This window comes from Shewanella sp. SM87, assembly GCF_025653705.1.
Classification (GTDB): domain Bacteria; phylum Pseudomonadota; class Gammaproteobacteria; order Enterobacterales; family Shewanellaceae; genus Shewanella; species Shewanella oncorhynchi.
This window is the reverse complement of the sequence record NZ_JAKKSC010000003.1, coordinates 115,343-230,685: the sequence shown is the minus strand read 5'-3', so window position 1 is coordinate 230,685 and position 115,343 is coordinate 115,343. Positions and strand designations below refer to the sequence as shown.

Annotated in this window: 99 protein-coding genes (2 of these 99 running past the window's edge); 31 read left to right on the top strand and 68 right to left on the bottom strand. The window is 46.3% G+C overall.

The window, feature by feature from the left end; all coding sequences use genetic code 11:
- The 8 genes from L5M11_RS03940 to L5M11_RS03905 all read right to left on the bottom strand — a co-directional run.
- Positions 1-241, bottom strand: the 5' portion of a protein-coding gene (locus L5M11_RS03940; RefSeq protein WP_263191416.1) for a DUF4303 domain-containing protein. Its footprint begins 290 nt before the window's first position; the window shows 241 of its 531 coding nt (coding positions 1-241); it begins with the start codon at positions 239-241; its stop codon lies beyond the left edge, outside the window.
- A gap of 122 nt (positions 242-363) precedes the next feature.
- Positions 364-837 (bottom strand): RhsIA family immunity protein, encoded by a 474-nt coding sequence (locus tag L5M11_RS03935; RefSeq protein ID WP_259563264.1) that lies wholly within the window; start codon positions 835-837, stop codon positions 364-366.
- 185 nt (positions 838-1,022) lie between these two features.
- The gene (locus tag L5M11_RS03930) at positions 1,023-2,309 is read right to left on the bottom strand and encodes an acetyl-CoA hydrolase/transferase family protein (protein ID WP_263191415.1); all 1,287 of its coding nucleotides are present in this window, start codon (positions 2,307-2,309) and stop codon (positions 1,023-1,025) included.
- A gap of 169 nt (positions 2,310-2,478) precedes the next feature.
- Positions 2,479-3,615: an ABC transporter permease gene (locus tag L5M11_RS03925; RefSeq protein WP_263191413.1), complete on the bottom strand. Its 1,137-nt coding sequence runs from the start codon at positions 3,613-3,615 to the stop codon at positions 2,479-2,481.
- The gene (locus L5M11_RS03920) at positions 3,605-4,561 is read right to left on the bottom strand and encodes an ATP-binding cassette domain-containing protein (RefSeq protein ID WP_263191411.1); all 957 of its coding nucleotides are present in this window, start codon (positions 4,559-4,561) and stop codon (positions 3,605-3,607) included. The genes L5M11_RS03925 and L5M11_RS03920 overlap by 11 nt, the downstream gene beginning before the upstream one ends.
- The gene (locus tag L5M11_RS03915; protein WP_263191410.1) at positions 4,558-5,568 is read right to left on the bottom strand and encodes an HlyD family secretion protein; all 1,011 of its coding nucleotides are present in this window, start codon (positions 5,566-5,568) and stop codon (positions 4,558-4,560) included. The genes L5M11_RS03920 and L5M11_RS03915 overlap by 4 nt, the downstream gene beginning before the upstream one ends.
- Positions 5,568-6,269, bottom strand: a complete 702-nt coding sequence (locus L5M11_RS03910; RefSeq protein ID WP_263179696.1) for a TetR/AcrR family transcriptional regulator — start codon at positions 6,267-6,269, stop codon at positions 5,568-5,570. The genes L5M11_RS03915 and L5M11_RS03910 overlap by 1 nt, the downstream gene beginning before the upstream one ends.
- 185 nt (positions 6,270-6,454) lie before the next feature.
- Positions 6,455-6,802 (bottom strand): hypothetical protein, encoded by a 348-nt coding sequence (locus tag L5M11_RS03905; RefSeq protein WP_113938914.1) that lies wholly within the window; start codon positions 6,800-6,802, stop codon positions 6,455-6,457.
- Positions 6,803-7,595: 793 nt separating this feature from the next.
- Between L5M11_RS03905 and L5M11_RS03900 the strand changes: the two genes are divergently transcribed.
- From L5M11_RS03900 to L5M11_RS03860, 8 genes are all read left to right on the top strand, one after another.
- Positions 7,596-8,453 (top strand): hypothetical protein, encoded by an 858-nt coding sequence (locus tag L5M11_RS03900; protein WP_263191409.1) that lies wholly within the window; start codon positions 7,596-7,598, stop codon positions 8,451-8,453.
- Between the two features lie 11 nt (positions 8,454-8,464).
- Positions 8,465-9,793, top strand: coding sequence for a DUF4785 domain-containing protein (locus L5M11_RS03895; RefSeq protein ID WP_263191408.1), 1,329 nt, complete (start codon positions 8,465-8,467; stop codon positions 9,791-9,793).
- 434 nt (positions 9,794-10,227) lie between these two features.
- On the top strand, positions 10,228-13,455 hold the full coding sequence (locus tag L5M11_RS03890) for a winged helix-turn-helix domain-containing protein (RefSeq protein ID WP_263191406.1): 3,228 nt from the start codon (positions 10,228-10,230) through the stop codon (positions 13,453-13,455).
- A gap of 20 nt (positions 13,456-13,475) precedes the next feature.
- Complete coding sequence (locus tag L5M11_RS03885; protein ID WP_219250208.1) at positions 13,476-13,853, top strand: DP-EP family protein; 378 nt, start codon at positions 13,476-13,478, stop codon at positions 13,851-13,853.
- A 583-nt stretch (positions 13,854-14,436) separates the two neighbouring features.
- The gene (locus tag L5M11_RS03875; RefSeq protein WP_263191403.1) at positions 14,437-15,465 is read left to right on the top strand and encodes a diguanylate cyclase; all 1,029 of its coding nucleotides are present in this window, start codon (positions 14,437-14,439) and stop codon (positions 15,463-15,465) included.
- 177 nt (positions 15,466-15,642) lie between these two features.
- Entirely contained in the window at positions 15,643-18,237 is a 2,595-nt protein-coding gene (locus L5M11_RS03870) for an FAD-binding protein (RefSeq protein ID WP_263191401.1), read from the top strand.
- A 98-nt stretch (positions 18,238-18,335) separates the two neighbouring features.
- A complete protein-coding gene (locus tag L5M11_RS03865; protein WP_263184642.1) occupies positions 18,336-19,214 on the top strand; it encodes a DMT family transporter in 879 nt (292 codons plus the stop codon).
- Between the two features lie 119 nt (positions 19,215-19,333).
- Positions 19,334-19,858: a lipocalin family protein gene (locus tag L5M11_RS03860; RefSeq protein WP_106650068.1), complete on the top strand. Its 525-nt coding sequence runs from the start codon at positions 19,334-19,336 to the stop codon at positions 19,856-19,858.
- 188 nt (positions 19,859-20,046) lie between these two features.
- On the opposite strand, the gene L5M11_RS03855 is transcribed toward L5M11_RS03860, so the two are convergent.
- Together L5M11_RS03855 and L5M11_RS03850 are read right to left on the bottom strand one after the other, a co-directional pair.
- A complete protein-coding gene (locus tag L5M11_RS03855; protein WP_219250205.1) occupies positions 20,047-21,639 on the bottom strand; it encodes an ABC-F family ATPase in 1,593 nt (530 codons plus the stop codon).
- 382 nt (positions 21,640-22,021) lie between these two features.
- The gene (locus L5M11_RS03850) at positions 22,022-24,256 is read right to left on the bottom strand and encodes a heavy metal translocating P-type ATPase (protein ID WP_263191399.1); all 2,235 of its coding nucleotides are present in this window, start codon (positions 24,254-24,256) and stop codon (positions 22,022-22,024) included.
- A gap of 155 nt (positions 24,257-24,411) precedes the next feature.
- On the opposite strand from L5M11_RS03850, the gene L5M11_RS03845 reads away from it, so the two are divergent.
- The gene (locus L5M11_RS03845) at positions 24,412-24,873 is read left to right on the top strand and encodes a MerR family DNA-binding protein (protein ID WP_263184646.1); all 462 of its coding nucleotides are present in this window, start codon (positions 24,412-24,414) and stop codon (positions 24,871-24,873) included.
- Between the two features lie 33 nt (positions 24,874-24,906).
- Here L5M11_RS03845 and L5M11_RS03840 read toward each other — a convergent pair whose 3' ends face one another.
- From L5M11_RS03840 to L5M11_RS03790, 11 genes are all read right to left on the bottom strand, one after another.
- A complete protein-coding gene (locus tag L5M11_RS03840; protein WP_028760559.1) occupies positions 24,907-26,955 on the bottom strand; it encodes an alpha/beta hydrolase family protein in 2,049 nt (682 codons plus the stop codon).
- Positions 26,956-27,033: 78 nt separating this feature from the next.
- Positions 27,034-27,276, bottom strand: coding sequence for a hypothetical protein (locus tag L5M11_RS03835; protein WP_028760560.1), 243 nt, complete (start codon positions 27,274-27,276; stop codon positions 27,034-27,036).
- A 215-nt stretch (positions 27,277-27,491) separates the two neighbouring features.
- Positions 27,492-28,250, bottom strand: coding sequence for an SDR family oxidoreductase (locus tag L5M11_RS03830; protein WP_011846385.1), 759 nt, complete (start codon positions 28,248-28,250; stop codon positions 27,492-27,494).
- Positions 28,251-28,274: 24 nt separating this feature from the next.
- Positions 28,275-29,177, bottom strand: coding sequence for a 3-hydroxyisobutyrate dehydrogenase (gene mmsB / locus L5M11_RS03825; protein ID WP_113938927.1), 903 nt, complete (start codon positions 29,175-29,177; stop codon positions 28,275-28,277).
- Positions 29,178-29,311: 134 nt separating this feature from the next.
- The gene (locus L5M11_RS03820; RefSeq protein ID WP_198573586.1) at positions 29,312-30,481 is read right to left on the bottom strand and encodes an enoyl-CoA hydratase/isomerase family protein; all 1,170 of its coding nucleotides are present in this window, start codon (positions 30,479-30,481) and stop codon (positions 29,312-29,314) included.
- Positions 30,481-31,254, bottom strand: a complete 774-nt coding sequence (locus L5M11_RS03815; protein WP_011789976.1) for an enoyl-CoA hydratase — start codon at positions 31,252-31,254, stop codon at positions 30,481-30,483. Before L5M11_RS03815 ends, L5M11_RS03820 begins: the two co-directional genes overlap by 1 nt.
- Before the next feature lie 59 nt (positions 31,255-31,313).
- Positions 31,314-32,471 (bottom strand): acyl-CoA dehydrogenase family protein, encoded by a 1,158-nt coding sequence (locus L5M11_RS03810; RefSeq protein WP_113938930.1) that lies wholly within the window; start codon positions 32,469-32,471, stop codon positions 31,314-31,316.
- A gap of 88 nt (positions 32,472-32,559) precedes the next feature.
- A complete protein-coding gene (locus L5M11_RS03805; RefSeq protein ID WP_105249702.1) occupies positions 32,560-34,059 on the bottom strand; it encodes a CoA-acylating methylmalonate-semialdehyde dehydrogenase in 1,500 nt (499 codons plus the stop codon).
- Positions 34,060-34,191: 132 nt separating this feature from the next.
- Positions 34,192-35,382 (bottom strand): thiolase family protein, encoded by a 1,191-nt coding sequence (locus L5M11_RS03800; RefSeq protein ID WP_263191397.1) that lies wholly within the window; start codon positions 35,380-35,382, stop codon positions 34,192-34,194.
- A 291-nt stretch (positions 35,383-35,673) separates the two neighbouring features.
- Positions 35,674-36,615 carry a homoserine O-acetyltransferase MetA gene (gene metA, locus L5M11_RS03795; RefSeq protein WP_173245787.1) on the bottom strand — a complete coding sequence of 314 codons (942 nt, stop codon included), beginning with the start codon at positions 36,613-36,615 and terminating at the stop codon, positions 35,674-35,676.
- A gap of 70 nt (positions 36,616-36,685) precedes the next feature.
- The gene (locus tag L5M11_RS03790) at positions 36,686-37,105 is read right to left on the bottom strand and encodes a YbaY family lipoprotein (protein WP_173245790.1); all 420 of its coding nucleotides are present in this window, start codon (positions 37,103-37,105) and stop codon (positions 36,686-36,688) included.
- A 117-nt stretch (positions 37,106-37,222) separates the two neighbouring features.
- Between L5M11_RS03790 and L5M11_RS03785 the strand changes: the two genes are divergently transcribed.
- On the top strand, positions 37,223-37,966 hold the full coding sequence (locus L5M11_RS03785) for an SDR family NAD(P)-dependent oxidoreductase (RefSeq protein WP_131523783.1): 744 nt from the start codon (positions 37,223-37,225) through the stop codon (positions 37,964-37,966).
- Between the two features lie 94 nt (positions 37,967-38,060).
- Here L5M11_RS03785 and ompW read toward each other — a convergent pair whose 3' ends face one another.
- The 8 genes from ompW to phhA all read right to left on the bottom strand — a co-directional run bounded on the left by ompW (position 38,061) and on the right by phhA (position 45,752).
- Complete coding sequence (gene ompW, locus L5M11_RS03780; protein ID WP_168823143.1) at positions 38,061-38,723, bottom strand: outer membrane protein OmpW; 663 nt, start codon at positions 38,721-38,723, stop codon at positions 38,061-38,063.
- Positions 38,724-39,479: 756 nt separating this feature from the next.
- Positions 39,480-40,136 (bottom strand): nucleotidyltransferase family protein, encoded by a 657-nt coding sequence (locus L5M11_RS03775; RefSeq protein ID WP_263184815.1) that lies wholly within the window; start codon positions 40,134-40,136, stop codon positions 39,480-39,482.
- A 52-nt stretch (positions 40,137-40,188) separates the two neighbouring features.
- The gene (locus L5M11_RS03770) at positions 40,189-40,479 is read right to left on the bottom strand and encodes a hypothetical protein (RefSeq protein WP_263138120.1); all 291 of its coding nucleotides are present in this window, start codon (positions 40,477-40,479) and stop codon (positions 40,189-40,191) included.
- Between the two features lie 86 nt (positions 40,480-40,565).
- Positions 40,566-41,216, bottom strand: coding sequence for a maleylacetoacetate isomerase (gene maiA / locus L5M11_RS03765; RefSeq protein ID WP_263138119.1), 651 nt, complete (start codon positions 41,214-41,216; stop codon positions 40,566-40,568).
- An 87-nt stretch (positions 41,217-41,303) separates the two neighbouring features.
- Positions 41,304-42,290, bottom strand: a complete 987-nt coding sequence (locus L5M11_RS03760; protein ID WP_028760574.1) for a fumarylacetoacetate hydrolase family protein — start codon at positions 42,288-42,290, stop codon at positions 41,304-41,306.
- A 384-nt stretch (positions 42,291-42,674) separates the two neighbouring features.
- Positions 42,675-44,213: a transcriptional regulator TyrR gene (gene tyrR / locus L5M11_RS03755; protein WP_263138118.1), complete on the bottom strand. Its 1,539-nt coding sequence runs from the start codon at positions 44,211-44,213 to the stop codon at positions 42,675-42,677.
- Between the two features lie 268 nt (positions 44,214-44,481).
- A complete protein-coding gene (locus tag L5M11_RS03750) occupies positions 44,482-44,820 on the bottom strand; it encodes a 4a-hydroxytetrahydrobiopterin dehydratase (RefSeq protein WP_028760576.1) in 339 nt (112 codons plus the stop codon).
- 131 nt (positions 44,821-44,951) lie between these two features.
- Positions 44,952-45,752, bottom strand: a complete 801-nt coding sequence (gene phhA / locus L5M11_RS03745; RefSeq protein WP_219250194.1) for a phenylalanine 4-monooxygenase — start codon at positions 45,750-45,752, stop codon at positions 44,952-44,954.
- 321 nt (positions 45,753-46,073) lie between these two features.
- On the opposite strand from phhA, the gene galU reads away from it, so the two are divergent.
- The 6 genes from galU to L5M11_RS03715 all read left to right on the top strand — a co-directional run bounded on the left by galU (position 46,074) and on the right by L5M11_RS03715 (position 53,226).
- Complete coding sequence (gene galU, locus L5M11_RS03740; RefSeq protein ID WP_028760578.1) at positions 46,074-46,982, top strand: UTP--glucose-1-phosphate uridylyltransferase GalU; 909 nt, start codon at positions 46,074-46,076, stop codon at positions 46,980-46,982.
- Positions 46,982-47,995, top strand: coding sequence for a UDP-glucose 4-epimerase GalE (gene galE, locus L5M11_RS03735; RefSeq protein ID WP_263191394.1), 1,014 nt, complete (start codon positions 46,982-46,984; stop codon positions 47,993-47,995). The genes galU and galE overlap by 1 nt, the downstream gene beginning before the upstream one ends.
- Positions 47,996-48,086: 91 nt before the next feature.
- Positions 48,087-48,569, top strand: a complete 483-nt coding sequence (gene napF / locus L5M11_RS03730) for a ferredoxin-type protein NapF (RefSeq protein WP_168823154.1) — start codon at positions 48,087-48,089, stop codon at positions 48,567-48,569.
- 111 nt (positions 48,570-48,680) lie between these two features.
- Positions 48,681-49,130 (top strand): polymer-forming cytoskeletal protein, encoded by a 450-nt coding sequence (locus tag L5M11_RS03725; RefSeq protein ID WP_173245805.1) that lies wholly within the window; start codon positions 48,681-48,683, stop codon positions 49,128-49,130.
- A gap of 328 nt (positions 49,131-49,458) precedes the next feature.
- The gene (locus L5M11_RS03720; RefSeq protein ID WP_263191392.1) at positions 49,459-50,433 is read left to right on the top strand and encodes a LysR family transcriptional regulator; all 975 of its coding nucleotides are present in this window, start codon (positions 49,459-49,461) and stop codon (positions 50,431-50,433) included.
- Between the two features lie 495 nt (positions 50,434-50,928).
- Entirely contained in the window at positions 50,929-53,226 is a 2,298-nt protein-coding gene (locus L5M11_RS03715) for an OmcA/MtrC family decaheme c-type cytochrome (RefSeq protein WP_263191391.1), read from the top strand.
- A gap of 105 nt (positions 53,227-53,331) precedes the next feature.
- Here L5M11_RS03715 and L5M11_RS03710 read toward each other — a convergent pair whose 3' ends face one another.
- From L5M11_RS03710 to L5M11_RS03675, 8 genes are all read right to left on the bottom strand, one after another.
- On the bottom strand, positions 53,332-54,015 hold the full coding sequence (locus L5M11_RS03710) for a DUF2982 domain-containing protein (RefSeq protein ID WP_212600041.1): 684 nt from the start codon (positions 54,013-54,015) through the stop codon (positions 53,332-53,334).
- 57 nt (positions 54,016-54,072) lie between these two features.
- Positions 54,073-54,774 (bottom strand): YdcF family protein, encoded by a 702-nt coding sequence (locus tag L5M11_RS03705; protein WP_263160919.1) that lies wholly within the window; start codon positions 54,772-54,774, stop codon positions 54,073-54,075.
- 218 nt (positions 54,775-54,992) lie between these two features.
- Positions 54,993-55,910: a fructokinase gene (mak, locus tag L5M11_RS03700; protein ID WP_263191390.1), complete on the bottom strand. Its 918-nt coding sequence runs from the start codon at positions 55,908-55,910 to the stop codon at positions 54,993-54,995.
- 61 nt (positions 55,911-55,971) lie between these two features.
- The gene (gene cysQ, locus L5M11_RS03695; RefSeq protein ID WP_219250189.1) at positions 55,972-56,778 is read right to left on the bottom strand and encodes a 3'(2'),5'-bisphosphate nucleotidase CysQ; all 807 of its coding nucleotides are present in this window, start codon (positions 56,776-56,778) and stop codon (positions 55,972-55,974) included.
- Positions 56,779-57,135: 357 nt separating this feature from the next.
- Positions 57,136-58,245, bottom strand: a complete 1,110-nt coding sequence (rfbD, locus tag L5M11_RS03690) for a dTDP-4-dehydrorhamnose reductase (protein ID WP_263184662.1) — start codon at positions 58,243-58,245, stop codon at positions 57,136-57,138.
- Positions 58,246-58,251: 6 nt separating this feature from the next.
- Positions 58,252-59,016 carry a phosphatase gene (locus L5M11_RS03685; protein ID WP_263184664.1) on the bottom strand — a complete coding sequence of 255 codons (765 nt, stop codon included), beginning with the start codon at positions 59,014-59,016 and terminating at the stop codon, positions 58,252-58,254.
- A gap of 50 nt (positions 59,017-59,066) precedes the next feature.
- Positions 59,067-62,288: a DEAD/DEAH box helicase gene (locus L5M11_RS03680; RefSeq protein ID WP_263191388.1), complete on the bottom strand. Its 3,222-nt coding sequence runs from the start codon at positions 62,286-62,288 to the stop codon at positions 59,067-59,069.
- A 261-nt stretch (positions 62,289-62,549) separates the two neighbouring features.
- Positions 62,550-64,424 (bottom strand): DUF885 domain-containing protein, encoded by a 1,875-nt coding sequence (locus tag L5M11_RS03675; RefSeq protein ID WP_263191387.1) that lies wholly within the window; start codon positions 64,422-64,424, stop codon positions 62,550-62,552.
- 567 nt (positions 64,425-64,991) lie between these two features.
- On the opposite strand from L5M11_RS03675, the gene L5M11_RS03670 reads away from it, so the two are divergent.
- Positions 64,992-65,201 (top strand): cold-shock protein, encoded by a 210-nt coding sequence (locus L5M11_RS03670; RefSeq protein WP_006080998.1) that lies wholly within the window; start codon positions 64,992-64,994, stop codon positions 65,199-65,201.
- Between the two features lie 110 nt (positions 65,202-65,311).
- Here L5M11_RS03670 and L5M11_RS03665 read toward each other — a convergent pair whose 3' ends face one another.
- A complete protein-coding gene (locus tag L5M11_RS03665; RefSeq protein ID WP_212600036.1) occupies positions 65,312-67,258 on the bottom strand; it encodes a monovalent cation:proton antiporter family protein in 1,947 nt (648 codons plus the stop codon).
- Between the two features lie 171 nt (positions 67,259-67,429).
- Between L5M11_RS03665 and L5M11_RS03660 the strand changes: the two genes are divergently transcribed.
- Positions 67,430-68,320: a GGDEF domain-containing protein gene (locus L5M11_RS03660; RefSeq protein ID WP_263191385.1), complete on the top strand. Its 891-nt coding sequence runs from the start codon at positions 67,430-67,432 to the stop codon at positions 68,318-68,320.
- A gap of 140 nt (positions 68,321-68,460) precedes the next feature.
- Here the strand turns inward: L5M11_RS03660 and tilS are convergent, their stop codons facing one another.
- From tilS to rpsB, 17 genes are all read right to left on the bottom strand, one after another.
- Positions 68,461-69,900 (bottom strand): tRNA lysidine(34) synthetase TilS, encoded by a 1,440-nt coding sequence (tilS, locus tag L5M11_RS03655; protein WP_263191384.1) that lies wholly within the window; start codon positions 69,898-69,900, stop codon positions 68,461-68,463.
- Positions 69,901-69,941: 41 nt separating this feature from the next.
- Positions 69,942-73,415, bottom strand: a complete 3,474-nt coding sequence (dnaE, locus tag L5M11_RS03650; protein ID WP_263191382.1) for a DNA polymerase III subunit alpha — start codon at positions 73,413-73,415, stop codon at positions 69,942-69,944.
- 150 nt (positions 73,416-73,565) lie between these two features.
- Entirely contained in the window at positions 73,566-74,198 is a 633-nt protein-coding gene (gene rnhB, locus L5M11_RS03645; RefSeq protein ID WP_263191381.1) for a ribonuclease HII, read from the bottom strand.
- On the bottom strand, positions 74,198-75,376 hold the full coding sequence (gene lpxB / locus L5M11_RS03640; RefSeq protein WP_168823178.1) for a lipid-A-disaccharide synthase: 1,179 nt from the start codon (positions 75,374-75,376) through the stop codon (positions 74,198-74,200). Before lpxB ends, rnhB begins: the two co-directional genes overlap by 1 nt.
- Before the next feature lie 241 nt (positions 75,377-75,617).
- Positions 75,618-76,388: an acyl-ACP--UDP-N-acetylglucosamine O-acyltransferase gene (gene lpxA / locus L5M11_RS03635; RefSeq protein WP_028760598.1), complete on the bottom strand. Its 771-nt coding sequence runs from the start codon at positions 76,386-76,388 to the stop codon at positions 75,618-75,620.
- Positions 76,385-76,849 carry a 3-hydroxyacyl-ACP dehydratase FabZ gene (gene fabZ / locus L5M11_RS03630; RefSeq protein ID WP_006080990.1) on the bottom strand — a complete coding sequence of 155 codons (465 nt, stop codon included), beginning with the start codon at positions 76,847-76,849 and terminating at the stop codon, positions 76,385-76,387. Before fabZ ends, lpxA begins: the two co-directional genes overlap by 4 nt.
- 31 nt (positions 76,850-76,880) lie before the next feature.
- On the bottom strand, positions 76,881-77,906 hold the full coding sequence (gene lpxD / locus L5M11_RS03625; protein ID WP_105249717.1) for a UDP-3-O-(3-hydroxymyristoyl)glucosamine N-acyltransferase: 1,026 nt from the start codon (positions 77,904-77,906) through the stop codon (positions 76,881-76,883).
- Between the two features lie 3 nt (positions 77,907-77,909).
- Positions 77,910-78,407 (bottom strand): OmpH family outer membrane protein, encoded by a 498-nt coding sequence (locus tag L5M11_RS03620; RefSeq protein ID WP_028760600.1) that lies wholly within the window; start codon positions 78,405-78,407, stop codon positions 77,910-77,912.
- 64 nt (positions 78,408-78,471) lie between these two features.
- The gene (bamA, locus tag L5M11_RS03615) at positions 78,472-80,952 is read right to left on the bottom strand and encodes an outer membrane protein assembly factor BamA (RefSeq protein ID WP_028760601.1); all 2,481 of its coding nucleotides are present in this window, start codon (positions 80,950-80,952) and stop codon (positions 78,472-78,474) included.
- A 31-nt stretch (positions 80,953-80,983) separates the two neighbouring features.
- Entirely contained in the window at positions 80,984-82,354 is a 1,371-nt protein-coding gene (rseP, locus tag L5M11_RS03610; RefSeq protein WP_028760602.1) for a sigma E protease regulator RseP, read from the bottom strand.
- 39 nt (positions 82,355-82,393) lie between these two features.
- Entirely contained in the window at positions 82,394-83,584 is a 1,191-nt protein-coding gene (ispC, locus tag L5M11_RS03605; RefSeq protein ID WP_263184674.1) for a 1-deoxy-D-xylulose-5-phosphate reductoisomerase, read from the bottom strand.
- 4 nt (positions 83,585-83,588) lie between these two features.
- Complete coding sequence (locus tag L5M11_RS03600) at positions 83,589-84,446, bottom strand: phosphatidate cytidylyltransferase (protein ID WP_219250179.1); 858 nt, start codon at positions 84,444-84,446, stop codon at positions 83,589-83,591.
- Between the two features lie 20 nt (positions 84,447-84,466).
- Positions 84,467-85,294, bottom strand: a complete 828-nt coding sequence (locus L5M11_RS03595; RefSeq protein ID WP_028760605.1) for an isoprenyl transferase — start codon at positions 85,292-85,294, stop codon at positions 84,467-84,469.
- 81 nt (positions 85,295-85,375) lie between these two features.
- Entirely contained in the window at positions 85,376-85,933 is a 558-nt protein-coding gene (gene frr, locus L5M11_RS03590) for a ribosome recycling factor (RefSeq protein ID WP_012088724.1), read from the bottom strand.
- A 21-nt stretch (positions 85,934-85,954) separates the two neighbouring features.
- Positions 85,955-86,692 carry a UMP kinase gene (gene pyrH, locus L5M11_RS03585; protein WP_006080981.1) on the bottom strand — a complete coding sequence of 246 codons (738 nt, stop codon included), beginning with the start codon at positions 86,690-86,692 and terminating at the stop codon, positions 85,955-85,957.
- Positions 86,693-86,760: 68 nt separating this feature from the next.
- Positions 86,761-87,612 (bottom strand): translation elongation factor Ts, encoded by an 852-nt coding sequence (gene tsf, locus L5M11_RS03580; RefSeq protein ID WP_028760606.1) that lies wholly within the window; start codon positions 87,610-87,612, stop codon positions 86,761-86,763.
- Between the two features lie 120 nt (positions 87,613-87,732).
- Complete coding sequence (gene rpsB, locus L5M11_RS03575) at positions 87,733-88,461, bottom strand: 30S ribosomal protein S2 (protein ID WP_006080979.1); 729 nt, start codon at positions 88,459-88,461, stop codon at positions 87,733-87,735.
- A gap of 283 nt (positions 88,462-88,744) precedes the next feature.
- On the opposite strand from rpsB, the gene map reads away from it, so the two are divergent.
- The 3 genes from map to dapD are packed head-to-tail and all read left to right on the top strand — an operon-like array spanning position 88,745 to position 93,040.
- A complete protein-coding gene (gene map, locus L5M11_RS03570) occupies positions 88,745-89,575 on the top strand; it encodes a type I methionyl aminopeptidase (protein WP_227257044.1) in 831 nt (276 codons plus the stop codon).
- A 33-nt stretch (positions 89,576-89,608) separates the two neighbouring features.
- Positions 89,609-92,194: a bifunctional uridylyltransferase/uridylyl-removing protein GlnD gene (gene glnD, locus L5M11_RS03565; protein ID WP_263184676.1), complete on the top strand. Its 2,586-nt coding sequence runs from the start codon at positions 89,609-89,611 to the stop codon at positions 92,192-92,194.
- A gap of 21 nt (positions 92,195-92,215) precedes the next feature.
- Positions 92,216-93,040: a 2,3,4,5-tetrahydropyridine-2,6-dicarboxylate N-succinyltransferase gene (gene dapD, locus L5M11_RS03560; protein WP_028760609.1), complete on the top strand. Its 825-nt coding sequence runs from the start codon at positions 92,216-92,218 to the stop codon at positions 93,038-93,040.
- A 134-nt stretch (positions 93,041-93,174) separates the two neighbouring features.
- On the opposite strand, the gene L5M11_RS03555 is transcribed toward dapD, so the two are convergent.
- From L5M11_RS03555 to L5M11_RS03540, 4 genes are all read right to left on the bottom strand, one after another.
- Positions 93,175-95,106: an HD domain-containing phosphohydrolase gene (locus L5M11_RS03555; protein ID WP_168823188.1), complete on the bottom strand. Its 1,932-nt coding sequence runs from the start codon at positions 95,104-95,106 to the stop codon at positions 93,175-93,177.
- 172 nt (positions 95,107-95,278) lie between these two features.
- Entirely contained in the window at positions 95,279-96,145 is an 867-nt protein-coding gene (gene purU, locus L5M11_RS03550; RefSeq protein WP_105252965.1) for a formyltetrahydrofolate deformylase, read from the bottom strand.
- A 165-nt stretch (positions 96,146-96,310) separates the two neighbouring features.
- Positions 96,311-97,792, bottom strand: coding sequence for a PTS transporter subunit EIIC (locus L5M11_RS03545; RefSeq protein ID WP_113938960.1), 1,482 nt, complete (start codon positions 97,790-97,792; stop codon positions 96,311-96,313).
- Positions 97,744-98,208: a flavodoxin gene (locus L5M11_RS03540; protein WP_113938961.1), complete on the bottom strand. Its 465-nt coding sequence runs from the start codon at positions 98,206-98,208 to the stop codon at positions 97,744-97,746. The genes L5M11_RS03545 and L5M11_RS03540 overlap by 49 nt, the downstream gene beginning before the upstream one ends.
- A 121-nt stretch (positions 98,209-98,329) precedes the next feature.
- Here L5M11_RS03540 and L5M11_RS03535 point away from each other — a divergent pair, with 121 nt between their 5' ends.
- The gene (locus L5M11_RS03535) at positions 98,330-98,524 is read left to right on the top strand and encodes a hypothetical protein (RefSeq protein WP_105249725.1); all 195 of its coding nucleotides are present in this window, start codon (positions 98,330-98,332) and stop codon (positions 98,522-98,524) included.
- 121 nt (positions 98,525-98,645) lie between these two features.
- On the opposite strand, the gene truC is transcribed toward L5M11_RS03535, so the two are convergent.
- The gene (gene truC, locus L5M11_RS03530) at positions 98,646-99,491 is read right to left on the bottom strand and encodes a tRNA pseudouridine(65) synthase TruC (protein ID WP_263191380.1); all 846 of its coding nucleotides are present in this window, start codon (positions 99,489-99,491) and stop codon (positions 98,646-98,648) included.
- Entirely contained in the window at positions 99,478-99,798 is a 321-nt protein-coding gene (locus tag L5M11_RS03525; protein WP_028760615.1) for a YqcC family protein, read from the bottom strand. Before L5M11_RS03525 ends, truC begins: the two co-directional genes overlap by 14 nt.
- Before the next feature lie 162 nt (positions 99,799-99,960).
- Between L5M11_RS03525 and L5M11_RS03520 the strand changes: the two genes are divergently transcribed.
- Both L5M11_RS03520 and L5M11_RS03515 read left to right on the top strand, forming a co-directional pair.
- The gene (locus tag L5M11_RS03520; protein ID WP_263191379.1) at positions 99,961-100,974 is read left to right on the top strand and encodes a DUF3549 family protein; all 1,014 of its coding nucleotides are present in this window, start codon (positions 99,961-99,963) and stop codon (positions 100,972-100,974) included.
- Positions 100,971-101,357 (top strand): DUF3301 domain-containing protein, encoded by a 387-nt coding sequence (locus L5M11_RS03515; protein WP_006080967.1) that lies wholly within the window; start codon positions 100,971-100,973, stop codon positions 101,355-101,357. Before L5M11_RS03520 ends, L5M11_RS03515 begins: the two co-directional genes overlap by 4 nt.
- A 1,742-nt stretch (positions 101,358-103,099) precedes the next feature.
- On the opposite strand, the gene L5M11_RS03510 is transcribed toward L5M11_RS03515, so the two are convergent.
- Positions 103,100-103,405: a DUF962 domain-containing protein gene (locus L5M11_RS03510; RefSeq protein WP_263138099.1), complete on the bottom strand. Its 306-nt coding sequence runs from the start codon at positions 103,403-103,405 to the stop codon at positions 103,100-103,102.
- A complete protein-coding gene (locus tag L5M11_RS03505; RefSeq protein ID WP_131523813.1) occupies positions 103,398-104,036 on the bottom strand; it encodes a GNAT family N-acetyltransferase in 639 nt (212 codons plus the stop codon). The genes L5M11_RS03510 and L5M11_RS03505 overlap by 8 nt, the downstream gene beginning before the upstream one ends.
- A gap of 150 nt (positions 104,037-104,186) precedes the next feature.
- On the opposite strand from L5M11_RS03505, the gene L5M11_RS03500 reads away from it, so the two are divergent.
- The gene (locus L5M11_RS03500) at positions 104,187-104,420 is read left to right on the top strand and encodes a DUF2789 domain-containing protein (protein ID WP_028760620.1); all 234 of its coding nucleotides are present in this window, start codon (positions 104,187-104,189) and stop codon (positions 104,418-104,420) included.
- A gap of 11 nt (positions 104,421-104,431) precedes the next feature.
- Here the strand turns inward: L5M11_RS03500 and L5M11_RS03495 are convergent, their stop codons facing one another.
- Positions 104,432-104,839, bottom strand: coding sequence for a DUF3192 domain-containing protein (locus tag L5M11_RS03495; protein ID WP_028760621.1), 408 nt, complete (start codon positions 104,837-104,839; stop codon positions 104,432-104,434).
- Between the two features lie 164 nt (positions 104,840-105,003).
- Here L5M11_RS03495 and L5M11_RS03490 point away from each other — a divergent pair, with 164 nt between their 5' ends.
- Both L5M11_RS03490 and L5M11_RS03485 read left to right on the top strand, forming a co-directional pair.
- Positions 105,004-105,387 (top strand): hypothetical protein, encoded by a 384-nt coding sequence (locus L5M11_RS03490; RefSeq protein ID WP_113938966.1) that lies wholly within the window; start codon positions 105,004-105,006, stop codon positions 105,385-105,387.
- Positions 105,387-106,160 (top strand): Zn-ribbon-containing protein, encoded by a 774-nt coding sequence (locus L5M11_RS03485; protein WP_263191378.1) that lies wholly within the window; start codon positions 105,387-105,389, stop codon positions 106,158-106,160. The genes L5M11_RS03490 and L5M11_RS03485 overlap by 1 nt, the downstream gene beginning before the upstream one ends.
- A 95-nt stretch (positions 106,161-106,255) precedes the next feature.
- Here L5M11_RS03485 and syd read toward each other — a convergent pair whose 3' ends face one another.
- Positions 106,256-106,906 carry a SecY-interacting protein gene (gene syd, locus L5M11_RS03480; protein WP_263184691.1) on the bottom strand — a complete coding sequence of 217 codons (651 nt, stop codon included), beginning with the start codon at positions 106,904-106,906 and terminating at the stop codon, positions 106,256-106,258.
- Between the two features lie 59 nt (positions 106,907-106,965).
- Between syd and queF the strand changes: the two genes are divergently transcribed.
- Positions 106,966-107,823 carry an NADPH-dependent 7-cyano-7-deazaguanine reductase QueF gene (gene queF / locus L5M11_RS03475; protein ID WP_105249734.1) on the top strand — a complete coding sequence of 286 codons (858 nt, stop codon included), beginning with the start codon at positions 106,966-106,968 and terminating at the stop codon, positions 107,821-107,823.
- Between the two features lie 82 nt (positions 107,824-107,905).
- Here queF and L5M11_RS03470 read toward each other — a convergent pair whose 3' ends face one another.
- Positions 107,906-108,847: a LysR family transcriptional regulator gene (locus L5M11_RS03470; RefSeq protein WP_263191377.1), complete on the bottom strand. Its 942-nt coding sequence runs from the start codon at positions 108,845-108,847 to the stop codon at positions 107,906-107,908.
- 123 nt (positions 108,848-108,970) lie between these two features.
- Between L5M11_RS03470 and L5M11_RS03465 the strand changes: the two genes are divergently transcribed.
- Positions 108,971-110,959, top strand: a complete 1,989-nt coding sequence (locus tag L5M11_RS03465) for an alkyl/aryl-sulfatase (protein WP_263165799.1) — start codon at positions 108,971-108,973, stop codon at positions 110,957-110,959.
- 173 nt (positions 110,960-111,132) lie between these two features.
- On the opposite strand, the gene L5M11_RS03460 is transcribed toward L5M11_RS03465, so the two are convergent.
- Together L5M11_RS03460 and L5M11_RS03455 are read right to left on the bottom strand one after the other, a co-directional pair.
- Positions 111,133-111,678 carry a hypothetical protein gene (locus L5M11_RS03460; RefSeq protein ID WP_105249737.1) on the bottom strand — a complete coding sequence of 182 codons (546 nt, stop codon included), beginning with the start codon at positions 111,676-111,678 and terminating at the stop codon, positions 111,133-111,135.
- Between the two features lie 88 nt (positions 111,679-111,766).
- Positions 111,767-112,636, bottom strand: a complete 870-nt coding sequence (locus tag L5M11_RS03455; RefSeq protein WP_317629701.1) for a 4'-phosphopantetheinyl transferase family protein — start codon at positions 112,634-112,636, stop codon at positions 111,767-111,769.
- Positions 112,637-113,311: 675 nt separating this feature from the next.
- Between L5M11_RS03455 and L5M11_RS03450 the strand changes: the two genes are divergently transcribed.
- Together L5M11_RS03450 and L5M11_RS03445 are read left to right on the top strand one after the other, a co-directional pair.
- Positions 113,312-114,181: a transcriptional regulator gene (locus L5M11_RS03450; protein ID WP_263184697.1), complete on the top strand. Its 870-nt coding sequence runs from the start codon at positions 113,312-113,314 to the stop codon at positions 114,179-114,181.
- Positions 114,178-115,343, top strand: partial view of a type I polyketide synthase gene (locus L5M11_RS03445; RefSeq protein ID WP_263191375.1) — the 5' portion only. It continues 6,958 nt past the right edge of the window; 1,166 of the gene's 8,124 nt are visible here — the first part of the coding sequence; its start codon is at positions 114,178-114,180; its stop codon lies beyond the right edge, outside the window. The genes L5M11_RS03450 and L5M11_RS03445 overlap by 4 nt, the downstream gene beginning before the upstream one ends.

The following is a 115,343-nucleotide window of genomic DNA, read 5'->3' as shown; positions in this document are numbered from 1 at the left end:
TGGCCTCAGGGCTTTGGTATGACTCAGCCCATTTCCCAGACTGGTAATAGGCTAATTGCTGCTGAAAATCTGCCTCGGTATTAAAACAAAGATTTAATTCTGCGTATTCCGCATGGGTGTCAAAAGCAAAGGCATAAAAGGTTTTATCTGGATGAGCTAATAAAAATTGCTCAACCTCAACCGTTGTAAACCGCAATATCTCGGCTTTGATTCGAGCAATAAGAGCATTATCTAATGGCATAAAGATGTTCCATTTACACAATATTTTTTGTGTCTCAGTGCATCACTTAAATTAAACCGACGTTACTAAACTCAATGCTTTAGTCATTTTTTACTGACGTCAAGCATTGAGATTAAGCTGAATTAAAGGATTTGTACGCTCCATTTCTCATTGCCATAGCGACGATTTTTATAGCTATCGATACGCCATTCATCGGCTTTTTTGAGAGCAATAAACAAATACTCATCTTCGAAGTTAGTGTTGGTTTTAATATAAATTTCGGCTCTGCTTTTATTTTTTAAAGTAATTTGCACTTCAAGAGGATGATCGCAACCATTAAATTTTGAAGGAAACCCGAAGGAATTACGCACTTTTCCGCCGTAAACACGGGGCTTATCGGTGCAAAAATCGTCAAATAATGGCGCTATTTGCTCACTCAGTAAAGCAAACCAATCGGTTTGCTTCGCATAATGGAATTCAGCCACTGGCAATTCCTGCCGTAGCTTATCTTCTTCGGCAGTTCTTTCGGTATAGAGGGTATTTTCGATACTGTTCCAGCGCGTACAAAAAGATAACACCCTCTCTGTTAAATATGCTTTTAATTCAATCTCATCCATTTAAATCATTGACTCCTTTCTTTATAAGTCTGTCGGTCAAACCCGCCAAGAGTTTATACCATATCGGGACAGACGAATGACTCTTTACCGCGATTAAAGGACGTATTAAAACCAACCCCTTACGCTCAAACGAGCTTGCACCACTGCAAACTCGGCAGCAAGCCATAACACCAAGATTTACAATGCTATAGATTTAATCCCCACACATCAAAGGCATCACGACTTAATTGTTCCCTAAAATCTGGGTGAGCGATGGCGATCAGCGCTTGTGCCCGTTCGCGCAGGCTGCGGCCGCGTAGATTAGCGGCGCCGTATTCGGTCACAATATAATGCACATGGGCCCGAGTGGTAACAACCCCTGCGCCAGGTGATAACACGCTTGCAATGCGAGAAAGCGTTCCCCCCGCGGCAGTGCTGGGCAGCGCAATCACAGAACGACCACCTTCGGATAACCCTGCGCCGCGGATAAAATCCATCTGGCCACCGACGCCGGAATAGATTTTAGTGCCAATCGAATCGGCGCACACTTGGCCAGAAAGGTCGACCTGCAGCGCCGAGTTAATCGCCATCACATTAGGGTTTTTACGGATAATGGACGTGTCGTTGACTTGCTCTATATCCATAAAAATAACCGCAGGATTATCATCAACATAGTCGTATAACTTTTGACTCCCCAGGGCAAAACCTGTGACGAGTTTCCCCGGATAAAAACGCTTCTTGCTGTTGTTAATCACGCCCTTTTCAACCAGTTGCAATATACCATCAGAAAATAGCTCAGTGTGGACGCCTAAGTCTTTATGTTCGGTTAAGCAAGACAGCACGGCATCGGGGATCGCTCCTATACCCATTTGTAAACAATCGCCATTACGCACCAATTGGGCAACATTTTTACCGATCGCCAAACTCACCGCATCCCCCGTCGCGAAGGAATGAATGGGCAACGCCGCGCTCTGCTCATACACAGCGGCAAAACGGTCGATATGGATAAAGCTGTCACCATGGGTGCGCGGCATTTGTGGATTAATATGAGCGATGATCTTACCCGCGACTTGGCAAGCTGCGAGCGTTGCTTCAACCGAAATGCCTAAGGAACACATGCCATGCTTATCGGGTGGCGACACTTGGATAATTGCGGTATCAATTTTTTGCTCGCCGGAACGAAATAACTTAGGCACTTCAGACAGGAAAATCGGCACATAATCCGCGTCACCACTTTGCAGTAATGCCCGCGTTGGCAGCCCACCGAAAAAACATCGATGGCGTAAATGCCCCTGTAAACTGGGATGGCTTAAGGATTCGGCGCCTTCAGTATGTAACTGTAACAGGGTGAGATTTTCTTTGGTGAGTGCATGCTGCGCCAACGCATCTAATAAAATGCGCGGAGTGGCGCCCATGGAATGAGTCCACAGCGTCTCGCCGCTTTGAATAAAAGCAACCGCATCGAGCGCGCTATGACAAATGATTGGAGGCATAATGAATTCCCTTCGCTAAGCATGATGGCGGCAATCGCCCTAGCGGCAGTGTAAGGGATATCCTAATTAAGCAACATCGATTTCAATGGCTTAGCGCGACTGTTTACTGATAATTTGCGCTATATCAAAACTCGGCACTTTGCCCTTGATGATGAAACTCAGTACAGGGTTAATCCAAGCGCTTCGAAAATCTCATACTGGCAATCAATAACCCAATACAAGTAAAACCTATCATCCACAGGGCATCAAATTGCAGATCCATCACTTGGGCATCGCGCAGCACTATGGCCCGTGACATGCGCATAAAATGGGTTGCGGGTAAGGCTTCGGCAATCCACTGCGCCGCGATGGGCATGGCTTCGTAGGGGAACATAAATCCCGACAAGAGAATCGATGGCAGGAGGATAAATACCGTCATCTGCATCGATTGCAACTGGGTTTTCGCTATGGTCGAAATCACTAATCCTAAGGTTAAACTGGCGCAAATGAACAACATAGCGGCAAGGGCGATAGAATCAAGCCCGCCGCGAATGGGCACATCGAACAACAGATGCCCTGCGCTCAGGATAATGGTCACTTGCACAAAGCCAACCATCACATAGGGCACGATTTTACCCAGCATCAACTCCAGTGGCCGCACAGGCGTAGTGATCAAAAACTCCATATTGCCCTGCTCGCGCTCACGCACTATGGCGGCGGAAGTAAACATCACCATGGTCATAGTCAAAATCACCCCCAACAGGCCGGGCACGATATTGACCACAGAACGTTGTTCTGGGTTGAAATATTGCACCACTTCAAAACTCGGCATCGCCGTTTTTAGTGCTCTTCCTGCGACTTCATCCAGTGGCATTTGCCTTAGGCTACGAATAGTTGAAGCGACAACCGTATCCGAACCATCCACCAGCCATTGGCCAGCGGGTTGTGCGATATAGGACTGGGCTAAATATTGCTGACCCACAAAGCTTGGGTGACGCACTAAGCGCTCATCGAGATCAGCGGGCAAATACAGCACGGCTTTGACTTCGCCGCGAGTGATCGCCGCCTCAGCCTCGGCGGCACTTAAATATCGCTGCTTAAAATCTACTACCTGCGTTGCTTCCACCGCCTTAACCAGTGCGCGACTGTAGGCAGAATCACTCAAATTAACTAACCCAGCAGGCAGATGGCGAGCATCGGTATTGATCGCATAACCAAACAACATCAGTTGCACTAACGGGATCATGATTATCATGCCAAAGGTCATACGATCCCGCGACAACTGCCGCAGCTCTTTGACCACAATCGCAAAAATCCTACGCCACATGGTCAGTCTCTCCCTTGGAAACCCCAGCCAAGCGCTCGCCGGTGCAAGTGACAAACACATCCTCAAGGCTAGCGCGCACTTCTTCCATCGTCCGGCTGGCAACTCTTGGTTTAAGCCAAGCGAGCGGATCTTCAATATCGCTGCGCACTAACACCCGTAAACGACTGCCGATTTGCGCCGCCGACAATACCGCAGACTCGCTGATCAGTGATTGTTTTAAAGTGCGTAAGTCATCCCCTGAGATCTCAACCACCCGAGCCCCCATCGCCGCCATCAGTTGCTGGGGCGAACCGTCGGCGCGTTTCATCCCCCGCTCTAAAATCGCAAGACCATGGCAACGCTCGGCCTCATCCATATAGTGAGTCGACACAAGTATCGTAGTGCCTTGGGCACAGAGATCGAATAAGCGCTCCCAAAACTCGCGTCGATTTTCAGGATCGACCGCCGATGTCGGCTCATCGAGAAACAACAATTCGGGGTGATGTAAGGTTGCTGCCGCTAAGGCCAAACGCTGTTTCTGGCCGCCACTCATGGAGCCCGCCATTTGTTTCTCGCGGCCGACTAAATCGTATAGCGTGACTAACTCGGCTATTCGCAGCTTTGATGCTCGGCGGTTAAGGCCATAAATTTGCGCGACAAACTCTAAGTTTTCCCGCACCGAAAGATTGTCGTACAGGGAGAATTTTTGCGTCATGTAGCCAATGCGACGGCGCAGTTTTTCCTCGGCGCCGGGTAAGGTTTCACCCAATACGCGGATATTCCCCGATGTGGGACTCAGTAACCCAGTCAACATACGAATTGAAGTCGATTTTCCGCAGCCATTGGGGCCGAGAAACCCATAAATTGTGCCCTTGGGAATGGCGAGGTCGAGGTTTTCCACCGCATTAACACCACCAAAGGCGCGGGTCATCCCTTGGGTCTCGATAGCAAAATCAGCGCTTTTCATGGCTGCTCCACTTTTTGCTGCACTCCTTGCAGCACATCGAGTTGCAGCACATCGAGTTCAACTTCTAATGCCATGCCAGTAGGTAGGTCCTGATCTGTGGCGGAAATAGTAATATCGGTCAAATACATTAAGCGCGCTCGATCACGTTCATTCAGCGCATAAAATGGCGTGTAAGCAGGTTGACTGCGAATATTGCGCACAGTGCCAGCAATCGGTATCTCGCGGCCATCCACAAGAATATTGACGCTATCGCCCGCCTTCACTCTGTCTAACCAAGTCGCGGGCAGGTAAACTCGTACATAGGGATCCTCGCTCGCCAGTAAACCAATCAACTGAGTGCCTGCGGCAATGCGATCGCCGACTCGCCAAGGCAACGTATCGACAACGGCATCACGCGCCGCCACTAAGCTCAAGTCTGCTAAGGCTTTTTGTTCGATGGCTACACTGGCGCGAGCTGCAGCCACCGCCGCTTTGGCCTGCTCTAGCTGCTCACTACGGGTGCCATTTTCTAGTAGTCGCAGGCTTTGCTGCGCCTCGGCTTGCTTAGCGAAACTGGTATCCCGCGCCGCACGGGACGTATCTAAATCCGCTTGGCTAAGTACTTTAGTGGCAAATAAACGGTTTGTTCGTTCAAAGGCTCGCTGAGCCTCTTTCACGCTGGCATTTGCCCCGTCGAGCACGGCCTTGGCGCGTTCTATATCCTCTAAACGCGCACCTGTGACCGCCTCAGAAAGTTTAGCTTTAGCCTGTTCAAGCTCGGCTTGGCGCAGGGCGAGGCGCGCATTAGCAGAGGTTGTATCGAGCTGAATTAACACCTCACCCGCCTTAACCTGTTGACCTTCAACCACATTCACTTGAGTAATCAACTCACCTACGGGCGCGGTAAGCGTCAGCCTGTCCCGCTCGACAGTGCCAAGTACTCTGGGCGGCGCTTCAGTGCAGCCGACTAATAGCAAGATCACACAACCCACACTCACGTGCGTAAGAATTTTAAAATTCACACTCATTACGACTTCCTCGGTTCACGCAGTACACCTTGGGTAAAAACCTGCATATTGTGCAGCGCTAAACGCTGTAAACCATCAGCATCAGCACTAAAAAAGCCGAACTGACGCATTAACACCGGGGGCGCAATAAGCGGAAAGACCATCAGACTCACGAAACTGAGGCGTGCTAAATCGGGATCTAATCCCTCTTTCAATAGCCCCGCATTGACTAATGTGGATTCGAGCCATTGCCGCGAGAGGGATAAAATTTGCTCAAAAACAGACAACATAATGCGATAGGGTTCTGAGCCATCGCCTTCCTGTAACACCCGTATAATCAACCGTGGCAATCCCAGGTTAGGTGCCATAACGCGATAATATGTCTGCATAAGTTCACCCAAGTTATTAGGGGCATCCGCAGCGGATATTTCGCGAAAACGCGCTAATACGGGCTCAAGGGTTTCCCGCACCATTTGTTCGAACAAGCCCGCTTTTGAACCAAAATAATAACGAATAAGTGCGGCATCAACCTCGGCTTCGCGGGCAATTTCACGGGTAGAAACACTGGGATAACTGCGATGACTGAAGAGATTTAGGGCTGCGATAATTAAGCGTTGGCGGGCATCGGAATCCCCTTTCGGACGACCAGGAGTCTGCGGCTGTGATTCAGTTTGGGCGGTAAATGGCACAACCCCCTTTGGGCGACCGGGAATAAGCGACATGGCAAGCTCCAGCAAAATTCATCTATTGATGAATATACTGAAAAGCCGCGTAAAAAGGCAGCAGTTAAATTCCTCATTTTCATTGATATTGAGGAATTTAACCCTAGCACTGCAAGGCTAAAATTTGAGTACCGTTCAATCGAAAAATTAAGCGGCCTTCTATTAAAGATTTATACAGTAAAAGCTTATGCGCCTTTCACTATCGCACTCAAACGGGTAATGAATTGCTGTACGGCTTCAACCGTGTCAAAACTAAAGGCAAGGCCATAGTGGGTTTCGGTCAAACTCTTATGCAAACGTTTGGGGAAACGTGTCATCTCAGCATTGTGGAAATAGTCGTATTTGGCATGCACGCCTGCAATAGTGGCAAGTTCGCCGGAAAAGACTTCGAATGCAGGGCGAATAATCAAGTTTGGTGATTTACCGTCGAGGTGTAAATAGAAAGCCTCTTTGGTTTCTGGGAGCATGTATTCTGTAATGTTTTTTATGGTGAAGTTAGTGCGACATTGCAGTCCACTTAAGCAACTCACCATCTTATTATGTTCTATCGCCAAACTTATTCTCCCTTGTTTGTTGTCTATTTAGATTAAACCTGCCCATATCGCGCTACTTTTTCTACTCCCTGTCAATCCATGGCTCAGATGACTGATTCAGATGAGAAGAATGTCATCTCGGCAATGTTGGTTTTTATCCTGTTTATCCCACTTTACCTCAGCTCAGCCTAATCGGTTTAGTCTTTAAATGCACTAAAGTGATACCCATATCCCAGAGTAAATGGGCGAGTTTGAATTATTTATCACAAAAAACCTTTATATACAGAACGATAAACCTATTAACTCAAACGCTAAGTGGGTGTCACAGAAAATTCTTTTGTGTAAGCAAATCGATATTTCAAACACGATAAAACACAACTTGGTTTATTAGGTATTACTTATCATCAGGTTATCAGCCTTTAGTTTGACATTAAAACGAACCGTTCAAAATGCGACCCAGCGATTGCATTTTATGATGATTGTTTTACTTGCCAGCTTAAAATGTTGCGTCTAGGTTAATAAGCTTGAGTTAAGTCCTGTTGATAATAGCTAAGTTACGGCAATCACATTTGATGCCAACGTAAACTAGCGCATTCACGCTATCCCGTCGTATTCAGGCCTTAAGTCATGTTTTACCCAAAGTGAGTAACCCGCGCTTAAGCGCCTATAAACCGAGCCATGCCAGCCGATTTCAAGCTTATTTACGGCAAATCCTGCATTAACTGACTTGCCCTAAACTGTCGCAACGGACTGGCGGCCACAATCAACAAGACCAACAACACGAGATATAGCCATGAAGATCAAAAAAGCCCTCATGCTCTTGGGTCTGTTCGCTGTCAGCCCAGTAACGTTAGCCGCAACCGGAGTCGCCTTTATCCATGGTACGGGTCACCAGACCAATGCCTTAGCCGATTACTGGACGCCCGAATTTGTTAACTCAGTGCGCCAAGGCATCCCAGTGCCAAACAATTACACAGTGATCAACTGCGACTTTGACCAATATATGTGGGAAGAAAGCGCCGCAGGTTGTCTGGCCACGCAGCTCAATAGCTTTATCCAAGCCAAAAATATCGACGACTTAATTCTGCTGACCCACTCCAATGGTGGCAACGTAGTGCGGTGGATTTTATCTAACCCAACGTGGGACAGCCGTTATCCTGCAGTGATCAACGCCACCTCAAAGGTTATCGCCATCGCGCCTTCCAGTGCTGGTACGCCGCTGGCCGATGCGGTGAACCAAGGTAATGTGTTCGAAACCAGCTTAGGCTGGCTCTTAGGCTATGGCAGCAATGCGGTGAAACAACAGCAAGTCGGTTGGATGGCAAACTACAACAACGCTTGGCTTAATGGCACAGCGGGTCGCCCATCGCTGGGTAACCCCTTCGAAGTCGTGGTGGGCTCAGATGTTGATTCCGCCATTTGGGACAGCGACAGTTACTGCGCGGGTTATCAATACCAAGTCGCGCTCGAAACCACCCAAAACTGGCTCGATAGCTGCTCCGACGGCTTCTTAAATTGCAGCTCACAAAAGGCGGCTGGCACTGTCTGGTTTACTGATAAACAAAAGACCCGTGGCCAAGAGCCCTTAAGCCATCAGCAGAGTCGTCGTACGTGTTTCAATTTAGACACGCTGATCCGCAACCACATTTAAGGAGCACTAAGATGCACACACTCAGCAAACTTGCCAGTGTCTTGGCGCTAAGCGGACTGCTTGCAGCCTGCCAAGATGAAGCCACACCCATAGATCCCAAAACCAATGCCAGCCCTATGTACGCCAAAGGGTTAACCCTAGCTGCGCCGAGCGATACCGATTTAGTCGATAGCAATATTGCCAGCCCAACACTCACGCCCATCAACACCAGTACGGATTACATTAGCTTTATCACCCCGCTGTACGGTGAGTATCAAGCGAGTATGCTTAAGCTTGAGCAAGCCAGCCAAAGTGACGAGTATTGGGTCAATGTAACAGGCGCACAGCTTAATGCGGGCGTGGGCCTCACCATGAGCCAAGCGTCTAGCTTAGTGCGCATTGCACCTCGGGGCGATACCCGCTCTGGCGCCTTAATGCATGCAGAGGCTATTGCCCCTGAGCGCGTACAAATTCAGCGCGTTACCCCTAATCAGTCACCCCAAGGCAAAGCAGCCAATAGCAGCGGGATAAACACCAATGAGTCACTGGTTAAATCAATGGTCAACGCCGATGCTTTGGCTAGCGCAGGGTTAACCGATGATTCCAGTGCATTGCAAATGTCGGCGAAAGCCACACCGGGCCAATATCGCCTGCAGGTCAGTCAGCCGTTAACGCCAAGCGCCAACTACTTAGTCAATGTGAAGGAAAAAGGCTCGCCCTATCAACTGAGCGTCAAAGCCCCCACCGCCATCGCGGCGGATGCGCAAACCCTTGGGCTTGAACTCGCACTCAGCCAAAGTGATAACGCCTTTGTGCCACAAGCAAAACTCAAGCAAGCCGATGGCGATATGCAACCACTGACGATGGTAAAACAAGGGGAGACATGGCAAGCGGTGATCCCCGCGGGCGTCGCACTTTCGAGCAGCAATGCAGGGTTCAGTGAAATTGAAATCACAGTGCAAACCCAAGTCGATGGCCGTCCTGTGCAGCGCACGGTCAAATCTGTCTTTAAGTCCTATGTCAATTCGGCGAGCATCAAGCCCGAAGTGCTCACGGTTTGGGATAAAGGCCTGCCTAACCAAATCAACTTTGAGTTATCGGTCGCCGAGGCGGGACGTTTTGGCTTAAGTGGCACGTTAACGGGCACCAATGCCGAAGGTCAAAAGGTAGCGATTCTACGCACCCAAGCGGCCAATTGGCTGACCCCAGAGTCGCCGAAGTTAAAGCTGATGTTAGATCCTAAGCTTATCCAAGCCTCGGGTTTACAGCCGCCCTTCGAACTCAATGAATTAGAACTGCAAGATCAAGGTCAAATGGCCAGATTAAGCTATCAAGCCAAAGCACTAACCTTAACGCGCTAATTCAAAGGGACCAATGTTAAGGGGCTAACGTTAAGATACTTAGCTTAACGTGCTGATAAGTCAGGCTTGTTAGCCTTAAGTTCCTCTCTAATACAAAGTGCCCAATCACGGGCACTTTTTTATTGTTGATCTTTTGCAATCGACACCTAAAAGCCATCACCTTATTTAACATCTAGCGCAAAGCACAAACTGTTGACAGAAAAATGACAAGCTAAAGATTATTTACCACACCTCACCCTGATAAAATTTACATTGATTATCAAGGGTTATTCCTTTTAAATAACAATCATCAACGGCATAATGTCAACGTCTTGACGTCAGACCTTTGAATGACAAGCATACGGTTCTTTATAACAATACGTATAACAAGAAGAGTGACTCACAGCGCAAGTTTTTACCGTGCCATGGTCAATACTCAATAAATGGACATCGTTATGAGTGACAGCACATTTTTCTTTGGTGAATGGCAAATCAATCCCAGCGCCAATAGTCTGCTCCTTGGCAAACAAGTCAAACAACTTGAGCCCAAGGCGATGGATGTGCTGTTATTTCTCTGCCAACGGGCGGGCGAAGTCATCAGCAGTGATGAAATAGTCAGCCACTGCTGGCCGGGTGTTGATACTGGCGACAACCCACTACATAAAATTATCAATCAGTTACGTAGAGCATTAGGCGATAGCGCCACAGAACCCACCTATATCGAAACCATACGCAAACGCGGCTATCGCACCTTAGCCGAAGTGCGTTTTCCTATCGGACACCAAGCCACCGCCAGCCCACAGAGTTGGCAAGGCGGCTCACCCTTTCCGGGACTGCAAGCCTATAGTGCTAATTATGCCGAGGTGTTTTTTGGCCGCAGTGAACAAATCAGCACTTTGCTTAACCGGATAAGCCAACAAATCCTGTTTGGCCGTGCCTTCTGCCTGATCTTAGGTCCAAGTGGCAGCGGTAAATCCTCCCTGATTAATGCGGGTGTTGTGCCCAATTTAATGAAGGGCGATGGCTATAACGGCATTGGTGTTGCGTCATTCAGCAGCTTAGATTTTGCCGATGTGAGTAAAGGGCAACTACTCACCGATCTTGCCAGTGCTATGCTCGACTGGGAAATCAACGACATCCCAGTATTCGAAGGCATGAGCACTGAGACTCTGGCGATTCAACTTATCGAAGATATCCAAAGCGTGATCAATCAGTGTACCCAAGCGCTCAAGGCTAAACCCTTTTCCAATCCGTTTTTTGCCTTGTTTATCGACCGATTAGAAGTGTTACTCTCATCACCGCTATTTAGCGATACCGAACGAACCCAGTTCATAGAATTATTGGAACAACTCGCCACCTCAAAAGCCGTGATTATCATCAGTGCCTGTCGCAACGATTTTTATCCTTTATTGGTCAATTACCCAAGCTTAATGGCGGGTAAAGCCCGCGGCGCCCACTTTGACTTAGCGCCGCCAACACGCACTGAGCTATTACAAATGATCCGCCTGCCCGCGGTGGCCGCCAACTTAAGCTGGGAAGTTGACAGCGACACAGCAATGCCGCTCGATGAAATGCTCTGCAGCGATGCCGCCAGTAACCCAGATGCGTTGCCCATGTTGCAATACACGCTGCAGGCCTTGTATTTGCAACGTAGCGCCGACGATAAGTTATTAGTCTCGGTTTATCATGAACTTGGCGGTATTGAAGGGGCGATTGGCAAAAATGCCGAGCAAGCGATTTCCCATTTAAGCGATGCCGAAAAAGCCAGCCTACCACGGATTTTATCCCTGCTAGTGACCCTACGCGAAGATGAAAAGTCCATCACCAGCCGCACCGCTCGCTGGTCACAACTGCAAAGCACGGCCGAAACCGCCCTAGTGCAAGCCATGGTCGATAGCCGCTTATTCGTGTCACATCTGCAAAATGGAGAACCCTGTTTTAGCATCGCCCACGAAGCACTTTTACGCCGTTGGCCGCGGGCGACGGCTTGGATTAGCGAGCATAACGACAGCTTAAGCATTAAGAGTCGCCTACAGCATTTATCCAAGCGTTGGCTCAGCGAAGCCAAACACAGCGCTTATCTGCTCGCCGACGGCAAGCCGTTGAAAGAGGCCCAAAGCCTCAGCCAAAATCCGTTATTCGATTTAGACGATCCCGAAACCGCCTTTATCGCAGCCTCCACCAAACGCGCCAATATGCTGCGCTGGACTAGGCGCTTAACCGTCACCCTGCTGTGCGTCCTCACCTTAACCTCCGTCATTATGAGCGTGCGCAGCATAGAAGCCGAAAAACTTGCCCTGCAAAAACGCCTCGCCGCCGAAGATTTGCTCGGCTTTATGGTGGGTGACTTCGCCGACAAGATGCGCGGCATAGGCCGTATGGACTTGCTCGATGGGATCAGCAATAAAGCGCTAGAATATTTCACTGATTTCTCCAGCCCAGACGATGAAAAGTACTTAAGCTTTGATGCCCGTTTCCAACACGGCCAAACCTTAGAGGCCATGGGCGAAGTCGCCTATTCGCGCAATAAAATCGATGAAGCTCGCAGCGCATTACTCGCCGCGCAAGAAAAAATGTTGCCACTGCTCGAATTGCAGCCGGAAAACTTAGCCCTACTGAAAACCTTAGGTGCCAATGCCTTTTGGTTAGGCCAGCTTAAGTATGATGTGAGTGATTGGGCGGCATCGCGCCCTTTTTTCGAGCAATACTTGGCCTATAGCCAAACCATGTACGCCCTTGCGCCAGAGGATAAAGATGCGCTGATGGAGCTGTCTTATGCCCATAACACTTTGGGCTCAGTTTCGATGAAACAGCAGGAATTTGCCAAAGCGCAGCAAGATTTTGAAGAGTCGCTAAGGCTTAAATTGCTGGCTTTGGCAAAAGCGCCTGAGGATAGTCAGCTAATTGCGGATGTGGCCAATGCACGTTCTTGGTTAGCGAGTGCGGCAGTGTCACAAGGTGATGTACTTTCAGCCATACAGATCCACACTCAACTCCAACAAGAACTAAGCAATAACATTAAACAGCCATATATATTAGATAGACTAGCAGCCAGCCATCAAATTCTTGCTAAGTTATACGATTATCAAGATCTACCAGAACAAGCCCTAAGACAAACCCGACTTGGTTTGGAAGCAATATCAAAAGCGCTAGAACAAGATCCTAAAAACGATATTTGGACAAGACAAAATTACTATTTACACTTCAATCTTCTAACATTTGCACGCACTGATTCTAATGAGATTACAAGATTAAAATCTTTACTAGATTCAGATATTGATTTGAATTCTTCATCGAAGAGAGACGAAGTGTATGCAAGCTATTTTCTTGCATCAGCACAACACTTACAACGACAAGGTAAGTTTGATAAAAGTATAGAATATGCTGTGCTAGCAAAAAATGAATTTCTTAAGTTATCAAAAAAATTCAATCAAAATATTAACTTCATTTCAAACTTATCGGAAAGTATTCTATTTGAAGCTAAAACGGTCAAAAATTATAAAGCCAAGCATGAATTATGCAACACTTCAAAATATTTACTATTACCTATAGTAGAAAAAGATAAATCACCAAATTTCACCATTCATTATGTTAAAGCCCTTGACTGCCTTGGCGAAATTATAAGCGATGACAATCTTAAACATTTACTATTAAAATCTCATATAACCAATACCAAATTTTAACCAAAAGAAAGGAAGTTAATATGTTCGCACCACAAGGCTCGGCTCAATTTATTAAAGTCAATGTTAATCTAGAAAATGGCGAACCTGTATTTATTTATACAGATGCTAATGGTGAACAATGCCAAGGGGATGTGACTATCACCCAAGCTGGTACTGTTACCTACTTGCTAAATGATCAAACAGGAAAAGGTTTAAAATTTGTTGGGGTCGGCTTTGTTACCCCATTCGATGACATTGTCGATGCGGTAACCATCAGCAGCGATGGTATGTTAGTACAACTCGTCGATCTAGATAGAACGTCGGGAACTACTAAGTTCCAATTTGTATTGAGCAATACTACTAATACCTTACTGATATTAAGTCCTGATCCAGAAATTATCAATCGTCCTCAAAACTAATCGAAATGCCCAACCTTTAATCGGGCTGGGCAGTTTCTACACCCGAAGAAAAGGGGAAAAGCGGGGACAGCCATGTCTTTTTGTGCTTTGTCCCCTCTTATACTAGCCTTTACATTATCTTGATTGCGTCTGTTTGGAGCAGATGATGACCCCGGCCAGAAGAATGCTTATCGATGCTAATACAACGCCCTTCTATCATGTGATAAATCGCTGTGTCAGAAGGGCTTTTCTGTGCGGTGAGGATAAACTCACAGGCCGCAATTATGAGCATAGACATGACTGGATTGTCGATAAAATCAAAGCATTATCCACCATCTTTAGACACTAAAATCCTTTGCGCTTGACGCTTAATACCCAAAAATCCACTCATGGGTGCCACTTTTTTAACTTAGCCATGCCCCAAAACCTCGCACGTTTCAGCTAAGCCTGAGAATTTACCGTGAGAAGATTAAATTTAAAACCTTTATAAACAATAGATTAAATCGGAAGGTAAGCAGAAGGTATCTTTTCTTTGCGAAGAATAAAGTCATCATCAGAAAAGCGCTTAGCGCAGATGGCATTAGGTTCACGGAGAATGATAACAATGACAAGCTCACCTAAACTGACACGTTCACAACATCCATTATCACTTGTGGGTGAAGGCAATGGTTCACAGTGTACTGCGCAGCAAGGCTTGGTCGAGCCCGCATTGCCGTTAACCTTCTTCGAACATGCCTCGATTGAAACGATTCAACAGTTTATTCAGCATCTGACTGAACCGGTGATTATCGTCAATGCCCAAGGTTACATTTACTTTAGCAATAGCAAAGGTGCTGACTTACTGACATGCCCGCAGGCCAGTTTGAAGGGACAAGATTGGCGCAACTTTTTGACAGAACACCACCAAGCTCGCTATGACAATTTGCTGAGCAATGATATTAAATTAGGCAAAAATTGCGGCATTCCAGTGCAGCACTCCGCCGAAGAAATCACCCTCATTACCGCCTCAGGCAAAGCAAAAGATGTCGAGCTTTCCATTTCCTACATCCCCAGCCATGAACTTCTGTTTGTGATGATGATGCACGATTTAACGCAGCACAAAGCAGAAAATCAAAAGCTACGTAAATTGGCCGCCACAGATTCACTGACAGGACTGGCGAACCGCCGATATTTTGATGAAATGCTGCATCACTATTGGGAAGAATGCACAGGTAAGCTGCGCCCGATCAGCGTGGTGATTATCGATGTGGATTACTTCAAAGTGTTCAACGACCAATTCGGCCATATCCAAGGGGACGAATGCCTACGTAAGATTGCCAAAGTGATTGCTGACATAGTACCGATAGAAATTGGACTAGCAGCGCGTTACGGCGGCGAAGAATTCGCGCTAATTCTACCAAGCCACAATGCCAAAATGGCACTAACGATTGCCCAAAAAGTGCAGCAAGGGATTAATGACCTGCGCTTTACCGAGCAAGGGCTGCGCGATTATGTCTCTGTGAGTGCGAGCCAAGGGATTGCGAGCGAAATCAATGGCCAGTTCCGTACCTCACTCGCCATGCTGTGCGCCGCCGATACCGCATTGTACCGCGCCAAAGCCGATGGCCGTGACAGGATCAATACATCGCTTTAATACCTATTAATTGGCGACTTGTTTGCCCGCAACTGATTTACCCAAAACTGATTGACCCAAAACATAGTTACCCGCGGCTTTGTTATCCGCAATTGATTAACAACGGGATGAATGACCTCAGTAGGCGCTTTAGCGCATTGAGGAAAACACGCAAAGCACACGAAAGGACGCATGAATATGGACAAGCTTGAGGCATCAAGAAATATACGGGCAGTGATTGAAAAAAGCTTACCCGTGAGCACGTCACCCCTTGCCATATTCACTTACCAGTGTTGGTTGAAAACCAGCGCAGGTGGGCGTGTGTTCCATTATAAAACTGATAGGGAAGATACCTATTTCGCGGTGGATATTAATTCACTAGGGCATATTGAATGCGTGATTAATACCACCTTGCTGCGGGTTGAAGCAATATCAACCTTAGGTGGACTTAACGACGGTCAGTGGCACTTATTGTCTATCTGCCATGAATACCATGAAATCAGTTGTTATGTAGATGGTGAAATTACCCATACACAACTCAATAATCTGTCACTGGTTGCCGACAATGAATTTTTAATTGAAAACGTGTCTTTACCGAATCATCGCGATACACATTTCGATGGTGAAATATTTGGCATCACCTTGCTTAATCGATTATTAACCCGAACTGAAATCGTTGACTATTACCGTAATCCAGCGCAACAAAGATCGATTAGCGAAAATAACCTTTATATTTACCAGCATCAAGATGCACATAATATTCGTGGTGAAAACTTTATCCCACTTAAAAGACAAAAAGTGCTGCTGGTCATATTTAATGACACTGAATATCAATTCATAAAAACCACTACGGATAGCAACACTTATAATCAACAACTGCCTAAGATTATTCCACCCCACGAACGCCGAGCCTATATTATTGAATGTAACTATAACACTTGGCCTAATTTTAGTTATTTAGTTAATTACACGGCGAGTAATCAAGCGGATATTACACTCAATGTTGAAGTGTTTAAATCGCTGACAGCCTATCGCTCTAATATTAAATTCACCGTTGCAAATGAACTCGAACGGGATTGTTTGATTATTCAATCGACCGAAGAAGAATTAAGTGCTGAAGTGCGTATTAGTGAAAACTTAGTGATCACTCAAGCCAAAAACTTTGTTAATTTCATCAATGAAGTTCGCGCACACATTCCGGCCGACAATATTATTACCGGTGGCCATTATTATAGTGAGCAGCAACTCTCGGTCAGCACAGGTAAGCAAATGATTGCCTATCAACAGGCTTGCCAACTGTTCAACCGCAGATTACAAAAAAAACCACTGGCGATCATCAAATGCACGTCAACTGAAGAAGTCAAAATCGCCTATAAGGCGGCCATCGATTATAACTTGCCAATCAGCGTGCGCTCAGGTGGGAATGATCACGAAGGTGAAAGCACTGAAACGAATACCGTAGTGTTAGATCTGCTGAAGATGGATAGCCTCACTTTAGATCCCATCACAGGTATTGCGGCCATTGGCCCTGGCAATCGCTTTATCAATCTCACCACTGCGCTTGCCAAACAAGGCGTGATGATCCCCCATAGCACCTGTGGCAGTGTTGCTATAGCGGGATTTATTATGGGCGGTGGCTCAGGACCTTGGACCCGCAAACACGGCATGTGCTGCGAATCCCTATTACAGGCAGAAATCGTCCTCGGCATTGGTGAAACTCAAATCGTCTCTGTTGCCAATAAACCTGAGTTACTCTGGGCGCTCAAGGGTGGCGGTGGGTTAAGTTATGGCATTGTGACCCGCTTTTTTGTGCAAACCTTTCCACTACCGCCTTGCCTTATCAAGTTTGAATTAGAATGGAATTGCTACGATAAACAAACCCATGAACTTATTGAGCACACCCCAACTAAAGACATTTTACAGCGCTGGGAAGCCATCATAAATGCCGACAGCACTGGCTGTTTGATTGGCACTAATCTCAAGATTAATGCCAAACATTTACCCGTAGAACAACACAAAACACCACACATAGACACTGAGTCGATTAAGCATAACTGCTTGATGTATGGTTTTTGGGAGGGCAATTCCGCCAGCCTAAACCACTTTATCCAGACACAATTTAATGAATTTGGCCTAGTCCCCAATGATATTCGCATTGAGGGTATGGGCGGACTCACCAAAGCCTACGGTGAAAACCTTATGCCCAGTTGGGAAAGGGAATCTTTTCATCATCTGCAAGCTGACTTACAAGGCATAAACCGCTCACCTAATCCAACCGATGTGGATGAACCCGCGCCCCATAAAGTCACCTCGCGCTTAGTGAATCAAACGGGGCTCAGGGACGGTTATAAGCCACTGCTTGAAAGCTTAACCTCTCGCTATGTGCTTGAAGGTAATCGCCAATTGGGGCTATTTACCTATGTTACCCTTGGCGCTATAACTGGTGATTATTATCGCACTATGGGCGAAGAGCAAAAGAGTCGCAGCGCCTTCCCCTACAAGGACAGACAATACACGATTCAATATCAAACTTGGTGGAATAACGCCCTGCAAGAGAAACAACAATTGCAGGATAGCCAAGTGTTTACCCGCATCAATCGTGCACTCGATTGGATTGATGCCAGCCGAAACTATGACATCCCCAACACCTCGGGCGCTTTTATCAGTTTCAAAGATAAGGCCATCCCCACTGATGTGTACTTCGACCATAACTACGCCGCGTTAAAACGGATTAAGGCGGCCTACAGCCAAGATAGCTTTAACCATTTCCGCTCACGTAAAAGCATTATCTAAGTTAATACATCGGCATAGCCTAGGGTGAGTTTTTAAGGCAAAATCGACGCCGTCCACAGGACGGTGTCGCCCTTAAATTCTTCAGTTACAGGTTGCCTATGCCAAGCTCAGCTTTAGCTATCATTTTTGCCCTATTGGCGGCCATTCTTATGGGCACAATCGGTGTATTAGCGCGCTTTGCCGCCCTGCCCGCCGAACACATTACCTTCTACCGCTTACTGCTCGGTGCCCTATTTCTATTGGCTTATATGCTGCTTACAGGTAAAGGCCATCAAATTCGCCATAGACCCAGTAAACGTACCTTAGTGAATGGCATTATGCTCGCGGGTTTTATGGCGTTTTACATTGAAGCCATTCAGTACACCCAAATGGCCAATGTGATCATGATTATTTACTTAGCCCCTGTGGTGTCGGCTATTTTCGCCCATCATTTCTTTGCCGAGAAACTCACCCGCTTAAGCATGGCAAGCGTGGTCGTCGCACTAATGGGTTTTATGTTAATGATCCCAACAGGGCCGCAGCGAGCGAGCAATCACACTGAATTATTAGGCTATTTTTATGCCCTACTCGCTTTATTAACCTACTGCGGTTTTATGTTAATCAACCGAAAACCGAGTCTGAGTTCGCCCTACCAGAGCACTTTAGTGCAGCTTAGTGTCGGCGCTTTATGCCTACTGCCCTTAGTGATAAATGCACCGCTGACGCCAAGTTTGCCACAAATGGGTTGGTTAATTGCGATTGGATTCTTCCCCGGATTTTTAGCCATTTTGCTGGCGGTAAAAGCCCTACGCCAATTGCCTGCTGTCACTTTTGGCACCCTCGCCTATGTGGAACCTGTTATCGTAGTGACGCTAGCATGGTGGATATTTGGTGAAACCTTGAGTCCAATGCAATTAAGCGGTGTCGGCTTAATTCTTCTGGCCGGCATTAGCCAAGGCTTTATCAGTCAGCGCAAAGTATTGATTACGAGCGGCTAACCAACAACACTTTGCCAAGTAGCTGAAATAATGTGAAGAAAATAGTGTAAGCTCGATAGAGGATTGATTGAACATTGCACTTAAGACGTGCGACTAAGACTTAAGATCAGGAGGTCAAATTGAGAAAGCTACTGTTAGTCATCAGTATATTTTTGCTCAGCGGTTGCTTAGGCATGCCTAAACTTGTTCAACCCGTGAATGATTTTGAGCTGAATAAATACTTAGGTAAATGGTACGAGATTGCACGATTAGATCATTCATTCGAAAGAGGGTTAAGCCAAGTTAGCGCAGAATACAGCCTGAAAGAGGATGGTGGTGTTAGGGTCATTAACCGTGGATTTTCAGCGGCTAAAAACGAATGGAAAGAAGCCGAAGGAAAAGCCTATTTTGTGAATGGGGACTCAGAAGGCTATTTAAAAGTCTCCTTCTTTGGGCCATTTTATGGATCGTATGTGGTCTTCGAATTAGATCATGAAAACTATCAATACGCTTTTATATCGGGACCCGACACGGGTTATTTGTGGCTATTGGCTAAAACCCCGACTGTGCCACCCGAGGTGCTGCAAAAGTTTGTTGAAATGTCTAAAGCACGCGGCTTTGATACCGACAATTTGATTTATGTGCAGCAAGAGTCAGCGCCCTAACGAGTGCCGCCAATGCGCTAAAATCGAGTGCGCGAAAAGCTAATCGCTAGATAAAAAGACAGCCAATGGATATAAAAACGCCGCAATGAATCGCGGCGTTTTTATTGATGCTGCATTTAGCTGCACTGTATTTAAATGCATGTATTTAAATGCATGTATTTACACATGCAGCTAAATAACAAATAGCGTTAGACTTCAATGCCTTTGCTGGCAAGGAACTCATCGTAAGTGCCTCTGAAATCATTCACGCCTGAGTGAGTGACTTCAAGGATACGGTTTGCCAGAGACGATACGAATGCACGGTCATGACTCACGAAAATCAAGGTCCCTTCGTACATTTCCAGCGCGTTGTTTAATGATTCAATCGATTCCATATCCATGTGGTTGGTCGGTTCGTCGAGCACTAAAATGTTGGCTTTTTGCATGATGAGCTTGCCGAATAACATACGACCTTTCTCACCACCAGACAGCACTTTGACTGACTTTTTAATGTCGTCAGAGCCAAACAACATACGGCCTAAGATGCCACGTACCGATTGGTCGTCATCTTCTGGCTTGCGCCATTGGCTCATCCACTCGAACAGCGTCATTTCGTTAGCGAAATCAGACTCATGGTCCTGTGCATAGTAACCAATGTTAGCGTTTTCAGACCATTGGATAGTACCTGCATCCTGCGGAATATCGTGGATAAGGGTACGTAACAGGGTTGTTTTACCGACGCCGTTTTCACCCAATACCGCAATGCGCTCGCCCACTTCAACAATTAAGTTTAAGTCTTTGAATAACGGAGTGTCGTAGCCTTTAGTTAGGTTTTCAATCACTAAGGCATTACGGAACAATTTCTTTTCTTGCTCGAAACGAATGAAGGGGTTCACACGGCTAGAGGCTTTTACTTCATCTAACTTAATCTTGTCGATTTGACGAGCACGTGATGTAGCTTGTTTCGCCTTAGAAGCGTTAGCCGAGAAGCGTGCTACGAAGGTTTGCAGTTCAGATATCTGGGCTTTTTTCTTCGCATTATCAGACAATAAACGCTCGCGAGCTTGAGTCGCTGCTTGCATGTATTCGTCGTAGTTACCTGGGTAAACGCGCAGTTCGCCGTAGTCTAAGTCAGCCATGTGCGTACAGACAGAGTTTAAGAAATATCTATCGTGCGAAATGATAACCATAGTACTGCTACGTTGGTTCAACATGTCTTGTAACCAACGGATAGTGTCGATGTCCAAGTTGTTGGTAGGTTCGTCAAGCAGCAGCACGTCTGGATCAGAGAACAGGGCTTGCGCTAACAATACACGCAGTTTTAAACCCGGTGCGATTTCAGACATCAAACCAAAATGGCTGTCGATACCGATACCTACACCTAACAGTAATTCGCCAGCACGAGATTCGGCGGTATAACCGTCCATCTCAGCAAAATCCATCTCTAGGTTGGCGACGGTAATGCCATCTTCTTCACTCATTTCGGGTAAAGAATAAATACGGTCACGTTCTTGCTTTACCTTCCACAGTTCGCGGTGGCCCATGATCACGGTATCGATCAGGTTGAATTCTTCATAACCGAACTGGTTCTGGCTTAGTTTACCCAGACGCTCATTCACATCTAACGAGACGTTACCGCTGCTAGGGTCTAGATCACCACACAGGATCTTCATGAAGGTCGATTTACCACAGCCATTCGCGCCGATAAGACCGTAACGGTTACCACCGCCAAATTTAACTGAGATGTTTTCAAACAGTGGCTTAGCGCCGAACTGCATGGTGATATTTGCTGTTGTGATCAAAATGAACTTCCAAATCGAGTAATGTTGGCCGAGCCCGCTGGCGCCGCTTTAAATAAGCATAAACCAAATAACGCTATGCCGAAGGGGTAAAAATAAACGTGGCACTATAGCAGTTTGGGCTAAATTATCAACTACCAAGGCGGATCAAAAGCCAGAGGGAATGCCGAAATCGCCGCACTATGCCTGTATGAGAAGCGTAATTGATTTTACCCTATTGGCTTAGCTTTCAATGTATTCGAGCAGAATGACAATCTGATGACCCTTAGCGTCGTAAAGCTTGCCGACGCTAAAGGCTTATGCAGTAAGTGCTAATGTGGACATAGCCCTAAGCTAACTCAAGATACCCGTTTCAACATTTTAAGTTAGCTTAGGTATCGACAGCTTATAACTTCTGCCGTCTTAAGCGGTTGGCGTTCGTGACGACAGTCAGTGAAGACAAAGCCATGGCTGCACCCGCAATCACAGGGCTTAATAACATGCCCGTAAGTGGATAAAGCACGCCCGCCGCAACCGGAATACCCAAACTGTTATACACAAAGGCGCCGAACAGATTCTGCTTAATATTGGTAATCGTCGCCCGCGACAATGCCAATAAGTTAGCAATCACTATCAATTGCTGCGACAGCAAGGTGATGTCCGCACTTTCAATCGCCACCTCAGTGCCCGATCCCATCGCGATCCCCACATCGGCACTCATCAGAGCTGGCGCATCATTAATACCATCCCCTACCATAGCCACCACATGCCCTTGCTTTTGTAAATCCAGCACATAATGTTGTTTTTGCTCGGGTAGTACACCAGCAATCACTTCGGTGATGCCCACTTGGTCGGCCACCGCCTGCGCCGTTTGTGGGTTATCCCCCGTTAACAGCACCACGCGAATGCCCCTTTGCAGCATGGCCGCAATGGCTTCTTTGGCATCGGGTTTAATCGGATCAGCCAGCGCAATAGTGGCCACTAACTTGCCCGCTTTAGCGATATAAATCGGGGTTTTACCTTGGTGCGCAAAACTTAATGTCGCGTTAGGATCTAAGGCACTGCCATCGGAATTGACAATCTCCAATGCAGTCATCAAGGCAAGATTACCAATCGCCAGCGATACGCCATCGACCTTGCCCTCAATCCCCTTTCCTTGATGGTTCGTAAATGCCTGTGTGTCGGGTAATTGTGGGAGTGATTCCTTGGCATAACTGATAATCGCCCCCGCTAACGGATGCTCAGAGTGCTGCTCAAGGCTTGCGATTTCGCCCAGCAAGGTTTCTTTATCGGCATCACTCAGTGTTTGTACTAATACAAAGTCAGTGACTTGCGGCTTACCTAAGGTGACCGTACCGGTTTTATCCAGCACCACACAATCAACTTTACTGGCGGTTTGCAGTGCCTCGCCATTTTTGACTAACACGCCCATTTGGGCTGCGCGGCCCACAGCCACCATGATAGACATAGGCGTAGCCAGCCCCAGCGCACAGGGACAAGCTATGATAAGCACACTCGTCAGCACCACTAACGCATGGCTTAAGGCGGGCGCTGGACCTGCAAAATACCAAATAGCCGCCGCCAGTAGCGCTATTGCCACCACAGTAGGGACAAATACCGCGGAGATCTTATCGGCCAATCGACCTATGGGTAATTTTGACGTTTGTGCCTGTTGCACCAGTGCAATGATTTTGGCGAGCTTAGTATCTTGTTGCCCAGCCGTAACTCGGTAAACTAAGCTGCCATTGCCATTGACTGTGCCCGCGCTCAGACTATCTCCCCGATTTTTAAGCACGGGAATAGGCTCACCTGTGAGCATGGCTTCATCGAGCAAGGATTGCCCCGTTTCGACCTCACCATCGAGGGCAACTCGGTCACCGGGGCGCAAACGCAGCTTATCGCCCAGTTTCAACTGACTTATCTCAACCTTTTCATCACCCTTATCCGTAATACGAATCGCAGTAGTGGATTGCAACCCGAGCAGTCGCTGCACCGCTTCGCTGGTTTTGCCCCGCGCTTTGAGTTCGAGTCCATGACCTAAGTTAATCAAACCTAAGATCATCACACTCGCCTCAAAGTACACATGGCGGGTATCCATAGGGAATGCGCTCGGCATAATGACCACCAACATGGAATAAGCCCACGCGGTACTGGTGCCCAGCACAATCAACGTATCCATGTTGGTGGTTTTGGCTTTGAGCGCCCGCCACATACCTTGATAAAAATGTCCGCCTGTGGTGATGAGTAAAGCCAAAGTGACCAGTCCCATGATGCCCCAGCCTAGCTGCAGATTTGGGCTGTTGATCATCATTTCACCGCCCAGTAATCCCCACAGCATCATGGGCACACCCACAACGAGCGCGGCTATAGCTTGGCGCATCCGCAGTCGATACTCGGCGGCATCTTCAAGGCGTTTTTCTTCGGCGGCGACTTTAGCATCAATAACGACCTGCGCCGGATAACCCGCATTTGCCATCACAGCCAAGGCGGTATCAGCGCTCATCTTGCCTTCAACCGTCACTTGCTTATCGGCGAGATTCACACGCGCTTCAACGCCCGCTTGGGCGGCAAACGCCTTTTCAATTTTTGCGACGCAACCAGCGCAATTCATATTGGCGACATAGAGTCTGGTCATAGACATGGGAGATCCCTCACTTGATGTTTCACACTATAGGTCTAAGATAAAGTCTCCCATCACTGGAGAGTCAAGGATGAATTTGCTCAATGTGATCACATCGACAATTAATTGCTGGGCGAAATGGGTGATACCATTCAGTTAGAAAAATAGAGGTCAAAATGAAGATAGGTGAAGTGGCGAAACAAACGGGCTTAAGTGTTAAGAGTATCCGTTATTACCATGATATTGGTTTAGTGTGCGGCGAGCGCAATGGGGCGGGTTATCGAGTTTATCGCCATCAAGATATTGAAGCGCTTAAGTTTGTGCATCAATGCCGCGACTTAGGTTTTAGCCTAGAGGATTGCAAATCCTTGCTTGGTCTTAAGGGCAATGAAAGCCGTAATGCCGAGGACGTTAAGCAGCTTACCCAAACGCACCTTGCCTATGTCGAGCAGCAAATCAATAAGCTACAGCAGCTTAGGGCGCAATTACAGCACATGGTGACCCAATGCCAAGGCGGCGATCAGCCCCATTGCGCCATTATCGACAGCCTAAGTCACGAGACTCATGGCAGCCATGAAAATCACAAGAGCCAACAAAATGCTGGCTCTGAGTGTTGCAGTAAAAGCCAATCGCAATAACGATGGCCAAGTTCAATAACGGTAAATACCGCGTTATTGACTTCTCACTATGGTTGGCTTTAGCGCCGCGGCGTTATCCAGTACCAGTGTTGCAAGCTTACCCGCTGGGGTAAAGTTAAACACTTGCCCATAAAATGCCAGCTCAGTTTCTAATCCTGCGGCCTTGTGCTCAGGTTTCCAACCGCCGTGGGGTTCATCCTGATAAGCGATATAAGCCGTGGGTACGCCTCTCACTTTTAACGCCTCATAAATCTGCCGCGACTGCTGTGGTGGTACGATTTGGTCACGTAATCCTTGAAAAATTAATAAAGGCTCATTCAATCCTTCAAGGTGATGCAGGGGCGACAGTTCCCTATAGCGGGCTTGATTTTCACCATAGGGGCCGATAAGCAGATCTAAGTAGCCAGTCTCGAATTTATGGGTACTCTTGGCGAGCTGTTCAAAGTCACTGATCCCCGCATAGCTCACCCCCGCTTGAAATACATCATAAAATGCCAAGGACGACATCACAGTTAACCCACCAGCGCTAACACCTCGAATCGCCAGCTTTTGTCCATCAACCCAACCTTTATCAACTAAATAACGGGCCGCATTGACCGCATCCTCCACATCAACTTGGCCCCATTTTCCGTAGATACTTTGACGGTAAGCACGGCCAAAACCACTGCTGCCACGGAAATTAACATCGAGAACCGCAAAACCTCGGCTGGTCCAAAATTGAATATCACTGCGATAAGCCAGACTCGCCCGCGCCGTAGGTCCGCCGTGTAACATTACAATCAAGGGCGGACGGGTATCATTAGGCGCAGTATAGTTGGGGTTAACCGGACCATAAAAATAACCGTAAGCTTGCTGGTTAGCACCTGTTTTAAAAGTAATATTTTTAGCACGGGAGATATAGTTGGGATTAAGTTTTGGTAAATTAGGGGTATACACCAACTCAGTACCACGACCGATCACTTTATAAATGCCCTTCTCTGGCGTCGCCTTAGCGCCGACAAAATAAACAGCATCTTCCCCACGGATCACTTGGGTGATTTCACCAAAGTCGACGGCCAAAGATTCGGTCAGGCCTGAATCTAGATGCAGTCTAATTAAAACGGCCTGACTACCAAGCATATAACTGGCAATAATCGTTTTTTCGGATTCAAAGGCATAATTATGATTGCCTAAATACCAATCAGCCACCGCAAACTCGGCCTTTTTCTTTAGCACTGGGTCTAAGGTATTTTGTGCCGTGACTCGATAGATATTCCACCAGTTACTGATATCCGATACGACATACAATTGCCCATCAGGACTAAATAACGGCTGCGACACCGAAGAATCTGCGGGCGTGTTTACCTTACGAATATTGTGTAATTGTCCTTTACGGTCCAGATCCCCAAGCCAGAGCACGCTATTATCCCATGGCATATAGGGATGTTCCCACGTGATCCACGCCAGTTGGCTGTTATCGGGCGAGATGGCTGGCGAAGAAATAAAGTCATGGCCCGAAACAAAAGTATCGCCTTCACCGGCAAAATTAAGATTAATGGTAACAAGACTCGCCTTAGGCTCACCCGCTTGACGATGATCTTCGCGCACACAGATAATCCTCGACCCTTTGGGGTAAGCAATACAATCTGCATGGCGAGTACCATTTGGCGTTAAAGGCAAAGGGGGTTGATTAGGGGCAAAACGATAAAACAGTTGGTCCTGTGCCTTAGTGGCAAACAGACTCTGACCAATCCCCAAAAAGGCGGCACCACCGTATTCATGAACGGCGGATTTAACATTAAACGCAGGCGGCACTATGTCGGTAATTTTTCCACGTTGGTCGAGGCGTTTGATCCCGACTTGGCCTTGTTTTTCACCATCAGATTCAGAGAAATAAATAGCACCATCAACGCTTTGCAACTCAGCCACATTATCGGCCTGCTCAAAAACTTCAGTCGCCGATAGCGGAGACTGCCAACTACCATAGGGCGCAACTATGCGCGCGCCATTATCACTAAGATGCGGCGTCTCTTTGTTCGAGCGCTCGCAAGCACCTAAACAAAATAAGCCCCCCAGCATCCATAAATATCCATGTAGCTTCATTGTTTCTCCCCAATGTTTGCCAACTGCACAAACCGAAACAAAATATGAACTTGCAGAAATGAGTTATGTGTAAATTAGTTATTTTTTAAATTTTTTTAAGAACCAATTTACCACTTGCACTTGTTGTACTTGCGTTAAACCAAAATAAATACACACCCAAGGTGAGATAAGAAAAAACCATGGGATCACGGCCACAGAGCGGCCACTAAAGAGCAGAAAAAAGAAACCGCAATAAATCACAACCAACCCTAAGATACCCACGATCAACATCATGCGCTTAGTGATTTTCTCAAGCCAGTGGGCTTTTTCCTGCCAAGACATCCGGATTTCAAGCTCCATTACATGTGATCAACATGTTTGTAAAGTTATGTAAAAAAACGGGAGAGCGATTGTTGAAGGTTAACAACTAAATGTCAACTCCAACAGTGAAATCTAAATAAATCCGAAAGCTAGGGCATAAGAACCATTATCTTTATTTACCCTATAAAAAAACCGAGCCTAAGCTCGGTTTTTATGCAAATCAATAAGATATCGCTCTAAAGACGAATACCACCATCGATTTCAAACACACGACCGTTAACATAATCGTTTTCAATAATAAAACGTACGGTAGAAGCTATCTCGTCGGCATGACCTAAGCGGCCAACAGGCACGAGTTTCTCTAAACGCTCCAACGCTTCTGGCTTCATTGCCGCCGTCATCTCGGTCGCAATCACACCTGGTGCTACGGCTGCACTACGGATATTGTAGCGCGCTAACTCCTTCGCCCAGCCGACGGACATAGCCGCAACACCCGCTTTTGAGGCCGCGTAATTTGATTGACCCATATTACCCGCTTTAGCAAGGCTAGAGATGTTAACTATCACCCCCGCTTGACCCGATTCAATCATGGCCGCAGCGGCCTCACGGCCACAGAGGAAACTGCCGGTCAGGTTCACATTGATCACCGATTGGAATTGCTCGTAAGACATACGATCAGTGACTTTGCCGTCTTTGGCTTTGACTAACATGCCATCACGCAGAATACCGGCGTTGTTCACTAACACGTTCACTTGACCAAAATCTTCGAGAATATAGGCAAAACCCGCGACGACATCTTCTTCGTCGGTAATGTCTAAGGCATAACCTTGGACTTCAGTGTCCGATCCAAGCTCAGCGCAGGCTCGCTCGAGTTTTTCTTGGTCCACATCGATAAGCGCTATCTTAGCACCCGCCTGCGCAAAATTTTGCGCCATTGCTAAGCCTAAGCCACCCGCGCCGCCAGTAATGACGACAACCTTATCTTTTAAATCCATCTGGTGATCCCTTGTTATCTGTGTCTATTTTTTAAGTGGTGCAAATTGTTCAAATATACTGGAAAAATCTCGGCGACCATTGCCTTGTCTTGCATGATTAACATACAAGCTGCGGGCTAAAGCGCCCATTGGCGTGCTAGAGTTGCTCAATAATGCAGCTTCTTGTGACAGACCGAGATCTTTGACCATCAAATCTACCATAAAGCCACCTTGATAGCCCTTAGAAGAAGGCACTGTTTCCATCACGCCTGGGCAGGGATTGTACTTCTCTAGCGTCCAGTTTCCGCCACTGCTGACTTTCATAATGTCGGATAACACTTTGGGATCTAGGCCATGATCGACGCCCATTTGCAGGGCTTCGGAAGTACCGACCATCAACACAGATAACAGCATGTTATTGCAGATTTTCGCGACTTGCCCCGCACCTGGACCGCCTGCGTGGAAGATATTCACACCCATAGCCTTAAGTACGGGCTGCGCACGTTCAAAAGCGTTATCCGAGCCACCACAAATAAAAGTTAAAGTACCCGCTGCCGCGCCTGCCGTGCCGCCAGAAACCGGTGCATCCATAAACTCGATGCCACTTTTAGCCGCTTCAGCTGCCACTAATTGTGCGCTTTGTGCATCGATGGTTGAACAATCGATGAGCAAGGTATCACCTGCAACTACTTCTAGGAGTCCTTTGTCTGTTCCATTGCCTAAATATAAACTTTTCACATGCTTGCCCGCAGGCAACATAGTAATCACCACACTTGCACCCGCTGCAGCGCCGCAGGCGGTACTTGATACTAAGGCGCCTTTTTCGGCCAATTGCTGCATAGCTTCTGGGACTAAATCAAAGACGCGAACCGTCATGCCTGCTTTTAATAAATTGGCCGCCATTGGGCCGCCCATATTACCTAAACCGATAAAGGCTACTGTACTCATGCCATCACTCCTGTGTTGTTCTTTTTAGTGTTGTGATAATACTATCAAATTGATTATGCTGACTTTATCACAGAGTAAAGCGAGCTTGGCTAAGCAGATAAACACAGCGCTTAGCCAACTCGGCCCTTAAACGCTTAACTCAGTTGGTTAAAGGGATGCGCCTCGCCCCATGGGGAAGCCAATATTTGCTCAAGTACCGCTGTGGGTACTGAGTTAACATCCTTAAAACGCCATTGCGGTTTCTTGTCTTTATCAATCAAGAGTGCACGAACGCCTTCGCAGAAATCACCGTGGGCACACACGTTAACACTTGCGGTTAACTCCCATTTGAAACATTGAGCTAAGCTAAGCTTAGTCCCTAACTGCCCTTGGATATAGACCAAGTGCCAGCTGATAGGGCTACCCGCAAGGAAGGTGTCCCGCGCTTTCATTAACCACTTTTCTTCCGATACCAGAGTTGACATGCGTGCTGCAATATCCTGCAGACTGCCCGCCATAAGCCTGTCGATTATGTCTTGGCTTTCGGCTAATACACTGTCGCCCTTCGGAATATCCACTTGATTAGACAGCTCGTTGATCATGCTATCTAAACGTTGATGATTAAGAGCTGGCGTATCACTCCAATCTAAGGTTGCCATGGCATCAAACATCAGCTCTTTGTCGTCGCGGTTCAGGTAATGATCCGCAAGGCCCACATAACAGGCATCGGCGGCATTGAGTTGATAGGCAGTCAATCCCAAAAACAATCCCATCTTGCCCTGCATACGATTAAGGAAATAACTGCCGCCCACATCGGGATACAGGCCGATAGTCACCTCTGGCATAGCGATACGCGAGGTTTCGGTAACGACTCTGTGGCTCGCGCCCGCCATCAAACCGAGGCCGCCGCCCATGACTATGCCATCGCCCCACACCAACACAGGTTTGCCAAAGGTATGCAGTAGATAATCGAGGCGATATTCCTCTTCGAAGAAAACCTTTGCTTCCTCAGTCACTTGCCCATTAGCGGCAATGGAAGCATGGTATAAAGCGCGCACATCACCCCCGGCACAAAATGCCTTCTCACCGCTGCCATCTAATACGATGCAAGCGATAAGGGGATCTTTCTTCCACAGATTAAGCTGCGCCGTCATAGCGCGCACCATGCCTAAATCTAAGGCATTGAGGGCTTTTTCCACATTGAGTGTGACCACCCCAACCAATTTGCCAGAAGCAGTGGCTAAGGTTTGAAAAACCACATTTTGTGTGGTCTTGACCTGATTTGCGACATGCTCGACCACGTCATTATCTACTACATTCGTCATTAGCGGTTTCTCCACTCAGCTTTACGTTTCCCTAAAAACGCATTCACGCCTTCGGCCTGATCTTCAGTATCAAATAATCCGACAAATAACTCACGCTCAATCGGTAGCGCTTGGCTACGCGCCATAGTGCGCCCCGCTTGAATAAGTGTCTTGCACGCTGTGACGCTGCTTGGGCTTTGGTTAGCGACTTTAACGGCCAACGCGATTGCCGCATTAAGCGCTTCGCCAGTATCAACCACTTCTTCCACTAAACGTAGATTCAATGCTTGAGTCGCATCGATACGCTCGCCGCATAAAATCATCCGTTTAGCCCACCCTTCACCGACTAATGCGGTCAGATTTTGAGTGCCACCCGCACAGGGTAATAAACCGACCGTCGCTTCGGGTAATGCCATTACAGCTTGAATTTCGGCGATACGAATATCGCAGGCCAACGCGACTTCTAAGCCGCCGCCCATGGCATAACCGTTAATCGCGGCAATCGACACACCGCGGAATTGGCTTAAGGTTTCAAAGGCTTCACCAAAATGCTTTGCCATCGTTGCCGCATTACCTTTGTCACCATCGCTAAACAGTTTTAAATCGGCGCCAGCGGAGAAGAACTTTTGCCCTTGGCCCGTTAACACTAAGGCGTAAATCTCTTTATTGGCATTCAGCTCAAGCACTTTGGCTTTAAGCGCCTGCAAACTCTCGGCGGTCCAAGTGTTGGCTGGCGGATTGTTCATGGTCAGAATCGCCGTGTGGCCTTCGATACGTTCAACTAAATATTCCATCTTTATAGACTCCTTTTCAGTTATCGCCGACCTGTAAGTCACGCATATTGCGAGTTGAATTACAGGATTTGTCCTGCATTTTCATCGAGTAAACGACGGGCGATAATTAAGCGCATAATTTCGTTAGTGCCTTCTAAAATCTGATGCACACGCACATCACGGAAATGACGTTCCAGCGGGTACTCCCTTATATAACCATATCCACCATGAATTTGCAGCGCCGCATCGCAGACTTGAAACCCCACATCAGTGGCAAAGCGTTTCGCCATAGCGCAATAAGCCGTGGCTTCAGGATCGCCACTATCGAGTTTAAATGCCGCAAGACGCACCATTTGGCGGGCTGCGACTAATTCTGTCGCCATATCGGCAAGCTTAAATTGCAGCGCTTGGAAAGCCGCTAACGGTTTACCAAATTGCTGACGCTCATTCATATACTGAGTTGCGCGCTCTAAAGCCGACTGCGCCGTCCCCACAGAACAGGTAGCGATATTGATGCGACCGCCGTCTAAGCCTTTCATCGCGAAAGCAAAACCTTGGCCTTCTTCACCGAGCAAGTTCGCTACTGGCACGCGCACGTTTTCAAAGGTGATTTGACGGGTCGGCTGGGCATTCCAACCCATTTTATCTTCAGCTTTACCATAAATAACGCCAGCGGCATCCGCCGGAATCGCAATGGCCGAAATCCCCTTAGGCCCAGCTTGACCCGTACGGCACATCACGACTAAAAGCTCAGTGGCGCCCGCGCCTGAGATAAACATTTTCGAGCCTGAAATCACATATTCATCACCGTCGCGCACCGCTTTGGTTTGCAAAGATGCGGCGTCCGAACCCGCACCCGGCTCAGTTAAACAATATGACGCTAACATCTGCCCTGTGGTTAACGGCTCGGACCAAGTCTGACGCAGGGTTTCAGTGCCCCAAGTCGTCACCATCCAAGTCGCCATATTGTGAATGGTCAGCATGGCTGTGGTTGCAGTGCAGCCCTTGGCAAGTTCTTCAAAAATAATCGAGGCATCGAGGCGCGATAAACCCATGCCACCTTCGGATTCTGGCGAATACAGAGAGCAAAAACCTAGCTCACCGGCTTTTTGGATCACGTCTTTGGGGAAATGATGTTCTTCATCCCACTTGGCGGCGAACGGGGTTAATTCTTCCGCGGCAAACTGGCGCGCAAGATCGGCAAACTGACGTTGGTCATCGTTGAAATTAAAATCCATTTGGCTCTCCTATGACTCTGTGGTCACTTTTTTATTGAATAAATTGGGCGCCGTAAAGACGCCGTGGTTTATCGATTAATCACCGAGCTTAGCGTAAGTTAATGCTCATATTTGGCGTTGAAGCTACGGCGATATCGGACTCAAACCAGCGGGAAGTGATGGTCTTGGTCTCGGTATAGAAACGCACCGCTTGCTTACCGTAGGCATGTTGATCGCCATAGAAACTGCCCTTCCAACCGGTAAATGAGAAGAAAGGTAATGGCACAGGAATAGGCACGTTAATCCCCACTTGGCCGACTTCGATTTCATGTTGATATTTACGGGCAGCGGCACCGCTAGCGGTAAAGATAGACGTGCCGTTGCCATAAGGGCTGGCGTTAACTAATTCGATGGCGGCTTCTAAGGAGTCTGATTCCATACAACACAGTACAGGGCCAAAGATTTCTTCCTTGTAAATGCTCATCTCAGTGGTGACTTTATCGAACATGGTTGGGCCAATCCAATTACCGGATTCATAACCTTCCACGGTAAAATCGCTGCCATCGAGTAAACACTCGGCGCCTTCGGCTTTACCTTGGGCGATAAGTTTAAGCACCCGCGCCTTAGCTGCAGGGCTGATAACTGGACCATAACCCGCTTCTTTATCGTCCCATAAACCTGGGCGAACTTTGGCTAACGCTTCTTTTAATTCTGGGATCCACTCTTTAGCGGCACCAACAAACACGGCAACCGAAATCGCCATACAACGCTGACCCGCCGCGCCAACAGAAGCGCCGACTAAGTTGTTGATCACTTGCTGTTTGTTTGCATCAGGCATAATCACGCAGTGGTTTTTCGCGCCCGCAAAGGCTTGCACGCGTTTTAAGTTATCGGTACCTGTTTTATAAATATATTGACCCACAGCCACAGAACCGACAAAGGAAATGGCTTTAATCGCAGGGTCTGCCAGCAGGATATCTACGGCTGTTTTATCACCGTGCACTAATTGCAATACGCCTTTAGGTGCGCCCGCCTCAACAAACAGCTCAACCAGGCGCTGCGGCGTCATAGGATCTTGTTCTGAAGGCTTTAAAATGAAAGTGTTACCGCAGGCAATCGACAGTGGGAACATCCATAACGGGATCATCGCAGGGAAGTTAAATGGCGTAATACCGGCACACACACCGAGCGGTTGAGTGTAGCTGTAAGTGTCAATTGAACGCGCGACGTTCTCGACGGTTTCACCCATCAATAATGACGCTACGTTACAGGCGTGTTCAGCGACTTCGATACCGCGCCATACATCGCCCTTGGCATCTTCAAAGGTTTTACCGGTTTCCTTTGCAAGAATGGTCGCCAGTTCGTCGTGATGTTCTTTTAGCAGATGTTGATAACGCAACATGACGCGCGCGCGTTCAGACACTGGCACTTCTTTCCAGGTTTTAAAGGCCGCTTTGGCGCTAGCAATCGCAGCGTGAACTTCTTCGCTAGTGGCAGCATTAATCACAGCAATCGGCGAGTTATTCGCGGGATTGGTGACAATAATCTGTGATGTGCCCGTACCTTGAATAAACTCGCCGTCAATGTAATGCTTTACTTGTGTGGTCATGTTGCAATCCTTTCCTTGTAGAGTGATGGGCTGGCGGTGCGATATTATGATTATCCTCAAGGGAAGTGATTGCCCTTGCCAGCCCCGTCTTGTTGATTTAAGTCTTGTTGATTTAACTAAAACGTTAAGCGATTAGACCTCTATAGCCATCGCTGTTGCTTCACCACCGCCGATACACAGCGAGGCAACACCGCGTTTAAGGCCGCGGGCTTTTAATGCATGGATTAAGGTCACCAGCAAACGTGAACCCGAGCAGCCAATAGGATGACCTAAAGCGCAGGCGCCGCCATTGACGTTAACTTTAGCTACATCTAAACCCAGTTCAGACACGGCAAGCATAGTCACCATGGCGAAGGCTTCGTTGATTTCAAATAAATCGACTTCATCCGTTGACCAACCCACATTAGCCAGCAATTTCGCCATAGCGCCAACCGGTGCAGTGGTAAAGAGTGAAGGCTCTTGGGCGTGGGTCGTGTGACCTTTAATGGTTGCTAACACAGTTAAACCTAAACGCTCAGCTTCGCCACGCGAGGTCAGCATCAATGCGGCTGCGCCATCGGAAATCGAGCTAGAGTTGGCCGCTGTGATAGTGCCATCTTTGGTAAAGGCTGGGCGCAGCGTAGGAATTTTTTCAGGGCGGGCATTACCGGGTTGCTCGTCGGTATCGATAGTCACATCACCGCGACGATCACTAACTGTGACAGGCGTAATTTCGGCCTTAAAGGCACCCGAGTTAATCGCGGCATTGGCTTTTTCGAGCGAGCTTAGGGCGAAAGCATCCATCTGCTCGCGGGTGATACCGAATTCATCGGCGGTTTTCTGGGCAAACGTTCCCATGGCGCCGCCAGTATAAGCATCCTCAAGACCATCTAAAAACATATGGTCGAGCACTTTGCCATGGCCCATGCGCATGCCGCTTCGGGCTTTATCTAATAGATACGGCGCTTGGCTCATACTTTCCATGCCGCCGGCGATCACCACTTTTGCACTGCCCGCTTTAATCAAGTCATGGGCTAACATGACCGTCTTCATGCCTGAGCCACAGACCTTGTTCACTGTGGTCGCACCAACGGATAAGGGTAATCCCGCACCTAAGGTTGCCTGACGCGCAGGCGCTTGACCTAAGCCTGCGGGTAATACGCAGCCCATCAAGACTTCATCGACATGTTCACCCGCCAATTGTGTTTCCGCTAACAAGCCCTTAATGGCCGTCGCGGCTAGCATGGGTGATGCTACGGATGATAAGTTGCCTTGAAACCCGCCCATAGGGGTGCGTTTAGCGGCAACGATAACGATATCTTGATTTAACGCTTCAGTACTCATGAAGGCTCCAACCTAAATTGACCACGAAGCCTAGTACCAGCCTCGGGACGTTTAATAAAATCGACAATAAAACCACTCTGACGTTTACGCGAACGTAAAGCAAGTATTCCTTGGTCTAATGTGTCGATTTTATCGGGTGAAAATTGTCAGTAAGGATTTACAGCGAGGCAGGGATTAAGCACAGTCAAGCGTGGACAACAGCATCTAAGGGAGAGATAAATTAAGGGCTTTTGGGTATCAGCTTAGGTCACATCCATGTGACCACATCACCATAAAAGGCTAAACAAAACCTTAGCGCGATTCCCACGGTGTCATCGCCGTCATATCACTTAAGTCATAAGGCGTTAACTGGTAAACGTAATAATTGAGCCAATTACTGACCAACAAACTACCGTGGCTGTGCCAGCGGGCAATGGCTTCGGCTTCTGGATTATTATTTCGATAATAGTTTTGTGGCACATTTGGCGTTAAGCCTTGGGCTAAATCCCTATGGTATTCATCGTTTAAAGTCGATTTTTGATATTCAGGGTGACCCATTACAAACAAGTTACGGTTATTGCGACTTAACACCAAATAGGCCCCAGCCTCATCAGATTCGGCTAACACTTGCAACTGCGGGTGTTGTCTAATTTCTTCCACATCCATCTCGGCAAAACGCGAATGGGGTGCAAAGAACTCATCATCAAAACCACGTAGCAGTGGGAAATGCTGACAAGTGCGCCTATGTACAAATACGCCAGAACGCTTCTGTTGCAATATTTTTCGATTTAAACCATAGAGATGATACAAGCCCGCATGGGCTGCCCAGCATAAAAACAACACTGAGGTGACATGCTCTTGGGACCAGTCGATGATTTCACGGATATGATCCCAATAAACCACATCTTCGAAATCGATTTGCCCAAGCGGCGCGCCTGTGATGATAAGACCGTCATAATTTTTATGGCGCACGGCTTCAAAGTCACGGTAAAAAGTATTCATGTGGTCGATGGAAGTATGCTTGGATTCTTTGTCGTGAATGCGCAGTAAATCCACATCGACTTGTAAAGGCGTGTTACCCAGTAAGCGCAATAACTGGGTTTCAGTCTCGATTTTGTTCGGCATCAAGTTCAAAATCAGCACCTTCATCGGCCTGATATCTTGATTCGCCGCCCGCGTCTCGGACATAACGAAAATATTTTCTGACTCTAACACCCCTGCTGCGGGCAGATGATCTGGAATTCTAACCGGCATACCGCGCCTCTTCTGTTCGTAAATACTAACGGATTCGGCGCGTATGTCAGCTCACTTTTGAGCGGGCTAACTAGCCACCGACTTTCTCTAGCAGTATCGTCATTGGCTCAGTGGAATTGAGATCAATATGATAGGCTTGAGTATTAATAAACAATAACTTATCACCCAACATAATCCGGGCACCTATGGCATAAGTGTGACCGGGTTGGAACTGATCGCTACCAATCGCAAAACTGAATGGCGCGGGTGTCGCAGCACCTTGTTGCACGCGCTCCGCCATCACTATGGCTGGCACATCCATTTTTGAGACATCAAGCAGTTGCACTATGACCTTAGCATCGGCAGGTAAGGCTATCCGTTCGCGATATAAGGTCTCGCCTTTTATCTCAACGATAGCATTCGGTGTCGCACAACCCGATAACACCCCCATTACGGCCATTAATGCTAAGGCTGTTAATCTCAACGCGCTTAAACGCAACCATTTGTTCATTTTGTTTCTCCTAATCATACATAAAGACTTCTAGATGTCCATACGCCCAAGCTATAAATCTTGTCTTGGTGAACATAACTTTCTATCATAAGCCACCATTTCGTTGCCGAAAAATCTATGACCCAAGCAACTGCAATCATTGTGGGAGCTAGCTCACAATTAAGTCGTGAACTTGCAAAGCAATTGGCAGATCAACAGGTTGAATTAGTCCTATTCGCCCAAGATCCAGAATCACTGCGCGATTTTGCCTTATCCTTGCCAACAAAAGTACAAGTTTTTGCACTTCAAATTGAACAACCTCAAGCCATCATCAACCAACTTGAATCAGTCTGGCAAAGTCTTGGCGGCGCACACTTAGTCTTAGTCAATACAGGCCTCAATAGCTATGACCCCGAGTTGCCTTGGCTACCGGAGCAAGACATTATCGATGTCAATGTGAGAGGTTTTGCTGCCATCTGCAATACGGCATTTAGACTATTTCGCGAGCAAGGTTATGGACAACTGGCGGCAATCAACTCGATTGCGGGCCTGCGCGGCGGGCCGAGTGTGGCCTATCACGCCTCAAAAGCCTTTGGGCAGAATTACCTTGAGGGCTTAAGTATGCATGCTCAGCGCCTTAAGCTACCGATTACGATTACCGATATCCAACTTGGTTTGCTCGATAAAGCCGCTATGCAGCAAAGTGCGATGTGGCTTGCACCATTGCCACAAGTCGCAGCGCAAATCATCAAGGCAATGAAACAAGGCAAACGCCGCGTCTATGTGACCAAACGCTGGCGCCTCGTCGCTTGGCTCACCGTATTATTACCCGAATTTATCTATAACACTCGCCACTGGAAAGCTAAAAAGCCAAAGCGCTAAATCGGCTTAGCCAAAGTAGAAAATATTACGATAAAAAGTGCAGAAACGAAAAAGGAGCCTAAGGCTCCTTTTTTACGCTTATCTAATCAGTGGATTAGAAAGTGTAACCCACGCTGACCATATAAACCCATGGATCAATATCGGTTTCGATGGTAACTGGGGTACCTTGGTATTTAAATTTAACGTCACTATCAATTTTGGCGTACCACACGGAAGCGTTCACTAACCAGTTTTTGTTAACTTGATAATCAACACCCGCTTGTGCCGCTAAGCCCCAGGAAGTGCTCATGCTTAAATCCGTTAACGCACCACCTAAATCATTAGTAAACTCATTGTCGAAGAAATTAGTATAGTTCACACCAACACCCACGTATGGGCGTAATTTAGACTGTGCATCACCAAAGTAGTACTGCGCCACTAAAGTGGGTGGTAAATGCTTAGTTTCAGCAATCTTACCTACGCCAGCCAAAGAGACATCGTGGCTAAAAGGCGTTGCTGCTAATAACTCAACCCCGAAGTTATCAGTCAACATATAACCGAAGTTCAAACCCACTTGAGTATTATTACTCACTTGGAATTCGCCAAGATTGCCTACACCAGGTATAACTACATCTTGGCTTGATTCATTTGGCGCAACAACAACAGCACCCGCACGAACAATAATGTCACCCGCTTGGTGGGCTGATACAGAGGCAGAAAAACCAGCGGCTAAAAGGGTGGCAGCGACCAGTGTAGAAACAGTGTTTTTATTCATCATCATACTCCATATGTACAACATAGGTTTTTGTTTTGTATTACATCCTTAACAATTGACACCTACACTGCCAGAGATATGCGGCTGATTTATTGACCCAAATCAAAGTGAGTGAGCAATACTCACTTATAGGTACTACACATGGGAGCTGAATCACGAAATTCAAACATTTATTGACAATACCCCTTTGTTTTCTGTGAGCTAAGTGTTGTATTAGCCATCACTAATGACTACCGCAAGAGGTAGTGATCAATAACACCATAAACATTTTAGTAACAATGAAAAGCACTTAACTAAGAGGTTATTTGAACATTAATTTCAAATTATAGAGACAAGTTAAATGATACCAATCACATTAAATATCTAATCAGTTCAGAGCCTCACAGGCATCTCAATCCAAGGCGCATTGACGCAAAAATGGTTATTCCCTTTTAAGTCAATGCAACACCGGAGTGGGATGCCTGTGTGGCTCCCGAAGGGCGGCTGATGTTAACGGCATGGCAACGCGCTTTATACTGCGTTTAAGGCTTTCGACAGAGCACCACTATGCCTTCAAGCCTTCGCCTTGTCTAAAGCGCGTTGAACTCCCGCTGAATGAACAGATATTTAATACGATTGGTATTAGGATAAAAACAAAAAATGGACAAATAAAAACGGCTTGAGGATGATACCTATCATGTTAGATAACTAGATTGCATGGAATGACAGTGTGAGGCGGTTAAGTCAGTTTTAGACTGAACGAATAAGAAAGTGAGAAGATTAGCTTGAGTAACAACACGTAAGCAAAGGATAGCGAGTTAGCCAGCCCTTAGTCGCGACTCTGTGATGAAACACTGGTAATGATCGCTTTGGATTGGCGCTCAATTTGAGGGCAAACAGAGAGTTCAGCCCAAAGGGAACCACCAGCTCAATACCGTAATGCGTGCAATGATGATCAGTCTCTGCATCTACCTGAGTATCTGTCTCAACATGAGATTTTAAACCCACCCCAACCGCGGTTTCTAACTCTGGCCAATGAGCCATAGCATCAATACAAGATGTGTAAGCCATGTCTTGATTGCGACTATGCATGCGCGCCTGATTCTTAACCGACCAAGGTAACTCAGGGGCAAGCTGATGAAGATAGGTTTCAATCGCCAGATCCCGCTCAGGGCTAATATCTAAAGGGCAAAAATAGATCAGATCGATATCGTTCAGTGGACTCAACTCAAATTCGTGCAAGCGATCCCAGACTAAATTACGGACAAATCCCGCCGCCAGACACCACTGCGGCATTGAGTGTACTTTGGCACATTGAAGCGCGAGTTCAAGCGCCCTCACCCGCTCGCAGTCTTGAGCTATCCATTCAAGTAATTGATGCTCTAGCGCTGCTTCACTCATTGCATCATTCATAACATTATTCGTAGCACCACTCATAACAGTATCGCCCGCTTCAATATCAGATAAAAACACGGGAAAGACATTAAGCTTACTCCACTTCGCCATCGGTTTCTGAGCACTTTACGACCTCATGACAGAGTAAATAAACGAGACTATAAATCGGTGCCATTACCGCAAAACAAATCCAAAACCCATAGACATCTTTGTCTAGCAGATTAATGCTAACAGTAAAGATGGGCATGAACAGTAGCATCCATTTTATTACATTGAGTTTGTACAGTATCGGCTTATCACAATGGCAGCAGCGTCCTTCCTTAATCGGCACATCCTTAGCGCCGAGTTTACCTTTGCAATACGGACATTTTTTACTGAAAAGCATTTAAACTCCATCGCTGAGATTAGACTCGCAAAGCAAGTCTCATCATCCATTCTTTCTATTCGTAAAAACCTTATCCGCGCAATTCGTTACACCGCATCCGCTTGGCGCTCTGGCGCAGCATTGGCAAAGGCTTCAAGCTGATTACACTCGGCCCACACGCGCATGATATTGGGATAAGGCGTTAAATCCACATTAAAACGCTGGGCGTTATACACCTGCGGTACTAAACATAAGTCGGCTAATGTCACGGCATTCCCAAAGCAATAACGACCGCAATGCCGTGTTAACAAGGTTTCTAAGGCCGTAAAACCACTTGCGACCCAATGGTGATACCAAGTATTTTTGGCGGTGTCATCAGCACCTAAGGTTTGCGTTAAATACTGCAATACCCGCAAGTTGTTTAATGGATGGATCTCACAGGCGACCGTAAGTGCCATAGCGCGCACGTGGGCACGTTCAAGAGCCGATGCAGGCAGTAATGGCGACTGTGGATGTATCTCATCAAGATATTCGATAATCGCTAAAGATTGCGACAAGGCATCCACATCCAGCTCATCATCCACCACTAAGGTTGGCACTAACTCTAAAGGATTAAGCGCAATGTAGGCAGCTTTATGTTGCTCGCCGCCATCACGTACGAGATGTACTGAAAACTGTTCGGCTGAAATCCCCTTGAGATTAAGGGCAATTCGAACCCGATAGGCTGCACTGGAACGCCAATAACCGTAAAGTTTCATATTTTCATGTCCTTATAAAAGTCAGTATAAAAACGGGGCAATTAAGCCCCGTTAGTTTGAGTCGGTGTCGCCCTTTAAGGGAAAGCCTTAGGCTTTGTATTCAACCACTTTTTGATCGATAGAACCAAAAATGGTTACATCATTATCATCGAGCATTTCGATACGCACTGTGTCACCAAAACGCATAAATGGCGTAGTGGCTTTGCCTTCGGCAATCACTTCTAACATACGTTTTTCCGCTAAACAGCTCGAACCTGCGCTACGGTCATAGTTAGAAATAGTACCAGAGCCAATAATCGCGCCTGCGCCCAATGGACGGGTTTTTGCAACATGCGAAACTAACTGACTGAAATTGAAGGTCATATCAACGCCTGCATTCGGACGACCAAATAATTCACCATTTAAATAGGTGATCAGCGGTAAATGCACTTTCGAATCTTCCCAACGGACACCCAATTCATCCGGTGTCACAGCCACAGGCGAAAAACTGCTCGATGGTTTAGATTGGAAAAAACCAAAGCCTTTCGCCAACTCACCAGGGATCAAGTTACGCAATGACACATCGTTGACTAGCATCAACAATTTAATGTGCTTAGCTGCATTGTCAGTGCTCACGCCCATAGGCACATCATCGGTAATAACCGCAATTTCAGATTCGAAATCGATACCCCAGTCTTCACTCGCCAATGGGATATCCGCTTTAGGGGCAATAAAGCTGTCTGAGCCACCTTGATAAAACAACGGATCTGTCCAAAAGGTTTCTGGCATTTCTGCGCCACGGGCTTTACGGACTAACTCAACGTGATTCACATAAGCGCTACCATCGGCCCATTGGTAAGCACGCGGTAATGGCGACAAGCACTTAGCTTCGTCGAACGCTTGCGCGTTATCTAACATGCCTTCATTTAACGCATCGTACAATTCTTGCAATTGCGGTCTCAGTAAATCCCAACCATCGAGTAATTGCTGCATAGTGTGGGCAATGGCAGGAACGGCAACCGTTTTAGTGAGATCGCGGCTGACTAACATCAACTGACCATCACGACGACCATTGTTATAACTTGCAAGTTTCATATTGGCTCCAGTGCTCTTCGGCTAGGTGTACAATTTTATTGTGCTGGAAAACACGCGACGTCACCCAGCTTATATTCGGCGATTTAAATCGAACTTTTTGACTCATTAAGGGCATACATGTTACGCAGTTCGCGCCAACGAGGCATGCGCTTTTACTTGCTTTAACGTATTTGTTGCGCGTAGAAATACCCGATGCAGCTCAAGATTCCTATAGCGTGACCAAAATCACATTTAGGTCAATTATTTCACATTTTGTAAACTAATCATTACGTTTATAACCTAGTTACCGCTTATCAATATCTCGGTAAGCAATATGCCTGAAAAGTCGGCAACTAAGTGGAACGATACTGTTACATTGACTGTGTCAACCCAACGAGACTCTGGCTAACGGCGCTTGGCTATCTTGTATTCACGCAGTTTATTAGCAATAGCTGTGTGTGATACACCTAGCTTTTTCGCCAACTGGCGAGTGCTCGGATAGGCCGGATATAATCGACGCAACAGACTCGCTTCAAACTGCTTCATTGCATCGTCGAGATTGCCCTCAAACTCATTATCAAAGTAACCAAAACCTTCGGCGTATGACGGCAATTTCAGCTGTTCTACCGTCAACTCGGCCGACCCATCCCACATAGACACGGCTCTAAATACCGCGTTCTTTAATTGGCGTACGTTACCTGGCCAAGCGTAGGTGAGCAAATGATCGCGGCACTGGGCCGAAATCCGTCGCACTGGGCTAGACAACTGTTGACTGTAATGTTCGAGGAACATTTCCGTCAGTGGAATGATATCGACTTTACGCTCGCGTAAAGACGGGATGTGATAACTCAACACATGGATGCGATAGTACAAATCTTCCCTAAACTCACCGGTTTGGCATAGTTCAGCTAAATTTTTCTGGGTCGAGCAGATAATTCGCACATCAGCACGTACTTCTTCATCGCCCCCTATGCGTCTAAAAGTGCCATCTTGCAATAGCCGTAGCAGCTTAACTTGAGCCGCCCTAGACATTTCCGCCACTTCATCGAGAAATACAGTGCCCCCCTTAGCTTCTTCAAAAAAGCCTCGTTTGACGACTTTACCCTGACTGACGTAACCGAATAATTCTTCTTCGGCAGCGCTGTCGGGCAGAGCGGCGCAGTTGATGGCGATAAAAGGTTTTTCACGGCGCATCCCCGCATCATGGCTAGCTCTGGCCATTAATTCTTTGCCAGTACCCGTTTCACCCGTGATCAACAAAGGTGCATCGAGCTGGGCCATACGCCGTGCTTGCTTAAGCACTTCCTTCATCTTGTCACTGCTGGCTAATACATTTTCAAAGCCAGTGGTTTGGTTCTGCAGCGCGTTAAACTGTTTTCCAACGCGCGCAGGGGATTTCAGCGACACCACAGCACCAACCAAGATGGTTTTTTCATCCTCATCGGGTAGGTAAATCGGCAGCATTTCGGCAAGATACTCATTCGGACCAATTTGCACCCGCGCCGCTTGGGCCAATACTTGTGCTTCACTCAACCAACGGCTGAAGTTAAAACCTTGCACCCAATGATTAAGCGACTCTTCGAGCACTTCGTGCTCACCCATGCCGATATTGAGCAAGGCGGACTCATTAACGATACGGATACGTGCCTTGGCATCGATAGAAAAAACGGAGTCGGGTAAGGTTTTGAGCAGGGTTTTAAGGGCGTAATGTTCTTGCTCTGAGGGCATAAATGACACCGTACGCACATCGTGCACGCTTTCCACTTTGCGGATCTGCGGCATCAAGGCACTCAAAGTTTCAAAACTAATTTCGGCAAATTGTAAGTACAGGAATCCTTGGTTACTGGCATCTATGGCAATTAAATTAATACCATAACGCTCTAACACGACTAAGATATCTTTGGCTAAACCAACACGATCCTGACAGCTGACTTCCAAGCGCATAATGACTGATATTCCCTTTTTTGATTTGAATTTTGGGGATAAACCGTGCAGAGCTATTTTTCGCCTTAGGCTTTACAACAAAAATAACGCTTGCTAGGCAAATCATTACCTTTGACGAAAACGTCAGCGATGAGGGGAAATAGCAGAGCCCGTATACGTTAGAAGGTTAAATTGAAAGTGGCAAGCCTAGTTTACAGTTGAATTGTAACAGGAAGAAAAAATCAGCATCATAAAACACATTAAGATGCTGATTAAATTGATTAAATAATTAACCTAGCAACTGGTCTGTCTTGGCGGCCATGATGAAGTCATTCTTATGTAGCCCCTTAATGGAGTGCGACCACCAAGTGACAGTCACTTTGCCCCATTCAGTGAAAATGCCTGGATGGTGGAATTCTTCTTCCGCTAAATCCGCCAGCTTATTCGTGAATACCATCGCCAGTTTAAAGTTTTTAAACTTGTAGACGCGCTCAAGCTGCATTACGCCGTCACGCACTTGCACGCCCCAGTCAGGGATCATACGAATAAGTTCTGCCAATTCTTCATCGGTCACTTTTGGTGCATCGGCTTGGCACGCTTCACATTTCATATTCGATAACGCAGTCATACATACTCCTGTTGGCAACATTGATAGGGATATTCAGTTGCACTTTACTCATTACTTATTAATTACTTAAATCACATGACTAAATTAGATGGCGACTCAAATGACACATCAAACTATCCATCGAATCGAGACTAGCTCGCCTTGGCTTTGGGAGGATATTTAGGAGCAAATAAACCTAACTGACGTGCCTTAGTGACATAACTCATGATGTCCATTTTGGCAATTTCATCAAGCATATCAATGTGCTCAATCACATAATAAATCGGCTGCATAATATCAATGCGATATGGGGTTCGTAACACATTCAATAAATCAAAGGGCTGACGTTCTGGCACGTCACTTTCCATTGCATATAAAGTTTCACCAGGTGAGCTTAAAATACCGCCACCATAGATACACAAGGGGCCATCTTTAGGCTGTAGCAAGCCAAACTCAACCGTAAACCAGTATAAACGCGCTAAAAATACCCTTTCTTCTTTGCTGGCATTTAAACCTAATTGGCCATACATATGTGAAAAATTGGCAAATGAAGGGTTGGTGAGCAAAGGGCAGTGACCAAATATTTCATGAAAAATATCAGGCTCTTGCAGGTAATCAAACTCTTCCTTACGGCGAATGAATGTCGCCACAGGAAACTCTTTATTGGCCAGCAGTTCAAAGAAACGGCCGAAGGAAATCAGCGCAGGTACGGCTGCCGTTTTCCAGCCGGTGGTCGCTTGCAATACAGTATCAATTTCAGTAAGTTGCGGAATACGATCCTTTGGCATAGCCAAGGCATCTAGCCCTTGCAAATACTCCTTGCAGGCACGGCCAGGCAGGTTTATCGCTTGACGGGCATAAAGCTGGCTCCAAATCTCATGTTCTTCTTGCGGGTAGTTGATAAACCCTGTGTCATCAGCTCTGTGAGCGATGTACTCTGTTCCTTTCGTCATAGTCTTCACTTAGTGGCTAGCGCTCATGGAACCATAGTGATCTAAGCCTTTAAATTTGTTAACTCCCTCACACTTTATTCTTGCACCACTACTGTGACGTAAACGTAAAGCAAATATTACAAGGGTATTAAAAATGCCATGCAAGTGCACATCACCCATGCTGGATTAGATGCTCTGTGCTACCTTTGCTAAAACTTACGTCGACTTCACTGTAAAAATACTTAAATATCCTAAGTTTTCAGCGTTTCTAAATAGCTTTTCTGTGCAGGTCATTTACAATATTGGCCATTAACCGCATCTCCTTGACCTAAAAGGTTCGCAATGAAACAACATCAAATTCGTAAAGCCGTTATTCCTGTCGCAGGCCTAGGCACTCGTATGCTTCCAGCGACCAAAGCAATTCCAAAGGAAATGTTACCCGTTGTTGATAAGCCATTGATTCAATATGTAGTCAGTGAAGCTATCGCGGCTGGGATCAAAGAAATTGTACTCGTGACCCACGCCAGTAAAAACTCTATCGAAAACCATTTCGATACCAGTTTCGAATTAGAAGCCCAATTAGAACGCCGCGTTAAACGTCAGTTACTTGAAGCCGTACAATCTATTTGTCCTAAAGATGTAACAGTGATCAGCGTGCGCCAATCTCAAGCTAAAGGCTTAGGTCATGCGATTTTGTGTGCTAAATCTGTCGTCGGCGATGCACCATTTGCCGTATTGCTACCGGATGTGATCATAGATGAAGCCAGCTGTGACCTTCGTAGCGATAACTTAGCCGCTATGGTTGCCCTGTTTGATGAAACCCAAGTCGGTCAAATCATGGTGGAAGGCGTGCCACATAACGTCGTCAACCAATACGGTATTGCCGATGTGAATGGTCATGATTTACAACCGGGTGAATCTGAGCCATTAGTCGAACTGGTTGAGAAGCCAGCCGTGGATGAAGCGCCGTCCAACTTAGCCGTTGTAGGCCGTTATGTGTTACCTGCCAGCATTTGGCCACTACTGGCTAAAACCCCTGCGGGCGCAGGCGATGAAATTCAATTAACTGATGCGATTGCGATGTTAATGAAGCAAGAAACCGTAAATGCTTACTACATGGAAGGTAAGAGCCATGACTGTGGTAACAAGCAAGGTTATATGCGTGCTAACGTTGAATATGCCCTGCGCCACAGCGAAATCGGTGAAGATTTTGCGCACTATTTAAAAACCGTTGTAAAAGGAATTAAGTAATGACGATTTTAGTGACCGGTGGTGCTGGCTATATTGGCACCCACACAGTAGTAGAACTGCTCAATGCTGGTAATGATTTGATTGTATTGGACAACTTGTCTAATTCAAGCATAGAAGCCTTAAACCGAGTCGAGCGGATCACTGGTAAATCGGTTACTTTCTATCAAGGCGATATTCTCAATAAAGCGTTATTGCAGAAAGTGTTTAACGATCATGCTATTGATTCAGTTATCCACTTTGCAGGATTAAAAGCGGTGGGAGAATCCGTCGCAAAACCCCTGAAGTATTATGAGAATAACGTTACGGGTACGCTTATCCTTTGCCAAGTCATGGCAGAATTTAAGGTAAAAAATCTCGTATTCAGCTCATCGGCAACTGTGTATGGCGATCCCGCAAGTTTACCGATCACCGAAGACTTTCCCACAGGGGCAACAAACCCTTATGGTCAGTCTAAGTTGATGGTTGAACATATATTGGCAGATGTACACAATGCCGATCCGAGCTGGAATATCGCACGTCTGCGCTATTTTAATCCGGTTGGCGCCCATGCCAGTGGCTTAATCGGCGAAGATCCTAACGATATCCCTAACAACTTAATGCCCTTTATTGCGCAGGTTGCCGTGGGTAAACGCACCGCCTTAAGCGTGTTTGGTAATGATTATCCGACTCACGACGGTACTGGCGTGCGTGACTATATCCATGTCGTAGATTTAGCCAATGGCCATTTAAAAGCGCTTGCAAAATTGGCCACTAAACCTGGTCTAGTGACCTATAACTTAGGCACAGGCCAAGGATATAGTGTATTAGACATGGTTAAGGCCTTTGAAAAAGCCTGTGGTAACACCATTGCCTACCAAATTGCGCCACGTCGCCCAGGGGATATTGCCGCCTGCTACGCCGATCCAACACTCGCAAGGGAAGATCTTGGCTGGCAAGCGACTCATACCCTAGAAGATATGGCCAACAGTAGCTGGCATTGGCAATCAACCAATCCGAATGGTTATAACGGCTAATAACTTGAATGGCTTGTGGAAATCTCCCAAGCCATTTTTCTTTACCCTCTAAATACCATCGCTTTACAGCATTAACCACCCGAGGAGCAACATGACTCAAAGTATTAATCACAGCCGTCGCAGCCTCTTTCGCCGGCGTAAAGATAATGCGATAAGGCCGCCTTGGGTACGTGATGATATCGAGTTTACCGATGTGTGTACTCGTTGTTCCGCCTGTCTTGAGGTTTGTGAAACTCACATTATCATCAAAGGTGATGGCGGATTTCCTGAAGTCTCCTTTAAGGACAATGAGTGCACATTTTGTACTCTGTGTGCTAAAGCTTGCCCTGAAAATATTTTCGATTTGACTCAAGCACCTTGGCAATACCAAGCCCATATTCAAGAAAGCTGCTTAACCTTTCAAGGGATCTGGTGCCAAAGTTGTAAGGATGCCTGCGAACCAAGAGCCATCAGTTTTGTGCTCAGTATTGGTCAGGCTCCGAGCCCCAAAATAGACCTTGATCTTTGTACTGGATGCGGTGCCTGCGTAGCTCCTTGCCCTAGCAAAGCCATTGAGATAAAACGACCAACTTGATAGAACACTGTAATTGCATTAACACATGCAGAGCTGTGCTTCTCATGGATTTTAAGCTAGTATCGCGCCTCTGTTGAACTCAGTTAATCCCTTCTCGAATTAAGTTAATTTATGATGATGTTTGTAAAAAAACTGTTTTTCCCACCTAAAAAAAGTACCTCTTTTAGCTTTATTGCTCGAGGCACTAAACTCACGGGAAATATCGAATTAACAGGCGACGTGCTTGTTGGCGGTGATATCCAAGGTCAGCTGCTTTCTGAGGCCAATATCACCATAGAACAAGGCGGTATAATTCAAGGTGAAGTAAAATGCCATGAATTTATCGTCGATGGACACTTCAAAGGCAGACTCATTTGTGAGCGTTTAGTGATCCAACGTAATGGTGTTGTCGACGGCGAAGTGGCAAGTACCTCAATGCAAATCCTTGAGGGTGGCCAATTTATCGGGATGCGGATTAAAGAAGATGCACCAACCATTTATTCCCATGCAATAGGCCATACACCAACAGCAGATTCACTCAACTTACCGTCCGTGCAAAACGACGTCATAGAATCTCGTTAATCCGAAATGCATCACTATCGTTTGCTCGCCGCCTTAGGTGAGCAGACTTTGACTCACTCTTTTAGCTCAATCATTCCTTTCCGCCTGATGTTAAACATAGCGCCTACTCATCTAACTCTCCCCAACTCTCCCCAACTCTCCCCTTTACAATGGTTAAATAATTGTTATTTTACCGAGAGGGATCACAGTTAATCCGCATGCTGAATGTTAATCTTGGCAGTTAGTATCCATGATATTTGATCGCGGTGGTTCGGGTAATCGCAAGGACACAGAACTCCCCTAATAGCGCCGCAAAAACATTTAAGACTCATACAGGGCAAAATACAAAATGAGCAACTTATTACTAAAACAGATCTGTGAACTCGATGTTTTTACCTTGCTTGTATTTAAAAGTATTTTCGACACTGGACACGCAAATAGCGCGGCCAAAGCGCTAGATGTTTCTGCACCCAAAATAAGCCGCTGCCTCAATGCATTACGCCTAACCTTTAACGATGGACTATTTTATCGTCGTCAACAGGGGCTTAAACCGACGCCTTTAGCAGAAAGTCTCTACGTTGCTATTTGCCAGTTTACTGAATCGGTTTATCACCTCGAACAATCTGCAATCCAGATACAAAATGCGGCCATCAATGCCGACTTACCGCTGCATATCGCTGCTTGTAATGGCCTGCTAAGCTTTTTAGCGCCTCAGTTAAGTACTCCTGAACTTGCCCAAAAGCTAGGACAAATACGCTTACATAAATGGCAGGAAAATAGCGCTGAGTTGATCCACGCAGGTGCGCTTGATTTTGGGATTACGTTTGAAAGTGCTGAAAATAAAGAATTAAGTTACACCAAACTTGGCTCAATCAATGGCATTTATATCGTTGCAGCCAAGCAACACCCACTTTGGGACGTTGAGACGAATATTACCTTAGAGCAAATTTGTCGCCATCCGTTTCTATTTCAAGAACTCAAGGGCTTTAACAGTAAAATCGATCCCTTAGAATTATTTTGCCAGCGCCAAGGTATCTTACTGCCTACAGTAGAGAAAGTGATAGACAGGGAGGAATGGTATGCCCATCTATTAACCATGAAGAGTGTGGCTTTCTGTTCCAGCATTGATATGCACACAGTTAAACATATGCCCGGATTACATCTCGAGCGCCTTAGCGACACAGAGCTTAATAGACTCCACGAAACTATGATGGCGCCACATTATTATCTGATTGAGAAACCTGCAGTTCATCGGCGTTACAGCCAAAGCCAGTGTGATCTCGTCGTGCGCTCCTTACTTGCCGCACTCGAACCAGCACACTAATACAAAAATAGATTACACACTAAGTTCATCAACCTAGCTTACGTCATGGATGTTAAGTGGGTTAAGTGGGTTAAGTGGGTTAAGTGGGTTTACTGGGCTATGGCTTCTATTTATGCAAGGCACAATTCAATCACTTTAAAATGCCATATCGTCCCCCCATTCTCGCTCTCTTATCCCATTGCTTTTGTGCTCAAAACCTTAAGATAACGACTTAAGATTCAGGCTCTCTTAACATCGTTCATTTTGCTTAACCGAAAATGAATTCATCATTTCGACCTAAGTTTAAAGATTGAAATTGTGATACACATCATAGGCTAGCGGCTTAATTTCACTATTTAAAATATCAAAATGCAAAGTTTAGAATTACCATTCACAGGTGTTAAATCATCGTTCACATATCAGATACAAATTTGCAAATACCACTTTATAAGTAGATGAATCCTCCTATATTAGAGGCACTGCACACGCAGTCTTATAGATAGAAAAAGGGACGCGATGATGAAAAACTACAATAAATCTCTACTGGCACTGGCTCTCGTCAGTACCTTAAGTCTTACCGCCTGCGGGGACGGAAGCGATGGTCAAGATGGGGCACCTGGCACACCAGGTACACCCGGAACACCAGGCACTCCCGGAACACCAGGTACACCCGGAGCCCCTGCGGGTTCCTTCGCAACGACAGCTCAATCCATTACAGATCTGGCATTCACGTTAAGTCCTGCTGACATTAAAGTGACCAGCAGTGAAGGCTTCAGTGTTAAATTTACTGTTACGGGTAAAAATGCAGGCAAAGTAGTCCCATTCAAAGGACTGGATAAAATTGCAATTTATTCTTTAACAGCAAATGAAAACACCTCAGGTACTGGCGCGCCGATTGAGTGGCAAAATAATGCCACGGCAAATGCCGCTGGCACTTCGTTAACTTGTACTCTAAACGGCCTGAACGGAACTAAAAACGCTTGTACTTTAACCGAAGATACAGCAACGCCAGGCACTTACACAGCAACTTGGACTTATGGTGGCGCAGCGCCAATCATTAATCCAAATGATAATCCAAACGCAGTACACAGAGTCTTTTTACGTGCTTACAACATCGCCGATAGTACTGGTGTTGTCCTATCTGACAAGATTTTATCTGTACCCGTTGATTTTATCCCTGCAACAGATGAATTAGGTGTATCGGGTAAAGACACAGTATCTAGTGCGGCATGTAAAAACTGTCACGGTGAAGTAGACGGCCATATCGCGAAGATTGAAGCCCACCATAACTACCAAGATGTTAAAAACTGTGTAACTTGCCATAACCCTGATCTCGTTCCAAGTGACGCACAACTGGCCGAAGGTTGGGTATTTGATTTTGCTCCCATGATCCATAGGATCCACGCAGGTCATCACATCAGTGACAGCTTAAGTGGCGAAGCAAAAGAATATTTCGGTGAAGTTGGTTTCCCATCTGATTTGAAAGAATGTAAATCTTGTCATGATGGTGCACCAAGTTATAACACCAATATTTATGCACAAGCTTGTGTGGGTTGTCATATCAATGTGAACTTCACCACTGGCGAAAACCATTCAGAATTTGGTTTAGCCCAAGCTGATGATACTCAATGTAAATCTTGCCATGGCAGCGGTAGCTTAACACCTGAAGCTGTACACAGTGTCGGTAAACGCGCTGAGTATGCAAGCCTATTCAAAGTTGACTTTACCAGTGCTGCAGTAGTGACTTCAGCAGCTCCTGGAATGAAAACATTGACATTAAAAGCCAATGTGACCATGAATGGCGCTGCAATTCCTAACGGAACCGATTTAAAAGTATATAACGCGACAACTAACCCTACTGGTATGTTTGTGGCTAACGGCTTATTACTGGGTAACGTAACCACTGATGGTACTGTTTACGCTTGGAGAGATGTCAAACCAACAGCAATCGCTCTGACACTGAAAGATGGAACCTTATCTAATGGTGTATTAACCTTCGTAAAAGATATTCCCGATGCCCAAGCTGTAGGTACTATCTACGTCAGTTCAGAAGCCAACGTCTGTATCAAAGCAGGTAAAGTGAGTAGCTGTAATGCCACAGGACTTGAATTTGGCCCAACAAATCCAATTGGTAACACTGCTCCTGTTAAATTCTATAGCTTAGATGCTTCTGCAGTAGTTAAAGCTCGAATGACAGATCCTGCTCGAATTACCGTAGAAGAAGCAAAATGTAACGCCTGTCACGGCACCTTAGATTATATCAAGGGCACCAGACACGGAACTTACACTTTTGATCAATGTATGAACTGTCACAACGATACAACAGGTGCATCAGGCCATAAAACAGTGGTTTCTAAAGGTGAAGACGGTAGCAAAGTCATTAATCCAGAAGTCACTTTCAATAACAAAGACCTATTCACCGTCGCCCACCGCTTCCACAGTGGTAACTTTGATGTTATCGCAGGGATCTTCCGCGATGCCAATGGTGAATTAGTCGGTTATCCATCACCAGAAACTGCATGTTCTGCCTGTCACAAAGATGATGCAAAACTGTTTGCGACTGACGGTGGTTTAGCCTCTGAGAAACGTTCAATCAAAGTGGGTAGCAACTACATTAGCCCAGTAGCTGAATCATGCCGTAGCTGTCACGCTCACTCTGATGCAGCGGCTGTCGCTCACTTTAGAAGTAACGGTGCTGTGGTTGAAGCTGACGCAATGACAGATCCTAACTTACCAGTAGAATCTTGCGCAACTTGTCATGCTGAAGGTAAAACCTACGGTGTAGATAAGGTACACGCAGAGGTAGCACACTAGTACCTTTGGGTTGCCCCTGCACAACCCAAACTTTATCTCTGCAACTCATTGGGGACCCTAGGGTCCCTTTTTTATTGCTGATGATCTTCAATTGAGATTGTAGATTTAACCAGCTGAGCGGCTACATTGTGCAATACGTTGTCTAAGTAACTTAATAAAGTCCTTAGGTTCCCTATCTAAACTGTCATGGGGAATATACAAGTGATACCCTAAACGCGTATCTAACATCACGCAGCGATGCCCAAACATAGCCAATACGCCACGATAACGATCCCCTTCTATCACTAAAGGGCCAAACTCAGCGCCGAGATAAGTTTCTAAAGTCGCTAAGTCTGCATCTTGAGAGGCAGCTGTCACCAGCAAAGGTCGCTGTTCAGTTAATAATCCTGTTGCTAGACGCAGGGAAATATTATCGAGAATGGGATTTAAATGTTTCAGTTTAATGCCTAAATAAGATAACTCTATAGTATCTAAACCATTAGTCACCCGCGGAATATCGACCCGCTGAATATTATCCCAATCGATAGCCACTTTGCCGCGGCGATGAAAATAGGTCAGCCCCTTGTCATCTAGTGCTAGAGTCGTTTCCGGCTCATACACCTTGGCTAAACCGAGAATGAGTGAAATAGCGCCCAAACTAAAAAACATCAAACCGACAGCAAACAAGGCCGGCCACGTCAGAAACAGTCCCAAACCCAGCACCAGACTTAAGCCTCCCAGCCAAGTTAAGGTTAACCCATTTCGTTTCGATAAAGGACGCACAGATACTATTTCTGACTCAATTGTCATTGTTCATCTTCCTGTTAAAACTCACTATCTTTAGACTGAACTTGGCAAACCACACCTTTAACTTACGGCCTTTATCCATAACCACAAACGGCCAATGTATTCGTGAATCGCCCGTTGAGAAGCCACTAAATTATCGGCGGTTAACCGCCACCAAAAATCATCTCGGCCAATAAAATCCGTTGGGGCAGCATCGGGGTGTAAGCCTTTAGCGGCGAAAATAGCCATCGCCCTTGGCATATGAGTGGCCGATGTGACTAAGCGAAAGGGCTCCTCCCCTAACTCCCACTTTAAGTATTGCGCTTCTTCTATCGTATCGCGCGCCAGTGGAAATTGAATAATTCGGCTTTTATCAACACCTAGCTCTACCGCGGCTTTAGCCATCATTTCAGCATGGGAAAATTGAGTGAGTTCACCACCCCAGCCGCTGACGATCAACATACACTCTTGACCCAACTTAAGTTGCCGAATTCCTTCAGTTAACCTTGTAAGGGCGACGTCCGATAAGGATTGCACCGCCGTCGCTCCCGCTATATCAGCATGCCCTGAACCTAATACCATCACAAAACAAGCGCCTGCGATGGGCGTGGAATTAATCGGGTAAGCTGATTCTAACGGCCGCACTAAGGTATTCACACTCAGTTGACTGCTTAAAAACAGTAAGAGAAAAAAAGCGCAGGATACTAAGTATTTCGCCATACTGCGACGGCGCCATACTAGAAAAGAAATCAGTAATAACAATAGGATAAAGGGAATCGGCATCATCCCCTGTGAAACAACTTTCTTAACCCAAAACATGATGTCCATGCCAAGCAATCCAAAGGAGCGCAATCATAGCATCAAAATACGGGGGGAACACATCGCACATAAAACTAGCCCAGCGTTTTACTAGGCTATTGTTTACAAGACTCTGATATCACTAGACGTTGATTTCATAGCGTAATGAGTTCACTGGTGGAGTTTATATCCTCAATAATGGATCACTTTTCCCACAACCAAGCGGCACCGCGCACTCCCGATGAACAACCGTATAGATTCTGCACCACAGGCGTATGACACTCACGCCCCACCACATAATGGGCCAGCAATGCCGGTAATCTTGGGTAAATCGCCGCGACATTCGACATTCCGCCGCCCAACACTATGGCATCGGGATCGAGCATATTGATCACATGGGCGAGTGAACGAGCGAGTCTATCCATATAACGATCAAATGCAGCAACCGCAATGGCGTCACCTCCATCGACTAACAACATAATATCGGCACCTGATTTGGCAGCAGCGCGCACTGTACCCGCAGCCGTCAAAGCCGCATTATAATCACGCACAAAGCCAGTGCCAGAGATAAAGGTTTCGATACAATCGGGATTGCCACAGAAGCATCGGGTGGTATTGAACTCTTCCTTAGTCATCCAAGGCAAAGGATTATGACCCCATTCACCGCCGATACCATTACCACCACCGTGAACTTTGCCGTTAATTGCCACACCCGCGCCACAACCAGTACCAATAATCACGCCAAACACCACAGAAGCGCCAGCGGCTGCCCCATCGACCGCCTCTGATACCGCAAAACAGTTTGCATCATTGGCAACCCGCACTTCACGCTGCAACAATTCCCCTAAATGTACATCGAGGGGCTGACCATTGATCCACGTCGAGTTAGCATTTTTGACTAAACCTGAATAGGGCGATACCACACCAGGAATACCCACGCCGACAGTGCCTTTCTCGCCAAGAGTCGCTTCCGCTTCCTTAACTAAATCAACCACCGCAGTAAGCGTGCCCTGATAGTCACGTGGCGTCGTCACACGTTTGCGAAATAGCTCATTGCCCTCATCACTCAGTGCGACTAATTCTATTTTTGTTCCACCTAAATCGACGCCCATGCGCATCATGAATTACCACTCCAGTGTTTAGCTTGCCCTTTCATCAAGTGAGATTGATGCAAGGCAATCGTTATTTTACCCAGCCAGGAGCTGTGGCAATAAAGTAAGGGTTTAAAATGTCAGGTTTTTGATTATAAGTTAATGGTTCACCTGAGTCATAACAGACAACTGTACCGCCTGCACTTTCGAGTACAGCTTGCGCCGCCGCAGTATCCCATTCGCTGGTTGGGCCAAGTCTGGGGTACAGATCGGCACTGCCTTCAGCCAACATACAAAACTTAAGCGAGCTACCCACGCTTAAGATGTCATGCTCACCAAACTGTTGTAAATATTGCGCTAAGCCTGGGCTCAAGTGCGAGCGACTGCCGACAATCATCGGCATTTCGCGTGGCGTGTTGGCCCCCAATAAGGGACTCTCTTGACCCGTTCGTTGGCGCCACGCACCTAAATGTTTAGCACCGTAATAATACGTATCGAGCACAGGCGCATATACTACACCTGCGATAGCAACCCCTTGATGGATAAGCGCAATGTTGACGGTAAACTCGCCATTGCGTTTAATAAATTCCTTAGTGCCATCTAAAGGATCAATCAACCAATAGGTTTGCCATTGACGACGCACGTCCCACGCGATATCCGCCGCTTCCTCAGACATAATAGGAATACCGACAAACTGCTTTGCCAATGCTGCCACTATCACGTGGTGCGCGGCTAAATCGGCCGCCGTCACAGGGCTATCGTCCCCCTTATGGCTCACCGAAAAGTCATCTTGACCATAAACCGTCATAATGGCATCGCCTGCGGCTTTGGCAATCGCGACCACTTGCAGTAGATCTTGTTTGGTCAATGTCTGCGCTATTGTCGTCTTGTCTGTCACTGAAACTTCCTTAATGCATTAAATATCTTGGCATTATGCCATTGTCATCCAAGGGGAATTTAGAACAAATTCATCATACATCAAGCAAAATAGACTAAGACTCGCAGCTTAAACCGCGGTGCACAAAACCACAGATAAACAAAGTGATTACGATACTAAGGTAAGCCATTGGCGCTGAGAAGAGGCTTAAGTCCAGTTGCATTCGTATTCACAGCTCATGTTTTCATATTGATAGTCTAAAGCCGTCGCTTAAATCTGATTATTGGCGAGCTTATTGTTTTCGAAAGTGTTAATCACTGCGATGACGTAAACGCTTAACGCCTGATTAAAACTGCCTAAACCCAAATGTGAGTCATGTTAATTGTCGTCATGATAGCGTCGCAACATGCAATTCAGTTGCTGACGCCAATCTTGCCATACGACGTTATCAGGCATAGGCAGTGCGGTATTGACAGCCAAAGCGGACTGTACTTTGGCACGATTCAACACGCTATAACTCGGTCTTTTTGCCAAACTCACGCCGCGATTCAATGCTTGTTTAGCATAGTGAGCGCTGGTAATCGGCTGGATAACCACAGGTTGACTTAACAGATTGAGCGCTAGGGCTTGTCGCTGGATTTCAGAGGCAAATTCATACCAACTGCATTGGCCTTGAGCGCTGTAATGAAATACGCCCGAGTACTGTTGTATGACTAATTGCCAAATCACCTTAGCGAGTGCATCACTCCACGTCGGACAGCCGATTTGATCGACTATCACCTGCAATCTTGGTTGAGTGCGCATCAAGTTCAGCATGGTTTGGACAAAATTATGCCCATCTTGACCGTAGAGCCATGAGGTACGCACAATAGTTGCATCCTCGCCCAGAACCGCCAATACTTTCTGCTCGCCGAGCAACTTACTCGTACCGTAAGCTGACAACGGCTCGGGAGCATCAAGTTCAACAAATGGCCTTGGTAAATGATTTGGAGCTGAGTCTGGATTTTGATACGGTTCAGCGCCAGTTTCTCTAACATCACGAACAGCATGACCACCAAACACATAATCGCTCGACACATGCAGTAAGCGCGCCCCCGACAGCCAACATTGCTGCGCCAATAACTCAGGGCCGAGTGCATTCACGCGATTCGCTTCGATTGCATCATGCTCAGCAGCATCGACCGCATTATAGGCCGCACAATTGATCACCCAGCTTGGTCGATATTGATCAAATACGGCGGCAATATTGGCGGCATCGGTTATGTCTAACTGACTGCGACTTAGCGCATAAAGCTTAATTGGTGCGACTGAGTTTGTACTTGTGCTGGTATTTGGGGCTAGCTCGCCAATATCGGCAGCGACTCTCAGCAAGGCCTGAGCGAGCTGACTCTTCGCACCAGTGATTAACACCACTTGAGGAGTGTTAGCGTCTGTGGCACTCACCGCCCCGCATTGAAGTGGCGTCACTTTAGTTGCCACTATTTTCATCACTAATCAACAGCATGGCTCATCGTCACTGAATAGGGGGATCAAATCAGCAACGGTTTCATGGCCACGGGCGGCTAAAAAGGCCAAGAGTGCTGAAGGGCTACGATTGAGTAATCTTGATGGCGGATAAGCCACTTCATCGATAATCGCTTGCGCCCGCGCAAAACCGCCTAAGCTAAAAGCCACATGGGAATCAGAGCCCATAACTAAAATCGTGCCAAATTCCTTGGCCGCTTTGGCAATCGCAGTGCAATTGGCTTCGCTGCCCTTACGGGAAACTTCAAAGGAGGAATTGTTAATTTCGAGCGCCACACCGTATTCGGCAGCGGCGCGGGCAACAGCTTCAATATCAATTGGATAGGCTGGATTACCTGGATGAGTAATGATATCAACCTTGCCGCTCTTAATCGTATTAATCATGGCCTCTGTGTGAGTTGCTTTATCTGACGGAGGATAGACGGGTTCATGAAATCCTGCGAGCACAATATCGAGCTGCTTTAAATAATCACCAAAGAAATCAATCTCGCCGTCGATATTTTTGATATTAGCTTCGATACCCCGCAAAATCCCGACGCCATCAACCATACGTGGCAAAACTCTTAAATTCACAAAGTGCCAAAAATGCGGCGCATCGGCCATCGCAGGCCCATGATCTGTGGTGGCAAATAGGCGAATCCCCTTCTGCTTTGCCACCGCTAAGTAGTCATGAATCGTGCTATAAGCATGGCTCGACGCCACAGTATGGGTATGAGTGTCGACTTGGTACTGCATGGTTCACCTCAGTCAAATGATTCAATCAATTTAGAAAAACTGGCCACGATTTAGCTAAAGAGCGATAACAGTTCATCGGCGCTTCCTTGCCATGTGCCCTTGCCTTTACCTTCGAGAATACTGTCCGCCAGACTTTGCTTATGCTGCTGCATTTCTTGGATTTTCTCTTCTACTGTACCTTCAGCAATCAGCTTATAGACAAACACGGGCTTATCTTGGCCGATACGATGGGCTCTATCCGTAGCCTGTTTTTCCGCCGCCGGATTCCACCAGGGATCATAGTGGATCACAGTATCCGCCGCGGTGAGATTGAGCCCAGTTCCGCCCGCTTTTAAGCTGATTAAGAACACAGGCGTATCGCCCTCTTGGAACTTATCTATCTGCGCTTGGCGCAGGCGAGTTTGTCCTGTGAGTTTACTGTAATCGAGCCCCAGGTCCACCAACGCAGCTTCAATCAAGCTGAGCATGCTAGTGAACTGGCTGAAAATCAATATCTTACGCCCCTCTTGCACCATCTCGGGCAAGTTCTGTTTTAGCCAGTCTAACTTAGCATTATTCTTCACTTTCTGCGCTTGCTCTAACTTCACCAAGCGCGGATCACAGCAAGCTTGGCGTAGCTTAAGTAAGGCATCAAGAAACTCGATATGACTGCTACCAACGCCTTGAGTGGCAAATAAATCCCGCAGTTTTTTCTCCATCACCAGTCGAATACTCTCGTAGAGATTACGCTGATCTTTTTCTAACTCTAAACTCTGGTAAATTTCGGTTTTAGGGGGTAATTCACCGACCACTTCATCTTTGGTTCGACGCAACACAAAAGGCGCAATCCGCTGACTCAAGATTTGCGCTTGCTCCATATCGCCATAACGTTCGATTTTGTGCCTAAAGGATTTGTTAAAGAAGGCATTCGTGCCGAGTAATCCTGGCAAACTAAAATCCATCAAGGACTTAAGTTCGCCTAAGTGATTTTCAAGCGGCGTACCCGACAGGCACAATCTAAACGGCGCTTTAAGATCTTTAATCACTTGAGTCACTTTCGCCTGCGCATTTTTTATCTGCTGCGCTTCATCCAGCACGATATGTTCAAACACCTGCCGTTGATAATAGTCACTGTCGCGCACAATCAGCGGATAGGTCGTCACCACAATATCAAACTCATTTAAGCGTTCGAGCAAAGGCTTGCGTAAAGCACCATGAATAACGACTAGCTTTAACGATGGCGCAAATTTCGCGGCTTCTTTCGCCCAATTACCCACCAAGCTCGTTGGGCAAATAATTAAACTCGGTGAACAACTTGCCACCGTGGATTTTAGTTCTTGCTGCTTAAGTAAAAAAGCCAAGGTTTGAATGGTTTTACCCAGCCCCATATCATCGGCCAAAATACCGCCAAGCTGATATTCCTTTAAGAAACAGAGCCAATTTAAGCCTTGCTGTTGATACTGGCGTAACTCAGCATTTAAGTTGTCTGGGACTGTGACCTCTAACACACCGTTAAAATTTTCGAGCTTAGTCGCTAAACTGCGCACTCGTTCACCATTAAGCAAACGAATATCAATGTCGGCAAAATCATTTAATAGGTGGGCACGGTATTTAGGCAAAGACACGCTGTTGCCTTTGTGGCTATCGAACAGTTCTAAAATAATGCTGATCAGCGGCTTAATCACGCTGGCTTTGACTTTTAACCAATCACCATTTGGGCTTGGTAACAGCAGTTCTGCATCATCGGCGGGCTCACCGTACTGCTTAAGCCAAGTGGCAATTAAAGGCAACATAGGCACTATTTGACCATCAATGTCAGCATTCAGTGACAGAGAAAACCAGCCCTCTTGCGTATCATCCAGCTCAATCGCCAGCGGAGTATCAATGACATTTAAGCTGAAATTGTCGGCAAAATGTACTTGGTAACCTAAAGCCTCTAGCGCCGGGATTTCCTGTTGAATAAAGTGCAACCAAGCATCAATCGTTTCAGGCAGTGAACCTAACCCCCAAATACTGACATAGCTGCCACTGTTAGGGATAAAAGAAGGCGCAAGCTCCACCAGTTCCAATGCCATCAAACGATTAATCGCATCCATTTCCGCATCGAGTTGACGCGCGACTTGATAGGTTTTGCCTTGATGAGTGACTAAGGACAAGGGCTCGTCGGGATATTGGCCGCCGAGCACCACATCTTGATAGACAAATTCCAGCAGCACTAATGGCTGCGCCATAGCAAACTCAGGTAAATCCTGCGAGGTTAAGGTCAACCTAACTTGAAGCGGCACTTGCAGCTCGACAAAATCAATCAAAGCAGGCGTAGGTACCGTTTTCGCCGAAAAATGCTTAATCAGTTTGTGGCTCACCAGTTCAATCTGAGAGCTAGGCACTGGCGGCATCTGACTGAGTAATAACAGCTTTTCAACACTGATCTCTGTGTCTAATGCGCCCACTTTAAAATAATCTAAATCAATATAAGTCGGTGGCTCACAGGGGATAAGCTCCCAATTGTCTTTATTGGGCAGCATTAACTGCATTTGTTTATGCTCGGCATCCTTATCTAACCAAATGAATTCAGGCTTGCTCGCTTCACCTCGGGTGAGCGGTAAACGGCTCTCCTCCCAAAAACACCGCCCAGTGACGAGCATTTTTTCCAGTGCCATGGCACCTAACTGAGCTTTAAGATACAGACGCGAGGCACCATGGCGACGGGTTGACATGATGAGATTGATGATGAGCACGTCTTCAGCGCCAATCCAAGCGGGCATGTAATATTGCACGTCGGATAAAGCGATTTTCGAGCCTTTGTTATAGCCACCATTCTTCGCCAACTTGCCTTTTCTTAGCTCAAGAAAGACACCGTTATCATCTTTAGATAACACGTACAGCACGCGATCGTCGTAGAGTAGATCAACATTTGAAACCGTGAGATCATCACTTTCGTCTAGCAGATGTAACCACTGAGCAATACGTTGATCTTCAACGGTTCTATCACTCAGTAAACTGTAAAGTACGGCAGCAATATGTTTGCAATGCCCAGTGGCGGGACATGAACAGAAGCCATTCATGATCAACTTATGGTTCATGCTGACAAGGCGAATATCCTGCCGATAGGGCTGGGATTCCGTCCCCATGACACGACCTTCAATATGACGAAAATCGGCGTTCGCTTTGGCGCTCAACACCCGTCCCTTCATCACATAATCACGGGCACGCATTAAGGTTGGCGGCGTGAATAATGACTCAATCGTGGTTCGAGTCAATTGGATAGGATCTTGGGGGGACAAGCGATTCATGTAAAAACCTTGAAACTAAAAATATCAACTCCGAGCAATAGCAAGCCATTGCCGCGCGACATTTATCAATAAGTTGTGTGGGATTGTATTGAAAGCCTTGGCCGAAAGCCAGAATGATAGCCTCTATCGATAAACCCACCCAGCCTGCAAAATAAGAGAACACACTTATTCGCAGACAGGGTATGGGCTTTATCGAGAGAAAAGTAATTGATAAATATCAATTATTATCAATGAGTGAGCGTTAACTGCTACAACCAAATGCTAAACTTGCGCTTTAGCGTCTGTGGCTTTGGCCTCAGCATTTTTTGTATCAGCACTTTTTTTATCAGCAATGTAGCGATCGACTAATGTTTCTAAGATATCCAAAGGAACTGCACCATTCTTCAGAACTACATCGTGGAAATCCCTGAGATCGAACTTATCACCTAAGGCCAACTTGGCTTTTTCGCGCAGTTCGAGAATTTTCATCATACCGACTTTATAAGCCGTCGCTTGACCTGGCATAACGATATAACGCTCAATCTCAGCCGTGATATCGCGATCGGACATGCCAGTATTTTTCTTCATATAGTCAATCGCTTGCTCGCGAGTCCAACGACTATGATGAATACCCGTATCCACCACTAGACGCACAGCGCGGAACAACTCAGCCTGCAGACGACCGATATTATCAAAGGGATCCTTTTGAAAACCGAGCTCCCACGCCAAACGTTCGCTATATAAAGCCCAACCTTCAATGTACGCCGTAAAAGGCGCCATCTTACGAATCAGTGGCATACCTTCTAACTCCATCGCCACTGCAATTTGGAAATGATGCCCAGGGATCCCCTCGTGGTAGGCTAAAGTGCGCATACCGTATTTAGGCGTGGCCTTGATGTCATATAAATTTGCATAGAAACGCCCTGGACGGCTACCGTCAATCGCGGGCTGCTGATAATAGGCACCCGGTGCCGTTTTCTCTTTAAACTCAGGAATTCGCACCACTTCCATGCCCGCTTCGGGTCGAATACGGAAGGCATCATCGAGTCCCGCATTCACTTCATCAAGAATATGTTGATAATCAACCAAGATTTGCGCCCTACCCGCATCGCTATCCTCGTAGTAAAATTTAGGATCGGCGGCTAATGCTTCAATCGCGACCGAGAAACCTTGGCTCACATCGTAACCTTCCGCGGCGAAGATAGTCATGATTTCACTTTGAATGCGATCCACCTCAGCGAGCCCTTTGGCATGGATTTCATCAGCAGTGTAATTGGTGGTCGTGAAGAACTTCAGCAATTGCTCATAGGCAAGGTTGCCATTTGGCAGCGCCCAATAACCATCATCCGTCCCAGCTTTGGCTTGTAGCTGGGTAAGGTAGTCGATAAATAATTGATACGCTGGATGCACGTAACCTTTAATGTCCGCTTCCGCCGCTGCCAATAACCGTGCTTGCTCATCGGCACTGATATCCGTGTCAGCCAATTTAGTTTTAAATGAACTGTAGAGAATATTGTCTTGAATCGGCGTCGCGACAAACTCATTCATCTCGGTCAGAACACGCTCAATCACGAACTTAGGCGGAATAATCCCTTTAGCTTCACGGATTTTTAAGCCTTCGAGAGTTTGCGAAAACTTAAGTTTCACCTTTTGTAAACGCGACAGATAGTTTTCTGCATCGCCCACAGAATGCACTTGGTGCTGCGCCTGCATAAAGCTGGGATACCCGTTTTGCACGCCAAACAACTGATTCAGCGGATAGTTATGGTAACGATACGGCTCAGAGATCAGCGCGAAATCGGCAAGATATAAGGCAATATCCTTGGAGATACGTTGATTTTCATCTAAATCCGCATCGGAATAGCTCAATAGGGTTTCACGCAGATCTCGCACTTGCGCGAAAGTCTTATCCATCGCCTCTGGACTATCGTCATCCAACTCGGCGTTATGGCCTGTAATCCCTAACGATTCCAAGAATCCCAATGAAGTCAAGGTCTCTGGGCTTTCGAAAGCCATCTTGACCACACTTCGATCTAGAAATGCGCGAAAGAAAAACGGCTTTTTCGCAAACCATTCATGGGCGGCCAGCGCCACTAATAACAGCACTAAGACTAAGCTGCCGAGTCCAATCCGTTTTAGTACTGTTTTCAACGTCATTCTCCATTCTTATTATATTCAATCTAAAGTTATCGCCCTGAATCCATAGCTCAAGCACGTTTTTATTGAATGACGAGAATACCATTAACCACAAATAAGCAACAATTCAATAACGTAACGAATCATGACAGAATCCTTACCTAAGCATACAAGCCCGCATTTAAACCTCATGGAACGGATTAAAAGGTTAATCGCAAGTCAGTCGTGGCAAACATAAAAAAACTTTTACACTAGATAACAATCAAACATAAAACCTATTGCTTTGAATATTAAGAGTTATATCTAATTCCGCACTCAATAAGTCGCAAAAAAGCAGTTTCAATATGAGAAGTATTTAAAAATAAAACTATACAAACCCCTAGAGTATGTTAATCTGCACTCCGGCCTGTGATTCAGACCTATTTATAAGCAATATTATGTATTTGAAAACCTTCGCTACGCCTGTAATATTTTTTTTGCTGTCATGAAGCTTTCCACTCATAACTTATCATCAATGTAAATAATTCTATTTCTGGCTAACATACCGCATAATTGCGAATTATTTGTTTGAAAATTTTGGAGACATTCATGTCTAAAACTACTGGTGTAGTTAAATGGTTTAACGAAGATAAAGGTTTTGGTTTTATTTCTCCTGACAATGGTGGCGCTGACGCATTCGTTCATTTCCGCGCAATCGTTTCAGAAGGCTTTAAAACTCTTGCTGAAGGTCAAAAGGTTTCTTTTGACATCGAACAAGGCCAAAAAGGTCCTCAAGCTGCGAACGTAGTTATTCTGTAATTAGACTTTGTCTAATTTAAGTTAACAAGTTCCAGACAAAAATGCCGACACTATGTCGGCATTTTTATATCTGCATTTTCATCCATCTCAAAAGAGTGAACCTCAGGCCTTTAGCCATGTAGGAGCTTAGCCTCAGCTTTCTCAAGTCGTCGTGGCTTACCCACTATCAGTAAGATATCCCCTGCACGAAAAACCCAGTCCTGCTCAGGATGTTCCACTTCAGCGCCATTGCGACGAATCGCCCTTAGCTCTACTTTCAGTGTTTCCCACAGGATATCGGCAACGGTTTTACCAATCGCATCAGCCCCACGCGGTAATGCCACCGCATGCAATGACTCTAAAGTAAAATCAGTTTCTGTGCCGGAAAAGAAGCCGTGTAAAAATTGATAATGATTGCGCCGCTCAGATTCTAGCCGTTTTAGGATCCGTGCCAATGGCACACCACATTGGTGTAATACCTGCGATACTAACATCAAGCTCCCCTCTAAAGACTCAGGGATCACTTGATTAGCTCCCGCCTTTTTAAGCAAGTCTAGATCGCTGTCGTCTTTAGTTCTAACTAAAATTTTAGCCTCTGGTGCCAATAACTTACATAAAGGTAAGACTTCTTCTAAACTACGTGACTCACAAAAAGTGATAACGATCATCTTAGCCTGTTTAACGCCCATTTGTTTTAAAATTGCCCGTTTACACACATCACCGAAATAAATAGGTTCGCCAGCACGACGCGCTTCAGTGACGCGCGTTGGATCGAGATCCAATACCAGATAAGGTACAGCTTCAGTTTTTAAAAAACGGGCAATGGTTTGTCCTACTCGGCCGTAACCAAAAATCATCACCAGCTCATGATCATCCATCATCAATGGCACAGCTTCATCCACATGCTTTGCCTGACGGATCCCCAGCGCCCATTTAGCAATATCCACACTATGACGAACTAACCAAGGAGCTATTGCCATGGAAAGCACGGCGACCATGACTAATATGGTACTGATCTCATTATTTAAAAGTTGATAGTTGACCGCTAAAGCCAATACCACAAAACTGAACTCCCCCACTTGGGCTAAGCTCATAGCCGTACTCATCGCAATTCGAAAAGGCTCGCCTACTAATCTTAAAATGCCATGAATGATCAGCGCCTTACCTAGCACAACCGCCACTAAGATCAGCAGTATCTGCCACCAGAAACGCATCACTAAGGTAAAGTCCAGCATCATGCCAATGGAGATGAAAAACAGCCCCATCAATAGATCACGAAACGGTCGTATATCCGCCTCAAGTTGGCGGCGGTACTGGCTTTCTCCCAGCAGCATACCCGCCATAAATGCCCCCAGCGCCATAGATAATCCTAGCCACTGAGTAAAAGCCCCAGTGACAAGCGCAACGACTAAGGTCGATAATACAAACAGCTCATTGGAGCGAGAACGCGCAACCTCATCAAATATCCGCGGCAGTGCCCACTTACCAAACGCCATTAAGAGGAAAAAAGCCAATATGCCTTTGAGCAAGGCAAAGGCGATGTCCGCGACCATCAAAGGTTCGCCGCCATTGGCCAGTAATGGCAATAGGATCAACAACGGCACAACCGCTAAATCTTGGAACAAAAGCACGCTGACGGAGAGTTCGCCATGGCGGCGCCTCAGCCATCCCTGTTCATTGAGTAATTTAAGGACTATAGCAGTAGATGACAACGCGATGGCTGCACCGATAACCAAGGCTTCAACCCAATTCAGGCCGCACAATAGGGCAACACCCATGGTCAACAGGGTCGTGATCACCATCTGCGCACTGCCTAAGCCAAATACAGTTCGGCGCATGGCCCACAGCCGCGGCACAGAGAACTCTAAGCCTAAGGTAAACATCAGCAGCACAACGCCAAGCTCGGCGACAGATTGCATTTGATGCTGGGTAAACCAATGAAAACCACTCGGGCCACTCACAACTCCTGTGAGTAAATAAGCCAGAATTGCGGGTAGGCCCAAACGACGCAGCACAGCAATGGCCACAATGGCAATCACGAGCATAAGTAATACTTGGATTAAAAAGCTATGTTCCATTGGGGGCTATGACTCCTGTCAAAATGCTGACGTGTCAAAAAATCTAACGCTGAGTTTTAAGCTTAACTGAATGACTAACAAAGACAAATTTTATTAACAAATATTGCGGCACGGTATTTGCTTAGACTAGGTTAGAGATGTATCGCACTAACATTTGCTGGAGTGATGATTATGGACTTTGGCCTAGCGACCGAGCTGTATCCCGACGAATATCGCTATCAAACAGAACATTATAGTCCCAATGATAATCCATTGGACTTGATACAAGTGATCCAACAACTGCATGCCAGTTTAGATCCTAGGACAGTCTTTGCCTGCTATGGCAAAGTGCTGGGACAACACTTGCCGATCCAAGGCGTGCGCTTAACCTATGGAGAGCACAAATTCAGCTGGGGCAAACGTTATGGTATCAGCGTCAAACGACAGCTCATGTGTGCAGGAATGCCATTAACGATTCAGTACCAACTGGTGACGCCATTTACGCCATCACAAACCTCAAACTTACAGGATATTGAACCGCTGTTATTGCAACCTTTATTAAATGCGTTGCAATATCAAGAAATGTCGATGCAAGCTATGTTTGACTCACTCACTGGCTTAGGCAATCGCCATTATTACAGTCAGAGTCTCAGCAATGCGACCGCAAGAGCCCATCGAAAACAAGGAGCCGTCGCTCTCATAGTGCTCGATCTTGATAACTTTAAACAACTTAATGATAAATTCGGCCATAAATGTGGTGACTATATTCTGAAGGAATTTGGTGACATCATTCGTGCAACCATACGCAATACAGATCAAGCCTTCCGGATTGGTGGTGATGAATTCGTCATTATTGTCCAAGGCAATATTCATGCGGCTGGCTTGTTATGTGAACGGATTGTCTCGGTAATCAATCAGCACAGTAGTTTCAATCAATTTGGGGTGAGCTGTAGTTTAGGGGCGGCAGAATCACACGATACCATTGAAACCGAACAACTTTATGAACTTGCCGATAAGGCGCTTTATCAAGCCAAAGCCGCCGGACGTAACTGCTATAAACTCAGCCAAAATCAATTAGTTTAACACGCGCAGGGATGCCAAATGAAATGCGATAACTCACTCGCAGCGCGTACCCCATAAAGGTCTAAATCAAACTGACGCGCTGCGTTCCACTCTCCTCTCGCTTTCCTAGAACACACCAATATTCCAAGATTAACTCTCGACTAGAATTCCTTTGCTCCCTCAACAAACACCTGTAAACCAAGTCCATTCGACTCAACAATAAAGCCCTTTTCAACCCACAGCCCAATTGCCATCACCAGTTGCTCGCCATAAAACACAAACCCCACCTTTTCGCGTACCCAAGGCGGAATGGCAAACTCTTGCCACAGTTTCTTTAATTCTCGCCCCTTACCCCGAGAATACGGGTGGCAGCGAAATTGTCCCGCTAGTTGATAACGCACACTGACCACTTCATCAGGCCAAGGTAAGCGGACTCTGGGACCTTGTTTTGTCACTATCAGCCTAATCTGCTCACCATTCGCTAAGCCCGCAGGCGACACGACTAATTCGGTACTATCTCCCTGTAATAAAGAAATAAAGTCATGCTGTGGCAAGGTCCAACTCACAGGCTGAGTGTGACGTTTGTAAGTTTGATACTTGAATAAATAGACTTGATTAGCAAAGCGGCGGATTTCACACTCACCCACTCGAATATGCACTTTAGCATCGTCTTTCGCGTTAAGAAGCTGAGTGATGATTTGCTTAAGCTGCACCTTTGAGGGCAAAGCAAAACCTTGGGATTCAATAAAGCCACGTAAGAGTAACGCTTGCCAGTCGGCTGACTGTTCAGCAAAACCATCGAGCTTGAATACATTTTGAGTATGGTAAGGCGCTTGGGTTAACCATAAAGGTAAACGTTCACTCACCTGTAAATCCAGCGTCGCCTGTTGTTCGGCGCACAATGCCGCACTTCGACTCGCAGTTGTCGCAATACTCGGCCAACGCGCTTTTAAGCGGGGAATAATTTCTAAGCGTAAAAAATTTCGATCGTACTTATCGTCTTGATTACTTTCATCTTCAATATGCACTAAGCCCTGCTGTTTTGCGTAGGCTTCAATCTGCTCACGGCTGATATCCAATAACGGCCGCAATTGTTTGCCTTGTGCTAATGCTTGTACTTGCCCCATGGCCGCCAGCCCTTTCGGGCCTTGACCACGTTTCAGCGCCAATAAAATAGTCTCAAGCTGATCGTCTTCATGGTGAGCTGTCAGCAACACATCATTGGCACTTAAATGCCGCTCAATCGCCTGATAACGCACTTTGCGCGCTTCAGCTTCAAGGCTCAATCTTGGCCCACGATTAACCGTGACTCGCTCAACCGTCACGGGCAGGTCGTAATGCTGGCCCCGCTCAAGGCAATGCTGTGCCCAAGCCTCAGCGTTATCACTTAGGCCATGGTGTACATACACTAGCTGATAATTAAACTCCGGATGTGTCCGTGCAAACTGGCTTAAACCAAAGGCCAAGACTTCAGAATCAACCCCACCACTGTAAGCCAGTACTAACTTGCTGTCAGGCGCTAAGGATTGCGCAGCCAAAAAATCACAGATATGCGCGCTGAGATCGCCAGCAGTCAATGCTTCGTCACGCTTAGCCGACATAAGTTAACTTCATCTGTTTACACCTAAGACATTCGCCAACATTAGAATAAAATTCTCACCTTGTTTGGCCCGAGTAACGATTCGAGCGAGAGCATCAAGTCATCGGTCGGATTCACTCGCCAAGCATCGGCTAACCTAAACTGACCTTTGGCTTGAGCTTGAGTGTAATTGATCACCACAGGCACAGCACCGTTACGCCACGGGCTTAGGGCTTGCTCGAAAGTGTCTAACGCCGATGGCGTTAACTCGCTGCCATCCATATCAATTTCCAGCGCCTTGGCAAAGTGGCTGCGCGCCTCACTGATATCAATGATGTTACGCGCCGTCATGCGGTTGCCGCCGGCAAAATCATCGTAACTCACCTCACCTTCACAAATGAGGATGCGGTCTTTCTCCAGCAGATGATTAAATTTTTCAAAGGCTTCGGTAAACAACATGATTTCAAGACGTGCGCTCTTATCATCGAGTGTCAACAGGCCCATTTTCGAGCCGCGCTTGGTCAGCATCACTCGCGTTGCCACCACTAACCCCGCAGCCTTAGCGGTTTTACCCCGTTCGGTGGGATGCACATCTTTCAAACGACCGGACGTGTAATGCTTAAGCTCTTTTAAATATTGATTGATCGGATGACCAGTCAAATACAAGCCTAAGGTTTCGCGCTCGCCTTCGAGCCAAATTTTATCTGGCCATGGGGTACATTCGACAAACTGCTGCTTACTGTCTTCGGGTTCACTGTTGAGCAAACCAAACATATCGTGTTGGCCAATCGCCTCGGCTTTGGCATGTTGATCAGCAGCCCGAATCGCTTCGGGCAAGGTTGCCATCATAGACGCACGATGCGGCCCTAGAGTATCGAGTGCGCCCGCGCAGATCAGCTTTTCAATCACGCGCTTATTGAGCTTTTTCAAATCGATACGGGCACAGAAATCGAATAAATCCACGAAGGGGCCATCTTTACGCGCCTCTAAAATCGATTCAACTGGACCTTCACCCACGCCTTTAATGGCGCCAATGCCATAAACAATGCGCAAATCATCATCGACGGTAAATTTGAACAAGCCTTTGTTCACATCCGGAGGAATGAGCGGTAATCCCATACGCTCGCATTCATCGACCAAAGTCACAATTTTATCTGTGTTGTCCATATCGGCCGACATTACCGCCGCCATAAACTGCGAAGGATAATGGGTTTTTAGCCATAAGGTCTGATAAGACACAAGCGCATAGGCGGCTGAGTGAGATTTGTTAAAACCGTAGCCGGCGAACTTTTCCACTAAGTCGAAGATCTTCATCGACAAGTCGCCGTCGACGCCGTTATTGATTGCGCCCTCTTTAAAGATACTGCGCTGCTTGGCCATCTCTTCGGGCTTTTTCTTACCCATAGCACGGCGCAACATGTCGGCGCCGCCAAGGGTGTAACCCGATAACACCTGTGCAATCTGCATCACTTGCTCTTGATACAGAATAATACCGTAGGTCGGCGATAGCAGTTCTTTTAGTGATTCATGCTGGTACTGTGAATCGGGATAAGACACTTCTTCGCGCCCATGCTTACGCTCGATGAAGTTATCTACCATGCCCGATTGCAAAGGCCCAGGGCGGAACAATGCCACCAGTGCGATCATGTCTTCAAAACAGTCGGGCTGCAGACGCTTAATCAAATCCTTCATACCGCGGGATTCCAGCTGGAATACCGCTGTGGTTTCATATTTTTGCAACAAGCGGAAAGATGCCGCATCCGTTAACGGAATCGCTTCGATGCGCACCGGTGGGCGACCATTTTTGACCTCGACCTTATTCACCATCTCCAGTGCCCAGTCGATGATTGTCAAAGTACGTAAACCCAAAAAGTCGAATTTAACCAGCCCTGCGGTTTCGACGTCGTTTTTATCGAACTGTGTTACTGGGTTTTTACCTTCTGCGTCGCAATAGAGCGGCGCAAAATCGGTAATTTTTGTCGGTGCAATCACCACACCACCCGCGTGTTTGCCCGCGTTACGCGTCACACCTTCGAGCTTGCGGCACATGTCAATCAGATCTTTTACGTCTTCATCGGCATCATAAGATTCTTGCAGGGCTGGCTCGACCTCAAACGCTTTTGCCAGGGTCATCCCAGGTTCTGGTGGAATGAGTTTAGAAATTCGGTCAACGAAGCCATAGGGATGACCCAGCACACGGCCAACATCGCGAATAACCGCTTTTGCCGCCATAGTCCCGAAAGTGATGATTTGCGATACCGCTTCGCGACCGTACAATTCGGCCACATGGTCGATCACTTCATCACGTCTATCCATGCAAAAGTCGACGTCAAAGTCGGGCATAGAAACCCGCTCAGGGTTGAGGAATCGCTCGAACAGTAAGTCAAATTCCAATGGGTCTAAGTCGGTAATCTTAAGCGCATAGGCCACGAGTGAACCCGCGCCCGAGCCACGACCAGGCCCTACTGGAATACCGTTATCTTTACCCCATTGGATGAACTCCATTACGATCAAGAAGTAACCGGGGAACCCCATCTGGTTGATCACTTTAAGTTCAATGTCGAGGCGCTCATCGTATTCGCCGCGTTTCTCGGCGCGCACCTCAGGATCAGGGAACAAAAACTCGAGCCGCTCTTCAAGGCCCTGCTTCGAACAATCAACCAGAAAGTCTTCGATGGACATATCACCCGTCGGGAAGTTGGGCAGGAAATATTCGTACAAACGGATCGTTACATTACAGCGTTTAGCGATTTCGACACTGTTCGCCAACGCCGCAGGAATGTCGGCGAATAGTTCACACATTTCCTCTTCGCTACGCAAATACTGCTGTTCACTGTATTTTTTAGGTCGGCGAGGATCGGCAAGGGTAAAGCCATCGTGAATTGCCACCCGAATTTCGTGGGCATCAAAATCTTCGGGTTTAAGAAACACCACCTGATTAGTAGCCACCACAGGGATGCCCTTCTCCTGCGCTAAGGCCACAGCCATATGCAGATAACGCTCTTCATCGGGGCGACCTGTGCGGATAAGTTCGAGGAAATAACGGTCAGTGAAATGAGTCTGATAAAAGTCGCATAAAGATTCGACTTGTGTGCCATTGCCCTTGAGCAGTGCCTTACCCAGATCGCCTTCTTTGGCGCCCGATAACAGCAAAATGCCTTCGTTATAAGTGAGTAACCACTCTTGGTCTATCACTACACGGCCGGCCACTTGGCCACGCAAATAGGCTTGACTGATGATTTGGGTCAGATTCTGATAACCGACATTGTTCATCGCAATGATGGTTAAGGCGCATAATTCACCTTCAAATCCAGGCACTTGCATCCAAAAATCGGCACCAATAATCGGCTTGATCCCCGCACCATGGCAACCACTGTAAAACTTCACCAAACCACAAAAGTTATTTTGGTCAGTCAAGGCGACCGCGGCCATTCCCTGCGCTTCCACCTGCGCCAAAATAGGCTTGACCTTGGCCACGCCATCGGTCATAGAGAAGTCACTGTGGACACGAAGATGCACAAAACGAGGATCGGACATAATTAGGATTATCTTTGAATAGCAGGTTAACAATAACTAGAAAGCAGACTAACAAAGTCACGCAGCCAGAGCCAGTGACTTTGCTGGATAACGGGAACTTATACCCAAACAACCTGAAACTCGTATCTTCAGGTAGCTTGGGAGCACAGCTTACAGTCCCAGTAATGCCTTGACGGGTTTGAAACTTTTACGATATTGGTCAAATACCCCATGTTCGGCGATGGCCTCAAAATGCGCCTTAGTCGGATAGCCCTTATGCTTAGCAAAACCGTATTGCGGATAAGCAGCATCGAGCACATCCATCTCACGATCCCGCGTCACTTTGGCGATAATCGATGCGGCACTAATACTGGCAATTAAACCATCACCTTTAATGATGCAGTGACTGGTAAGCGAGACGCCATTATGGGCAACAAATGCCGGACTGCGATTGCCATCGACTAACACCAACGCAGGCGCAATCTTAAGCCCTGCAACCGCGCGCTGCATTGCCAACATAGTGGCATGCAAGATATTAAGCGTATCGATTTCAGCAGGACTTGCGCGGCCCACGTGATAACACAGGGCTTTTTCACAAATCTCATCAAACAAAGCTTCGCGGCGCTTCTCACTGAGTTTCTTGGAATCATTCAGACCACTTATGGGCTTGTTTGGATCTAAAATCACAGCCGCAGTCACTACATCGCCGACTAATGGCCCACGGCCGACTTCATCCACACCAGCAATTAATCCCGTCGAAAAGGCCAGCAAATCGGCGTCGGTTAAACTTTTAAAAGTTGCCACTAGTTAGCCTCCAGCGATTTAGCATGACTTGGTTTAGGCTCAACCAGTGCCATTACCGCTTCAGCGGCTTTTAAGCTCGCATCACGGCGTAACACTTGGTGCAGGGCATCAAACTCAGCTTTGAGCGGCGTAAAATCTCGATTTAACTCGACTGTGACCGCCGCAGCTATTTTCTCTGGCGTGCAATCTTCTTGAATGAGCTCAGGGACGAGATCTTTTCCAGCCAGTAGATTCGGTAAAGAAAAACGCTCGACCTGCATCATGCGCTTAGCAATCCAATAGGTCATAGGGCTAACACGATAAGCCACCACCATTGGACGCTTGACCAACATGGCTTCTAACGTCGCGGTGCCAGATGCTAATAAAATGCCATCGGCAGCCGCCATGACTTCGCGCGACTGGCCTTCGACCATATGAATTTCGAGATCCGGTGCAAAATCCTTCAGCGCTTGCTCAAATTGCTCACGGCGTTTTTGATTTACCAGTGGCGTCACAAAACGTATATCAGGGAAGTTCTGTTTAATCAGTAAAGCCGCCTTCACGAAAGGCTCGGCCAATTGCTTTAACTCGCCACCACGGGATCCCGGTAGAATCGCTAAATATTCTGCATCGGCATCGAGTTCAAGTAACTGACGCGCCGCCGCTTTATCGCTTCGCAACGGAATATCATCCGCTAAGGTATGACCCACAAAGGTGCAAGGTACTTGATGCTTGTCATAAAAAGCTTTCTCAAATGGCAATAGCGACAACACCATATGGGTCGCCTTCGCGATTTTGAATATACGTTTTGGGCGCCATGCCCACACTGATGGGCTCACATAATGGACGGTTTTAATACCGCGCGCTTTGAGTTTAAGCTCGAGGCCTATATTAAAATCCGGTGCATCTATGCCAATAAAACAATCGGGCTTAAGCGCGGTGATCTCTCTAATCAAGGATGACCGCACTTTTAATAAGCGAGGTAGACGGGATAACACTTCAACGATTCCCATCACTGCGAGTTCTTCCATCGCAAACAGGGATTTGAAGCCTAGGGCTTCCATGCGGGGTCCACCGATACCGACAAAACGCGCATCGGGATGGGTCTTTTGCAGCGCAGCCATTAAACCTGCACCTAAAATATCGCCTGAGAGTTCTCCGGCAACCATGGCAAACACTAATGGAGTTTTATTGCTCATAAACCAATCACGTCTCATGAATTAATGGCATTAGATGAAGAGGTAAACCGCACCTAAAATGCATCGTTCCAAGCCTACACTTATGTTAAGTTAATGATTCAATTAATGACTAAGCTCATTTATGGTCGAATGCATTGATGAATAAACGCATTTTTAACGGCTACGTCTACCACAAAAAAGGCTTAAACCAATAATACAAAAGGGCATATAAATGCCCTTTTGTTGTCATGTGGTCATCAAGTTAGCGAATAATGCCGCGACTCGATGACTTTACAAACTCAAGCAGTAATTTGACTTGCTCATCGTTCTGCGCATCTTCAGCTAATGCTTCAATCGCTTCTTCTACCGTTAAGCTGCTACGGTATAAGGTCTTATAAGCACGACGCACGGCTAACTGGCTTTCTTTAGAAAAACCGCGACGCTTCATACCTTCGCTGTTTAAGCCGCGAGGCACTGTAGGTTGACCCGCTGCCATCACAAAGGGAGGCACATCCTGCAAAACTAAAGAACAACCAGCAGTAAATGCATGGGCACCAATATGCACAAACTGATGCACACCTGTCATACCGCCTAAAATCGCCCAGTCACCGACATGCACGTGACCTGCAATAGATGCGTTATTCGCCATGATGACATTATCGCCGACCACACAGTCATGGGCGATATGCACATAGTTCATAAACAGGTTATTCGACCCAATACGGGTTTCACTGTTATCTTGAACCGTACCGCGGTGAATGGTCACGTTTTCACGGATGACGTTATTGTCGCCAATGATCAGTCGTGTCGGCTCACCAGCGTACTTTTTGTCTTGGCATTCTTCACCAACGGAGGCGAATTGAAAAATACGATTCCCTTTGCCGATAATCGTTGGACCTTTGACCACCACATGGGAACTCAACCAACAATCATCACCAATTTCGACGCCCGCACCGATATAGGTCCAAGGGCCAATAGTGACGTTATTGCCAATTTTTGCATCGGGATGCACAAACGCTAATGTATCTATCACTGACTAATCTCTCTGCGGGCACACATGATTTCAGCGGAACAAACCACTTCACCATCCACTTTGGCCTCACCGTAGAAAACGCCAATCCCGCGGCGCTCTTTAATCATTTTGACATCAAAATGAATTTGATCTCCTGGCTCAACCACACGTCTAAAACGCGCATTATCGATACCAGCAAAGTAATACAACACACCTGGTGGTGGTACGTCACTACTCATCGTTTTAAAGGCTAACAGGCCAGTTGCCTGTGCCATCGCTTCTAAAATAAGCACACCTGGCATCACAGGTTGTATCGGGAAATGTCCCTGAAAAAATGGCTCATTTATTGAAACGTTTTTGATCGCCTGCAGACTAACACCAGGAGTGTAATCAAGCACACGATCGATCAATAGGAATGGATATCTATGGGGTAGATATTTAAGTATTTCTTTAATATCCATAGTGTTCATTTGATTAGACACGAACCGAGTTCCTCAAATTGCCTTGGGGCAATTAATCTGGTGTTTTTAAATTTTTTTCCAACGTTTTAACACGCTGGAACAGTTCATCTAACTGACGGAAACGAACTGTATTTTTACGCCAAAGTTTATTGTCCATTGCCACGGTGGCAGAAGAGTATAAGCCAGGCTCACGCATATTAGTGGTGATATTGGTAGCACCAGACACATGCACACCATCGGCTATGCTCAAATGACCTGCGATGGCACAGCTACCGCCAATAATACAATATTTACCAATAGTGACACTGCCTGCGACAGTAGTACTGCCTGCAATAGCAGTATTTTCGCCGATTATATCGTTATGGGCAATTTGTACTTGGTTATCAATAATCACACCGTCGTGGATCTCTGTATGGCCTAATGCCCCACGATCTACCGTTGAATTAGCACCAATCTCAACCCGATCGCCAATACGCACGCCACCTGTCTGCGGAATTTTAATCCACTGACCACGTTCGTTAGCATAACCAAAACCATCTGAGCCTAATACGGCACCCGAATGGATAATACAATCCTGTCCTAAATGCACATCGTGATAGACGGTGACATTAGCCCACAAACGTGTTTTTGAGCCAATAACCACATCTTGTCCCAGCACAACACCGGCACCGATCTGCACATTTTCACCTAAAATGACGTTCGCACCAATCACAGCATTCGCGCCAATAGCGACACCTTCCCCTAAATGGGCTGAAGGATCAATTTGTGCCGAAGGATGGATACCCACCGCCGCTTTGGGTGTAGTGTCCAAATACTGAGCAACACGAGCAAAACCGACATATGGATCTTTTACAATTAACGCAGTACCTTGATAATCCTGCGCATCTTTAGCTGACAATAACACCGCACTCGCTTGAGTTGCCTCAAGCTGAGAGCGGTATTTACTGTTGGCTAAAAAAGAGATCTGACCCGCCTTGGCATTTTCTAAGGTCGCCACACTATTAATAATTAGCGTTTCGTCGCCTTGGATATCACCGTCTAATAACAGGCATAGCTCTTTTAAAGTCACACTATTCATCTATTACTTGCCTTTGCTTAAGGCTTCAACCACTTTGCCACTGATGTCAGCGTTAGGCTTAACATAAATGACAGCACCACGTTGTAATACCAAATCATATTGGTCTTTTTCAGCGATAGTGTTGATGGCTTTTTGCACTTTAACTAACAGTTTATTTTGCTCTTCACCTTGGCGACGACGTAGGTCTTCATCCAATGCTTTGCCTTTTAACTGATATTCAGATTTTAGCGATTCCATTTTACGAACCAGCTCAGTTTTTTGTGCATCGTTCATTAATGCACCATCACGTTGCTGCTTCTCCATCAGAGAACGCATTTCTTCTTGCATTTTTTGGACATCAGCTACGCGATCACCAAACTCTTTCTTCAGAGATTGGGAGATCTGTTCACGTTGTGGGAGCTGTTCAAACACAGCGCCCATATCCACTACGGCAATTTTCTCAGCATGTGCCACTAACGGCGCGCCTAACAAAACTAACGTCATCAGCGCGCAATTTACCATCTTGTTCAAAATAAACTCCTTGTTACCTTGTTATTGTCAGCAAAACTTGCCGAGTGTATGCCTTTTAAAAAGTTTTGCCAATATTGAAAGAGAAGATCTCCGTTTGGTCACCTTCATATTCTTTAAGCGGCCACGCCAAGCTGAACACCATAGGTCCCATAGGTGATAACCATTGCACACTCAAGCCCCAAGAGGCGCGCAGGCGAGCTGGATCACTATAGTCTTGTAACTTAGCAAACTCGTCCGCCGGAAGTGTTTGATATGACTCGTAATCAAACTCAGTATCCCAGACGTTACCCGCATCGACGAAGAAGCTAGTACGAACTGAGTTAGTGTAAGCCTCATCCAAAAATGGGGTTGGTACAATCAACTCCATACTTGCCGTTGCAAGGGCATTACCACCGATAGAGCGGCCAGAACTGACTTGGATACTATTAGGATCGCCAGGCAAGCTACAGCCATCGCCCGATGGATCCGGTGCACACGGTTCACTACCTCGATAGAGATAGAATGAACGAGGGCCTACAGAGTTAGACTTAAAGCCACGTAGCGAGCTACTACCACCTGAGTAATAGTTTTCCCAGAAAGGCAGAATTTGGTCATTATCATTAAATTGACCATAACCGTTACCATAACCTAATCGACCACGGGCCAAGAGCACAACGCTCTGACTGCGGTTAACAGGGAAATAGTAGTTAGTGTCAAAGTCTGTCTTAAAATACTGTAAATCAGACCCTGGCGAAGTCATTTTGCCGTTCAGACGCTGAGAAGAGCCGTCTGTTGGGAAAGTGCCACGGTTCAAGGTGCTACGATACCAGCCCAGGCTGAGTTCGAAGTTATCGAAACTTAAGTCCGCGTTTGGATCGTCATCACGATAGATGTTATAGAAACGCAGTGCCTGCTCATAAGCTGAGATCTCAGAGATCGTGTTGTGACGATAGCCAATACCACCATTGATACGGTTGTATTCGTTAATCGGGAAACCCGAGTTAAGTGCCACACCATACGAACTGTTTTTATAGCGTTCTAAGTTAGCTTCATTGGCGTCAAACTCACTCCAATAAACGCTCCCGCCTAAACTCACACCGTCTTTTGTCCAGTACGGATCGGTATAGGATAAGTTAACATTTTTAGAGTACTTGTTGGTGCTCAAGCTGATACCCGCTTGGTTACCTGTGCCTAAGAAGTTATTTTGCTGCACACCAAACTGCAAGCTCAGGCCTGATTCAGTACCATAACCGACACCCGCGTTGAATGAGCCCGACGGCTGCTCTTTCACTTTAACCGCAACATCGACTAAATCATCGGTACCAGGCACTTGAATGGTTTCAGTGTCAACGGTTTCGAAGAAGCCCAAACGGTTAAGACGCGCTTTAGATTGCTCCACTTGCGCTGAGTTTAACCAAGCTCCTTCCATCTGACGCAGCTCACGGCGCATCACTTCATCTTTCGTCACTGTGTTACCAGTGAAGTTAATCGCCCGTACGTAAACACGTTTACCCGGTTTAACATTGATGTTTAAGGTGACTTCTTTAGTCTTATCATCAATTTCAGGGTAGGTTTTCACTTCAGGGTAAGCATAACCGAAGCGGCCTAAATATTTGCTGTACATTTCTTCGGTGAAAGTTACATCACCGCCGTTGTACATATCACCCGCTTTGATTGGCAGAATTGATTTCATCAACTCTTCACGGCCCATCAAATCACCCGTCAGGTTTACTTCTTTAACTTTATATTTCTCACCTTCATCTACGTTGATGGTGATATATAAACCTTTACGGTCAGGCGTCATAGCCACTTGAGTCGAGGTGACTTCGAAGCGGATATAACCTTTATTGTGATAATAGGTTTTGATGGTCTCGAGATCGGCCTGCAGCTTTTGCTTCTGATAACGGCGTTCGCCGAACAGATCCCACCAAGCTACATAATCTTTAAGTTCCAGCATGCCAATCAACTCAGCATCGGTGAACTCATGATTACCGACCACGTTAATTTGGCGGATTTCGGCCGCTAAACCTTCGGTAAACTTAAATTTCAGCTCAACCCGATTACGGGGTAAGTTAATCACTTGGGCTTCCACTTTCGCGCCGTATTTACCCACGCCGTAGTAGAAATCCTGCAGACCCTTTTCAATACCGGTCAACATAGTGCGATCGAGCGACTCACCGACTTTAACGCCAGAACCGTCCAGACTTTCCTGTAACTGTTCGTCTTTAATGTCTTTGTTGCCATCGAATGTCACGGCACTAATAGTCGGACGCTCAGTGACTTTCACCACTAATACGCCGCCATCTCGGCTCACGGAGACATTTTCAAAGTTAGTCGATGCATACAAGCTTTTAATCGCTTGCTGGATTCTTAACTGGTCAACAGTGTCACCTACTTTTACTGGTAAGCTTAACAAGGCAGCACCGAGTGCAACTCGTTGCAAACCTTCAACTTGGATGTCGGTCACTTCAAACGGTTGGAAAGTATCAGCCAACACAGTCCCTGAAAACGACGCACCGACGAATAACATCGAGGCAAAAAGTTTATTCAATCTCATAGAGCACTTCTAATTATTAGTCTGTCCTTGCTCAGAGTCGGGCAAAATCATTGAAAAGCGCAACGCTCATCAACATCAGCAGTATTGCTGCCCCAAATCTGAATCCTATTTCCTGCACCTTTTCAGGTACAGGTTTACCAGTTATTACTTCAATAAAGTAATACAGCAGGTGTCCCCCATCGAGCACAGGTAAAGGCAGCAAGTTAATGATGCCTAAATTGACGCTGATGAGCGCGAGGAACCCGAGAAAATAGACCAAGCCATAGTTTGCACTACTGCCCGCACCCTGTGCGATCGAAATGGGTCCACTCAGGTTTTTCACCGACACATCGCCGGTAAATAATTTGCCAATCATCTTAAAGCTCACAGCAACAAGTTGCCATGTTTTATCCGCTGCTATGCCGAAAGAATCGATTGGTCCATATTCAAGTTGTAAACGCATATTGTCTGGCCATTGTGCTTGGGTTGGGCTCACCCCGAGCATACCTATCTCTTGGCCATCGGCATTTTTACTGCTTAAGGGTGTCACTGCCACATTAAACTGTTCGCCATTGCGACGCACAGTTAAACTCACAGGCACATTGGCAGAATGTTGAATAATGTCAACAAAAGCCTGCCAATCGGTATAATTTTTACCATTTATTGCGACTAAGGTGTCACCGACTTTTAGCTCACTATTCGCAGCGGCACTGTCAGGACTAATCGCAGCAATGGTGGGGACGATTTCGGGACGATAAATCCCTAACCCTAATGCCGTAATCGGGGATTCTTTTTCAGGATCAAAACGCCAATTACGCGTATCTAAGGTGTAAGACCGCGCACTAGAATCCAAACCTTGCAAACCATTCAATGGCGTTAGTGATACACTCAGACTTTCATCACCTATGTGGCCGACTAAAGCTAAATTCACTTCTTCCCAGTTACGCACAGCCTGACCGGAAATGGCCGTTATTTGCATTGGCTCTGTGATTTGAATTTGCGCAGCAGCAGTCCCGGGGGTCGTCGAAGTGATCACAGGCTTAAGTGATGGCACACCAATCAGATACATAAAATACAGGGCAACGATGGCAAAAATAAAGTTAGCAATTGGACCTGCGGCCACAATCGCAATACGTTGCCATACGGTTTTACGATTGAACGCTTGATCTTTTAATTCATCGGGAACGTCTTCAACACGCTCATCAAGCATTTTGACATAGCCGCCAAGGGGGATCATGGCTAACACATATTCAGTGCCGTCTTTACCAACACGGCGCCAAATAGCCTTACCAAAACCAATGGAGAAACGTTCGACTTTCACGCCACAACGTCGCGCGATATAGAAATGGCCGTATTCGTGGGCAGTAATTAACAGACCCAGTGCAACGATGAAAGAACCTAAGTTCCATAAAAAATCTAACATCCCACTCCTTACGTTATAAATTTCATCACTCAGCTATAGCTAAGCGATGCTTGCTAATGTCTCACGCGCATAGACGCGGGTTTGCGCATCTAAGGCTAAAATATCTTCTATGCTGCCCATAGGACGTTTAGGCACAGTGACTAAACAAGCCTCATTCACTTTTGCAATTTGCGTAAAACCAATTTGCCCCTGCAAGAATGCTTCAACAGCGACCTCATTGGCAGCGTTTAATACGGTTGTTGCCTCTTGACCTTGGGCACACGCCTCCATAGCCAAAGCCAAACAGGGGAAACGTTCAAAATCAGGTTCATAAAAGCTTAACTGTCCGACTTTGAAAAAATCTAAAGGTTCAACGCCCGAATGAATTCTTTGCGGATAAGCCATGCAATGGGCAATCGGTGTGCGCATATCAGGGTTACCCATTTGGGCGATAACCGAACCATCACGGTACTGCACCATAGAGTGGATCACGCTTTGCGGATGAATAACCACTTTAAGTTGCTCAGCCTGAGTGTTAAACAACCACCGCGCCTCAATGAACTCTAAGCCCTTATTCATCATAGTGGCGGAGTCGACAGAGATTTTAGGTCCCATGGACCAATTAGGGTGTTTACAGGCTTGGGCAGGCGTCATGGCCGCAAGTGTCGCAAGATCCGACCGCAGGAAAGGTCCGCCAGAACCGGTTAACAAAATATGGGATATACCCGACGCAGCTAAATCGCAACGGCCGAGGTTAGCCTGCACTTCTAGGGGTAAACATTGAAAGATAGCATTATGCTCACTGTCCACGGGCAAGAGCACAGCACCAGAGCGCTTAGTCGCCTCAATAAACAACTCACCCGACATGACTAAAGCTTCTTTATTGGCCAGTAATACTCGCTTTCCCGCCTTCACGGCTTCAAGGGTTGGTACTAGCCCTGCCGCCCCGACAATCGCTGCCATTACAGTATCCACTTCGGCAGCCGTCACTAAACCGAGTAAATCGTTCATGCCAGTAGTGACTTGGATATTGAGCGCAGCGGGTAAAACGGCGCGTAACTGTTTCGCAGCCTCTTCATCCACCATATGCGCGACTTTCGGTTTATGGGCTACACACAAAGCCAGCATCTTATCAACGCTCGCATTGGCCACCAATCCATAGATGCTATAAGCCAATGGATTAGCCGAAATCACGCTTAAGGTACTAGCACCAATTGAACCGGTAGCACCCAAAATCACCATATTTTGCATAGCGTTACATCCAGAATGCAATGTAGATCAGGGTAAACACCGGCAAGGCTGCAGTCAGGCTGTCGATGCGGTCGAGCACGCCGCCGTGACCGGGCAAAATAGTGCCAGAATCTTTAATACAGGCCGCACGCTTAAACATACTCTCAGATAAATCGCCCAGCGCTGACACTAAAGCAACAAATAAGGTCACTGCCACAACCAAACCCAGTTCTTGCTCTGGCGAATAATACATAACACCTGCAACCACGAGCATAGTCGTCACTAAACCACCAACTAGGCCTTCCAAGGTTTTAGCAGGGCTCACTGCAGGCATCAGTTTCGTTTTACCTATCGCTTTACCGACGAAGTAAGCCCCAGAATCTGCGGCCCACACAATCAACATCACTAACAGTACTAATACTGGGCCGTAATAGGGTGAAGTTTGTGAGCTAATAGATTTGAGTGCGATAAGAGCAACAAAGCAAGGCACTAAGGTTAACTGTCCAAACATGGACTTAAACATAGGATTCTTTTGCCAGAACTTAGCGCTTTTAGGATAAGTTACCACTAATAATAGTGATGCTAACCACCAGAATGCGCCAATATAGAGAATGGCCAAATAGATAGGATGTAATTGGTGGCTTAACCAAACTGCATCAATTGGCACGATCAGATTAATTGCCACCAATAAGATACCAACTGTGAAGGTAAAGCTCCACTGAGTGACATCACACTGATTATCGATAATTCTTCCCCATTCCTTTGCTGCAATAAGGAAGACGGCAACTAAGGCCCAGGCGAAGTAGCTGGCAGGGAGCAAAAATATCGCCCCCAAAACTAATGGAACTAACCAAATTGCTGTTATTATTCGTTGTTTTAGCAAAAAAAATCCCTCATGAGGTTTTACAATGCACGCATCTCATCAATCTGACTTCCAGTCAGACCAAAACGGCGCTGGCGACTTGCAAAAATGGCTATCGCTTCATGAAAAGCCTGTTCATCGAAATCAGGCCAAAGGGTGTCGGTAAACACCAATTCTGCATAGGCCGCCTGCCACAGCACAAAATTGCTGATGCGACAGTCCCCGCCCGTGCGGATCATTAAATCAACTTCACTCTGATTTTGCATGCACAAATGTGCACTTAAGGCTTCTTCGGTGAACTGACTGCTGGTCATTTCGCCAGTTTCGACCTTTTCCGCTAATTTTTGTGCTGCTTGAAGTATGTCCCAACGGCCACCATAGTTAGCCGCAACATTCAGAACCAAGCCAGTATTGCGAGATGTCTTCTCTTGGGCAGCAGCAATTTGCTTCTGTAATCGCGCCGAAAAGCGGCTGATATCGCCAATAATGTTGAGCTTAACCTGATTCTTATCCAGCAATTTAATTTCGCGCTGTAATACGGTAAAAAACAACTCCATCAGCAAGCTGACTTCTTTATCGGGTCTACGCCAATTCTCGCTAGAAAATGCGAATAAGGTTAGCGATTCAATGCCTAATTGGCTTGCCGTGCTTACGGCTCTTCTAACGGCCTTAACACCAGCCTTATGTCCCATCACTCGTGGTTTACCTTGGGTTTGTGCCCAACGCCCATTGCCATCCATGATAATAGCAACATGCTTAGGTAACGACTGTTTCACGAGTTCGGGTAATTGTCCCGGCAAGGTCGTTTGAGTGTATAAATCACTCTCACTCGTCCTAGGGTGCGGATCAAGTTCCACTGTGGATGACATCTAATACAGCCCTTTAAAATAGACAAACGCCGTGTAGTATACCCCTACACGGCGCATCAACTCTAGCTTATCGAACTGAGATTAGACTTCCATCAACTCAATTTCTTTGGCCGCTAAAATCTCATCGACCTTTTTAATGTGAGCATCGGTGAACTTTTGCACTTCTTCTTCACTGCGACGCACATCATCTTCAGTACAAGCTTTAGCTTTTTCAAGCTTTTTCACTTCAGAAATCGCATCACGACGCACGTTACGGATAGCAATACGACCGTTTTCAGCTTCGTTACGCACCACTTTGATGAAGTCTTTACGACGTTCTTCAGTCAGCGCGGGTAATGGAATACGTAATGTCGCGCCAGCTGACATAGGGTTCAGACCTAAATCAGAGCTCATAATAGCCTTTTCAACGGCTTGGATAGCACTACGGTCAAACACAGTCACAGACAGAGTGCGTGAATCTTCAACGCCCACGTTAGCCACTTGGTTTAGTGGCGTCATAGTGCCGTAGTAAGAGACTTGAATGGAATCCAGCAGGCTTGGGTGGGCACGACCGGTACGCACTTTTGCCATTTGGTTTTTAGTCGCGTCAACGCATTTACCCATACGCTCTTGCGCATCTTTCTTAATGTTCTCAATCACGTTAAATGTCCTTCTTGGTCATTAAATAACTTTTTTCGCTCTGATCAGCGTGCCTTCTTCTTCACCCATGATAACGCGGCGTAGAGCGCCAGGCTTGTTCATGTTGAAGACTAAAATAGGCATGTCGTGATCACGCGCCATAGTAAAGGCGGCTAAGTCCATTACTTTTAATTCTTTTTCCAGAATTTCCGCATAAGTCACTTCATCATACTTAACGGCGTCTGGGTTCTTCATTGGATCTTCGGAGTATACACCGTCGACTTTAGTGCCTTTCAATACGACTTCAGCTTCGATTTCAATGCCGCGTAAACAGGCCGCAGAATCGGTCGTGCAGAAAGGATTACCTGTACCGGCAGCAAAAATAACCACTCGGCCAGATTTTAGCAAGCTGATCGCTTCAGCCCAATTGTAATCATCACACACACCCTTTAACGGGATAGCTGACATCAGACGAGCATTAACATAGGCACGGTGCAGGGCGTCTCGCATTGCCAAGCCGTTCATAACCGTTGCCAGCATACCCATGTGATCGCCCACCACACGGTTCATGCCTGCTTTTGCTAGGCCTTCACCGCGAAACAGATTACCACCACCAATAACCACACCCACCTGAATACCCAGCTCAACCAGCTCTTTCACTTCCTGAGCCATGCGATCTAATACTTTAGGGTCGATGCCGAAGCCTTCGTCACCCATCAGTGCTTCGCCACTTAATTTAAGAAGAATGCGTCTAAATGCGGGTTTTGGATTGGTGCTCATAATTTTTATCCTGGTCATAACAAGACCGCAGCTATTGCCGCGGTCTTGGGGGTATTTAGCGTTGGCGATTAAGCCTTTTTAGAAGCAGCGATTTGAGCAGCAACTTCAGCCGCGAAATCTTCTTCTTTCTTCTCAATACCTTCACCCACTTCTAAACGAATGAAGTTAGTGACTTTAGCGCCTTTCTCTTTCAGAATTTCGCCAACAGTTTTCTTTGGTTCCATGATGTAAGCTTGACCAGTCAGAGAAATCTCACCGGTGAACTTCTTCATACGACCAAGAACCATCTTCTCAGCGATCTCTGCCGATTTGCCTTCGTTCATTGACATTTCGATTTGCAGAGCTTGTTCTCTTGCAACGATTTCTGCAGGAACATCTTCTGGGTTCACATATTCAGGCTTAGAAGCAGCAACGTGCATTGCGATGTGCTTTAAGGTTTCTTCGTCAGCTTCACCGGCAACAACAACGCCAATGCGCTCACCGTGACGGTATGAAGATAGGTTTGCACCATCGATGTACTCAACACGACGAATGTTGATGTTTTCACCGATTTTAGTTACCAATGCAACGCGTGCATCTTCGAACTGTGCTTTTAAATCTTCAAGAGTCACTTTAGATGCAGCAGCGGCATCTAATACTGCGTTCGCGAATGCTAAGAAGTTTGAATCTTTAGCAACGAAGTCAGTTTGACAGTTAACTTCTAATAGCGCAGCGAAACCTTCGCCATTCTTGATCAGAATTGTACCGTCAGCAGCGATGTTACCCGCTTTTTTAGCCGCTTTAGCAGCGCCAGACTTACGCATGTTGTCAATTGCTAACTCCATGTCGCCGTTAGCTTCTGTCAGAGCGTTTTTACAATCCATCATGCCTGCGCCAGTACGGTCGCGCAGTTCTTTAACTTGGGCAGCAGTAATTGCCATTGTTAAATCCTCTATAAAAAATCGACTAATTTGCAGATATAAAACAGGGGCCGAATGGCCCCTGTTAACCAATCAAAAATCTTGGTTAATAAGGGTGATGATAATCATCGCGCCTTATTATTATTCGGCTTCTACGAAACCGTCTTGCTCAGCTTGAACAGCCAAATCTTGACCACGGCCAGCTTTTGCAGCTGCAGCAACAGAAGAAGTGTACAGGCGGATAGCACGCATAGCGTCGTCGTTACCAGGAACGATGTAGTTAACACCATCTGGCGCAGAGTTAGTATCAACAACTGCAACAACAGGGATACCCAGGTTGTTAGCTTCTTTAATAGCGATATGCTCATGGTCAGCACCGATGACGAATAATACGTCTGGCAGGCCGCCCATGTTTTTAATACCACCTAAAGATTTTTCTAGCTTTTCAAGCTCACGAGTACGCATCAGCGCTTCTTTCTTGGTCAGCTTGTCGAAAGTACCGTCAACTGATTGGCTTTCTAGTTCTTTCAGACGTTTGATTGACTGACGAACAGTTTTCCAGTTAGTCAACATACCGCCTAACCAGCGGTGATCAACATAAAACTGATCACAAGACAGAGCAGATTCTTTGATCGCTTCGCCAGCAGCACGTTTAGTACCAACGAATAATACTTTACCTTTCTTTGAAGCTACGTTGCTGATGAAAGCCAGCGCTTCATTGAACATTGGCACTGTATGCTCAAGGTTGATGATGTGAACACCGTTGCGAGCACCGAAAATGAATGGCTTCATTTTTGGGTTCCAGTAACGGGTTTGGTGACCGAAGTGGACACCGGCCTGAAGCATATCGCGCATTGAAACTGTAGTCATTTCTATTACCTTAAAATTTAGGGGGTTAGACCTCCACGCATCCCATGTCTTCGACCCCGCAATTGATAACTGAGGGCACCCCGAAGAATGTGTCGACACGTGTGTGATTTAGTATTTAGACAAATAGCCATGTATAATGGCCGCCATCTTTAGTCTTGCAAGTATCTAAGCAGAGCAAAAGCTGGCTAGGACAATTCATCAAGACTTAAACATAACGGCGCGCTTTATACCATAAATAGCCCTAAAGCACAAATTTTTGCATTAGGTTGCGTGGCCAACAGACATTAAAGACACAAGAGAAAACGCAATGAGTATAGTCATCAAGACAGCTGAAGAAATTGAAAAAATGCGTGCTGCGGGCAAACTTGCCGCACAAGTATTAGAAATGATCGCTCCGCATGTTAAGCCGGGCGTGACCACCAATGAACTCAATGACCTCTGCGCCAAATATACAGAAGAGCAAGGTGCGATTTCGGCGCCGCTTAACTATCATGGTTTTCCTAAGTCCATTTGTACTTCTGTAAACCATGTGATTTGCCACGGTATTCCAAACGACAACCCACCATTGAAAGAAGGCGATATCCTCAATATCGACATCACAGTGATTAAAGACGGCTATCACGGCGATACCTCACAGATGTTTTTGATTGGTGAAGTGAGCGCGAAGGACAAACGTCTGTGCCGCATCGCACAAGAAAGCCTGTATTTGGCCATTCGTAAGGTGCGTCCGGGCCTAAAACTGGGTGAAATTGGCAATACTATCGAAAAATTCATCAAAGCAAGCAAAACAGGCCTTGAGAAATATTCCATCGTGCAAGATTATTGTGGCCACGGTATTGGCTCGGGTTTCCATGAGGAACCTCAGGTCATGCATTACCGCAACGGCGATAACACAGTATTACGCCCAGGCATGTGTTTCACTATTGAACCTATGATCAATGCCGGTCGCCACACGACCATACTCGATCGCGATGATAAGTGGACGGTTACCACCTCCGATGGTAAGAATTCTGCCCAGTGGGAACATACCCTACTTGTGACTGAAAAAGGGGTTGAAGTACTGACCCTGCGTGAGGATGAAGATTTCCCACGCATCATCAATCACGAGCGATAGGCCAAACTAACAAAAATAAAAACAAGGGACTCGATGAATATAGCTCTGCTCGCTAAACAATCATTAATCGAACAGAATCAGACTCTTTTAGCCAGTTTCAAGGCTAAAACCCCGATTGAAGAGCTAGTCACGCAGCGCTGTCAATTTGTCGATGCCCTTGTAAAGCAAGCTTGGGAACAGCACGGTCTAAGGGAATTTGATATTTCCCTGATTGCCGTAGGCGGCTATGGCCGTGGGGAGCTGCATCCCCACTCAGATGTCGACTTGCTGTTCCTGTTTAATGATATATTGTCACCCGCCGCCGAAGCGGCACTCAGTCAGTTTATTGCCTTTCTGTGGGATGCTAATCTCGAAATCGGCCACAGTGTCCGTACGTTAAACGACACTATTACTCTCGGCCGTGAAGACATCACCATAGCCACTAACCTGTTAGAGGCACGACTGCTCGAAGGGCCCGAGTTTTTATTCGACCAACTTTACGATGCCATTCGTCAGAGTGACTTTTGGACCTCAAGCGACTTCTTTATCGCTAAGCGTGACGAACAAAATGCTCGCCATGCCAGAGCCAGTGCCTTCGATTTAGAACCCAATATCAAGAGTTGTCCCGGTGGCCTTAGGGATATTCAAACCATTGCTTGGGTGGCCATGCGTCACTTTGGCGCCGCTCGCCTAGAAGAATTAGTCCAATACGACTTTTTAGAGCCTGGTGAACTAGAAGAACTGCTCGAATGTCAGCACTTTTTGTGGAAGCTACGCTTTGCCCTGCACATGGTGGTCGGTCGCGATGAAAATCGCTTACTCTTTGATGTACAACGCCAAGTTGCCGAGCTTATGGGGTATGAAGACGCCACCCAGCTTGCAGTTGAGCAAATGATGAAACGTTACTATCGCACGGTACGTCGAGTAATGGAGCTAAACGAAATGTTGCTGCAGCTGTTTAAACGGGCAACACTGGGCCACACAAAAGCTTTAGAAATTCAATCGATAGATAAACACTACCAGCGCCGCGGCACCTTTATTGAAGCGCTAAGCGATGATCAGTTCGATAGCGGCGAAGAAATTGTCCGGCTGTTTTTGTTGGTCGCTAAAAACTCCAACATCAAAGGCATCTACGCACCAACGCTGCGTTCGCTGCGCCGAGCAAGACGCGCACAATCTCAAGCCTTACAAGAAAACCCGCTTTGTCGCCAAGCCTTTATGGAAATTCTGCGCCACCCTCGCGGCATTGTTGCTTTGTCTTTAATGCATAAACACGGTGTGTTATCGGCCTATTTACCCGCATGGCGAAATATTGAAGGCCAGATGCAGTTCGACCTGTTCCACGCCTATACGGTCGATGAACACACCCACAGATTACTGCTCAATATCGAGCGTTTTTCCCAAGCCGAACAAAAGGAAGAATTTCCCTTAGGCTCGATTCTGATCAACCAACTGCCGAAAAAGGGCTTACTGGTATTAGGCGCTATCTTCCACGATATCGCCAAAGGCCGCGGTGGCGATCACAGTAAACTAGGCTCAAGCGATGCCCTCGCCTTTTGTAAGCTGCACGGGTTAAACGATCACGATGGCCGTCTAGTCGCTTGGCTGGTTGAAAATCATCTGGTGATGTCTGTCACCGCCCAGCGCCGTGATATTTCCGATCCCGATGTGGTGGCCGACTTTGCCAATAAAGTCCGCGATGCCGTGCATTTAAGCTATCTGTACTGCTTAACCGTCGCCGATATCTGCGCCACCAACGAAAAAACCTGGAACAACTGGAAAGGCTCACTGCTGCGCGATTTGTACTTTTCGACCCAAAGAGTGCTCGCCCGCGGTAAAGAAAAACCCGTCGATATTCGTGCCAGAGTGCGTGAATACCAAGCCAAGGCGAAAAAAGAACTGCTGCGCCGCGGATTGAAAGAGAAAGATCTCGATGCCCTGTGGCAACGTTTTAAGGCAGATTACTTTTTACGCCACCAGCCCAATCAAGTCGCGTGGCACGCCGAAGCGATTTTAAAGCACAAACAACAGGATGAGCCTTTAGTCTTAGTGTCCAAACACACCACCCGTGGTGGTACTGAGCTATTTGTCTATTGCCAAGACAGACCTAAATTGTTCGCAACTGTGATGGCGGTACTCGACAATAAAAATATCAACGTCCATGATGCCAACATCATGACCTCAAAAGACAATTATGCCCTCGATACCTTTGTGATCTTAGAGCAAGATGGTGAGCCCGTTAGCCAGCTTTCACGCATCCAAAGTATCCGTAAAGCGCTTGAGAAAGCCCTGTCGAGCGACAGTCCAAAACTGCCGCGCTTTAGAAAACTATCGCGCAAGATGAAACCTTTTAATGTGCCGACACAAGTGAGTTTCCTCGAAAGCAGTCGTCATGGTACAAGTATGATGGAGCTTATCGCCTTAGATTCGCCAGGATTACTGGCAAAAGTTGGGGATATCTTTTACCGTTGCAACACAACATTACTCGCGGCCAAAATCACCACCATTGGTGAGCGAGCCGAAGACTTTTTTATGCTGCAGACCAATGACGGCTTGCAACTTAACGAAACCCAAGAGAATACCCTCAGGGACGCTTTAATCAGTGCCCTGAGTGCAAAGAATATCGAATCAGTTAATTAACGAGACCAGTGGGAGAAGTAAATGGAGGCTTTACGCCAACGTATTGAGGCGGCTTTTGAAGCACGCGCCGACATCACACCAAGCACAGTTGACGCAGGTGTGCGCAGCGATGTGCAAAATGTCATCAATATGCTCGATAAAGGTGAAGTACGTGTCGCCGAGAAAATCGACGGACAATGGCATGTGCACCAATGGCTGAAAAAGGCGGTATTACTGTCCTTCCGTATTTTCGATAACGTGGTTATCGATGGCGCCGAAACCAAATACTTCGACAAAGTGCCGTTAAAATTTGCCGAATATGATGAAGCCCGCTTTAAAGCGGAAGCCATTCGTGTAGTGCCTTCGGCTACAGTGCGTAAAGGCTCATTCATAGGTAAAAATACCGTGTTGATGCCATCTTATGTGAACTTAGGTGCTTATGTTGATGAAGGCACTATGGTTGATACTTGGGCGACCGTTGGCTCATGTGCACAAATCGGTAAAAATGTGCATTTATCTGGCGGCGTAGGTATTGGTGGCGTACTTGAGCCATTACAAGCGGGCCCGACCATCATCGAAGATAACTGCTTTATCGGTGCACGTTCTGAGATTGTTGAAGGCGTTGTGGTTGAAGAAGGCTCAGTGATTTCCATGGGCGTGTATATCGGCCAAAGCACTCGAATTTACGATCGCGAAACTGGCGAAGTGCATTACGGTCGTGTACCAGCAGGCTCTGTTGTTGTTTCTGGCAACCTGCCATCAGCCTGTGGCAAATACAGTCTCTATGCCGCTATTATCGTTAAGAAAGTCGATGCAAAAACCCGCAGTAAAGTGGGTATCAACGAATTACTGCGTATTGTTGATTAACAGTCACTGCATTTGTTCGATAACATGAGTTCCATAAAAAGATGCCTAAGGGCATCTTTTTTATTATCGGTAAAATTTAGCCTACGGTTGCGCTATCATTATCAGGCTTAAAAATAAAGTGTTTAATAAGACACTTAAATCAAGCGCTCTACTTCACGGAATGCATTTCTCGTCATGGCAATGGCCCGCCAGCCGATAATCCCCAATGGCTGCTGCGCTTTGTTCACCACCACAAGATATTCTGAGTCTAGTAAATTCAACTGCAGTAATGCATCTTCCGATGTGGCCACCTCACTGATAATAGGCACTGAATGCTCCATGATCTGATGGGCTTTTTTATGCAGTGATGCCCTATCCAGTTCACGCTCAGCCGCAGTGCCAAGTAATGGGCTAAACCAATGTTCCAGTAAGCGACTCGTGATCACCCCAAGTATCTTATGTTGCTCATCCAATACCACGGCCACCTTAGCATGGGCAGTCGTAAGTAAACGCTTAATATCAACTAACTCATGGTCGAGTGAAATCGTGACTAAAGGTTCAAGCGGCGCAGCGCCGATATGATCGCTAATACTCAACTCTCGATTAATCAAAATCGCTAAACAGGTTTCGACTATCTCAGGGTCAAAAAGTGTCCCTTTACCCGCACGCAATACTTCAGTCATTTTCTCCAGCCCTAACGATGGGCGATAAGGCCTATGGGACAATATCGAATCGGCAACATCGGCGACGGCAATAATTTTCGCCTCATATAAAATCGCCTTATCCTTTAAGCCCGCGGGATAACCTGAGCCATCGAGTCGCTCATGATGCTGTAAAATCATCTCTTTAATGGGCCAAGGAAACTCCACATCCTCAATAATTTCAGCACCATGGAGTGGATGAGTCTGTATTAATGCGTATTCTTCTTTTGAAAGTTTTGACGGTTTTGTCAAGATCTGCGATGGAATCGCTAACTTGCCGATATCATGGACTAAGGCACCAATCTTCAGCCCTTCTAAACGCAGCGGGTCTAAACCTAATTTCTCACCAATCAAATAACTTAATTGCGCCACCGACTTTTGATGCCCTGCGGTATAGGCATCTTTCAGTTCTAATGCCTCAGAAATAGCACTAATAAGCTGGGTTAACGATTGAGATAATTGTTCTTTTTGCGCTTTAATGATTTTGGACTGGCGGGATACCGCGCGCAATGTGCGTGGTAGTTCAATGCTGTGCCATAAAATGCTGGCAAAAGTCAGTAATGATCTCGCATCATTACGACTATAAGGTTCGTTACGGTCGACCACGCACAGCATGCCCACTAAGCGACTGCGAAATAAAATCGGCACCGCCAAGTAACGCCCTCCAAGTAGCAGTTTATCTAAGGGCAAATCCCCTAAGCGCCTTTGGGAGTCGGTTTGATTTTGGATGATCGGCTTATAATCTCGCACACATTCGAGCCATACGCGGCTTTCAAGTTCTGACACTTGGGTATTATCTTCAACAAAATCGGCTTGATTAGCCTCTGCGTGGGGATACTCAGAACGCGCGGCGAGTGTGAGTGTTTTTAACTTTTCGTTATGCAACAGAATAAAGCCATATCGACTGCCAGTGAGCGACATCGCCTTAGAAACTGCGACTTTAAATACTTCTTCTTGGGAGGATTTAATCACATCTTCAATGTGTTGCAGCCAAGCATCGCTGGCTTGAATCGCTCGACGATAATCCGAGTGCAACTCCTTCATCTGCGGATCTTCAAAATTGATGTCGGATAGAATCAAGTACCATCCCATTTCAGGCAAAGAATGCAGCGCGAGATGCACACGTATGCCGCGATGATCTTGTAATTGAAAACCTATTTCTTGGCCGCGTCGCCTCACGATATCGGCGCATAGTTCAGCATTAAAAGCACTAAACAATTGGCTAATCGGTTGATTAATGATTTGCGCCGCAGAGCGTTTGCAACGGCTATAAAAGGCTTGGCTCATCCGTAGCACACAAAACTGCTCATCTAGCTGTGCCCAAGATAAATTCAAACTATCGGGCAAGTCTTTCATTCCAACGATAAGGCTTTGACGAGTTGACATCCAGCACTCCGACCTGTAATTCGAGCATGGGTAATACACTATACCGCTATGTTCACCCCAATGTGAGCACTATAAAATCTCCAATAAACATAATGATAGCTGATTTCATGACAGACACGGGTTAAAATAAACGCCGCTGAATGTCATGCCATTGCCACGACTCACCTACATCTTAGAAAACGATCGTTTTATTGCCGTACACGACCACTTGTTCGTTGAGCACTAATTGCAGCGCTTTACTCAATACACTCTTTTCAACATCGCGCCCAGCACGTGCCATTTCTAAGGCGCTATAACTGTGGTCGACGGGAATCACGTCTTGCTTGATGATCGGCCCTTCATCGAGGCAATTATTCACAAAATGCGCCGTCGCACCGATAATTTTCACCCCGCGCTCCCAGGCTTGGCGATAGGGTGCTGCGCCGATAAAAGCAGGTAAAAAAGAATGATGGATGTTGATGATGCGATTAGGATATTGCGCCACAAAATCTGGAGTTAGCACCCGCATGTACTTAGCCAACACCAGATAATCTGGCTCATATTGCGATACCGCGGCCAACAGTGCTTGCTCGTGTTGAATTCGGTCTAAGCCTTCGTGGCTCACCAGATGAAAGGGAATGTTAAACTTCTCTGCCAATTCACGTAGTGCATCATGGTTGCCCACCACAGCGGCAATCTCGACACTTAAACCACCATAATAGGCTTTCATTAACAAATCGCCTAAACAGTGCGCTTCCTTTGTAACTAACACCACAATGCGTTTTTTACCCGCGCTAACTAACGTCATATGATTTTGCGTAGGCAGTACGTCACGCAGATCCTGCAATAACTGTTCGCTGTTAAAAATGCCCTCTAACTCAGTTCGCATAAAGAAACGCCCTTGGGCATTATCCACAAACTCACTGTTTTTAATGATATTCAATTTATGGGTAAAACAAACACTGGTGATTTTGGCGATGAGGCCTTGGGCATCAGCGCAATCCGTCAGTAAGATTTTACGTTCTATGGATGGCGAAGTATTACCGCGTGTTTCAGTCATTTGTTGCAAAGTTGGCTCTCCTATATTGTCCCTACATCGAGTTTGCCATAGCAAATCATGCTGAACAGTATGAAAACCCTATAATGCGAAAATAAAAATGATATTTCAGAGGCTTGAATCAATAAAATGTAAAAATTAAGCAGTTAATTTTGTAAAAACACAATCCTAGCGCCGAGTATCTAAGTAACGCTGCAATACTTTACGCAGGGTTTCGGCCTTAGTGCCGTAAACCACCTGCACACCTTTGCCCATAACGATCACGCCCTTAGCGCCCAACTGACTCAAACGCACCTTATTGACTAACTCGGGCTTGTGTACGCTCAAGCGTAACCGTGTCAAACAAGCATTAAGTTCAACGATATTTTCACGCCCGCCGAGCGCCGCAATAATCGCCCGTAAACTTTCTTTAGGTCCTTTACTGTCGTTATGCTCAAGCCTACCGGGAGTTTTCAAATTAAAGGCTAAAATACTCAGTCTAAACAACAGGTAATATATTATGGCGGTTAAAGGCCCAAGGAAAATAAACCAGCTGGCATTACGGGACAATGGAAATAGCAGCGTAAAGTCCACCAGCCCTTGGGAGAATACTATGCTGTGGTGAATATCCAGCATAATACAGACAAAATAAGCGAGCCCAGTGAGTAAGGCGTGAATAATAAATAGAATCGGCGCCACAAACATAAAAGCAAATTCGATAGGTTCTGTCACCCCAGTTAACCAACTGGCCGCCCCCGCCGAGAGCATAATACCCGCCACGCGATTCCGCTCTGAGGGATCTGCACAGCGCCACATTGCCAGTGCAGCCGCCGGTAATCCCCACATTTTAATCAGATAACCACCGGCAAGGTTTCCCGCCTGCGGATCGCCCGCTAAATAGCGCGCCACCTCACCACGAACGACTTCATGCCCCAATAACTGATATTGGCCCACCTCTAGGTAAAAAGGCGCATTCCAAATATGGTGTAGACCAAGGGGTATAAGTAACCGCTCTAATGCGCCATAAACACCAAAGGCGATGGCCGGTTTTTGATAAACTGCCCAGTCGGATACGCGCTCAATCAATAAAGCTAAGGGTGGCCACACATGGGCGAGTACATAACCTAGGCTCATCGCTAGGGGAATAATAAGTAAAGATGCACTGCGACGTCCCTCGAAGAAAGAGAAAATCGCAGGCAAGCGAATATATTGACTCCAACGGACTGCGAGGCAAGTGATACCACCGAGCATCATGCCACCTGCAATCCCAGTATCTAAGGTATCCATTCCTAATAAAGGTTGGGTTGGAAGTCGATACAAATCGGCCAGTGCGGCTAACGTCGCTGTCATCACCCCATAACCAAACACTGCCGAAAAGGCGGCAATGCCTTGATCGCGACAAAAACCAATAGCGACAGCCACGGCAAATAACATCGGCATAATGGCGAAAATGAGTTTGCCTACCGCCAGCATCAGCACTGTCAGCTCTTCGGGCATAAAAGGAATTGGACTAACGGTTAAGCCGAGCATAACCCCAGCTGCGGGTAAAATGGCAATAGGAATAAGCAGCGCTTGGCTTAAGCGCTGGGCAAATTTAAACCACTGTAGATTGACGAAACTACCTAAGCGACGAGCTCGGTTTTGACGACTTGATTCCAGCGTTCTAGCCATTTTATCGCTTCAACCTCAGGTTCCATGGTTTCACAGGCATCAATTTCGAGTAATTCCACCAGCGGCTTAGCGCCAAGTTCACTCAAGAGTGCATCTACAGACTTACCTGCACCGCAGAAAGTCTCATAACTTGAATCACCTAGAGCTATCACACTGTATCTAAGCTCAGGTAAATAGGGTGCTAGATGTTTAAGATTATGGTACCAAGACTGAATATCATCGGGTAAGTCCCCTTGTCCGGTCGTCGAAGTCACCACCACTAACAATTCATCCTGAGGAGGAATAAAGCTTGCAACCTCATTAGGTTGCCACAATGTGACATCATAACCTAAAACTTGCATTTCTTTCTCTAGGGTTTCAGCGGCAAATTGTGCACTACCATATACAGTGCCAAACACCAGATTCACCTTTTTCATGATACACTCCACATCGCGTTGCAAACCTTATTAGGCTGACCTTACTTTATTGTTCAGCGTATGAGCAAGCTAAGGCGCAAATTTTTTATAAATCAAGCCATTGAGCGTGAGAAAATATCTAATGCGACAGTCCACCCGCCAAAAACACCTCAAGCAGCACCACAAAACAACCCATATTCGACGTAAAAACTACTTCCACTCCGCCCAGCAAAATCTCATATCGCCACTTGCACTCACGTCTGGATTCTCAACCTTAGCTGTCATGATGCAAGAGCTGCGGCCACAAACAGCACAAACGCCACAACTACTCGATTAAGCAATCCACCTCGTTTTAAATTCGATGACTTTAGTTTCAATAACAAAGCAAAGTGAATGCTCTTAATTTTATTCACGCGGCTAAGTTGATATCACCATATCAAGCATTGGCCGCTTACTATTCACGCCTCTTGGGCGATGAATAACTCAGCTTGTTGACTCAAGGTCGCCTCGTCCCAACCTAGCTCGGCAAACACGGTTTCCCACTCGGACTCGAGCTCGGTTTCTATGCTGAGCCGAGTTTGAGTTATCGGGTGTGTAAAGGTAAGTTTTTTTGCGATAAGCCACAGGCGATTAATACCGAAATGCTCACGAAAAAATGCATTTTGCTTACCATCGCCATGAGTGGTATCACCGACGATGGGGTGGCGTAAATGCGCCATATGTCTTCTGAGCTGATGCTTACGCCCCGTTTTAGGGCTCAAGCGTACCAGTGCGAAACGGCTAGTGGAATATCGACCCGAAGGATACGGAATTTCAGTATTGAGTAATGGCTCATAAGCCGTCACAGCTTCCTGCGCGGCTTTGTTGGGATCGGCATTCTTATCGCCTAATTCATCCAACTCAACCTTAAGCGCATAGTCTAAAATACCGCTCTCATGCATATTGCCGCGCACTAAAGCCAAATATTGTTTTTCAATCGTATGGGAGGCAAATTGCTCACACAGAGCATTGGCCACTTCACTACTCTTGGCAAACAAGAGCACGCCGGATGTCGGCCTGTCGAGACGATGTACAGGAAACACATGACAGCCCACTAAGTCACGGGTCAGCTGCATGGCAAAAAATCGCTCCCGACGCGCTAAATAACTGCGGTGGACCAATAAGCCTGCGGGTTTATGAATTGCCACTAAATGCTCATCTTCATAAAGAATTTCAATCTCAGGCGCCTGCTCTTCTGAATCATCCTCTTGGGATACATTCACTGCATTTTCAGGCGTTTCAAGCCAGATATCATCTTGATTCATTTAACAACATATCCAATTCATTCAATAGGCTAATTAAAGTTTGGCGCGGGGGCATATCCAGCCAAACATGTTCAGCCATAGGGGCAATCGCAATTTGCGTCGGCAATGGCGCCCCCGTTTCGATTAAAGTCTGCATTCTAGGCAGCAAAATAAACTGCAGCCACTGCTCAAGGGGCATAAGATCACAGGCAAAAGGTGCTGTGCTTGCCATTGCAGCGGCAGAAGGCGCTTGCTCAGACCACAACTCGGCCGCTTGCAGCGCGTGGGTAATCTGAGCCAATTTAGCTTGGGTTTGACTGTATAACATAGCTTTCAGATCCATTCTCATGTTAGCCATTATGATTGAGGAACTTACCACAATCCACAGGCCGAATAGGTCGATTAAAGTGCCGCAATCATACCATCCAGACGCACTTCCCCCTATAATGGCGCCAATTTATTGAGCCTCTTTGATTGATATGGCAGCCAAATGACTGAAATTACAACTTTAAGCCAGTTTTTAACCACAGCCAAAACCCAGTTCCAAGTGTATGATCTTGGCCGTAGGGTGCAACATATTGATATGCTCGCGTTTCACCAAATAGAATCTCTCGCTACCCCTTATCCTTACCCTATTCAAGGACATGCGCAGTTTGCTATCGTCTTTTGGGATGCGAGTCAGCAACACTTTATTTGGTTTCTAAAACTGGCGTTAGATGAGCAAGGATTACTGTCGCCCGCGCCTCGCTCACAATTTATCGAAATGATATTAGCGGCACTAGGGCAAGATCCCACTCAGCCGCTCAGTGATGAGCAGCAAGAACGACTCGCAAATAATCCGTTTAACTTCAAGCCAAGCCAGGAAAAACTGGCCGTATTTAACGCACTTGTTCGTAAACAACTTGGCCAACGCGCTTCATCACAATACGAGTTTGCCGTGCAATATCTGTCAGGCCAAGTAGCCCCATCACAGTGGCAACATATTGGAATGCAAGGCATAGCCGATGTGTGTGTACGCACAAAAGAATTTGATCATGAGCAGCACTTGGTATCGAGTTTTGATACAGCCGCCATCGAAGTGCAAATCGCCCTATGTCAATGTCTTGAACACTTACTGCTTAGCGACACACTCGCCGATAAGATTCTCGCGAAACTTCAAGACGCAGCGCCAGAGCACCAAGCCTATTTCCTTCGCGCTTTGGCTTCTAGCGCCAAACACAGCCAAAAAGCGTTTGCGCATCTACACGGCCAATCCTCTTTAGATACCAATGCCCTCATCAGCATTGCCGGACGTAACTGGTCGGTATTAAAACAAGATTCAAGTCGCAGTCTTTACTTAGAAGCTCTGGCACTGCAGCCCCAAGCCTTTTTTAATCAGGTCTTTGCTGATATTGTGGCAATTCCTAGTTTGCGCAATCAACTACTAGGCGAATTAAGAAATCCCAATCGAAGTGTTCAACTATCACAAGCCATAGGTGGTTTGTTTAAGGCAGCTAGCAAATGATGTCAGATTTACTGTTAATTATTGGCCTCGTCGTGATTGCCGCATTCTTTTGGCAACTACGCCAAATGGCAGAGTTGAGCCGTATTTTTGCCGAAAAAGAATGTTGGCGACAAAAAGTTCAACTGTTAGCCATTGCCATGGAAACTGCCCGCCCTAGCATTGGCGGCACGACGGGGATCTGCTGGAAGGCGAAATATTTATTTGAATTCAGCACCGACGGCATTAACCAGTACAGTGGCCATATTTGGATGCAAGGCAAGAAAATTCAAAAAATCGAATGGCCTATCTTCCCGGAGCCCGAATGGCAAGAGGCGCCGACAGCGCAGGGGAAATTTGGCGGTTGTGGTACGCAAAGCGGCTGTAGCTCAGGCAAGTGTCATTAAGTATTATCGACTATGATGCCCAAATAAGCTGTTCGCCAGAATTGAGAATAATCAGTTATTCTCTGGTGCTGCAAAATAACTCACTGTAAAAGTTATAAAAGAAAGGGCGCGGCCCTAAAGCCACGCCCTCCTATTCTCTGTTAAGCTATCCCGCTATTTTTGTGCTCCCTGCACCATCCATGCGTCAATCTGCGTCCTGCTTCATCCCTGCTCAATCCTTGAGGTCCTTGTACTCATGTACTTCCCTATCTCTTGGTCATCCAGTCCCAAGCTTGCTCTTTCCTGAGCGGTTCCATCATCATCCATGAAACGGGTATTGCATCCATTCAATTTCAATTGCACTCCCTGTGCCATTGCCATCCTATGCAATGAGTCTATCAATCCTTGATAGTCTCCCTTCCTTGGTATTGGCTCTCTTTCATCCTGAAAGGCCTATATCCCTATCTTTCCTTAAGTCACATTCCTTAGTCACTGTTCGATCATCCTGATCGCCAACATCCTGTTGCCCGCAATTCCTTCTACAAGATGAATTCTACGCCAACCAACGAAAGTACTCATTGTGGATTATTTAAAATGTTAACAAAAATGGTGAGCCCAACTGATAACAAACAGGTTAACCTACTGATATAAATTAAAATAATAACTAACCCAGAGACATAACCACCCTTTAGAATTACAAATTACTTACATACTTGTGAGAGACCTCTTACACGGAGGATGGCAATTCAAATCAAAAGTAAGCAAGTGCTAGATGTTCTCCCCTGAAGGACTTATGCATAAACCGCTATCGCTCAAAATTCGACAAGCATTCGGCGAATGACCAGAACACAGAGAGTAAATCATTGGCAATAAGAGAAGTAAGACTGGTAAACATGTTTTACGGCAAGATGTCTTTAAGCAGCGTTAAGATAAAGTCTGTGTGAATAGCGTTATAGCTTGGCAAAGCCAGATTAATGCTGAAAATGAACCAAAGAAAAGGGCGCAACTAAAGTGCGCCCCATTTATCCTTTGTAAGCCGTCCTGCTCGATTTGTGCTCCCTGCACCATCCATGCGTCTGCTTGCGTCCTGCGTCGTCCCTGTAATCCCTTTTCGTCCCTGTGTATCAAACTTACGTGAGATAACACTCAGTCCCTTGACCTGTAAATCCTTTTTACAGAGCCTGTCACTTCCTATGACTTATTCCTATTGCATCCTGCAAAATTTATTTTCCATAGATTAGTACAAGCTGTTCACCCTTATACTTTATCCTTATCTCGACACATCCTGTTTCGAGTTCATGCTTAATCCTTAAGCGTGTCCTGTATTCTTCCTGAAATTCATCATCCTGACGATACAACTCACTGTCCCTAATCATCCTTGAAAAGCAATCCTGCTTTTCCAGCAATCCTGCTTTTCCTTAGCCTATCCGAGGCGAATGACAGTTTTCCTACCGTCAGCGATTTCAACCTTGAAATCTTAATTCGTTGCTTCTTGCGTCCCTTTGGCCTGTTTTGCTTTCCTTGCTATCCATTTGCTTTGGCCATGAGTGAATTCTACGTTAACCCTAACGTTTTTGTTCGGCTCAAAGAACGGACTACAAGATTAATTACGGACCAACCAAAGAAAAACAAATACAACCCAATGATTCTATTTAAAATTAAACATTGCAGGACAAAAAACAATCAAAAAGAAAACATTATGTCCTACAACGTTTGTAAGCGATCTCTCACACTGGCATGGGCATCTCACTCGGGCAATTTTTTTAATGTTTAAAAAAGCGGCGGATCATCTGAGCAAACATCACCCAATCTGCCATCAAACTGTAAAAAGGATACTGAAATGTCGCGGGTCGATTCTTCTCAAATACGAAGTGTCCCACCCATGCAAAACCATAACCAACAATAGGAATAAACCAGCATAGCCACCAGGCTTGTGAAACCAAGGCAATGCCAATCAGCAGCAGAACTAAACAACTGCCAACAAAGTGTAATTGCCGACAAGTCGGGTGCTGGTGTTGGGATAAATAGAAAGGATAAAAATCGGCGAAACGTTTATAAGAGTTAGTCATCTTGTTGAACCGAATAGAATAAAAGCTGGCCATGGATACTGCCGATACTCAGCTCGCCTATGGATACAAAGTCATGCTGAGTAAACAGTTGCAAGTGGTTCTCCTGAGCGATAAACACACCAATGCCATCCAAATCAGGCTGCTCATCACACCAACTCACCACAGCTTGCACTAACTTATGTCCAAGTCCTTTGTGCTGTTCATTTGGTGCAAGAGCAATAAACTGCAAAATACCGCAGTGCTTACTGGGTAAAAGTTCAATAATACTGGACTCTTTGTTCATTAGTGCTTGAGTCGATTGCCAACCTGTACCTAACAACATCTTTAAGCGCCAATGCCAATAACGCCCTTCCCCTAAAGGCACTTCTTGAGTAACTACACAGGCTAACCCAAAGAGTCTTTCATGGTCGAATAAACCTATGAGGGCTTGTTTTTGTTGCCATAACGTATTGAGTTCTTCCCTGATTGCGGCGCGCAATTTTTGCTCATAAGCGGCTTTGTCTGAGGTAAAGAGTGAATCGACAAAAAAAGGATCATCATGGTAAGCGTTATAGAGAATAGAAGCGGCAATGCGTAAGTCTTCCGCGGTCAAATAGACTGCGCGGCAGTCCTCCAGAATTTCATTGTCCATCGTTAGCATTCCTTGACTTAGCTCACACTTTTTTATGCGTAACTGTTAATCTACCAAGGAAACTAAAAAGTGCAAATTTTAATCATAGATTGCATTTTTCAATCAGGCGCTTACTCTAAACGAAGGCACTATACTGAAAAGGAAATAATGATGGATACAACTCCGGTAGACTTAAGCCACTTGTTTGAGCAACTCGGTTTAGACAGTAGCGACGAGGCCATAGCGCAGTTTATTGCAACCCATGATATCGACCATCACATCCATTTAAGCCAAGCGCCCTTTTGGACCCCTGCCCAAAAGAGCTTTATCATTGAAGGTTTAGAAGCCGATGCCCTCTGGACTGAGCCCATTGAGCAATTAGACACTCAGCTACGTAAACGATAAGACTCGTTGGTTCAGATTTTACCGTAAGCCGTTTCGCCCCAACCCACTAAGGCATTGTTGCTCAGCACGATAGGCGTGCATTCATCCTTAGTGGTTTTTCCATCGCCATTATTACGCTGGGTACGATAAAACAACACTAAGACTTCTTTATTGGCTTCACCTTGTTGAGCACTTTGTTGAATATAGGCTTCACTAAAATCAGCGGTGCCCATTAAGATCATCACTTGGTCTTTAGGCATACCTAAGCTCAGTTTGGTTAAGTTAGTGCGATTTTTATCCTGCACTTTCTCCCAAGATTCGCTGCTATCCCAGCCCGATTCTCCATCACCGACATTGACCACGCAGCCGCTAAGACCTAAGCTTGCGAGCCCTAAAAAAGTGATGGCGATAAGTTTGTTATTCAATTTATGGTTCATCATATGACATCCTGTGTAATTATTATTGAAGCTTAAAAAATGGTATTTCGGCTGGACAATAAGCAAAATAAATGCCACAAGACAACACACTGTTTTTAAATGAAAAAATTAATTATTATTTTAAAATTGGTTTAAACAATTCAACAAATTAAGGAATTTTGCTAATTATGAGTCCCCTTGACCAAGTATTAGCGGCCGCACGTTCGCTCGAAGCCTGCGGTAAAGTACCGAGCCTTGCCTTAATTAAAACCCGTTTAGGTAGTAGCCTACCTTTACCTATATTGATCCAAGGCTTACAGCAATTTAAATCTATGCCTAAGGCAGATCGCGAGCGTTTAGCTGAGTTGCAAACTATCAGCCCTACAACTGACGTTCCCGCAACTAACGATACCTTAACCCTTGCTGTGCTCGCCGAGCGCATGCAGATGCAACAGGCGTATTTTGAACGTCATGCTGAGCAGCAAAAAACAGAAATAATGCAATTAAAAAACGAACTGCTTGAACTTAAACAACGCATCAACTTATTAGAAATCCAAGGAAAAACAGCTTAATGTTTGTCACTGAACTGCGCTTCGAATGCTTCGCCGACACCACGATATCTGCCGCCGAGAAGGCCATTAATCAGCTCCTTGAAGCCTATCGAGCTAATGGCCAAATCTTAGGACGAGAATTTGCGGTCGCCTTTAATGACGGTGAGTTTAGAGTGCGTTTATTGATGCCAGAGAAAAGCAGTTTAGCGCACAAATATCACAGCCCTTGGGTCAAAAAAGCCTTAGTAGAATTAACCGACGCTAAACTACTCGCGCCGCGGGAAAAGTTTATTGGTCAGGATATCAATTCTGAAGTAAGTAATACCGAAACACCCAGCTGGCAACTGCTATACACCAGTTTTGTGCATATGTGCTCGCCCCTACGCAGCGGCGACAATTTATTGCCCATTCCCCTGTACCGTATACCCGCAACCTTTAATGGCGATCATAAACGTATTATCCGTTGGCAGAGCGAATGGCAAGCCTGCGACGAGCTGCAAATGGCGGCGGCCACTAAGGCAGAATTTGCCGCGCTAGAGGAATTATCGAGTCCTGACAGTGATTTATTTCGCAGAGGTTGGGATTTGCGCGGTCGTATCGAATATCTCACTCAGATCCCGACCTATTACTACTTATATCGCGTTGGCGGCCAAGATTTGGCCTCAGAAAAAACACGACCTTGCCCATGTTGTGGCAGTCATGATTGGAAACTCGATGAACCTTTATTGGATATGTTCCATTTTCGCTGCGAGCCTTGCCGCATAGTGTCGAATCTGTCTTGGGATCATCAATAACATCTGTTTATCCCCTTGCAAAACTCAACCTAAAATAAGCCACGCTTAGGTTGAGTTAATACCTAGGTTAATAATAAAAATGTCGCTCACAGAAGTTAACGTTTACCGAAAAGGTTTTGCCACATACGTTTAAAACTGGCGAAAATACCAGGATGTTCTAATGCGGGCATAGGTAGTTCTTCATGTTTAACGGGTGGTGCTATCCGTGGCGATAATGCTTCAATAAACGCAGTCAAACTCGAGGACAATTGCTCAGATTGCACTTCACCAGGGATTTCAATCCATACGCTACCATCACTGTTATTGATGGTGAGCATTTTATCTCCCTCATCTAACAGACCGATAAACCAAGTCGGTGACTGCTTCAGTTTTTTCTTCATCATCAGATGACCAATCAAGTTTTGTTGCAGGCAGTTAAAATCGTCATCATTCCAGACTTGCAGTAACTCCCCTGTGCCCCACTTAGAGTCAAATAATACTGGGGCGGAGAAATAATGACCGTAAAAATCATTGATCTCTGGCCATAAAGTTAACTCCAGTGCATGCTCTACATTGGCGAAACAGCCTTCAACTTTGCGTTTCACTGGCTGCCAAGAAACAGCCTGTTCAAGATCCGGTTGAAATTCGCCCTGAATACACACAGAAGGCTCACCCTGTGGGTAATAACGCGGTAGTTCACCTAAACTCGTTAAGTAAGCTTGATGATAGTTTTGCAAAAATTTATCGAGTGCGGGCAGACAAGACACTTAAGCACAATCCAATTTCAGGTATAATGTGCGCCTATTTTGACATGGAAACAGTATTGATGACACAGAATCACGATCCCTATAGTGATGCGCAAGCGCTTGTTGGCCTGACTTTAGGTAAAGCCACCGACTACCAAGCCGAGTATGATGCGTCGCTGCTGCAAGGGGTTCCACGCTCACTAAACCGTAATGCTATTGCACTCACTGGGACGTTACCGTTTCATGGTGCCGATATCTGGACGGGTTATGAGCTGTCTTGGTTAAATGCCAAAGGTAAGCCTATGGTGGCCATAGCTGAATTTCATTTAAGCTATGAAAGCCTGAATCTGATTGAGTCGAAATCGTTCAAACTGTATCTCAATAGCTTTAATCAAACCAAGTTTGATAGCCTAGATTCACTGCAAAAAACCTTAGTGCAAGACTTAAGTCAGTGTGCTCAAGGTGATGTTAGCGTTAAGATTATCGAGCCAAAAAGCTTTGGTATTCAGCGTATTATTGAGTTACCAGGCACTTGTATTGACGATCTCGATATTGAAGTCAGCGATTATAGTTTTAATCCTGATTACTTAGTTAACAGTACAGACGATAAGCAAACGGTCGCGGAAACGCTTAATTCAAACCTGCTGAAATCCAACTGTTTGATCACTTCGCAACCCGATTGGGGCAGCGTGATGATCCGTTATCAAGGCCCTAAAATCGATCGCGAGAAACTGCTGCGCTATTTGATTTCTTTCCGCCAACATAACGAATTCCACGAGCAATGTGTCGAGCGAATTTTCGTCGATTTAAAACGTTTTTGCCATTGCACTAAATTGACAGTTTACGCCCGCTACACGCGTCGCGGTGGTTTAGATATCAACCCTTATCGCAGTGACTTCGAGCAACCTGGTGAAAGCCACAGACTCGCAAGACAGTAATGACCTTCTTAGGCTATTAGATTAACAATCTGAGATAGAAAATAAGGTTTAAAAACTGCAACAAAGCTCTGAATCGCTAGCCCTAGCTGCTCGCTAGATTCAGAGCTTTTTTATTCACAGTGTTTGCACTCGCATTGAGCAATAAACGCCGTAACCATTGATGGCTCGGGTTTTGGGTATATTTACTGCTCCACACCATATACAAATCAATTGGCCGAGTTTTCAGGGGCATAGATAAAATCTGTAAGCCGAACATCTCAGCGTACTGACTGGCGTACCGCAAAGGCGCTATGCCTATCGCCTCACTTTTGCCAACAGTTGCAAACATACTCAATAAAGATGATTGCTCACTGTACATTTTGCGCCTTGGTAACACGCCTTCGGTAAACAAATCCCCTGCAGTCAAATTAAAACGCCGCATATTTAAAAAGACGTGTTTCTCCTCAAAATACTGCCCATGGGTGATAGCACCTTGAATACGAGGATGCTGCCGACTGGCGATACAAACTAAATTTTCGGTAAAGAGCAATTTGCTCGAGAGCAAACTTTGCTGCGCGGGCTTAATGTCTATGGCAACGGCTACCCGCTCAAGCAAAATATCGCGATATAGCTCATCCTCCTGCGGCGGCGACTCGCGGAAAATCACTTCAATATCAGCAGTCTGTAACAAAGCCTGCACGCCTGATTGCAGCGCTTCGATAACCGACTCATTAGCATATACATAAAAGCGCCGCTGGCTCGTGTTGGGATCAAAATGCTCAAACCCCAGTAATACGGTTTCAATATCCGCCATGGGCTGCTCAAATTTACGGTACATCTCCCTTGCCACCGATGTAGGCTCAATTCCCCGTCCAACCCGATTAAACAGCGACTCCCCGACCCAAGCCCTAAACCGGCTTATCGCATTACTCACGGAAGACTGAGTTAAATCTAACTCCTGTGCCGCTTGGGTGAATGAACGAGTACGGTAAACCACCATAAACACGCGTAATAAATTTAAATCTAATGGCTTTCGTGTCGGCATAAGGGAGTGCACTCATTCACTATATGAATATTACAACCCAAGCTAACTCGAGTTATCTAAATACACAAGCTGGCTATACTCAAACCATCAACGACACTATCCCACTTTTCGGTAGGTAAAATAATGCAAAAATCTTTGATGACAATGAGTATTATCGCAAGCTTCTCTTTAAGCGCCGTGGCCGCTGAACACGAGCATGAACATATCAGCCTGCACTATCAGGGAAAGCCTGCCACCGAGCAAACCATTGCGGTAAATAAAACCTCAGCAGCAAGCCTTAATTTTGCTGACAAAAAAGCCTTTGAAGAGTTTTCTAAAAATCTTATTGCTGAACTCGATGAACCAACAGCAGCCATTTTACGTGCCGATTTCAGCTTTATTGGCGACAAAACTCCAGACACAGTAAACCCTTCACTTTATCGCCAAGCTCAATTGAATATGGTGTCTAACGGCTTATACAAGGTCACAGATGGCATTTATCAAGTGCGTGGCACAGACTTATCGAACTTAACCCTTATCCGCGGTAAAACGGGTTGGATCCTTTATGACGTGCTGCTGACCAAAGAAGCAGCAAAATTATCCCTCGAGTTTGCGCTAAAACACTTGCCCGAGGGCAATAACTTACCCGTAGTCGCGATGATTTATTCCCACAGTCATGGAGATCATTTTGGCGGCTCCCGCGCCATCAAAGATATGTTCCCAAACGTCAAAGTCTATGGTTCCAATAACATCACCAAAGAAATTGTCGACGAAAATGTGCTTGCCGGTAATGCCATGAGCCGCCGCGCCGCCTATCAATACGGCGCAACATTAGAGCGAAACGATCAAGGCATTGTCGATGCCGCACTTGCTAAGGGATTATCCAAAGGCGAAGTGACCTACGTTAAACCCGATGTCACCTTAAATGCCAAAGATAAGTGGGAAACACTCACCATTGATGGCATCGACATGGTGTTTATGGATGCATCAGGCACAGAAGCCGCCTCGGAAATGGCCACCTATATTCCCTCAATGAAAGCATTGTGGACCGCTGAGCTCACCTACCACGGCATGCACAACATTTATACCTTACGCGGGGCAAAAGTTCGAGATGCGATAAAATGGTCTAAGGATATCAACGAATTACTGACTCATTTTGGTAATGATGCACAGGTTATATTCACTGCCCACTCAGCCCCCGTATTTGGCAATACTGATATAAACCAATACTTAAGAATGCAAAGGGATAACTATGGCCTAGTGCATAATCAAACCCTGCGTTTAGCCAATAATGGCGTGGGTATTCAAGATATTGGCGATGCGATTCAAACCACTATCCCTAAGGCTGTGCGCGATACTTGGTACACCAATGGTTACCATGGCACCTACAGCCATAATGCCAAAGCCGTGTACAACATGTACCTTGGCTATTTCGATATGAATCCCGCCAACTTAAACCCACTACCGACAAAAGATGAAGCGACGAAATTTGTGGAGTATATGGGCGGTGCCAAAGCCGTAGTGAAACACGCCAAAGCCGACTATGCCCAAGGCGAGTACCGTTTTGTGGCCACCGCACTCAATAAAGTCGTGATGGCAGAACCTAATAACAAAGAGGCAAGACAATTACTTGCCGATACCTATGAGCAACTGGGTTATCAAGCCGAAGGTGCTGGCTGGCGCAACATTTACCTCACTGGCGCCCAAGAGTTACGCGTAGGCATTCAACCCGGCGCGCCTAAATCGGCCTCTGCAGATATTTTAGGAGAAATGGACATATCGACCCTATTTGACTTCCTCGCCGTAAAAGTCGATAGCCTCAAAGCAGCTGAACTTGGGCTAATCAGGCTTAATGTGATTAACCCCGACACCCAAGAAACGCTCTATGTTGAACTAAGTAACGGTAATTTAAGCAATATTAAGGTTGATAAACCGATGGAGGCCGATGCCAATCTTTATATTGATAAACGCTATATTACGGGGATTTTACTCGGAAAAGTCACACTTAAAGAGTTACTGGCTAAGGGTACTGCCAAGTTAGAGGGTGATAAAGATGCCTTCGGTAAGATAGCGTCGACCTTAGTAAAGTTCGATGAAAGCTTTGAAATCGTCCCACTACCAAGCGCGAAATAACCAAATCAACGCCCTGAATCTTCAGGGCGTTTTATGGAAAAATTACACTAGCACTAACCATTCTGACACTTGGCGAGTCGAGTTCTGTAAGCAAAAGAGTGAAGTACGGATAGCCATTTTCACGACATGTCCTCTCTCGCGCACTCCTTAAAGGCCAGATTAAAGTAAGAGAATTAATTCGCTGACTCTGGCGTTGGGACTGAAGTTTTGCACTCAAGCAATAACTGCTGAAAATGCGCGCCTAAGTCTTGCTGGGCAAATTGCTCACTCGCGGTCACCATTTGCTTAAGGCTTTGTAAGGCTTGATCTAAACCTTGTTGCTCGATAAGACTTTTAGCATAGGCCGCCGCATCGGCGCCCTTTTGTAGCAAGCTCGCGACCTGATCAAAACTGATGTCTTGCTCCATTACTTTCTGTAAGTCCCCCAGCAGCTCTGCCACTTTAGCAGACTCCACCAGCGAGCCTTCAACATTGACTAACTTACCCAGCGGATCTTGGCTGAGTTTTTCAGCCACACAGGCCGAAACTGTGCCTGCTGCCGCGCTTTGAGCCACAACATCTAAGCCATTGGCACGAATTTGCTCAACCACTTGCTGCAACTGTGGATCTTGGGCTAACCAAGCCTGCTCCAATTGCTGCTTTTCATCGCCACCAAAATAACCACAACCAGATAGCAACACCATCATAGTGGCAGGTATTAGGCACTTAATCCGTTTCATTGTTAAACCTCATTTATTTCATTCAAATTCAAAATATTATGGGTGTGACTATACCCAGCAATGTTTAACCGAAGATGAATAAGACCAGTTAACCATAATCGGCAAGTAAGGCTTCTATGTTGCTCAGTTGCGCCGTTAGCATTATGGAAATCTCGGTGTTACCAGCATGCCCTAAACTCACGGCAAAACGGTATTCCTCGGTCAAACGCCCAAAATAGGTTTGCCAATACAATGAACTTGCATCAATGGTTTGCAGCGGAATATTAGGATAGACACTCAGCAAAGGCGCTACACCACAGAACGGCATCAACGCTGCATCTTGGTATCTAAGCTCAACCGATCCGGCCACCAATTGCTCGAATGGCTTAAGATGAAAGCCGAAGGATTTAAGCGACTGCGCTAAACCTAGGCCAGTCGCCTTAATATAGGATTCCTTTAACGCCCATAAATCGAAAAAGCGCTGCCGCTGACTCGCTTCATCGACAAGGGTCAACAAAGCCGCAGTTTCTTGGGCGGAAAAATAATGATTTAGGATTGGATAGATATCCGTCTTCGGCCGCGATCTTTCAATATCGACCCCAAATAAACCAGACTCAACACCATGAAACTGAGTCACACCAATCAATAACCAATCGCCGCTATGGCTTAGGTTAAACTCAAGCCCCGTTTGCTGTTGCAATTTTGCCGTTAAACTCGGCTTACCCTTAGCGCCATATTCAAAACACCACTCGTGTGGCGATAAATCCGCATAGCGAGATAACACGGCCCGCAACGCAGCCCTGACCTGTAATCCCTTCATTTGCGCCTTGGGATCGCGATAACGCGCGACCTTAGCGAGTTCATCATCACTTAACCAAGACTGAGCGAGTGATGTTTGCGGCAATGAAATATCGCTCAGTGGAATAAAAAATAGATCCACATTCACGCCGTTTTTGCTAGATGTTCTGGAGTAGGTCATTTGAGGGCCTTGCAGGACAAAGCCTTGCGGCTGATGGTTATCATTGTCTGGCTTTTTGGAGAGCACTTAGCAACATTCTTATCTCGGTATTGTCTAGGTTCATCGTTATCTGAGTTCATTATGCATCTTAAATAGTTTCAACTAAGCCCGAGTTCAATTCTTAGCCACACTCTAATAAGAGCAATTCTTAGCTGCACTCTAATTAGAGCAATTCTTAGAACGACTCTGAACGCCATCCTATGCGCAAATTTTTTGCTGCAATTGCGCCAAGATTTTGCGCCCAAATTAACAGGTTTAGCCGCACAGTCTCATTCATGACGAAAGGGCAGTAAGCCAATATTGGGCTATTTTACCCCGCTAACTCAAAAAAGCGGTCTTTATCGCCCCTAAAAATTTAATTCTTCCACTATCAAAGTATTAAAAAGCCCAAGCGGTCAACGAAAACCCAACATAACGCACAGAAAATACCATTACTCAACGAAAGCCAATAAATTCCAGTCCCAGATGATTGTATCGACCCGAAACCTCAGGTAATCTGCATCCCCATTAAGTGACACAGATGATAAGCACAGGTTTTACGATGAGTGTCACTATGTTCTTCAAGAGTGCCACAGCTGACTCAGCCAAAATGGCTTCTCAGTCCCAATAGATTATGTCGGATGATAATTATTATTAATGGCAGCTCGCGACTCTCAATCTAAAGCGCCGTCTTACGCCCCCAAGAGCACGACTCAAGCGGCGAAAAAAGACAGCGCACCTCGGCATCGCAACGCCACCACCACGCCTGAAATGCGACTCTTTATCCAGCAATCGGATCTGAGCGTCAGCCAGCTGGCAAAAATTTTAAATATCACCGAGGCAACGGTGCGTAAATGGCGGAAGCGTGAGTCCATTAGCAACAGTTCGAACACGCCTCACCACCTCAATACCACGCTCACGCCGATGGAAGAATATGTGGTGGTGGGATTACGCTATCAACTCAAACTCACCTTAGATAGATTACTTCAGGTTACCCAAACCTTTATTAATCCCAATGTGTCGCGCTCCGGCCTTGCCCGTTGCTTAAAGCGCTACGGCATATCGCGGCTCGATGAATTTGAAGCACCGCAAGTCCCCGAACGCTATTTTAATCAATTGCCTGTGACGCAAGGCAGCGATATCCAAACCTATACGGTCAATCCAGAAACCTTGGCCAAAGCCCTCGCATTGCCGAGTACCGACGGCAATACTGTGGTGCAAGTGGTGTCACTCACCATACCGCCGCAGCTCACTGAGCAAGCGCCAAGCTCAGTACTATTAGGCGTAGACACGGCAAGTGATTGGATTTACCTCGATATTTATCAAGACAGCAATACCCAAGCGACCAATAGATATATCGCCTATGTCCTCAGACATGGGCCGTTTCATTTACGAAAGTTGCTCGTTCGCAACTATCACACCTTCTTAGCCCGTTTTCCCGGTGCCCATGGCACGCCAAAGACAAACGCGGCTAAATCCCAAAACAAGGTCACCGTATCCAGGTCGACCCGTGGAGACTCTTTATGAGCCATACCCCTTCTGTACCTAATTCTGCGACTAACTCAAAAGCTGAGTCAAAAAAAGATAAACGACTCAACAAACGTTTGAAAGATATGCCCGTTGCCATCGTCGGCATGGCCAGCATCTTCGCCAACTCGCGTTATTTAAATAAATTTTGGGATTTGATCAGCGAAAAAATCGATGCCATTACTGACATCCCAGATACCCATTGGCGCGCCGAAGATTACTACGATGCCGACAAAAGCAAAGCCGATAAAAGCTACTGTAAACGCGGTGGTTTTTTACCAGAAGTCGACTTCAATCCAATGGAATTTGGTCTGCCGCCCAATATTCTTGAGCTAACAGATACCTCGCAACTGCTGTCGCTGATTGTCGCCAAAGAAGTGCTCGCCGACGCCAATCTGCCCGCCGATTACGACCGCGATCGTATCGGTATCACCCTAGGCGTGGGCGGTGGTCAAAAAATCAGTCAGAGCTTGAACTCGCGCCTGCAATATCCAGTGCTTAAAAAAGTATTCAAAAGCAGTGGCCTGAGCGATGAAGACAGCGAAATGCTGATCAAAAAGTTCCAAGACCAATATATCCACTGGGAAGAAAACTCTTTCCCAGGGTCCTTAGGCAACGTGATTGCAGGCCGTATCGCCAACCGTTTTGATTTTGGCGGCATGAACTGTGTTGTCGATGCAGCCTGTGCGGGCTCGCTCGCTGCTATGCGTATGGCGTTGACGGAACTGACCGAAGGTCGCAGCGACATGATGATCACCGGCGGTGTCTGTACCGATAACTCGCCGTCCATGTACATGAGCTTCTCAAAAACGCCAGCCTTCACCACCAATGAAACCATTCAACCCTTTGATATCGATTCAAAAGGCATGATGATCGGCGAAGGTATCGGCATGGTCGCGCTTAAACGCCTTGAAGATGCCGAACGCGATGGTGACCGAATTTATGCCGTCATCAAAGGCGTTGGCGCCTCATCGGATGGTAAGTTTAAGAGTATTTATGCGCCGCGCCCTGAGGGCCAAGCTAAAGCTCTCGAACGCGCTTACGACGATGCAGGTTTTGCCCCGCACAGCATTGGCTTAGTTGAAGCCCATGGCACGGGTACTGCCGCAGGTGATGTGGCTGAATTTAATGGCTTAAAATCAGTATTTGCCCAAGGCAACGA

Bases quoted from the DNA above. Each gene is read 5' to 3' on its own strand.
- L5M11_RS03935 (WP_259563264.1), bottom strand. From the start codon at position 837: ATGGATGAGATTGAATTAAAAGCATATTTAACAGAGAGGGTGTTATCT.
- L5M11_RS03930 (WP_263191415.1), bottom strand. From the start codon at position 2,309: ATGCCTCCAATCATTTGTCATAGCGCGCTCGATGCGGTTGCTTTTATT.
- L5M11_RS03925 (WP_263191413.1), bottom strand. From the start codon at position 3,615: ATGTGGCGTAGGATTTTTGCGATTGTGGTCAAAGAGCTGCGGCAGTTG.
- L5M11_RS03920 (WP_263191411.1), bottom strand. From the start codon at position 4,561: ATGAAAAGCGCTGATTTTGCTATCGAGACCCAAGGGATGACCCGCGCC.
- L5M11_RS03915 (WP_263191410.1), bottom strand. From the start codon at position 5,568: ATGAGTGTGAATTTTAAAATTCTTACGCACGTGAGTGTGGGTTGTGTG.
- L5M11_RS03910 (WP_263179696.1), bottom strand. From the start codon at position 6,269: ATGTCGCTTATTCCCGGTCGCCCAAAGGGGGTTGTGCCATTTACCGCC.
- L5M11_RS03905 (WP_113938914.1), bottom strand. From the start codon at position 6,802: ATGGTGAGTTGCTTAAGTGGACTGCAATGTCGCACTAACTTCACCATA.
- L5M11_RS03900 (WP_263191409.1), top strand. From the start codon at position 7,596: ATGAAGATCAAAAAAGCCCTCATGCTCTTGGGTCTGTTCGCTGTCAGC.
- L5M11_RS03895 (WP_263191408.1), top strand. From the start codon at position 8,465: ATGCACACACTCAGCAAACTTGCCAGTGTCTTGGCGCTAAGCGGACTG.
- L5M11_RS03890 (WP_263191406.1), top strand. From the start codon at position 10,228: ATGAGTGACAGCACATTTTTCTTTGGTGAATGGCAAATCAATCCCAGC.
- L5M11_RS03885 (WP_219250208.1), top strand. From the start codon at position 13,476: ATGTTCGCACCACAAGGCTCGGCTCAATTTATTAAAGTCAATGTTAAT.
- L5M11_RS03875 (WP_263191403.1), top strand. From the start codon at position 14,437: ATGACAAGCTCACCTAAACTGACACGTTCACAACATCCATTATCACTT.
- L5M11_RS03870 (WP_263191401.1), top strand. From the start codon at position 15,643: ATGGACAAGCTTGAGGCATCAAGAAATATACGGGCAGTGATTGAAAAA.
- L5M11_RS03865 (WP_263184642.1), top strand. From the start codon at position 18,336: ATGCCAAGCTCAGCTTTAGCTATCATTTTTGCCCTATTGGCGGCCATT.
- L5M11_RS03850 (WP_263191399.1), bottom strand. From the start codon at position 24,256: ATGTCTATGACCAGACTCTATGTCGCCAATATGAATTGCGCTGGTTGC.
- L5M11_RS03845 (WP_263184646.1), top strand. From the start codon at position 24,412: ATGAAGATAGGTGAAGTGGCGAAACAAACGGGCTTAAGTGTTAAGAGT.
- L5M11_RS03840 (WP_028760559.1), bottom strand. From the start codon at position 26,955: ATGAAGCTACATGGATATTTATGGATGCTGGGGGGCTTATTTTGTTTA.
- L5M11_RS03835 (WP_028760560.1), bottom strand. From the start codon at position 27,276: ATGTCTTGGCAGGAAAAAGCCCACTGGCTTGAGAAAATCACTAAGCGC.
- L5M11_RS03830 (WP_011846385.1), bottom strand. From the start codon at position 28,250: ATGGATTTAAAAGATAAGGTTGTCGTCATTACTGGCGGCGCGGGTGGC.
- mmsB (WP_113938927.1), bottom strand. From the start codon at position 29,177: ATGAGTACAGTAGCCTTTATCGGTTTAGGTAATATGGGCGGCCCAATG.
- L5M11_RS03820 (WP_198573586.1), bottom strand. From the start codon at position 30,481: ATGACGAATGTAGTAGATAATGACGTGGTCGAGCATGTCGCAAATCAG.
- L5M11_RS03815 (WP_011789976.1), bottom strand. From the start codon at position 31,254: ATGGAATATTTAGTTGAACGTATCGAAGGCCACACGGCGATTCTGACC.
- L5M11_RS03810 (WP_113938930.1), bottom strand. From the start codon at position 32,471: ATGGATTTTAATTTCAACGATGACCAACGTCAGTTTGCCGATCTTGCG.
- L5M11_RS03805 (WP_105249702.1), bottom strand. From the start codon at position 34,059: ATGACCACACAAGTAAAGCATTACATTGACGGCGAGTTTATTCAAGGT.
- L5M11_RS03800 (WP_263191397.1), bottom strand. From the start codon at position 35,382: ATGAGTACTGAAGCGTTAAATCAAGATATCGTTATCGTTGCCGCTAAA.
- metA (WP_173245787.1), bottom strand. From the start codon at position 36,615: ATGCCGGTTAGAATTCCAGATCATCTGCCCGCAGCAGGGGTGTTAGAG.
- L5M11_RS03790 (WP_173245790.1), bottom strand. From the start codon at position 37,105: ATGAACAAATGGTTGCGTTTAAGCGCGTTGAGATTAACAGCCTTAGCA.
- L5M11_RS03785 (WP_131523783.1), top strand. From the start codon at position 37,223: ATGACCCAAGCAACTGCAATCATTGTGGGAGCTAGCTCACAATTAAGT.
- ompW (WP_168823143.1), bottom strand. From the start codon at position 38,723: ATGATGAATAAAAACACTGTTTCTACACTGGTCGCTGCCACCCTTTTA.
- L5M11_RS03775 (WP_263184815.1), bottom strand. From the start codon at position 40,136: ATGAGTGGTGCTACGAATAATGTTATGAATGATGCAATGAGTGAAGCA.
- L5M11_RS03770 (WP_263138120.1), bottom strand. From the start codon at position 40,479: ATGCTTTTCAGTAAAAAATGTCCGTATTGCAAAGGTAAACTCGGCGCT.
- maiA (WP_263138119.1), bottom strand. From the start codon at position 41,216: ATGAAACTTTACGGTTATTGGCGTTCCAGTGCAGCCTATCGGGTTCGA.
- L5M11_RS03760 (WP_028760574.1), bottom strand. From the start codon at position 42,290: ATGAAACTTGCAAGTTATAACAATGGTCGTCGTGATGGTCAGTTGATG.
- tyrR (WP_263138118.1), bottom strand. From the start codon at position 44,213: ATGCGCTTGGAAGTCAGCTGTCAGGATCGTGTTGGTTTAGCCAAAGAT.
- L5M11_RS03750 (WP_028760576.1), bottom strand. From the start codon at position 44,820: ATGACTGCGTTATCGAATATGAAATGTGAAGCGTGCCAAGCCGATGCA.
- phhA (WP_219250194.1), bottom strand. From the start codon at position 45,752: ATGACGAAAGGAACAGAGTACATCGCTCACAGAGCTGATGACACAGGG.
- galU (WP_028760578.1), top strand. From the start codon at position 46,074: ATGAAACAACATCAAATTCGTAAAGCCGTTATTCCTGTCGCAGGCCTA.
- galE (WP_263191394.1), top strand. From the start codon at position 46,982: ATGACGATTTTAGTGACCGGTGGTGCTGGCTATATTGGCACCCACACA.
- napF (WP_168823154.1), top strand. From the start codon at position 48,087: ATGACTCAAAGTATTAATCACAGCCGTCGCAGCCTCTTTCGCCGGCGT.
- L5M11_RS03725 (WP_173245805.1), top strand. From the start codon at position 48,681: ATGATGATGTTTGTAAAAAAACTGTTTTTCCCACCTAAAAAAAGTACC.
- L5M11_RS03720 (WP_263191392.1), top strand. From the start codon at position 49,459: ATGAGCAACTTATTACTAAAACAGATCTGTGAACTCGATGTTTTTACC.
- L5M11_RS03715 (WP_263191391.1), top strand. From the start codon at position 50,929: ATGATGAAAAACTACAATAAATCTCTACTGGCACTGGCTCTCGTCAGT.
- L5M11_RS03710 (WP_212600041.1), bottom strand. From the start codon at position 54,015: ATGACAATTGAGTCAGAAATAGTATCTGTGCGTCCTTTATCGAAACGA.
- L5M11_RS03705 (WP_263160919.1), bottom strand. From the start codon at position 54,774: ATGCCGATTCCCTTTATCCTATTGTTATTACTGATTTCTTTTCTAGTA.
- mak (WP_263191390.1), bottom strand. From the start codon at position 55,910: ATGATGCGCATGGGCGTCGATTTAGGTGGAACAAAAATAGAATTAGTC.
- rfbD (WP_263184662.1), bottom strand. From the start codon at position 58,245: ATGAAAATAGTGGCAACTAAAGTGACGCCACTTCAATGCGGGGCGGTG.
- L5M11_RS03685 (WP_263184664.1), bottom strand. From the start codon at position 59,016: ATGCAGTACCAAGTCGACACTCATACCCATACTGTGGCGTCGAGCCAT.
- L5M11_RS03680 (WP_263191388.1), bottom strand. From the start codon at position 62,288: ATGAATCGCTTGTCCCCCCAAGATCCTATCCAATTGACTCGAACCACG.
- L5M11_RS03675 (WP_263191387.1), bottom strand. From the start codon at position 64,424: ATGACGTTGAAAACAGTACTAAAACGGATTGGACTCGGCAGCTTAGTC.
- L5M11_RS03670 (WP_006080998.1), top strand. From the start codon at position 64,992: ATGTCTAAAACTACTGGTGTAGTTAAATGGTTTAACGAAGATAAAGGT.
- L5M11_RS03665 (WP_212600036.1), bottom strand. From the start codon at position 67,258: ATGGAACATAGCTTTTTAATCCAAGTATTACTTATGCTCGTGATTGCC.
- L5M11_RS03660 (WP_263191385.1), top strand. From the start codon at position 67,430: ATGGACTTTGGCCTAGCGACCGAGCTGTATCCCGACGAATATCGCTAT.
- tilS (WP_263191384.1), bottom strand. From the start codon at position 69,900: ATGTCGGCTAAGCGTGACGAAGCATTGACTGCTGGCGATCTCAGCGCG.
- dnaE (WP_263191382.1), bottom strand. From the start codon at position 73,415: ATGTCCGATCCTCGTTTTGTGCATCTTCGTGTCCACAGTGACTTCTCT.
- lpxB (WP_168823178.1), bottom strand. From the start codon at position 75,376: ATGAGCAATAAAACTCCATTAGTGTTTGCCATGGTTGCCGGAGAACTC.
- lpxD (WP_105249717.1), bottom strand. From the start codon at position 77,906: ATGAATAGTGTGACTTTAAAAGAGCTATGCCTGTTATTAGACGGTGAT.
- L5M11_RS03620 (WP_028760600.1), bottom strand. From the start codon at position 78,407: ATGGTAAATTGCGCGCTGATGACGTTAGTTTTGTTAGGCGCGCCGTTA.
- bamA (WP_028760601.1), bottom strand. From the start codon at position 80,952: ATGAGATTGAATAAACTTTTTGCCTCGATGTTATTCGTCGGTGCGTCG.
- rseP (WP_028760602.1), bottom strand. From the start codon at position 82,354: ATGTTAGATTTTTTATGGAACTTAGGTTCTTTCATCGTTGCACTGGGT.
- ispC (WP_263184674.1), bottom strand. From the start codon at position 83,584: ATGCAAAATATGGTGATTTTGGGTGCTACCGGTTCAATTGGTGCTAGT.
- L5M11_RS03595 (WP_028760605.1), bottom strand. From the start codon at position 85,294: ATGTCATCCACAGTGGAACTTGATCCGCACCCTAGGACGAGTGAGAGT.
- pyrH (WP_006080981.1), bottom strand. From the start codon at position 86,692: ATGAGCACCAATCCAAAACCCGCATTTAGACGCATTCTTCTTAAATTA.
- tsf (WP_028760606.1), bottom strand. From the start codon at position 87,612: ATGGCAATTACTGCTGCCCAAGTTAAAGAACTGCGCGACCGTACTGGC.
- rpsB (WP_006080979.1), bottom strand. From the start codon at position 88,461: ATGACTACAGTTTCAATGCGCGATATGCTTCAGGCCGGTGTCCACTTC.
- glnD (WP_263184676.1), top strand. From the start codon at position 89,609: ATGAATATAGCTCTGCTCGCTAAACAATCATTAATCGAACAGAATCAG.
- dapD (WP_028760609.1), top strand. From the start codon at position 92,216: ATGGAGGCTTTACGCCAACGTATTGAGGCGGCTTTTGAAGCACGCGCC.
- L5M11_RS03555 (WP_168823188.1), bottom strand. From the start codon at position 95,106: ATGTCAACTCGTCAAAGCCTTATCGTTGGAATGAAAGACTTGCCCGAT.
- purU (WP_105252965.1), bottom strand. From the start codon at position 96,145: ATGACTGAAACACGCGGTAATACTTCGCCATCCATAGAACGTAAAATC.
- L5M11_RS03545 (WP_113938960.1), bottom strand. From the start codon at position 97,792: ATGGCTAGAACGCTGGAATCAAGTCGTCAAAACCGAGCTCGTCGCTTA.
- L5M11_RS03540 (WP_113938961.1), bottom strand. From the start codon at position 98,208: ATGAAAAAGGTGAATCTGGTGTTTGGCACTGTATATGGTAGTGCACAA.
- L5M11_RS03535 (WP_105249725.1), top strand. From the start codon at position 98,330: ATGCGACAGTCCACCCGCCAAAAACACCTCAAGCAGCACCACAAAACA.
- truC (WP_263191380.1), bottom strand. From the start codon at position 99,491: ATGAATCAAGATGATATCTGGCTTGAAACGCCTGAAAATGCAGTGAAT.
- L5M11_RS03525 (WP_028760615.1), bottom strand. From the start codon at position 99,798: ATGTTATACAGTCAAACCCAAGCTAAATTGGCTCAGATTACCCACGCG.
- L5M11_RS03520 (WP_263191379.1), top strand. From the start codon at position 99,961: ATGACTGAAATTACAACTTTAAGCCAGTTTTTAACCACAGCCAAAACC.
- L5M11_RS03515 (WP_006080967.1), top strand. From the start codon at position 100,971: ATGATGTCAGATTTACTGTTAATTATTGGCCTCGTCGTGATTGCCGCA.
- L5M11_RS03510 (WP_263138099.1), bottom strand. From the start codon at position 103,405: ATGACTAACTCTTATAAACGTTTCGCCGATTTTTATCCTTTCTATTTA.
- L5M11_RS03505 (WP_131523813.1), bottom strand. From the start codon at position 104,036: ATGGACAATGAAATTCTGGAGGACTGCCGCGCAGTCTATTTGACCGCG.
- L5M11_RS03500 (WP_028760620.1), top strand. From the start codon at position 104,187: ATGGATACAACTCCGGTAGACTTAAGCCACTTGTTTGAGCAACTCGGT.
- L5M11_RS03495 (WP_028760621.1), bottom strand. From the start codon at position 104,839: ATGATGAACCATAAATTGAATAACAAACTTATCGCCATCACTTTTTTA.
- L5M11_RS03490 (WP_113938966.1), top strand. From the start codon at position 105,004: ATGAGTCCCCTTGACCAAGTATTAGCGGCCGCACGTTCGCTCGAAGCC.
- L5M11_RS03485 (WP_263191378.1), top strand. From the start codon at position 105,387: ATGTTTGTCACTGAACTGCGCTTCGAATGCTTCGCCGACACCACGATA.
- queF (WP_105249734.1), top strand. From the start codon at position 106,966: ATGACACAGAATCACGATCCCTATAGTGATGCGCAAGCGCTTGTTGGC.
- L5M11_RS03470 (WP_263191377.1), bottom strand. From the start codon at position 108,847: ATGCCGACACGAAAGCCATTAGATTTAAATTTATTACGCGTGTTTATG.
- L5M11_RS03465 (WP_263165799.1), top strand. From the start codon at position 108,971: ATGCAAAAATCTTTGATGACAATGAGTATTATCGCAAGCTTCTCTTTA.
- L5M11_RS03460 (WP_105249737.1), bottom strand. From the start codon at position 111,678: ATGAAACGGATTAAGTGCCTAATACCTGCCACTATGATGGTGTTGCTA.
- L5M11_RS03455 (WP_317629701.1), bottom strand. From the start codon at position 112,636: ATGACCTACTCCAGAACATCTAGCAAAAACGGCGTGAATGTGGATCTA.
- L5M11_RS03450 (WP_263184697.1), top strand. From the start codon at position 113,312: ATGGCAGCTCGCGACTCTCAATCTAAAGCGCCGTCTTACGCCCCCAAG.